Annotated in this window: 114 protein-coding genes, 1 tRNA gene and 1 pseudogene (1 of these 116 cut by a window edge); 72 read left to right on the plus strand and 44 right to left on the minus strand. The window is 55.9% G+C overall.

The annotated features are described in order from the left end of the window. Positions 1 to 49: 49 nt before the first annotated feature. Both HMPREF9720_RS15235 and HMPREF9720_RS12480 read right to left on the minus strand, forming a co-directional pair. Positions 50 to 1,816 (minus strand): zinc-ribbon domain-containing protein, encoded by a 1,767-nt coding sequence (locus HMPREF9720_RS15235; protein WP_009598869.1) that lies wholly within the window; start codon positions 1,814 to 1,816, stop codon positions 50 to 52. Positions 1,817 to 1,886: 70 nt separating this feature from the next. Further along, complete coding sequence (locus HMPREF9720_RS12480) at positions 1,887 to 2,072, minus strand: hypothetical protein (protein WP_009598884.1); 186 nt, start codon at positions 2,070 to 2,072, stop codon at positions 1,887 to 1,889. Positions 2,073 to 2,178: 106 nt separating this feature from the next. Here HMPREF9720_RS12480 and HMPREF9720_RS12485 point away from each other — a divergent pair, with 106 nt between their 5' ends. The 3 genes from HMPREF9720_RS12485 to HMPREF9720_RS12495 are packed head-to-tail and all read left to right on the plus strand — an operon-like array spanning position 2,179 to position 3,904. Next, positions 2,179 to 2,739, plus strand: a complete 561-nt coding sequence (locus HMPREF9720_RS12485) for a Crp/Fnr family transcriptional regulator (protein ID WP_039940680.1) — start codon at positions 2,179 to 2,181, stop codon at positions 2,737 to 2,739. Positions 2,740 to 2,792: 53 nt separating this feature from the next. Beyond that, on the plus strand, positions 2,793 to 3,509 hold the full coding sequence (locus tag HMPREF9720_RS12490) for an SDR family NAD(P)-dependent oxidoreductase (protein WP_009598843.1): 717 nt from the start codon (positions 2,793 to 2,795) through the stop codon (positions 3,507 to 3,509). 5 nt (positions 3,510 to 3,514) lie between these two features. Beyond that, on the plus strand, positions 3,515 to 3,904 hold the full coding sequence (locus tag HMPREF9720_RS12495) for a hypothetical protein (protein WP_009598881.1): 390 nt from the start codon (positions 3,515 to 3,517) through the stop codon (positions 3,902 to 3,904). 84 nt (positions 3,905 to 3,988) lie between these two features. On the opposite strand, the gene HMPREF9720_RS12500 is transcribed toward HMPREF9720_RS12495, so the two are convergent. Next, a complete protein-coding gene (locus HMPREF9720_RS12500) occupies positions 3,989 to 4,930 on the minus strand; it encodes an NAD(P)H-dependent flavin oxidoreductase (protein ID WP_009598781.1) in 942 nt (313 codons plus the stop codon). Positions 4,931 to 5,074: 144 nt separating this feature from the next. Between HMPREF9720_RS12500 and HMPREF9720_RS12505 the strand changes: the two genes are divergently transcribed. Then, positions 5,075 to 6,115, plus strand: a complete 1,041-nt coding sequence (locus HMPREF9720_RS12505) for a nucleoid-associated protein (RefSeq protein WP_009598812.1) — start codon at positions 5,075 to 5,077, stop codon at positions 6,113 to 6,115. 785 nt (positions 6,116 to 6,900) lie between these two features. Continuing rightward, on the plus strand, positions 6,901 to 7,068 hold the full coding sequence (locus HMPREF9720_RS12510; RefSeq protein ID WP_009598802.1) for a helix-turn-helix domain-containing protein: 168 nt from the start codon (positions 6,901 to 6,903) through the stop codon (positions 7,066 to 7,068). 41 nt (positions 7,069 to 7,109) lie between these two features. Here HMPREF9720_RS12510 and HMPREF9720_RS12515 read toward each other — a convergent pair whose 3' ends face one another. Beyond that, entirely contained in the window at positions 7,110 to 7,688 is a 579-nt protein-coding gene (locus tag HMPREF9720_RS12515; protein ID WP_009598830.1) for a GNAT family N-acetyltransferase, read from the minus strand. Between the two features lie 118 nt (positions 7,689 to 7,806). On the opposite strand from HMPREF9720_RS12515, the gene def (HMPREF9720_RS12520) reads away from it, so the two are divergent. Further along, positions 7,807 to 8,397, plus strand: a complete 591-nt coding sequence (def, locus tag HMPREF9720_RS12520; protein ID WP_039940684.1) for a peptide deformylase — start codon at positions 7,807 to 7,809, stop codon at positions 8,395 to 8,397. A gap of 54 nt (positions 8,398 to 8,451) precedes the next feature. Here the strand turns inward: def (HMPREF9720_RS12520) and HMPREF9720_RS12525 are convergent, their stop codons facing one another. Both HMPREF9720_RS12525 and HMPREF9720_RS12530 read right to left on the minus strand, forming a co-directional pair. Beyond that, on the minus strand, positions 8,452 to 9,804 hold the full coding sequence (locus HMPREF9720_RS12525; protein WP_009598835.1) for an MATE family efflux transporter: 1,353 nt from the start codon (positions 9,802 to 9,804) through the stop codon (positions 8,452 to 8,454). A gap of 74 nt (positions 9,805 to 9,878) precedes the next feature. Further along, on the minus strand, positions 9,879 to 10,442 hold the full coding sequence (locus HMPREF9720_RS12530; protein ID WP_009598920.1) for a Crp/Fnr family transcriptional regulator: 564 nt from the start codon (positions 10,440 to 10,442) through the stop codon (positions 9,879 to 9,881). Positions 10,443 to 10,663: 221 nt separating this feature from the next. Between HMPREF9720_RS12530 and HMPREF9720_RS12535 the strand changes: the two genes are divergently transcribed. From HMPREF9720_RS12535 to HMPREF9720_RS12545, 3 genes are all read left to right on the plus strand, one after another. After that, positions 10,664 to 11,101: an Hsp20/alpha crystallin family protein gene (locus tag HMPREF9720_RS12535; RefSeq protein WP_014774472.1), complete on the plus strand. Its 438-nt coding sequence runs from the start codon at positions 10,664 to 10,666 to the stop codon at positions 11,099 to 11,101. A 337-nt stretch (positions 11,102 to 11,438) separates the two neighbouring features. Next, positions 11,439 to 12,173 carry a copper homeostasis protein CutC gene (locus HMPREF9720_RS12540; protein WP_009598839.1) on the plus strand — a complete coding sequence of 245 codons (735 nt, stop codon included), beginning with the start codon at positions 11,439 to 11,441 and terminating at the stop codon, positions 12,171 to 12,173. Then, entirely contained in the window at positions 12,170 to 13,357 is a 1,188-nt protein-coding gene (locus HMPREF9720_RS12545) for a transglutaminase-like domain-containing protein (RefSeq protein ID WP_009598907.1), read from the plus strand. The genes HMPREF9720_RS12540 and HMPREF9720_RS12545 overlap by 4 nt, the downstream gene beginning before the upstream one ends. Positions 13,358 to 13,532: 175 nt before the next feature. Here HMPREF9720_RS12545 and HMPREF9720_RS12550 read toward each other — a convergent pair whose 3' ends face one another. After that, positions 13,533 to 14,186 carry a GNAT family N-acetyltransferase gene (locus HMPREF9720_RS12550; protein WP_009598784.1) on the minus strand — a complete coding sequence of 218 codons (654 nt, stop codon included), beginning with the start codon at positions 14,184 to 14,186 and terminating at the stop codon, positions 13,533 to 13,535. 1 nt (position 14,187) lies between these two features. Beyond that, positions 14,188 to 15,096, minus strand: a complete 909-nt coding sequence (locus HMPREF9720_RS12555; RefSeq protein ID WP_009598876.1) for a 4Fe-4S dicluster domain-containing protein — start codon at positions 15,094 to 15,096, stop codon at positions 14,188 to 14,190. Between the two features lie 131 nt (positions 15,097 to 15,227). On the opposite strand from HMPREF9720_RS12555, the gene HMPREF9720_RS12560 reads away from it, so the two are divergent. Together HMPREF9720_RS12560 and HMPREF9720_RS12565 are read left to right on the plus strand one after the other, a co-directional pair. Next, positions 15,228 to 15,914 (plus strand): nitroreductase family protein, encoded by a 687-nt coding sequence (locus tag HMPREF9720_RS12560; RefSeq protein ID WP_009598805.1) that lies wholly within the window; start codon positions 15,228 to 15,230, stop codon positions 15,912 to 15,914. 178 nt (positions 15,915 to 16,092) lie between these two features. After that, entirely contained in the window at positions 16,093 to 17,160 is a 1,068-nt protein-coding gene (locus tag HMPREF9720_RS12565) for an acyltransferase (protein ID WP_039940687.1), read from the plus strand. Here HMPREF9720_RS12565 and HMPREF9720_RS12570 read toward each other — a convergent pair whose 3' ends face one another. Next, positions 17,161 to 17,718, minus strand: a complete 558-nt coding sequence (locus HMPREF9720_RS12570) for an NUDIX hydrolase (protein WP_009598887.1) — start codon at positions 17,716 to 17,718, stop codon at positions 17,161 to 17,163. A 74-nt stretch (positions 17,719 to 17,792) separates the two neighbouring features. On the opposite strand from HMPREF9720_RS12570, the gene HMPREF9720_RS12575 reads away from it, so the two are divergent. Both HMPREF9720_RS12575 and HMPREF9720_RS12580 read left to right on the plus strand, forming a co-directional pair. Further along, positions 17,793 to 19,079 (plus strand): L-cysteine desulfidase family protein, encoded by a 1,287-nt coding sequence (locus HMPREF9720_RS12575; protein ID WP_009598814.1) that lies wholly within the window; start codon positions 17,793 to 17,795, stop codon positions 19,077 to 19,079. An 11-nt stretch (positions 19,080 to 19,090) separates the two neighbouring features. Beyond that, on the plus strand, positions 19,091 to 20,368 hold the full coding sequence (locus HMPREF9720_RS12580) for a histidine-type phosphatase (protein WP_009598815.1): 1,278 nt from the start codon (positions 19,091 to 19,093) through the stop codon (positions 20,366 to 20,368). Positions 20,369 to 20,727: 359 nt separating this feature from the next. Here HMPREF9720_RS12580 and HMPREF9720_RS12585 read toward each other — a convergent pair whose 3' ends face one another. The 4 genes from HMPREF9720_RS12585 to pepE all read right to left on the minus strand — a co-directional run bounded on the left by HMPREF9720_RS12585 (position 20,728) and on the right by pepE (position 24,060). Further along, positions 20,728 to 21,954, minus strand: coding sequence for a 3-deoxy-D-manno-octulosonic acid transferase (locus tag HMPREF9720_RS12585; protein ID WP_009598885.1), 1,227 nt, complete (start codon positions 21,952 to 21,954; stop codon positions 20,728 to 20,730). Positions 21,955 to 22,091: 137 nt separating this feature from the next. Beyond that, positions 22,092 to 22,457, minus strand: a complete 366-nt coding sequence (locus HMPREF9720_RS12590) for a YraN family protein (RefSeq protein ID WP_009598818.1) — start codon at positions 22,455 to 22,457, stop codon at positions 22,092 to 22,094. Positions 22,458 to 22,462: 5 nt separating this feature from the next. Further along, complete coding sequence (locus HMPREF9720_RS12595; RefSeq protein WP_039940690.1) at positions 22,463 to 23,305, minus strand: prephenate dehydrogenase; 843 nt, start codon at positions 23,303 to 23,305, stop codon at positions 22,463 to 22,465. 53 nt (positions 23,306 to 23,358) lie between these two features. Next, complete coding sequence (pepE, locus tag HMPREF9720_RS12600) at positions 23,359 to 24,060, minus strand: dipeptidase PepE (protein WP_009598895.1); 702 nt, start codon at positions 24,058 to 24,060, stop codon at positions 23,359 to 23,361. 178 nt (positions 24,061 to 24,238) lie between these two features. Here pepE and HMPREF9720_RS12605 point away from each other — a divergent pair, with 178 nt between their 5' ends. The 7 genes from HMPREF9720_RS12605 to def (HMPREF9720_RS12635) all read left to right on the plus strand — a co-directional run bounded on the left by HMPREF9720_RS12605 (position 24,239) and on the right by def (HMPREF9720_RS12635) (position 30,220). Continuing rightward, positions 24,239 to 24,475, plus strand: a complete 237-nt coding sequence (locus HMPREF9720_RS12605; RefSeq protein WP_009598823.1) for an acyl carrier protein — start codon at positions 24,239 to 24,241, stop codon at positions 24,473 to 24,475. Positions 24,476 to 24,516: 41 nt separating this feature from the next. Then, entirely contained in the window at positions 24,517 to 25,764 is a 1,248-nt protein-coding gene (gene fabF, locus HMPREF9720_RS12610) for a beta-ketoacyl-ACP synthase II (protein ID WP_009598902.1), read from the plus strand. Between the two features lie 95 nt (positions 25,765 to 25,859). Then, positions 25,860 to 26,558: a ribonuclease III gene (rnc, locus tag HMPREF9720_RS12615; protein ID WP_009598778.1), complete on the plus strand. Its 699-nt coding sequence runs from the start codon at positions 25,860 to 25,862 to the stop codon at positions 26,556 to 26,558. 93 nt (positions 26,559 to 26,651) lie between these two features. Next, complete coding sequence (locus HMPREF9720_RS12620; RefSeq protein ID WP_009598873.1) at positions 26,652 to 27,287, plus strand: JAB domain-containing protein; 636 nt, start codon at positions 26,652 to 26,654, stop codon at positions 27,285 to 27,287. A gap of 422 nt (positions 27,288 to 27,709) precedes the next feature. After that, a complete protein-coding gene (locus HMPREF9720_RS12625) occupies positions 27,710 to 29,254 on the plus strand; it encodes a glycine--tRNA ligase (protein WP_009598779.1) in 1,545 nt (514 codons plus the stop codon). Positions 29,255 to 29,264: 10 nt separating this feature from the next. Next, positions 29,265 to 29,678: a Holliday junction resolvase RuvX gene (gene ruvX / locus HMPREF9720_RS12630; RefSeq protein WP_009598783.1), complete on the plus strand. Its 414-nt coding sequence runs from the start codon at positions 29,265 to 29,267 to the stop codon at positions 29,676 to 29,678. Further along, the gene (def, locus tag HMPREF9720_RS12635; RefSeq protein WP_009598912.1) at positions 29,675 to 30,220 is read left to right on the plus strand and encodes a peptide deformylase; all 546 of its coding nucleotides are present in this window, start codon (positions 29,675 to 29,677) and stop codon (positions 30,218 to 30,220) included. Before ruvX ends, def (HMPREF9720_RS12635) begins: the two co-directional genes overlap by 4 nt. 83 nt (positions 30,221 to 30,303) lie before the next feature. Here def (HMPREF9720_RS12635) and HMPREF9720_RS12640 read toward each other — a convergent pair whose 3' ends face one another. From HMPREF9720_RS12640 to HMPREF9720_RS12720, 17 genes are all read right to left on the minus strand, one after another. Further along, positions 30,304 to 30,888, minus strand: coding sequence for an outer membrane beta-barrel protein (locus tag HMPREF9720_RS12640; RefSeq protein ID WP_009598916.1), 585 nt, complete (start codon positions 30,886 to 30,888; stop codon positions 30,304 to 30,306). Positions 30,889 to 31,502: 614 nt separating this feature from the next. After that, positions 31,503 to 31,970 carry an outer membrane beta-barrel protein gene (locus HMPREF9720_RS12645; protein WP_009598827.1) on the minus strand — a complete coding sequence of 156 codons (468 nt, stop codon included), beginning with the start codon at positions 31,968 to 31,970 and terminating at the stop codon, positions 31,503 to 31,505. Positions 31,971 to 32,159: 189 nt separating this feature from the next. Further along, the gene (ppdK, locus tag HMPREF9720_RS12650; protein ID WP_009598846.1) at positions 32,160 to 34,889 is read right to left on the minus strand and encodes a pyruvate, phosphate dikinase; all 2,730 of its coding nucleotides are present in this window, start codon (positions 34,887 to 34,889) and stop codon (positions 32,160 to 32,162) included. Positions 34,890 to 35,061: 172 nt separating this feature from the next. After that, on the minus strand, positions 35,062 to 36,012 hold the full coding sequence (locus HMPREF9720_RS12655) for an endonuclease/exonuclease/phosphatase family protein (protein ID WP_009598892.1): 951 nt from the start codon (positions 36,010 to 36,012) through the stop codon (positions 35,062 to 35,064). 10 nt (positions 36,013 to 36,022) lie between these two features. After that, the gene (locus tag HMPREF9720_RS12660; RefSeq protein WP_014774453.1) at positions 36,023 to 36,250 is read right to left on the minus strand and encodes a helix-turn-helix domain-containing protein; all 228 of its coding nucleotides are present in this window, start codon (positions 36,248 to 36,250) and stop codon (positions 36,023 to 36,025) included. A gap of 367 nt (positions 36,251 to 36,617) precedes the next feature. Next, positions 36,618 to 37,934 (minus strand): tRNA 2-thiouridine(34) synthase MnmA, encoded by a 1,317-nt coding sequence (mnmA, locus tag HMPREF9720_RS12665; RefSeq protein WP_009598782.1) that lies wholly within the window; start codon positions 37,932 to 37,934, stop codon positions 36,618 to 36,620. Between the two features lie 15 nt (positions 37,935 to 37,949). Further along, positions 37,950 to 38,615: a ribosome maturation factor RimM gene (locus HMPREF9720_RS12670; protein WP_009598769.1), complete on the minus strand. Its 666-nt coding sequence runs from the start codon at positions 38,613 to 38,615 to the stop codon at positions 37,950 to 37,952. A gap of 211 nt (positions 38,616 to 38,826) precedes the next feature. After that, positions 38,827 to 39,381, minus strand: a complete 555-nt coding sequence (locus HMPREF9720_RS15240; protein ID WP_014774449.1) for a 30S ribosomal protein S16 — start codon at positions 39,379 to 39,381, stop codon at positions 38,827 to 38,829. A 188-nt stretch (positions 39,382 to 39,569) separates the two neighbouring features. Then, a tRNA-Arg gene (locus tag HMPREF9720_RS12680) sits at positions 39,570 to 39,643 on the minus strand. Between the two features lie 265 nt (positions 39,644 to 39,908). After that, a complete protein-coding gene (locus tag HMPREF9720_RS12685; RefSeq protein WP_009598829.1) occupies positions 39,909 to 40,292 on the minus strand; it encodes a response regulator in 384 nt (127 codons plus the stop codon). Positions 40,293 to 40,348: 56 nt separating this feature from the next. Continuing rightward, positions 40,349 to 42,076: a M23 family metallopeptidase gene (locus HMPREF9720_RS12690; RefSeq protein ID WP_009598910.1), complete on the minus strand. Its 1,728-nt coding sequence runs from the start codon at positions 42,074 to 42,076 to the stop codon at positions 40,349 to 40,351. After that, the gene (locus HMPREF9720_RS12695) at positions 42,061 to 42,579 is read right to left on the minus strand and encodes a regulatory protein RecX (protein WP_009598797.1); all 519 of its coding nucleotides are present in this window, start codon (positions 42,577 to 42,579) and stop codon (positions 42,061 to 42,063) included. The genes HMPREF9720_RS12690 and HMPREF9720_RS12695 overlap by 16 nt, the downstream gene beginning before the upstream one ends. Further along, entirely contained in the window at positions 42,561 to 43,403 is an 843-nt protein-coding gene (gene prmC / locus HMPREF9720_RS12700) for a peptide chain release factor N(5)-glutamine methyltransferase (protein WP_009598882.1), read from the minus strand. Before prmC ends, HMPREF9720_RS12695 begins: the two co-directional genes overlap by 19 nt. Further along, on the minus strand, positions 43,403 to 44,377 hold the full coding sequence (locus HMPREF9720_RS12705) for a chorismate synthase (RefSeq protein WP_009598790.1): 975 nt from the start codon (positions 44,375 to 44,377) through the stop codon (positions 43,403 to 43,405). Before HMPREF9720_RS12705 ends, prmC begins: the two co-directional genes overlap by 1 nt. Before the next feature lie 4 nt (positions 44,378 to 44,381). Continuing rightward, positions 44,382 to 45,626, minus strand: coding sequence for a 3-phosphoshikimate 1-carboxyvinyltransferase (aroA, locus tag HMPREF9720_RS12710; RefSeq protein ID WP_009598886.1), 1,245 nt, complete (start codon positions 45,624 to 45,626; stop codon positions 44,382 to 44,384). A 72-nt stretch (positions 45,627 to 45,698) separates the two neighbouring features. After that, positions 45,699 to 46,487, minus strand: a complete 789-nt coding sequence (gene lptB / locus HMPREF9720_RS12715; RefSeq protein WP_009598841.1) for an LPS export ABC transporter ATP-binding protein — start codon at positions 46,485 to 46,487, stop codon at positions 45,699 to 45,701. A 300-nt stretch (positions 46,488 to 46,787) separates the two neighbouring features. Then, on the minus strand, positions 46,788 to 48,011 hold the full coding sequence (locus HMPREF9720_RS12720; RefSeq protein WP_009598883.1) for a porin: 1,224 nt from the start codon (positions 48,009 to 48,011) through the stop codon (positions 46,788 to 46,790). A 269-nt stretch (positions 48,012 to 48,280) separates the two neighbouring features. On the opposite strand from HMPREF9720_RS12720, the gene recQ reads away from it, so the two are divergent. From recQ to rsmA, 5 genes are all read left to right on the plus strand, one after another. Further along, positions 48,281 to 50,473 carry a DNA helicase RecQ gene (gene recQ / locus HMPREF9720_RS12725; protein ID WP_009598867.1) on the plus strand — a complete coding sequence of 731 codons (2,193 nt, stop codon included), beginning with the start codon at positions 48,281 to 48,283 and terminating at the stop codon, positions 50,471 to 50,473. A 76-nt stretch (positions 50,474 to 50,549) separates the two neighbouring features. Next, a complete protein-coding gene (locus tag HMPREF9720_RS12730) occupies positions 50,550 to 50,768 on the plus strand; it encodes a hypothetical protein (RefSeq protein WP_009598909.1) in 219 nt (72 codons plus the stop codon). A gap of 237 nt (positions 50,769 to 51,005) precedes the next feature. Further along, a complete protein-coding gene (locus HMPREF9720_RS12735; protein ID WP_139022501.1) occupies positions 51,006 to 51,230 on the plus strand; it encodes a hypothetical protein in 225 nt (74 codons plus the stop codon). Positions 51,231 to 51,333: 103 nt separating this feature from the next. After that, on the plus strand, positions 51,334 to 51,876 hold the full coding sequence (locus tag HMPREF9720_RS15245; protein ID WP_175282416.1) for a GNAT family N-acetyltransferase: 543 nt from the start codon (positions 51,334 to 51,336) through the stop codon (positions 51,874 to 51,876). Between the two features lie 418 nt (positions 51,877 to 52,294). Beyond that, entirely contained in the window at positions 52,295 to 53,029 is a 735-nt protein-coding gene (gene rsmA, locus HMPREF9720_RS15950) for a 16S rRNA (adenine(1518)-N(6)/adenine(1519)-N(6))-dimethyltransferase RsmA (RefSeq protein ID WP_240049048.1), read from the plus strand. Between the two features lie 222 nt (positions 53,030 to 53,251). Here the strand turns inward: rsmA and HMPREF9720_RS12750 are convergent, their stop codons facing one another. Continuing rightward, entirely contained in the window at positions 53,252 to 54,556 is a 1,305-nt protein-coding gene (locus HMPREF9720_RS12750; protein WP_009598901.1) for a M16 family metallopeptidase, read from the minus strand. Further along, entirely contained in the window at positions 54,553 to 55,791 is a 1,239-nt protein-coding gene (locus tag HMPREF9720_RS12755) for a M16 family metallopeptidase (protein WP_009598824.1), read from the minus strand. Before HMPREF9720_RS12755 ends, HMPREF9720_RS12750 begins: the two co-directional genes overlap by 4 nt. 736 nt (positions 55,792 to 56,527) lie before the next feature. On the opposite strand from HMPREF9720_RS12755, the gene nifJ reads away from it, so the two are divergent. The 28 genes from nifJ (at position 56,528) to HMPREF9720_RS12895 (ending at position 86,413) form a co-directional block, all read left to right on the plus strand. After that, positions 56,528 to 60,061, plus strand: coding sequence for a pyruvate:ferredoxin (flavodoxin) oxidoreductase (nifJ, locus tag HMPREF9720_RS12760; protein ID WP_009598917.1), 3,534 nt, complete (start codon positions 56,528 to 56,530; stop codon positions 60,059 to 60,061). A gap of 198 nt (positions 60,062 to 60,259) precedes the next feature. Then, the gene (locus HMPREF9720_RS12765; protein WP_009598836.1) at positions 60,260 to 61,036 is read left to right on the plus strand and encodes a S1/P1 nuclease; all 777 of its coding nucleotides are present in this window, start codon (positions 60,260 to 60,262) and stop codon (positions 61,034 to 61,036) included. Positions 61,037 to 61,613: 577 nt separating this feature from the next. Further along, complete coding sequence (locus HMPREF9720_RS12770) at positions 61,614 to 62,471, plus strand: hypothetical protein (protein WP_009598859.1); 858 nt, start codon at positions 61,614 to 61,616, stop codon at positions 62,469 to 62,471. A 242-nt stretch (positions 62,472 to 62,713) separates the two neighbouring features. Further along, positions 62,714 to 63,145, plus strand: coding sequence for an META domain-containing protein (locus HMPREF9720_RS12775; RefSeq protein ID WP_009598891.1), 432 nt, complete (start codon positions 62,714 to 62,716; stop codon positions 63,143 to 63,145). Between the two features lie 592 nt (positions 63,146 to 63,737). After that, positions 63,738 to 64,883 (plus strand): site-specific integrase, encoded by a 1,146-nt coding sequence (locus HMPREF9720_RS12780; RefSeq protein WP_004320429.1) that lies wholly within the window; start codon positions 63,738 to 63,740, stop codon positions 64,881 to 64,883. 199 nt (positions 64,884 to 65,082) lie between these two features. Continuing rightward, positions 65,083 to 65,787 carry a hypothetical protein gene (locus tag HMPREF9720_RS12785; RefSeq protein WP_005679961.1) on the plus strand — a complete coding sequence of 235 codons (705 nt, stop codon included), beginning with the start codon at positions 65,083 to 65,085 and terminating at the stop codon, positions 65,785 to 65,787. A gap of 200 nt (positions 65,788 to 65,987) precedes the next feature. Further along, a complete protein-coding gene (locus HMPREF9720_RS12790; protein ID WP_008645392.1) occupies positions 65,988 to 66,362 on the plus strand; it encodes a helix-turn-helix domain-containing protein in 375 nt (124 codons plus the stop codon). Beyond that, positions 66,340 to 67,440, plus strand: a complete 1,101-nt coding sequence (locus tag HMPREF9720_RS12795) for an AAA family ATPase (RefSeq protein WP_007487638.1) — start codon at positions 66,340 to 66,342, stop codon at positions 67,438 to 67,440. Before HMPREF9720_RS12790 ends, HMPREF9720_RS12795 begins: the two co-directional genes overlap by 23 nt. A 102-nt stretch (positions 67,441 to 67,542) precedes the next feature. Further along, positions 67,543 to 68,430: a toprim domain-containing protein gene (locus HMPREF9720_RS12800; RefSeq protein WP_004320436.1), complete on the plus strand. Its 888-nt coding sequence runs from the start codon at positions 67,543 to 67,545 to the stop codon at positions 68,428 to 68,430. Between the two features lie 243 nt (positions 68,431 to 68,673). Next, positions 68,674 to 69,117: a hypothetical protein gene (locus HMPREF9720_RS12805; protein ID WP_004320438.1), complete on the plus strand. Its 444-nt coding sequence runs from the start codon at positions 68,674 to 68,676 to the stop codon at positions 69,115 to 69,117. A 1-nt stretch (position 69,118) separates the two neighbouring features. Next, on the plus strand, positions 69,119 to 69,445 hold the full coding sequence (locus HMPREF9720_RS12810) for a DUF4134 domain-containing protein (RefSeq protein ID WP_005679963.1): 327 nt from the start codon (positions 69,119 to 69,121) through the stop codon (positions 69,443 to 69,445). Positions 69,446 to 69,499: 54 nt separating this feature from the next. Next, positions 69,500 to 69,877 (plus strand): DUF4134 domain-containing protein, encoded by a 378-nt coding sequence (locus HMPREF9720_RS12815; protein ID WP_004320444.1) that lies wholly within the window; start codon positions 69,500 to 69,502, stop codon positions 69,875 to 69,877. A gap of 15 nt (positions 69,878 to 69,892) precedes the next feature. Beyond that, the gene (locus HMPREF9720_RS12820; protein ID WP_004320446.1) at positions 69,893 to 70,189 is read left to right on the plus strand and encodes a DUF4133 domain-containing protein; all 297 of its coding nucleotides are present in this window, start codon (positions 69,893 to 69,895) and stop codon (positions 70,187 to 70,189) included. Between the two features lie 111 nt (positions 70,190 to 70,300). Further along, entirely contained in the window at positions 70,301 to 73,009 is a 2,709-nt protein-coding gene (locus HMPREF9720_RS12825; RefSeq protein ID WP_004320448.1) for a TraG/VirB4 family ATPase, read from the plus strand. An 11-nt stretch (positions 73,010 to 73,020) separates the two neighbouring features. After that, positions 73,021 to 75,567 (plus strand): hypothetical protein, encoded by a 2,547-nt coding sequence (locus HMPREF9720_RS12830; protein WP_004320450.1) that lies wholly within the window; start codon positions 73,021 to 73,023, stop codon positions 75,565 to 75,567. Beyond that, on the plus strand, positions 75,564 to 76,289 hold the full coding sequence (locus HMPREF9720_RS12835) for a hypothetical protein (RefSeq protein ID WP_004320452.1): 726 nt from the start codon (positions 75,564 to 75,566) through the stop codon (positions 76,287 to 76,289). The genes HMPREF9720_RS12830 and HMPREF9720_RS12835 overlap by 4 nt, the downstream gene beginning before the upstream one ends. Before the next feature lie 18 nt (positions 76,290 to 76,307). Next, positions 76,308 to 77,075: a DUF5045 domain-containing protein gene (locus HMPREF9720_RS12840; protein ID WP_004320453.1), complete on the plus strand. Its 768-nt coding sequence runs from the start codon at positions 76,308 to 76,310 to the stop codon at positions 77,073 to 77,075. A gap of 12 nt (positions 77,076 to 77,087) precedes the next feature. Continuing rightward, entirely contained in the window at positions 77,088 to 78,221 is a 1,134-nt protein-coding gene (locus tag HMPREF9720_RS12845; RefSeq protein WP_008645383.1) for a membrane protein, read from the plus strand. A 41-nt stretch (positions 78,222 to 78,262) separates the two neighbouring features. Beyond that, a complete protein-coding gene (locus tag HMPREF9720_RS12850) occupies positions 78,263 to 78,658 on the plus strand; it encodes a hypothetical protein (RefSeq protein ID WP_004320474.1) in 396 nt (131 codons plus the stop codon). Positions 78,659 to 78,661: 3 nt separating this feature from the next. Then, positions 78,662 to 79,276 (plus strand): conjugative transposon protein TraK, encoded by a 615-nt coding sequence (traK, locus tag HMPREF9720_RS12855; RefSeq protein ID WP_004320476.1) that lies wholly within the window; start codon positions 78,662 to 78,664, stop codon positions 79,274 to 79,276. A gap of 12 nt (positions 79,277 to 79,288) precedes the next feature. Continuing rightward, a complete protein-coding gene (locus HMPREF9720_RS12860) occupies positions 79,289 to 79,669 on the plus strand; it encodes a hypothetical protein (RefSeq protein ID WP_004301338.1) in 381 nt (126 codons plus the stop codon). A gap of 10 nt (positions 79,670 to 79,679) precedes the next feature. Continuing rightward, positions 79,680 to 80,162, plus strand: coding sequence for a DNA N-6-adenine-methyltransferase (locus HMPREF9720_RS12865; RefSeq protein ID WP_004320479.1), 483 nt, complete (start codon positions 79,680 to 79,682; stop codon positions 80,160 to 80,162). Positions 80,163 to 80,169: 7 nt separating this feature from the next. Beyond that, positions 80,170 to 81,321, plus strand: coding sequence for a conjugative transposon protein TraM (traM, locus tag HMPREF9720_RS12870; RefSeq protein WP_005680011.1), 1,152 nt, complete (start codon positions 80,170 to 80,172; stop codon positions 81,319 to 81,321). An 11-nt stretch (positions 81,322 to 81,332) separates the two neighbouring features. Continuing rightward, a complete protein-coding gene (locus tag HMPREF9720_RS12875) occupies positions 81,333 to 82,118 on the plus strand; it encodes a DNA-methyltransferase (protein WP_004320483.1) in 786 nt (261 codons plus the stop codon). A 37-nt stretch (positions 82,119 to 82,155) separates the two neighbouring features. Next, the gene (traN, locus tag HMPREF9720_RS12880; protein ID WP_004320485.1) at positions 82,156 to 83,007 is read left to right on the plus strand and encodes a conjugative transposon protein TraN; all 852 of its coding nucleotides are present in this window, start codon (positions 82,156 to 82,158) and stop codon (positions 83,005 to 83,007) included. Continuing rightward, positions 83,004 to 83,516 (plus strand): hypothetical protein, encoded by a 513-nt coding sequence (locus tag HMPREF9720_RS12885; protein ID WP_004320486.1) that lies wholly within the window; start codon positions 83,004 to 83,006, stop codon positions 83,514 to 83,516. The genes traN and HMPREF9720_RS12885 overlap by 4 nt, the downstream gene beginning before the upstream one ends. A gap of 25 nt (positions 83,517 to 83,541) precedes the next feature. Further along, positions 83,542 to 84,198 (plus strand): hypothetical protein, encoded by a 657-nt coding sequence (locus HMPREF9720_RS12890; RefSeq protein ID WP_004320488.1) that lies wholly within the window; start codon positions 83,542 to 83,544, stop codon positions 84,196 to 84,198. A gap of 28 nt (positions 84,199 to 84,226) precedes the next feature. Next, a complete protein-coding gene (locus tag HMPREF9720_RS12895; protein ID WP_004320491.1) occupies positions 84,227 to 86,413 on the plus strand; it encodes a type IV secretory system conjugative DNA transfer family protein in 2,187 nt (728 codons plus the stop codon). Positions 86,414 to 86,500: 87 nt separating this feature from the next. Here HMPREF9720_RS12895 and HMPREF9720_RS12900 read toward each other — a convergent pair whose 3' ends face one another. Then, positions 86,501 to 87,715, minus strand: a complete 1,215-nt coding sequence (locus tag HMPREF9720_RS12900) for a PDDEXK nuclease domain-containing protein (protein ID WP_039940755.1) — start codon at positions 87,713 to 87,715, stop codon at positions 86,501 to 86,503. Between the two features lie 327 nt (positions 87,716 to 88,042). On the opposite strand from HMPREF9720_RS12900, the gene HMPREF9720_RS15505 reads away from it, so the two are divergent. Continuing rightward, positions 88,043 to 88,258 (plus strand): Fic family protein, encoded by a 216-nt coding sequence (locus tag HMPREF9720_RS15505; RefSeq protein WP_008782489.1) that lies wholly within the window; start codon positions 88,043 to 88,045, stop codon positions 88,256 to 88,258. Between the two features lie 102 nt (positions 88,259 to 88,360). On the opposite strand, the gene HMPREF9720_RS12910 is transcribed toward HMPREF9720_RS15505, so the two are convergent. The 8 genes from HMPREF9720_RS12910 to HMPREF9720_RS12945 all read right to left on the minus strand — a co-directional run bounded on the left by HMPREF9720_RS12910 (position 88,361) and on the right by HMPREF9720_RS12945 (position 93,949). Continuing rightward, a complete protein-coding gene (locus HMPREF9720_RS12910; protein WP_004320499.1) occupies positions 88,361 to 88,741 on the minus strand; it encodes a hypothetical protein in 381 nt (126 codons plus the stop codon). Positions 88,742 to 88,774: 33 nt separating this feature from the next. Further along, entirely contained in the window at positions 88,775 to 89,047 is a 273-nt protein-coding gene (locus HMPREF9720_RS12915) for a hypothetical protein (protein ID WP_004320500.1), read from the minus strand. A gap of 7 nt (positions 89,048 to 89,054) precedes the next feature. After that, positions 89,055 to 89,330 (minus strand): hypothetical protein, encoded by a 276-nt coding sequence (locus HMPREF9720_RS12920; protein WP_004320502.1) that lies wholly within the window; start codon positions 89,328 to 89,330, stop codon positions 89,055 to 89,057. Between the two features lie 441 nt (positions 89,331 to 89,771). After that, the gene (locus HMPREF9720_RS12925; RefSeq protein ID WP_004320504.1) at positions 89,772 to 91,499 is read right to left on the minus strand and encodes a ParB/RepB/Spo0J family partition protein; all 1,728 of its coding nucleotides are present in this window, start codon (positions 91,497 to 91,499) and stop codon (positions 89,772 to 89,774) included. 437 nt (positions 91,500 to 91,936) lie between these two features. After that, complete coding sequence (locus HMPREF9720_RS12930; RefSeq protein WP_004320506.1) at positions 91,937 to 92,191, minus strand: hypothetical protein; 255 nt, start codon at positions 92,189 to 92,191, stop codon at positions 91,937 to 91,939. A 7-nt stretch (positions 92,192 to 92,198) separates the two neighbouring features. After that, complete coding sequence (locus tag HMPREF9720_RS12935; RefSeq protein WP_004320508.1) at positions 92,199 to 92,954, minus strand: ParA family protein; 756 nt, start codon at positions 92,952 to 92,954, stop codon at positions 92,199 to 92,201. A gap of 280 nt (positions 92,955 to 93,234) precedes the next feature. Continuing rightward, complete coding sequence (locus tag HMPREF9720_RS12940; RefSeq protein WP_004320510.1) at positions 93,235 to 93,597, minus strand: hypothetical protein; 363 nt, start codon at positions 93,595 to 93,597, stop codon at positions 93,235 to 93,237. 10 nt (positions 93,598 to 93,607) lie between these two features. Then, entirely contained in the window at positions 93,608 to 93,949 is a 342-nt protein-coding gene (locus HMPREF9720_RS12945) for a hypothetical protein (protein ID WP_004320512.1), read from the minus strand. 25 nt (positions 93,950 to 93,974) lie between these two features. Here HMPREF9720_RS12945 and HMPREF9720_RS12950 point away from each other — a divergent pair, with 25 nt between their 5' ends. Further along, on the plus strand, positions 93,975 to 94,193 hold the full coding sequence (locus HMPREF9720_RS12950; RefSeq protein ID WP_004320514.1) for a hypothetical protein: 219 nt from the start codon (positions 93,975 to 93,977) through the stop codon (positions 94,191 to 94,193). Between the two features lie 356 nt (positions 94,194 to 94,549). On the opposite strand, the gene HMPREF9720_RS12955 is transcribed toward HMPREF9720_RS12950, so the two are convergent. Together HMPREF9720_RS12955 and HMPREF9720_RS12960 are read right to left on the minus strand one after the other, a co-directional pair. Then, complete coding sequence (locus HMPREF9720_RS12955) at positions 94,550 to 95,182, minus strand: hypothetical protein (RefSeq protein ID WP_004320516.1); 633 nt, start codon at positions 95,180 to 95,182, stop codon at positions 94,550 to 94,552. A 47-nt stretch (positions 95,183 to 95,229) separates the two neighbouring features. After that, positions 95,230 to 95,454, minus strand: coding sequence for a DUF7688 family protein (locus HMPREF9720_RS12960; protein WP_004320520.1), 225 nt, complete (start codon positions 95,452 to 95,454; stop codon positions 95,230 to 95,232). 284 nt (positions 95,455 to 95,738) lie between these two features. Here HMPREF9720_RS12960 and HMPREF9720_RS12965 point away from each other — a divergent pair, with 284 nt between their 5' ends. Beyond that, the gene (locus HMPREF9720_RS12965; RefSeq protein WP_004320523.1) at positions 95,739 to 97,013 is read left to right on the plus strand and encodes an ATP-binding protein; all 1,275 of its coding nucleotides are present in this window, start codon (positions 95,739 to 95,741) and stop codon (positions 97,011 to 97,013) included. Positions 97,014 to 97,018: 5 nt separating this feature from the next. On the opposite strand, the gene HMPREF9720_RS12970 is transcribed toward HMPREF9720_RS12965, so the two are convergent. Next, a complete protein-coding gene (locus HMPREF9720_RS12970; protein WP_004320525.1) occupies positions 97,019 to 97,672 on the minus strand; it encodes a M23 family metallopeptidase in 654 nt (217 codons plus the stop codon). 219 nt (positions 97,673 to 97,891) lie between these two features. Here HMPREF9720_RS12970 and HMPREF9720_RS12975 point away from each other — a divergent pair, with 219 nt between their 5' ends. From HMPREF9720_RS12975 to HMPREF9720_RS13045, 16 genes and pseudogenes are all read left to right on the plus strand, one after another. Further along, complete coding sequence (locus HMPREF9720_RS12975; protein ID WP_004320528.1) at positions 97,892 to 98,650, plus strand: DUF4099 domain-containing protein; 759 nt, start codon at positions 97,892 to 97,894, stop codon at positions 98,648 to 98,650. 18 nt (positions 98,651 to 98,668) lie between these two features. Beyond that, on the plus strand, positions 98,669 to 98,893 hold the full coding sequence (locus HMPREF9720_RS12980; protein ID WP_004320530.1) for a hypothetical protein: 225 nt from the start codon (positions 98,669 to 98,671) through the stop codon (positions 98,891 to 98,893). A gap of 16 nt (positions 98,894 to 98,909) precedes the next feature. After that, entirely contained in the window at positions 98,910 to 100,487 is a 1,578-nt protein-coding gene (locus HMPREF9720_RS12985; RefSeq protein WP_004320531.1) for a hypothetical protein, read from the plus strand. Positions 100,488 to 100,490: 3 nt separating this feature from the next. Beyond that, positions 100,491 to 101,879 carry a toprim domain-containing protein gene (locus HMPREF9720_RS12990; RefSeq protein WP_004320533.1) on the plus strand — a complete coding sequence of 463 codons (1,389 nt, stop codon included), beginning with the start codon at positions 100,491 to 100,493 and terminating at the stop codon, positions 101,877 to 101,879. Beyond that, the gene (locus HMPREF9720_RS12995) at positions 101,876 to 102,373 is read left to right on the plus strand and encodes a PH domain-containing protein (protein WP_004320535.1); all 498 of its coding nucleotides are present in this window, start codon (positions 101,876 to 101,878) and stop codon (positions 102,371 to 102,373) included. Before HMPREF9720_RS12990 ends, HMPREF9720_RS12995 begins: the two co-directional genes overlap by 4 nt. Then, positions 102,354 to 103,043 (plus strand): hypothetical protein, encoded by a 690-nt coding sequence (locus HMPREF9720_RS13000; protein WP_004320537.1) that lies wholly within the window; start codon positions 102,354 to 102,356, stop codon positions 103,041 to 103,043. The genes HMPREF9720_RS12995 and HMPREF9720_RS13000 overlap by 20 nt, the downstream gene beginning before the upstream one ends. 13 nt (positions 103,044 to 103,056) lie before the next feature. Further along, positions 103,057 to 103,740, plus strand: a complete 684-nt coding sequence (locus HMPREF9720_RS13005; protein ID WP_004320540.1) for a hypothetical protein — start codon at positions 103,057 to 103,059, stop codon at positions 103,738 to 103,740. Between the two features lie 13 nt (positions 103,741 to 103,753). Next, complete coding sequence (locus HMPREF9720_RS13010; protein WP_004320541.1) at positions 103,754 to 104,419, plus strand: hypothetical protein; 666 nt, start codon at positions 103,754 to 103,756, stop codon at positions 104,417 to 104,419. 25 nt (positions 104,420 to 104,444) lie between these two features. Further along, positions 104,445 to 105,274 (plus strand): annotated as a pseudogene (locus HMPREF9720_RS13015) (M23 family metallopeptidase). A 23-nt stretch (positions 105,275 to 105,297) separates the two neighbouring features. After that, complete coding sequence (locus HMPREF9720_RS13020; protein WP_004301295.1) at positions 105,298 to 105,579, plus strand: hypothetical protein; 282 nt, start codon at positions 105,298 to 105,300, stop codon at positions 105,577 to 105,579. A gap of 8 nt (positions 105,580 to 105,587) precedes the next feature. Next, positions 105,588 to 107,387 carry a hypothetical protein gene (locus HMPREF9720_RS13025; protein ID WP_004320545.1) on the plus strand — a complete coding sequence of 600 codons (1,800 nt, stop codon included), beginning with the start codon at positions 105,588 to 105,590 and terminating at the stop codon, positions 107,385 to 107,387. A 27-nt stretch (positions 107,388 to 107,414) separates the two neighbouring features. Next, a complete protein-coding gene (locus HMPREF9720_RS13030; RefSeq protein WP_004320548.1) occupies positions 107,415 to 109,676 on the plus strand; it encodes a zincin-like metallopeptidase domain-containing protein in 2,262 nt (753 codons plus the stop codon). 12 nt (positions 109,677 to 109,688) lie between these two features. Then, positions 109,689 to 111,245 carry a glucosaminidase domain-containing protein gene (locus HMPREF9720_RS13035; protein ID WP_004320549.1) on the plus strand — a complete coding sequence of 519 codons (1,557 nt, stop codon included), beginning with the start codon at positions 109,689 to 109,691 and terminating at the stop codon, positions 111,243 to 111,245. Between the two features lie 12 nt (positions 111,246 to 111,257). Further along, complete coding sequence (locus HMPREF9720_RS15700) at positions 111,258 to 111,434, plus strand: hypothetical protein (RefSeq protein ID WP_004320552.1); 177 nt, start codon at positions 111,258 to 111,260, stop codon at positions 111,432 to 111,434. A gap of 83 nt (positions 111,435 to 111,517) precedes the next feature. Continuing rightward, positions 111,518 to 112,126 carry a hypothetical protein gene (locus tag HMPREF9720_RS13040; RefSeq protein ID WP_004320554.1) on the plus strand — a complete coding sequence of 203 codons (609 nt, stop codon included), beginning with the start codon at positions 111,518 to 111,520 and terminating at the stop codon, positions 112,124 to 112,126. Between the two features lie 5 nt (positions 112,127 to 112,131). Then, a protein-coding gene (locus tag HMPREF9720_RS13045) for a zincin-like metallopeptidase domain-containing protein (protein ID WP_005680013.1) crosses the window boundary here: on the plus strand, positions 112,132 to 113,773 show its 5' portion. 47 nt of this gene lie beyond the right edge of the window; the window shows 1,642 of its 1,689 coding nt (coding positions 1-1,642); it begins with the start codon at positions 112,132 to 112,134; its stop codon lies off the right edge, out of view.

Genomic DNA, 113,773 nt, shown 5'->3' on the forward strand with positions numbered 1-113,773 from the left:
CTATTTGCGCTTTTCAGTGTCTGATTTTGTCTGCAAATTGTTTGCATCTTCAAATTTTCCCACCTTTTTGTCTTGGCTGCTTGGTGGTCGAAGTAATAAACAAACTCTCGAAAGTGAACGATTTTTTTATTAAAATATATTCCCACTCCAGTCCCCCGGCATGCTTACGCTTTGGAAGATTGGTGCAACATATGCAAACAGACGATGGACTCACATTGTACTTTTCAGCGGCTTCTCTTAATGTATTGAATATCTCTCCGGTCGTAATGCACCTTATCTTCCGATTCCTTTGTCGTATTGCCTGCTTCGATTTGCAAACTTTACAACCGCCGCCCTTCAATAAACTCCCCGGCCATGCGTGCCAAATCCTATTACATTCGGCACATTGCACCAATATAGGTTTATTTCTACCAACAAACGTTCCAATGATTTTAATTGCAGGTGACAAATTTGCGATCTCCGCAACAAATTCATCCGGAGTTCTCCGGCCCCTGCCCGAACATTTCGGACATCCCGTTCTTTGTCTTGGAGATGTTGCAGTAAGATGATAAGGTTGAGTAGACCATACATATCCGCATACTTTACATTTTACAACAACCTTTTCCTTCGTGTTGATATATTCCGTCAGTGGAATCAGATCGGGCTGCAATACGCGTAATCTTGCCACAAACTGGTCATGTGTAAGTTGTAAAACGCCGGCACACTTAGGGCATCCGACACCCAAACGCAAAGAAGCCGGTATTGCGTTCCATGTATGGTTACAGGTTTTACATTGAACTTTAATCCTGTCATTAGCCTTCGTATATTCGCCGACGACCCTGATTTTATAATTGATTCCGAAGAGTTCTTCTTTGAATTCTTCCGTAGTCATTCGTCTTGAATCCATTTTGGCTCTCTTTCTAATTTTTACCCATTCATCTGTATCAAGAATTGAATCCAAGCCAAATTCCGAAAAGAGTCTTTTTGTCATATCGATCAGTTTATTTCTATTGCTGACATGAGCAAGGTCACAATCAGTCACAAAGCAATTATCAAAAGGAAGAGTCTCATTATCATAATGATCATATATGGTTACAAGCTTGATTCCTTTTTCATTACATATCCGATGTTTCTTCCTATCCCTTGCCACCAGATTTTTATGCCAATACCACGAACCGGGTTCTATAGCCGCTTTCAATTCAGGTATGTATATGTCTAACTCAGCCCCTATTGCGGTTTTATCTCTAGACAGGACCTTGGATTCCCCAAGAACACGAACAAAAGAATGATATATGAACTGCTCTAAAAAAGAGGTACATGCTCTGTGACAATTCGGACAGCCCCGGCTATGCAGAACATCATGAGGTGTTATTTCATATTCATATCCACAAGCCTTACAGCGTAGTGGCATACGTGTACGATTGTTACGATACTCCACGTCTTTCCTGACGACAAGATTCGGATCGATTTCATGAAGACGCTCTAAAAACAGTTCCATTGTCAGACGCTGGGATGCTCCTCGACGAGAGAGTGCACACGCTGGACATCCCCGGCCACTAAGGATATGCGCAGGAGTGACATTCCACTCATGTCCGCATTTCAAACATCTGAATTTGGCTTTTTCGAGCGCTTTTACATACCTACCGATCAGCACGACGTCGTCTCTTTGAGATTGCAATTCCTCAACAAACTCGGCATGGGTTTTCTGCTTGACTCTCGCACACTTGGGGCATCCATGCCCTTTTAACAGACTATATGGAATCGGAGTCCACTCCCAACCACAGATGTCACATTTTACAGCGATTTTAGATTTGTTTCTTTCATATGTTCCCAGCACAGTAATTTAGAATTTTGTGCGTTCAATTTGTCTATGAAATCTGTTGTTTTCATTTCTTGGCAAAACGAATTTAATAAAGAAATGAAAAAGGCAGGTTTCTCAGACCTGCCTTTTCGCGTTTGCGATCGTATGCTTTTTTCGACTTGTGCACGGCCCGGAACCTTGCCGGACGGCCGTGCCGTGCGATTTCCTCTTCGCGGCTCGCCTTGCGGTGGGCCTTGAGGTAATCCTGCTGGGTGATCTTTTGCTTTTTCATCTTGCGTTGCGTTTTGACGAGCCGGTGATTTCACCGTTCGCGGCGGCAAAGGTAGCGAATTCGTCCGGATCGGCAAAATCCGCAAAAAAACTTATCTTTGCCGACGATGGATTTCAACCGTTACATATCGGCCGCCGAATTCGCGCCGCTTGCCGAGCTGTTCCGCAGGGAGGGTGAAAGCCTCTTCGTCCCCAAGGACGGCTGTTTTTCGTTCCAGCAGGTCCGCAACCGCCGTAGCGGATTGGTCGAGGAGGGCGCTTTCCGCTATGTGCACGCCACGGAAGCGGGCGAGCGGCATGTCGTCGGGTACGCTTTCGCCGGGGAGTTCGTCGGCGACTATATCTCGATGCGCAACGACGCCCCCGCGTGGGTGAGTATCGAAGCGATGTGCGACAGCCGAGTGCTGACGCTGACGGGCGAACGGCTCGAAAAATTCTACCGGACCGACGCTGCACACGAGCGCTTGGGCCGCACCGTCGCCGAGCATATGCTGGCCGAGATTTACGAACGGCTGCTGCAATCGTACGTCTCGACTCCGCAGGAGCGTTACGAATCGCTGCTGGCGCGCTGTCCCGGCCTGCTCGAACTGGTCCCGCTCCGGGAGCTGGCCTCGTTTCTCGGCGTGCGTCCCGAAACGCTGAGCCGCATTCGCCGCCGGGTGCGGTGATTTCTTGATTCGGATCAAGTGTTTTCCGTTTTCCGCGTCCTATCTTTGCGCATATGAAACGAGCTATTGTCATCGGTGCCACTTCCGGCATCGGCCGCGGCCTTGCGGAGTGCTTTGCGGCGCAGGGATATGCCGTGGGGCTGGTCGGCCGCCGGGAAAATCTGTTGAAGGAGATCGCGCAGGCCGATCCTGCTGCATACCGCTTTGCCGTCGCCGACGTGACGCGTCCCGCCGAGACCGTTGCGGCGCTGGAGCATCTGGCCCAAGAACTGGGCGGCATGGATTTATGCGTGGTCTGCGCCGGAACGGGCGATCTGAATCCCTCGCTGGATTTCGCGCTGGAAGAGACGGCCATCCTTACCAATGTGCTGGGCTGGACGGCGGCCGCGGACTGGGCCTACAACCGTTTCGAGCGGCAGGGCGGCGGACATCTGGTCGTCGTCTCGTCGGTCGGCGGACTGCGCGGCGGGGGAGCGGCTCCGGCCTACAACGCCTCGAAAGCCTATCAGATCAACTACGCCGAGGGATTGCGGCAGCGCGCTGCGAAATCCAGACTCCCGCTTTACGTCACCGACGTCCGTCCGGGCTTCGTCGATACGGCGATGGCCAAGGGTGACGGTCTGTTCTGGGTGATGCCGGTCGAAAAAGCCGTCCGGCAGATCGTGCGGGCGGTCCGCCGCCGCAGACGGGTTGCGGTCGTCACCCGCCGCTGGCGCATTGCGGCGTGGCTGCTCCGGCATATGCCTGACGGAATTTACCTCAAGATGTAATGTGTATGAACGGATGGTTTATTGCGGCGGGGACGCTGCTTACCGCGGCGTTTTTCGTCCATGTCGTTTCGGGGAACCGCTTCTATACGGCAGCCTGTCCCGGCCGGAACGCCGCCGCGGACAAAGCCTACGAAGCGTGGCTGATGGGACGGTGCGGCGTCCAGATGATTACGGCGGATCTGGCCCTCGGAGCGGTATTCCTGCTGCTGCTCGGCTTCGGAGCCATTCCCCGCAATTTCCAGCTGGAACTCTTCCTGCTGCTGACTTACGGAGGCTGGTTCCTGCTTTGGCTGGTGTCGCTGGGTTATGAACGCGCGGCGAAGACCCGTTACCTGCGCCTCTGCCATTGGGCGCTGTTTCTGACGGTCGCCCTGCTGGTCCTGCTCGGCATGTAGCGGCGGTAGGCCCGGCGTCTCTTCGGCAGACTGTCCCGGTTGGGACGGCTGCTTTTCGCCGGCCCGTCTATCCCCGAAGGGCCGCTATAGCGTCGTGAGCGATTTCACGCCGGCGTTGTATTCGTCGATGATCTGCCGGACGATTTCGCCTGCCGGCGGCAGGTCGCGGATCAGCGACGCGATCTGTCCGATCTCCAGCTCCCCGTCTGCGAGATCGCCCTCGAAAATGCCCCGCTTCGAACGCCCGCGGCCCAGCAGCTCCTTCAGTTCTTCGGCCGAGGCGCCCCGGTTTTCGGCGGTTTCGACTGCCGTGTAGAAGTCGTTGCGGATCAGGCGCGTCGGCCCGATCTTCTTCAGCGCCAGCATCGTGCCGCCCTCTTCCAGCCCGATGCAGAGCCGTTTGAAGGCGTCGCTGGCCGAACTCTCTTCGGACAACGCGAAGCGGGTGCCCATCTGAATGCCCTCGGCTCCCAGCGCGAACGCCGCCAGCATGCCCCGGCCCGTGGCGATGCCGCCCGCCGCGATCAGCGGAATCGTAATCGCTGCTCGCACCTGCGGAACCAGCGCCATCGTCGCCGTCTCCTCGCGGCCGTTGTGCCCGCCCGCTTCGAATCCCTCGGCGACGACCGCATCGACACCCGCTTCCTGACATTTCAGGGCGAATTTCGTGCTCGACACCACGTGTGCGACCTTGCAGCCTGCGGCATGCAGTTGCCCGGTCCATGTCTTCGGGCTTCCCGCCGAGGTGAATACCGCCGGGACCCGCTCCTCCATGACGACCTGCATGATCTGCTCCGCGTAGCGGTACATCAGGGGGACGTTCACGCCGAACGGTTTGCCGGTCGCCGCGCGGCATTTGCGGATGTGTTCGCGCAGCAGGTCGGGCGTCATCGAGCCCGCGCCGATCAGGCCCAGTCCGCCCGCGTCGCTTACGGCCGCCGCGAGCCGCCAGCCGCTGCACCAGATCATGCCGCCCGCGATGATCGGGTAGCGAATGCCGAAGAGTGTGGTTATTCTGTTTTCCATGCTTACGGAAGTTTAGTCGTTGCAAAAGTAGCCAAATTATCGGGAGTCCGGCAGGGCGTTTCTGCTAAATACCCGGTTTTTTGCTTGCCCGGTCCCGGAAAAATCCCCATCTTTGCCTTCCGTTTTACGCAAACAATACCGAAAATGCTCTATACCGAAGAATCCCGGATCGGCGCGCTGGCCGTGCATATCGTGGGCAACAAAGCAAAAGACGAGCCGCTGATGGTCTCGCCGTCGCTCTCCGACCAGCTCTCCGACGCGGCCCTGATGCAGACGCTGCTGGCCTATTTCATGGGCGGTTTCAAATCCGAGGAGTATTTCAACCTCTACCACGACACCGACCTGACCTGCAACGAGGTCTGGAATTTCACCTGCAAGATCTTCGACGACCCCGAATCGTTTTACGACCACTCGGTCAGCCTTGCCAGACATCTCTACGAAACCGGCATGCACCCCCAGATCAAGAGCGGGGAGTTCTATGTCGTCTACTTCACCGACTGCCGCTTCGGGGGCGAGACGGTCGATGCCGTCGGGCTGTTCAAGTCTGAGACGCGCGACACGTTTCTCGACGTCGAGGAGCAGGCGTCGGGGCTGCATATCGCCGCGCATCAGGGGATCAACGTCAATAAGCTGGACAAGGGGTGCGTCGTTTTCAACACCGAGCGCGAAGCGGGTTTCGCGGTCTGCGTCGTGGACAACACCAACCGCGCCGAAGCCCGCTACTGGATCGACGATTTCCTGCACGTGCGCCAGCGTCAGGACAACTACCACAATACCCACAACGCGATGGCCATGTGCAAGAAGTACGTGACCAAGCATCTCCCGAACGAATTCGAGGTGTCGAAAGCCGATCAGGCCGAGATGCTCAACGAGACGATGAAATACTTCAAGGAGCAGGACAGCTTTTCGCTGGACGACTTTTCGGAGAAGGTGATCCGCCAGCCCGAAGTCATGGAGAGCTTCTCGCGCTACAAGCAGGAGTACGAGCAGGACCGCGACATCCGCATCGAGGACGAATTCGCCATCTCCGATTTGGCGGTCAAAAAACAGGCCCGTTCCTACAAGAGCGTCATCAAGCTCGACCGCAACTTCCACATCTACGTCCACGGCAACCGCAGTCTGCTCGAACAGGGCGAGGACGAGAAGGGCAAGTTCTACAAGGTCTATTACGAAGAGGAGGAGTAGCGGCGCCTTCGGTTCTCCTCGGTCGATCGGGGGCCCGCAGCGATGCGGGCCGCTTTTTTGTGTCAGGACCTTTTGCCGGCGTTTTTCGGTGTTGCGCGGGGCGGCTGTTCCCTGAGTGGCTGGTGTCTCTGGTGTCTCCGGTGTCTCCGGTGTCTCCCGGTGTTTCCGGCGAAATTCGCAGCGATTTCTCCCGTTTCCCGTATTATACTTTTTTCATCAGCCGTCTGCTACCCCCCCCCGTCCGCCGTTTTTCCGCTCGCCGATAGGCCGTCCCTCTCCGTATTGTCTCGGAAAAATTCTTTTTCCCGATCCGAAACCGCACCGGAAACCCGCCGCTGCGCTGATTTTGCCCCGTTTTACTTGTTTTATTCCATTATTTTTTGTAATATGGATTTATTATCCGCGCGTGTTGTGACTGCACGCACGGTACCGGCCATGCGGAACCGGATGTTTTCCGAAGAATCTGTATTATGGCCGCTGGGGGGGGGTAATTGTAGCTTGCGACGGGAATCTTTTTACCGTCACACCGATCGTTTTGGGATGTGACGCCGTCTTGGCGGGCGGATTCTTTTTATCCTGATATTCCGAAACGGCGCGATTGTGGTGCGAACGGGTGTGAGTTCCCGGCCTGCCCGCGATTGAGCTTCGAAACGGGGCACTTCTTTTGTAAGCTACAAGTGTGTAGTAAAAAATCAGGCTATTATTCCGGTAATTTGCGCTATGAAAAAGCAGCGGCGAAATGACTTTTTATTGGGCAGGTTGTTGCCGGGCTGAGAGCGGCCCGGTTGGAACGCAAGCTGACTCAGGAGAACGTACGCTTCGATACCGATCTGAATATCGCACGGATCGAAAGCTGGCGGCACAGTATTTCGCTGACTACGATCGCCGATTTATGTGACTATTATAAGATTTCTCCGGCGGATTTGTTCCGGAACATTGCGACGCATCCCTGACTTCACACAGAAAGAACCGGTCTTAAGGCCGGTTCTTTCGCTTATGCTTCGAAGGGTTTCTCGAAAGCCAGCCTTTCACCGCTTCCGTAGACGATTTTGCCGCAGTAGGCGAATCTCAGCCTTTCGAGCATCCGCAGCATGTAGCGGTTGTCGAAATTGGTGTCCACCCTGAAACTGCCGACGCCCCGTCCGCGGGCCAGCGCTTCGGTGCGGCGCATGAACTCCGCCGCCACGCCGCGGCCCTTCTCTCCGTCGGCCACCGCCAGCCGGTGCAGGACGACGTAGTCGCCCCCGGTCAGCCACGCCCCGTCTATCGCCCCGTAGGCCGGTTCGCCGTCGAAAACCGCCGCCCCGTATGCGATCACGCCGCCGGGTACCGTCCCTTTGTCGTACTTCTGCGGCGTTTCTGCAGCTGCGGGGTTCTCCGCCGCGTCCGACTTCTCGAACACATACCCGTACCCGCGCGCTATGTCGTTGTCGATGTCGGTCCGTGCGGGGTAGCCGTCCTGCCATTGCAGGCTCCCCAGCGCCCGCATCTGGGCCTGCGCCTGCCGGATGATCTCCATGATGCGCTCCGCATCGGCAGGCTCGGCCTTCCGGTATTTCAGATCTTCGTTCATGGCGGCAAATATAGGATAATTGCCGGAATTGGAAAAGACTTTTTTTCAGTCCGAAGGGGCGTGCCGCCGTACGGTGAATATATTTTCGTATTTTTGCCGGAAACGGAATCATGCCGATATGAAGAGATTCGTTATAACCGTCGCCTGCCTGCTCGCCGCCTGCGCGGTCCAAAAGGGATTCACCGATAGGGAATGTGAAGTCATTGCCTCGCAGAGCGGGGCGGTCATGCGCTTGTGCCGGATCGGCGACCGTGCCGATTCGCTGTTTTTGCGGCGGAAAGCCGCGCCGCTGGGTGCGGAGGAACTGAGGTCGGAGTATTTCCGCCTGCTGAAGCAGGGCATGCTGCTCACCGTGCGGGATCCGGCCGACGAAGGTGTCGGAATCGCTGCGCCGCAGGTCGGCGTTTCGCGCCGGCTGATCGCCGTGCAGCGTTTCGACAAGCCCGGCGAACCGTTCGAATGCTATGTCAATCCCGAAATCGTCGGTCGCTCGGCGGCCCGTACCGCCGGCAGGGAGGGGTGTCTCTCCGTTCCCGAAACGTCGGGGACGGTTCTGCGTGCTGACCGCATCGTGCTCCGCTATCTGGATGAAACGACCATGCGGCCGGTGACGGATACCGTCGAGGGATTTACCGCCGTGATTTTCCAGCACGAAATCGACCACCTCGACGGGGTGCTGTTCATCGACAGGATGCAGCGCGGGAATTAGTCCATTCCGACGCGGAAAGCGGGAAAACCCTACCGAAGGTTTTTCCGCTTTCCCTTATGCGAATGCGAAGCGTCTGCTGCGCAGCAGATAGACGAGCAGCAGTGTTTCGAGCGCCTCGGCCGCAGGCACCGCGAGCCAGATACCCGTCACGCCCGCCATGTGCGGCATGACCAGAAAGCAGAACGTCATCAGCACGATGCCGCGCAGAACGGTGAGTCCCGTTGCGAGCCGTCCCCGTTCGATGCTCTGGTAGTAGCCGATCGTCACGACGTTGATCCCGAAGAAGGGATAGCCCGCCGCGAACCACGGCAGTCCCTGCACGGCGATGGCGTACGCCGGGGCGTCGGGCGTCAGGAACAGCCCGATGATCCACGGACTGCATAACCACGTGAATCCGAATGCCGCCAGTCCGCACAGCGCCGCCGTGCCGAGCGCCATCCGGAACGCATCCCGGCCGCGCCGCATCAGCCCTGCGCCGTAGTTGTAGCTGATGATCGGCTGCGCCGACTGGATGATGCCGTTGTAGACCATGAAGATGATCGGAAAGATGTAACAGGCGATGCTGTACGCCGCCACGCCGTCCTTGCCGACGTAATGGATAAAGGTGTAGTTGCCGACGATCATCAGGCACGAAATGGCCAGCTCGCTCAGCAGCGCCGGGAAGCCGATATAGCTCATGTACCAGAGGTTGCGCACCGTGAGCCGCATGCTTTTGCCGCTCATCTTGAGCTTCACGAACCGGAGCGTCCGGCTGCGGCGGAACATGTACCAAAGCATCACGCCCGAACCGACGACGTAACCGATGCCCGTGGCGACGGCGGCGCCCGCCAGCCCCCATTCGAATACGAAGATGAAGAGGTAGTCGAGCGCGATGTTGATGCACGCCGCCATGATGTTGCAGGCCATGGCGAATCCCGGCGCCCCGTCGAGCCGCACGATGAACATCAGGATGTTGAAGACGGCCAGCGGCGCGAGGAACAGCGTGAACCACACGAGGTATTCGCGCGCCGGGACCATCAGCTCGCCGGGCGTGCCCAGCAGCATGAGCAGCGGTTCGTGGCAGTGGATCAGCAGGGCGCTGAGCAGGGCGATCAGCAATGCCGGAAGCGCCAGCGACTGCGTGATGTTGATCTCCGCCACGCGGCGTTTGTCCTGCGCGAGATTGATCGACGCCACGACCGAGCCGCCCATGCCGAACATCAGGCCCAGCCCCGTGCCGAGCGTGAAGAGCGGCGCGACGATATTGACCGAGGCGAGGGCGTCGCTGCCTATGCCCCGTCCCACGAAGATGCCGTCGGTGATGACGAACACGGCCGAAAAGACCATGCCCATGACCGTGGGAAAGAGAAAGCGCCGGAAAAGCTTCCCGACGTCCGAACTGCTGAAATCGATACTGTCTCGTTGCATACTCCTTACTTTTTTCGAAGTGGTGCAAAAGTAAGGCTTTCGGTGCGGGGAAAAGTTACCTTATGATAATTTCGTCATTTGATTTCGGCCCGGATGCGGCTCAGGCTTTGGGGCGTGACGAAGAGGTAGGCCGCGAGGTCTTTCAGTGCGATGCGCTGCAGTAATTGGGGGTATTCGCGCAGCATGCGCTTGTACTGCTCGCTCTTGTCGCGCCATGCGAAGTCGGCGAAATACTCCTCGTGCCGGCGCAGCTGCTCTTCGGCCATGCGGCGGCCCCAGTCGGCCAGTTCGGCGTCCGCCGCGAAGAGCCGGTCGATCTCCTCGCGCGGCAGGCGCACGAGCGTCGTCGGCTCCATGGTCTCGATCGTGTGGCCCGAAATGCCGCCGGGCCATGCTCCGAGCGTCGATGAGGTCGGATCGCCCTCGAACGCAAAGGAGAGGATCACGCACTTGTCCTCGCGCATGCCGTAGGAGCGCGCCGAACCCTCCGTCACGAAGCGGATCTCCTGATCGCGCTGTCCCTCCTCGACGATGATCTCCTTGCGGGCGTGGACGCTTTGCGATGCGTGCCGCATCAGCACTCCGGCGGCCCGCACCGAAAGCCCGTAACGGCCGCACAGTATTTCGGTGAATTCCATGCCGTGAAGTTACGTATTTTTCCCGTACTTATGAAATGCGCCGTCCGCTCCCGGCCTGCCGGTCTGTCATGTCGTATTTGCAGGTTTTGTGACAATTTGTGACATTTTTGCATTTATTCGGCACTGGCACAGGATTTGACCCTCTACGGATGAAACCGCTCCGAGAGGGGGCGATAAAAAGGAAAACAGTTAAACCGAATAAAACCAAGGAGGACAAAATTATGACACCTGCAAGAACGAATCAGAACTGGCTGCCGGGAATTTTCAACGAGATTCTGGGCGACAACTGGCTGGCCGAGCGCCGCAGCACCACGGCTCCCGCCGTCAACATCATCGACGGTGAAAACGAATACAAGGTCGAGGTCGCCGCTCCGGGCATGACCAAGGAGGACTTCAAGGTCCACATCAACGAAGACAACGAGCTGGTGATCTCGCTGGAGAAGAAGACCGAGAACAAGGAGGAGGACGCCAAGCGCAAAGGCACCTACCTGCGCCGCGAGTTCTCCTACACGCAGTTCCAGCAGAGCCTGCTGCTGCCCGACAATATCGAGCGCGAGAATATTTCGGCCAAGGTCGAAAACGGTGTGATGACCATCGACATTCCCAAGAAGAAGATCGAGGAGACCGCCGCCGCCACGCGCCAGATCGAGGTTAAATAGGGGCTTGCGCAGCCTGAAGATAAGCGGAGCGTCCGGTAACGGGCGCTCCGCTTTTGTTTTGCCGTCGGCGTTCGGCTTTGCGGTGTGCATCCGGCTTTGCGGTGTGCATCCGGCTTTGCGGTGTGCATCCGGCTTTGCGGTGTGCATCCGGCTTTGCGGTGTGCATCCGGCTTTGCGGCGTGCGTCCGGCTTTGCGGCGTGCGGCCGAACCGTCGGCTCTCCGGCTGGGGCGATGTTTTTTTGCCGGAACGTATGAACGGTCCCGTTCCGGTTTTTGCAACTGTTCTGCGGTGCTCCGGGACTTGCATTTCCGTCGCCGTTTTTTTATCTTTGCCGTATGACGACCGAACTTTGTGCCTATTCCATTGAAGCGTGCGAGACCGCCCGCCGTGCGGGTGTCGCGCGCGTCGAACTCTGCGCCTCGCCCTACGAGGGCGGCACGACCCCTTCGGCCGCGGCCATCCGTATGGCGCGCCGCATCGAAGGCTTGCAGCTCAGTGTGATGATCCGTCCCCGCGGCGGGGATTTCCTCTATGACGACGCCGAATTCCGGCAGATGCTCGAAGAGGTGCGCTTCGCCCGCGAATGCGGCGCCGACGGCGTGGTCTTCGGCTTGCTGACGCCCGACGGACGGGTCGATACGGCGCGTACGGCGGCCCTCGTGGCCGAAGCCGGGCCGATGCAGACCACCTTCCACCGGGCGTTCGACATGACGTGCGACCTTTCCGATGCGCTGGAGGAGATCGTCCGCGCCGGATGCACCCGCATCCTGACTTCCGGCGGCCGCAATACGGCGTCCGAAGGCATCGGCGACCTCCGCGCGCTCGTCGTGCGGGCTGCGGGCCGCATCGAGATCATGGCCGGCAGCGGCGTGAATCCGTCGAACGTGCGGCAACTGGCCGCGACGGGTGTCGATGCCCTCCATTTCAGCGCGCGCGGCATGCGGCCGAGCGGCATGGCATACCGCAATCCGCAGATTTCGATGGGCGGCTGTTCCGGCGTGCCGGAGTACGCTTCGCCCTGTGCCGACGAACGGACCATCCGACAAATCCTGAACGAATTAAACCGATGAAACGCATTTTCCTCCTGCTTCTGGGACTTTCCCTCTGCGCCTGCGGCCGTTACGGCTGCGGTGTTCCCGCCGAATACGAACCCCTGCTCGACGCTGCGCTGGCCGACTGTCCGCGCGCCGACAGCCTGCGGCAGCTGCTGCGCGAGACTCCGCGTGACCGGCGCGCGGGGATGGCTTTCCTTGTAGCCTATATGCCGCAGGGCGACCGCGATACGATGCGGCTCGACCTGCTGCGCGAGAATGTCGAGTATGCCTACCGCGCACGCGCCGAGTATCCGTGGACGCGCGCGCTGCCCGATTCGGTCTTCCTGAACGACGTGCTTCCCTATGCCGTCGTGGACGAGGTGCGCGACAGCTGGCGGCCCGACTTTTACGCCCGCTTCGCCCGCCGTGCGGCCGGAGCCGCGGACGTCCGCGCCGCCATCGACTCGATCAACCGGCATATTGCCGCCGATGTCGCCGTAGAATACAACACCGCCCGCGAAAAGACCAACCAGAGTCCCTCCGAGTCGATGCGTCAGCATATGGCCTCCTGCACGGGCCTTTCGGTCCTGCTGGTCGATGCCCTGCGCGCCGCGGGCATTCCCGCGCGCTTCGCCGGAACTCCCGCATGGCACGACGATCGGGGCAACCACAGCTGGGTCGAGGTGTGGATCGACGGCCGCTGGCATTTCACGGAGTATTATTTTCCGGGAAGACTCGATTACGCATGGTTTTTCGCCGATGCGGGACAGGCGTCGCCCGACGACCGGGCGCACGGCATTTTCGCCGTTTCGTTCCGGCCCGCGGGCGACTGGTTTCCGATGGTGTGGAGCGAGGATTCGCGCGAGGTCCACGGCGTGAACGTCACGCAGCGTTACCGCGACCTCTATGCCGCCTATGCCGATGATCTCGCCGAGCGGGGGCGGCATGCGACCGTGACCTTCATGATGTACGACAAGGCGGCGCATGCCGGGCGTTCCGATGCCCGCGTGGCGGCCAACGTCGATGTTTTCTGCGGTTCGGAGCAGATGGGCGGCGGCCGTACGGCGGGTCCCCGGCAGGACATGAACGACGCCCTGCGCTTCCTGCTTGAAAAGGGAAGAACCTATACCTTCCGCTATGAAAACTCCCGCGGCGAAGCGGCGCAGGTGACCGCCGAAGTGGGCGACGCTCCGCTGACCGTTACCGGCTATATGGAATAGCGGCCGGAAGCGGGGCGTGTGCCGGGGCCGGGCGCCAACCGATATGTTTCCAATACAACAAGACGGCAGAGCGAAAATCTCTGCCGTCTTGTTATTATATCCGGTGTTTCAGCGGAAGCGTTGCTCGGCGGCTCGTTTCGGCTCTCATCTGCTGGTCACTACCCGCCGGCTCCGGTTATTTTCCTTCGTCCCCGGTTGGCTCTGGTTCGAAATCGACATCGATCCGGTCGGTCTGCAGGTTCGGGATCGGCACGATCCGCTGCGGCGTTTCGCCCAGCGACAGATGGAGGATAGGGTAGGGCCTGCCCGACGGATCGGTCGCGTCGCGCCCCGTGACGCGGAATCCCAGCCGGGCGTAAAATCCCGCCGCCTGCGCGTTCTGCTCGTTGACATCGACCTGCCTTATGCCGCGTTCGCGGACGAGATATTCCACCAGCTGCCGGCCCACTCCTTTGCCGCGCGCTTTGGGCGCGACGAAGAGCATTTCGAGCATATCGCCGTCGATACCTGCGAACGCGGCGAATCCCCCGAACATCCCGTTCTCGTCCAAGCCCTCCGGTCGGCGGGATTCTCCTGTCTTGCCGGATGTCCGGGACTCGTGCCGGTTCTCCTGTCCTGCGGATGTTCCGGTTTCAGGCGCTTTGCTGTCCGGCTTCCGGATGACGTATAATTCTACACCCCGGAGCGCTTCCTGCCGGACCATTTGCCGGAAAAACGCAATATCCTCCGGCGCGAGAAAGTCGTGCGTCGCCCGCACCGAGGCTTCCCAGAGGTCGGTCAGGGCGTTCAGCTTGCCTGCCGACGGGGTTTTCAGTCGTTCGATTGTCATATTACATAAGCGTTACGGGCGGTTTCCGCCGGGCGAAGTTGCGCGACAGAACGGCAGCGAAAGGCGTTTCGAACGTGCGTGCGCCGAACGCGCAGCCTTTGACGCATGCACAGCAGCGGATGCAGCGCGCCGGGTCGGTGTGCAGTTCGTCGCCGCGCGCGATCGCCTGCGTGGGACAGAGTGCGACACAGCGGCCGCATTGGGTGCACCGTGCGGCGTCGCCCGCGGGGAGCAGTGCGACCGGATTGCGTTTCTGCCGCCTGCGGTACCCCAGCACGAAACGGATGAACCGCAGTTTTGACAACAGCGGCGTATGCGGCTCGCGGAGTTTTGCGGCGTCGATCGGGCCGGTCTCTCCGTGCGCAAGCTTTTGGCCGATGCGCGCTCCGAAAGCGGCCGCTTCGGCGAGGTCCTGCGTATCGGGACGTCCTTCGGCGATCGGCGTGCCGGGCGTGCTGTACGAGTGTTCGCCCACGAAAGCCCCGGCCGCCACGGGAACGAATCCCCGCTCGGCGACGAACGCCGCCAGCTGTGCGACCGCCGTCCCGAAAGCCCGGTTGCCGTAGACCGCCAGCACTACGGCCGGCGTTCCCTCGCCGCGAATCTCCTGCAGCCTTTCCAATGCCGCAGGCGCCACGCGTCCCCCGTATACCGGCACGGCGAATACCGCCGCGGCATCGGCCGGCAGCACGGGCGGTTTTCCCGCCGCATGCGTCAGGTCGATTGTCGTGAACGCCTTTGCCGCGCTGCCTGCGGCGGCATTTGTACCAGCGTCCGCTCCGGCCGCCGTATTTGCCGTTGCATTGCAGCTCCCGCCGTGCCGGGCCACTCCCTGCGCAACCGCCGCGGCGATTTTTCTCGAAGTTCCCGTCGGTGAAAAGACGACGGTGTAGACTGCTGTCGGATTCATAGGCTCCATGTTGTGTGTTGCACAAAGGTACGAAAAATCGCCAGCCCGCAGGTATCCGGCAGCGGAATTGCATTCCGTATTTTGGAAAATATTCTTTATATTTGCATGTAAACCTCTAAATTTCAGGAACGATGACTGTGAAGATCATTACCTGTGCGGCTTTGCTGCTCGCGGCATGCGGCGGCGCGCAGCCGCCTAAAGAGGAGGCCAAGGCCCCCGAAACCAGAACCGAAGTGAAGCACGGCGCGGAGATCGCCCTTCTCAAACCCGATTCCAAGGCGGGCATGACCGTAAACGAAGCATTAGAAAACCGCCGTTCATGGCGAGAATACGCTCCTGAGGCGCTTTCGCTCGAAGAGCTTTCGGGCGTCATGTGGGCCGCAGGGGGTGTCAACCGTCCCGCCGACGGCCGTCTGACGGCTCCTTCGGCGCTGGCGCTCTATCCGGTCCGCGTCTATGCCTTTTTCGCCGAAGGTGTCTACAGCTATGACGCCAAGGCGCGGAAACTCGTGCGCGTCGCCGAAGGCGACCTGCGCAGGTTGGCCGGCGCGCAGGATTTCGTCTATGCCGCACCGCTGAATCTGGTCTATATCGCCGATATGTCGGTCTACGAAGGAAAGAGTATTCCGGCTGAACATGTCCGCTACCTCTGCGGGCAGGATGCCGCCGGATATGCCGAGAATGTGAACCTCTATACGGCAGGTCACGGGCTGAAGTCGATCACGCGCGGCAGCGCCCCCGAAGCCGAACTGCTCAAGGCACTCGGTCTCGACCCTAAGCGCTATTTCATGGCGCTGGCGCAGACGGTCGGCAAATAGGCCAGGCGGCGAAACCCGAATCGGAGGAGCGGCTTTGAACCGCTCCTTTTTCATCTCCGTGGGACCGGGACAGTCGGTCTTTGCCGGAGAAGAGTTTTTTTACCGGATGGAGTGTCGGGCTGCGGATTTCCGGGTTTTTTGTTACCTTTGTTTTCGAAATCAAAACCGCCTGACTTTTATGACGAAACTTCAATCCCGAAACTACGGTCTCGACCTGTTGCGTGTGCTGGCCTGTTACATGGTGCTTCAGGTGCACGCCGGAGAATTCTACTATATTGCCGACGGCGGCTTGGTCGCCGCGGGCGGCGAACCTGTCTGGGCCTGCTGGCTCAACTCGTTGTGCCGCACCGCCGTGCCGCTGTTCGTCATGTTGTCGGGATTTTTCCTGCTTCCGGTGCGGGAGCGCACGCGCGACTTTTTCGCCCGGCGTTTCGTGCGCGTTGTGGTGCCGTTTCTGGTGTGGTGCGTGCTCTACGCAATCTACCAGTTCCTGACGGGACGGACCGATGCCGCCGGAGCCCTGCTCGGCGTCTGCCGCATCCCGGTCAATTTCGGCGTCGAGATCGGACACCTCTGGTTCGTCTACATGCTGCTGGGACTCTACCTGTTCGCCCCGGTTGTCTCGCCGTGGATCGAGACGGCTTCGCGCCGCGCTATGGAGGGTTATCTCGCGCTTTGGGCCTTCACTCTGTGCATCCCCTATGTGCACCTCGTTTTCCCGGAGCTGCTCGGCGAATGTTTCTGGAACGACACGCCGATGCTCTACTACTTTTCGGGATTCCTCGGCTACATGGTGCTGGCCGCCTACCTGCGCCGCTATCACGCCGCGCCGCGCGCATGGCATAAGTGGGGCGGTGCGCTGCTGGTCGTCGCGGGGTATTTCGCGACGGCATGGATTTTCGACGCACGGCTGGCGACGCAGCGGCTCGTCGCGGACCTCGAACTTTCGTGGGGCTTCGGGACGATCAACGTGGCCGTGATGTCGGTCGGGCTGTTCCTGCTGCTGAAAGACGTCAGGCCGGGGGCGGGCCGTTTTACGGGCGTCGTTACCGACATTTCGAGACTCAGCTACGGCATCTACCTGATACACATCATGCTGCTCAACTTCTTCCACGGCTGGCTCGATCCGCTGATCGTTTCGGCCGGGATCAAGATCCCCGTGCTGGCGCTCTGCACCTTCGTCTCGTCCTATGCGGTCGTAAAGCTGATTTCGCTGCTGCCCGGCAGCAAATACGTCGTAGGGTAGCTACAACCCGTACTCCGCGGCGTAACGCCATAGCGGCGCGGCCATCAGCGCCTGCCGGATGCCGCCGCCCGTGAGCAGTTCGCGCACCTCGGCGGCCGTGAACAGATGCACGCGGATATCCTCCGTGGCGTCGAGCCGCTGGGCGCCGAGCCGCTCCACGCCCGTCGCCAAGTAGCAGTACGTCAGGTTGCTCTGCGTGGCGGGATTCGGGGCCACGACCAGCAGTTCGCGCCATTCGCCGCCGCCGTAACCGGTCTCCTCGGCCAGTTCGCGCTGCGCCGCGGCCAGCATCGACGCATCGTCCGGCTCGGCCACGCCCGCCGGGATTTCGTAATTCGTTTCGCCCAGCCCGTGACGGTACTGGTCGATGAATACGAATTTACCCTCTTTGGTTATGGCGATCACGTTCACCCAGTCGGGGTACTCGAAGACGTAATAGTCGGGTATGCTGCGCCCGTCGGGCAGTTCGATGCGCTCGTGGCGTACGGTGAACCACGGTTTGCGGGCGAGGTACTCGCTCTTCACGACTTTCCATGCGCGGCTTTTCGGATTTTCCATATCGGCGTCTGTTTTGATGCCGCAAAAATAGCGAAAAATAGTTATCTTTGTATGATCTCTAAAAACGAGCCAATATGTTTTCCCCGAACGAACGAGCGAAAATCATCGCCCTTATCAACCGCGAAGTTGTGCCCGCCATCGGCTGTACCGAACCGATCGCCGTGGCTTTGTGTACGGCGCGCGCCGCCGAACTGCTCGACACGCAGCCCGAAAAGATCGAGGTGCGCCTGAGCGCCAATATCCTCAAGAATGCGATGGGCGTGGGCATTCCCGGCACGGGAATGATCGGCCTGCCGATCGCCGTGGCGCTGGGTGCGCTGGTCGGCCGTTCGGAATACCGATTGGAGGTCCTGCGCGACGTGACGCCCGAAGCCGTCGGGCGGGGCGCCCGTTATATCGACGAAAAGCGCGTCTGCATCTCGCTGAAGGAGGATATCGCCGAAAAACTCTATATCGAGGTCGAAGCCTCGGCCGGAGAACGCCGCGCCGTGGCGGTGATCGCGGGCGGACATACCGCCTTCGTCTATCTCGAACGCGACGGCGAGGTACTGCTCGACAAACGCACGGCATCCGTCGCCGAAGAGGAGGCGGGCGAGGTGCCCCTGACCCTGCGCCGCGTCTGGGATTTCGCCATGACGGCGCCGCTCGATGAACTGCGCTTCATCCTCGAAACCCGCCGCGTGAACAAAGCCGCCGCCGAGCGGGCCTTCGCCGGGGAGTTCGGGCACTGCGTCGGCCGCACGCTGCGCTGCGAGCGGGAGCGGCGGGTGATGGGCGACAGCATCTTCTCGCGCATCCTCTCCTACACCTCCGCGGCCTGCGACGCCCGCATGGCCGGGGCCATGATCCCCGTGATGAGCAATTCGGGCAGCGGCAATCAGGGCATCGCCGCGACGCTCCCCGTGGTGGTCTATGCCGACGAAACCGCGGCCGACGAGGAACATACGATCCGTGCGCTGGTGCTGAGCCACCTCACGGTGATCTATATCAAACAGAGTCTCGGCCGTCTGTCTGCCTTGTGCGGCTGCGTCGTGGCGGCGACGGGATCGAGCTGCGGCATCACCTACCTGATGGGCGGCGCCTACGAGCAGGTCGCCGCGGCGGTCAAGAACATGATCGCCAACCTCACCGGCATGATCTGCGACGGTGCCAAGCCCAGTTGTTCGATGAAACTCACGAGCGGCGTCTCGACTGCCGTGCTCTCGGCCATGATGGCGATGGACGGTCACTGCGTGACGCCCGTCGAGGGAATTATCGAGGAGGACGTCGACAAGTGCATCCGCAACCTGACGGCCATCGGCCGCGACGGCATGAACGAGACCGACCGGCTCGTGCTGGGAATTATGACACATAAATGTTAAAATACCGACCAATGAACAGACTTGCATTGAAACTGAGGTTCTGCGCGGCGTTCCTGCTGCTCGGCTTGTGGGGAGCGGACGCCCAGACAGCCCGCGAACAGATTGCGGCCGTTCCCGAACGCGCGGGCGGAATCTACCATTCATACGAATACCGGCCCGCTGCGGCGGCTCCGGTGCCCGACGGGTACACGCCGTTCTACATCAGCCATTACGGCCGTCACGGCAGCCGCTGGCATGCCTCCGAAAGTGTCTATGCCGGGCCACTGAAAATCCTGCGCAAAGCCGCCGAAGCCGGTGCGCTGACGCCGCTGGGTCGTGATGTGCTGGGCCGCGTCGAGATCATCGCGGCCGACGCCGACAAACGTTACGGCGACCTTTCGCCGCGCGGGGTCGCCGAACACCGGGGCATCGCCGAGCGCATGTACAAGGCTTATCCTGAAGTTTTCTCTACGGCCGACGGCCGCGAATGCCGTATCGAGAGCCGCTCGACCCTCGTGCCGCGCTGCATTCTGAGCATGGCGGCTTTCAACGAGCGGCTCAAGGAGCTGAATCCCGCGATCCGGACCACGCGTGAGTCGAGCGCGCGCTACATGCCCTATATGGGCAACAACAAGGGACTCGACGCCCAGCGCGACCGGACCCTGAAAACGGCCGACAGCGTGCGCGCCGCGCGCCTGATTCCCGACCGGCTGATGAAGTCGCTTTTCTCCGATCCCGAATTCGTCAAACGCGAGGTCAAAAAGCCCCGCAAACTGATGGAGCAGCTGCTTTTGCAGGCCGCGATCATGCAGGACGTCGATTATCTGGGCATTTCGCTGTACGACCTCTTCACCGGGGAGGAGATATATGCCGCATGGGAGGACGAGAACTTCCGCCGTTATGTGATGTTCGGTCCTTCGAAGCGTTTCGGCGATCCGATCATCGCCGACGCCAAACCCCTGCTGCGCAACATCGTCGAGACGGCCGAAGAGGTGATCGGCGGCGGAAAGGAGCTGGCCGCGTCGCTGCGCTTCGGCCACGACGTGAATGTCATCCCGCTGTTGGCGCTGCTGGGCGTCGAGGGCGCTTCGGCCCGCGTTTCGACGCCCGAAGAGGCTGCCGAAGTGTGGCAGGTCCACCGCGTTTCGCCCATGGCGGCCAACGTGCAGTTCATCTTCTTCCGCAACCCGGCGGGCGACGTTCTGGTGCGCATCCTGCACAACGAGCGCGATGCCGGACTGCCCCTTGGCGGCGGTCCCTATTACCGCTGGGAAACCTTCCGGGATTACTGCAAATCGCTGTACGAATAACGCCCGGCTTGCCGCCGGCCGGAGTGGCGTCAACGAAAATGCGCGGACTCTTCGATGTCCGCGCATTTTATTTTGTTGTTCACCTGCTGGGGGCTGACTTTTCACGGCCGCCGTCTTTCCTTGATCCCGTTCGCTGTTGTTTCGTTGTTGTTTCGTTGTTGTTTCGTTGTTGTTTCGTTGTCGTTCCCGGTCCGGCTTTCTTGTGTGGCCGGCCTTTGTCCTTGCTCCTGTCCTTGTCCTTCCGGCCTTTCCTGTTTTTAGGAGGAATTTATCCGGGTGGGGATTTTTTCCGGGAGACTTTCCGGAAGATTTTCCCCGGAGATTTTTTTTCGGACTTTTCCGGGGCGGGACCGCTCCGCTTAATTGAAAATCGTTCTGACGATGATGCCCGTCGCGCCCTGATGCCGTGTGGTGTAGTCTTTGGCGATGCGGCTGGTTTTCTGGAGGAACTCCTCGTTGTCGCGCAGCGGAACGAACCACGCCCGCAGTTCGTCGTAATCATTGATCGACCGGGCCGCGCCGAGCGTCACCAGATCGCGCGCCTCCTTGAATTTCTGGTAATTGGGACCGAACGCCACCGGAAGTCCGAACGTTGCGGCCTCCAGCGTGTTGTGGATGCCCACGCCGAATCCGCCGCCGATGTAGCTCCACGTCGCATAGCTGTATACCGACGACAGAATGCCTACCGTGTCGAGGATCAGCAGCTGTTTCGGACCGTAACTCGTGTGCGGGGTGCACTGGGTATAGCGCAGCGTGCCGCCTTTGATCTCGGCCGCAAGACGTGCCATGCGGCTTTCGTCCATTTCGTGCGGCGCGACGATGAATTTGATGTCGGGATTGTCGTTTATCAGGCGGATCAGCAGCTCCTCGTCGGGACCCCACGTCGAGCCGGCCACGAAGACCCGCTTGTCGCCCTTGAACCGCTCGATCACGTCGATGTGCTTGGCGGCCTTGGCGATCTCGGCGACACGGTCGAAGCGCGTGTCGCCCGCTACGATCACGTTGTCGAAGCCCAGCCCCGCCAGCAGTCTCTTCGACTCCTCGTTCTGTACGAACATTACGTCGAACGACTCCAGCGCCTGCCGCCACATGCCGCCGTAGGGGCGGAAGAAGATCGAGTTGCGGCGGAAGATGGCCGAGACGATATAGGTGCGCACCTTGCGGCGGCGCAGTTCGTAGAGCAGGTTGAGCCAGAATTCGTATTTCACGAAGACGGCGATTTCGGGATGCGCCGCGTCGAGGAACCGGCGCGCGTTGCGCGGCGTGTCGATCGGCAGGTAGAAGATGTAATCCACGCCCTGATAGTTCTTGCGGATCTCGTAACCCGAAGGCGAGAAGAACGTGAGCAGGATTTTGTATTCGGGATGCTCCTTGCGGATGCGTTCGATGATGGGCCGTCCCTGTTCGAATTCGCCGAGCGAAGCCACGTGTATCCAGACGATACGGGCCGCGGGGTCGATGGTTTCGGCCATCCGTTTATAGAGGTCCTTGCGGCCGTTGATCCATAGCCGGGCCTTCGGATGCCTTGGGGCGACTAACCGGATGATCCAGACGTAGCATGTCAGGCCGAAATTATATAACCACATCGGTATTTACGGTTTGCGGTGTTGAAGTATTTTACGGTTTATCTGTTGCCGGACAAACCGGCTTCGTTTCGGGCTTTGGTCCGGAACATTGGTTTTTCAGTCCGACAAAGGTAGTATAATTTGTCGGAAATGCAAAATTACCAATTGTATTCCATGGCCTGCGGAATCAGGCGCACCTCCGTCTCTCCGCCGGGCATTACCTCCACGGCGATCAGGTCGAACTGCGCTTCGCGCTCCTCGCCCGTGCAGGCCATGTAACGCAGTGCGGCCCGTGTCAGCGCCCGGAATTTCTGCGGCGTTATGGCCGCTTCGGGCGGCGTGAGTCCGTCCGCACATCGGGTCTTGACCTCCACGAAGTGCACGAAATCCCCTTTGCGGGCCACGATGTCCAGCTCGTAACGGCCGCTCCGCCAGTTGAGCGCGCAAATTTCGTACCCCGCGCGCCGGAGAAACTCCGCCGCCGCGCGTTCGCCCATGCGTCCCGTCTCGGCCGTCGTGCCCATTGCGGTCAGTGAATGATGCGCTGGATCGAATTGGCCTTCTCGAAAGCGCCGGTCAGCCCTTCGGCGTCGTCGCGTTCGATCATCCTGCGCATGATCTGCAACTGGTGGATATGCTCGCGCAGGACGTCCAGCACGTTGTATTTGTTGCGTAGCAGGATCGGCACCCATGTCGCGGCGGCGCTCTTGGCCAGCCGCACGGTGCTCTCGAAACCGCCTCCCGCAAGGTCGAAGATGTGCCGCTCCTCGCGCTCTTTTTCGAGCACCGTGAGCGCCAGCGCGAACGAGGTCACGTGGGAGATGTGCGACACGTAAGCCGCGTGCAGATCGTGTTCTTCGGCTCCCATGTAGACTACGGGGACGTCCAGCGTGCGGAAGATGCGCTCGACCGTCGCCAGTGCGTCGGCGTCGCTGCGCTCCGCTTCGCACAGTACGGCGTTGCGACCCGTGAAAGCTCCGTGCTGCGCGGCCCGCGGCCCGCTGTACTCGGTGCCCCACATCGGATGCGCCGCCACGAAACGGCCGCGCCGCGCGTGCATCGAGATGACCTCGCACAGCTCGGCCTTGATCGACCCCATGTCCATCACCACCTGCCTGTCAGTCACATGGTTGAGCGCTTTTATGGCCATCAGCGGAATCGTGTCGACGGGTGTCGCCAGCACCACGAGATCGGCCTGCGGAACGCCCTCTTCGAGCGTCACGATGCGGTCGGCCAATCCGAGCCGGAGGGCTTCGGCGGCGTTTTCGTCCGACTTCTCGACGCCTAATATTTCGTCCGCTATTCCGCGGTCGCGCAATGCGAGGGCAAAGGAGCCTCCGATGAGTCCCAGACCCGCGATCAGAATTTTCATACCTATATATAATATATTCATTTACCGCCCGCAGCGCACTCCGGGCGGGGAAATCAGAGCAGGAACGACAGGTCGCCGCCCGGTTCGATTTCGAAAGTTTCCGTGCCTTTGCGGAACATGCGCATCGGGCGTTTTCCGATCAGTTCCAGTTTGCCCTCCTCGTAGCGGAGCATGCAGCCTTCGCGCAGTCCGGCCACCCAGCGGCGCGGGTTGGCTTCGATGTATTCGAGTATGCGTTGTTCACGCGTCTCGCCTGCATGTCCTTCGGGATTGGCGTCGAGGTAGTGGGGGTTGATCTGGAATTTCACGGCACCGACGGCCTTGAACGATTCAGGCTCCACGATGGGCATGTCGTTTGTTGTGCAGATGGTCGGACAGGCGACGTTGCTGCCTGCGGACCATCCGACATAGGGCGTTCCGGCTTTGATTTTACGCAGAATGGCCCTCATAAGCCCCTGCTCCTGCATTTTTTTTGCCAGCGCGAAGGTGTTGCCGCCGCCCACACATATGGCTTCGGCCTCGCGGATCATGCGCGCCGGATCCTTGGCGCGGTGGACCGAACGCACGCGGATGCCCAGCTCCGAGAAGCGCGCCTGCACCTTCTTTTCGTACTCGGCGTACGAGAAAGTCACGGCGGCGTAGGGAACGAAGACTATTTCGCGCACGCCCTGAAGAAACCGGCCTATTTCCGGCAGCGGATAACGGAGATATTCCTCCCCGGCATTGGTCGAATTAGAGATCAGAAGCAGTTTCATAAGAATATGGTTTTGAATCGGTTAATTGTGAAAATGTGCTAAATGTCGAAAAAGTTGTGAATAAAAAAAAGGTTCGTTTTGTCAAAAGTAATAAAAAAAGTGTTACTTTTGCGCAAAATTACCTCGGAAATAAGAAAGAACTATTTCCAAATAATTGTTTAACTAAAAAATTAAAATTATGTCAGAAATTCAATCAAAAGTTGTCGAAATCATTGTCGACAAACTGGGTGTTAAGGAGTCGGAGGTAGTGCCCGAAGCAAGCTTTACCAACCACTTGGGCGCAGACTCGCTCGACACCGTGGAGCTGATCATGGAATTCGAGAAGGCTTTCGATATCCAGATTCCGGACGAGGACGCTGAGAAGATCGCTACCGTAGGTGACGCGATCAACTATATCGAGGAGCACAAGAAATAATTTTACCAAAGGTTTTCACAGCCTCTTATAGCCTTAAATTTATGACAGAAAGAAGAGTAGTTGTTACGGGCATCGGTACGATCAACCCGCTCGGTAATAATATTGAAGAGTATTTTTCGAATTTGGAGAAGGGAGTCAGCGGTGCCGCACCGATTACTCATTTCGATGCTGAAAAGTTTAAGACGAAGTTTGCTTGTGAAGTAAAGAATTACGATTCGAGCCTCTATTTCGACCGTAAGGAAGTACGCAAGTACGACCTTTTTACACAGTACGCTCTGATCGCGGCCACGCAGGCCGTCGAGGATTCGGGTCTCGATCTGGAGACCGTGGACAAGGAGCAGGTGGGTGTAATATGGAGTTCGGGCATCGGAGGAATCAAATCTTTCTTCGATGAGTGTCTGGGCTGGGCCGCAGGGGATGGAACCCCGCGGTTTAGCCCGTTCTTTATTCCTCGCATGATCTCCGACATCGCGGCCGGTTTCATCTCCATGAAGTACGGCTTCATGGGGCCGAACTACTGCACGGTGTCGGCCTGCGCATCTTCGAACCACGGCATGATGGACGCCATGAACGCCATCCGTTACGGCAAGGCCGACGTGATGGTGACGGGCGGTTCGGAAGCTGCGGTCAACGAGCCGAGTGTCGGCGGTTTCAACTCCATGCAGGCGCTTTCCACGCGCAACGACGATCCCACGCACGCTTCGCGTCCTTTCGACAAGGACCGCGACGGATTCGTGATCGGCGAAGGCGCCGGCGCCCTGATTTTCGAGGAGTACGAGCACGCCAAGGCGCGCGGTGCGAGGATTTACTGCGAAGTCGTCGGCAGCGGCTGTTCGGCCGACGCCTACCACTTCACGGCTCCCCATCCCGAAGGAAAGGGCGCCATGAAATCGATGCGCGACGCCATCAAGGACGCCGGCATCAAACCCGAAGATATTGACTACGTGAACGTTCACGGCACTTCGACTCCCGCGGGCGACATCCCCGAACTGAAGGCAGTCGCCGGCGTGCTGGGCGATCACGTCTACAACATCAATATCTCTTCCACCAAGTCGATGACGGGACACCTGCTGGGTGCCGCCGGAGCCGCCGAGGCGCTGGCCTGCATCTTCGCCATTACGCACGGCGTGGTTCCCCCGACCATCAACTGCGAGAATCTCGATCCGGAGATCGACCCGAACCTGAACCTGACGCTGAACAAGGCGCAGAAGCGCGACGTGAAATGCGCGCTGAGCAATACGTTCGGTTTCGGCGGTCACAACTCCTCGATCATTTTCCGTAAACTCTAACGTTCTAAACCGTCCGGGCCGTGTTTGATTTCATACTGCGCCCCCTTAGAAGGAACTTCGGGCGGGATAAGGCGTATTACAGAATTATCGATGACATGTTCGGGTTCATCCCGAACAACATCGAGCTTTACAAGCTGGCTTTGATTCACAAGTCAGCTTCTTTGGTTTTGGAGGACGGCCGCGCTATCAACAACGAGCGGCTCGAATTTCTGGGCGACGCCGTCATCGAGGCGGTCACCTCCGACTACCTTTTTATCGAGTATCCCGACCGGGACGAGGGTTTCCTTACGCAGCTGCGGTCGAAAATCGTCTCCCGCCAGTCGCTCAACGTGCTGGCCGTGAATATCGGGCTGGACCGTCACGTCATTTCGAACGGCAGCACCAGCGTCACGCAGAAACATATCTACGGCGACGCTTTCGAGGCCATGATCGGCGCGGTCTACCTCGATCAGGGCTATGAATTCGTGAACCGGCTGCTCATCAACCGGATTTATTTCAGACACCTGAGTCTCGACGAGCTGACCGAATCGGAGACCGACTTCAAGAGCCGGCTGATCGAGTGGTGTCAGAAAAACCGTCACAAGATCGCTTTCCGCACCGGTTACGACAAGGAGTATTCGGCGAACCATCCGGTTTTCTACTCCACGGTGCTGGTCGACGGCATGGAGGTCGGCCACGGGTCCGGCGATTCGAAGAAGGAGGCCGAGCAGCATGCGGCTTTTTCGGTGGCGCAGTACATGAGCGACGAGCAGTGCGCCACGCTGCTGGACCGGGTGGACAGGCTGACGCAATAACTTTTGGTTATTTCCCGTGCGACTGTATTGCGTGCGGTCTCTGCCGGAGGCCGCCGGACGCATGGCGGGATAGCTTCCCTATAACATTTCCGAATGAAGACGATAGCCGATAAGATGGCGGCGCGTGGCGTCGATGCGCTGACCGACCGGGAATTGCTCTCCCTGCTTACCGAGGATGAACAGAGCGCCGAAGCGCTGCTTGCCGCTTACGGCGGATCGCTTGCGCGTGTCGGCTCGGAGGAGGCCGCCCGTCTGAGGATGATCGGCGGTCTGGGACTCCGGCGCGCCCGCATGCTGCTCGCCGCGGCCGAACTCGGCCGTCGCATCACCGCTGCGCGCGCCGCCGAAACCGACGTCGTCTCGTCGAGCGACGACGTGGTGCGGCTCTTCCGCCCGCAGCTCGAAACGCTCTCGCATGAAGAGTGCTGGGCCGTTTACCTCACCTCTTCGAACCGGATCATCGAACGCCAGCGGGTAAGTCAGGGCGGCGTGCAGGGCACGGTCGTCGATCACCGGCTGATTATCAAACGGGCTTTGGAACTGCTTGCCACACAGCTTATCCTGATTCACAACCACCCCTCCGGCGCCGCCGAAGCCAGTCCGCAGGACAAGGTGCTGACCGAAAGGATCGCGCAGGCGGCCGCGCTGTTCGACATCCGGCTGCTGGATCATATCATCATCGCCCGTGAAGGAGATTTCTCGTTCCTGCGCGAGGGACTGATTTCGTGACGCATTATTTGTCTCTTCCGATACTGCCGCACAACGCTATTATGGCGACGGCAATGAGCGCAATCAGAAGTTTTACGATTCCCGTCATTGGTTGATTTGGGTCTTTTCACCTGTTGCCGGACACAAAAGCGCGGACCTGTTTCCACATCCGCAAGTGGGGTATTGGACGACCCGTAAGGTAGAATGATGGAATATGCCCGCGCTGAAAAACAGCGAGAGCATCAACCTTTGTTCCTTACCTTACGCGAAAGTGTCCAATTTTCACCTGCAAGAAAAAAGCCGATGCGCTTTTTATGTCTCGTATGTCGGCCGCCCTCGCAGGCCGCCGTGACAAATATAGAAATAAAATCGCAACAGAACGGCTTAATTTCCATTTATTTTGTACTTTTGTAATTCGGAAAATAATTTAAAAACCAAATACGATGACACAGGAAGAACTCTTCAAAAAGCTGATCGCCCACTGCAAGGAATACGGATTCGTATTCCCGTCGAGCGAAATCTACGACGGTCTGGCTGCGGTGTACGACTACGGACAGAACGGCGTGGAGTTGAAAAACAACATCAAGCGCTACTGGTGGGATTCGATGGTCAAGCTGCATGAGAATATCGTGGGCATCGACGCCGCGATCTTCATGCACCCCCGTACGTGGGAGGCTTCGGGACATGTCGGCGCGTTCAACGACCCGCTGATCGACAACAAGGACTCGAAGAAGCGTTACCGTGCCGACGTGCTGATCGAAGACTGGCTCGCCAAGCAGGACGAGAAGATCGAGAAGGAGGTGGAGAAAGCCCGCAAGCGTTTCGGAGAGACTTTCGACGAAGCCAAGTACCGCGAAACTTCGCCCCGTGTTGCCGAGACGGCCGCCCGGCGCGACGAGATGCACAAGCGTTTCGTCGAGGCGCAGAACAGCGGCGATCTGGGCGAGCTGCGCCAGATCATCGTGGACTGTGAAATCGTCTGCCCGATTTCAGGTACGCGCAACTGGACCGAGGTGCGTCAGTTCAACCTGATGTTCTCGACCCAGATGGGCTCCACGGCCGAGGGCGCCAATACGATCTACCTCCGTCCCGAAACGGCGCAGGGCATCTTCGTGAATTTCCTGAACGTGCAGAAAACCGGACGCATGAAACTGCCGTTCGGTATCGCGCAGATCGGCAAGGCGTTCCGCAACGAGATCGTCGCCCGTCAGTTCATCTTCCGCATGCGCGAGTTCGAGCAGATGGAGATGCAGTTCTTCGTGCGCCCCGGCGAGGAGATGAAGTGGTGGCAGGCATGGAAGGAGACCCGTATGGCATGGCACCGCGCGCTGGGCTTCGGCGACGACCGCTACCGTTTCCACGACCATGAGAAGCTGGCGCACTATGCCAATGCCGCGACCGATATCGAGTACAACTTCCCGTTCGGCTTCAAGGAGGTCGAAGGCATTCACTCCCGCACGGACTTCGACTTGGGCAACCACCAGAAGTTCTCAGGCCGCAAGATCCAGTACTTCGATCCCGAAACGGGCGAGAGCTATGTACCCTACGTGGTCGAGACGTCGATCGGCGTGGACCGCATGTTCCTGCAGGTAATGTCTGCAGCCTATACCGAGGAGCAGCTCGAAGGCGGCGACTCGCGCGTCGTGCTGCGTCTGCCTGCGGCGCTGGCCCCCGTGAAGGTCGCCGTTCTGCCGCTGGTGAAGAAGGACGGCATGCCCGAAGTGGCGCAGAAGATCGTGGACCTCTTGAAATACGATTACAACGTCGTTTACGACGAGAAGGATTCCGTCGGCAAGCGTTACCGCCGTCAGGACGCCGTCGGCACGCCGTTCTGCGTGACCGTGGACGGTCAGACGCTCGAAGACAACACCGTGACGGTGCGTCACCGCGACACCATGCAGCAGGAGCGTGTTGCGATCGACAAGCTGCCCGCGCTGGTCGAGGAGGAGTGCTCCTACCGCAAGCTTTTCCGGAAGCTGAATCTGTAATCGCTGATCCGTGGGCCGCATCCTCGCCATAGATTACGGGACGAAGCGTACGGGAATCGCCGTGAGCGATCCCCTGCGGCTGATCGCCGGGGGGCTAGAAACCGTCGAAACGAAGGGACTCGAAGCGTGGCTGGCAAAATATTTCGCCGCGGAAGACGTTACTACGATAGTAGTGGGCAAGCCGACGCAGATGGACGGCACGCCTTCCGAAACGTGGCGTTTCGTCGAGCCGCTGGCAGCCCGGCTGCGCAGGGCCTATCCCGATAAGGAGGTGGTCTTTTACGACGAGCGTTTTACCTCGGTGCTGGCGCACCGCACGATGCTCGAAAGCGGTATCGGCAGGATGGCCCGGCGCAACAAGGCGTTGGTGGACAAGATTTCCGCCACGATTATTTTACAAAGTTATATGGAGTTTAACAAATGATTTATCCGATTGTCATATACGGGAACGAGGTGCTTCGCAAACAGTGCGAGGAGATTGCGCCCGACTATCCCGAAGTGAAAAAACTTGTCGAGGACATGTTCCAGACGCTCGGCGAAGCCGAAGGCGTCGGACTGGCCGCGCCGCAGATCGGCAAGGCCATTCGTCTGTTCATCGTCGATTGCACGCCGTGGGGCGAGGACGATCCCGAATGCGCCGACTACAAGCGTGCCTTTATCAATCCCGAAATCTACGCTTTTTCGGAGGAGAAGAAGACCTATAACGAAGGGTGTCTTTCCTTTCCGGGCATCCATGCCGATGTGCCTCGTTCGCTGGCCATCAGGATGCGTTATCTCGACGAAAACTTCGTCGAGCACGACGAGGAGTTCCACGGACTGAAGGCGTGGGTCATTCAGCACGAATACGACCATATCGAAGGCGTGGTCTTCACGGACCGCATCTCGCCGCTGCGTCGCAATCTGCTGAAAGGCAAGTTGCTGAACCTTGCCAAGGGAAAGTACCGTGCGGCCTATAAGACCAGATGATTCCGGCATTGTGCCGTACCGCATGAAAAAGCGGATCCCGACATCGGGATCCGCTTTTTGCATGTGTTATGCAGGTGCGTTTGTCAGAATCTGTACGCGGCGCCGACGTATACCACCAACGGGTTCGAACGGTCGCTGTCAAACATAGGCTCGTACTTGAGACCTGCGGAGATGTTCCAGCGGTGGGCGACGTTGAAGTCGAAACCTGCGCCGACACTCATGCCGACCGCCCAGTCCTTGATGTCATTGGCCACGATACCTACCTGCGGGAATACGCCCCACCAGTCGGCGATCTGGAATACGTAGTGTGCGTCGAAGTTGATGTCTACGGAGCTGTCTTTTTCCGTCAGTACATAGATCGACGGCTCGATGCGCCAGTGCGAATTGAAGCTGTAGCGGTAGTAGGCGCCGATACCGACCGAGGCGTCGTCCGTGTTGGTGTAGAAATTGACACGCGGACCCACCGCACTGCGGTAATCGGAGGGCGTGCCGCGGTAATTGCCGGCCTGAGCCGCATTGTTGTTGTAGGTCTGAGCCGCGTTGCGGTAGTTGTTTGTCTGAGCCGCATTGCGGTAGTTGTTGGTCTGAGTGTTGCGGTAGGTGTTGTCCTGAGCGGACGCTGCCCAAGCAAACAATGCCGCAACCGAGATGAGAAGAATTTTTTTCATAATTTTCAGTTAAATTTTATGTATTAATAAGTGGTTGTCAGTCATTTAATTCATATCTCCGGATTCGGAAAGCTTCCCGAACCGCCTTTGTTCCATTGCCTTAACGGCGTGCAACACTCGTGCCGCGATCGGTTGCCGCCGGAATTTGTGCGCGACCGGAGGTGAAAAACCGTCCCGTGCCGGAGGGCTGCGAAGCTCTCCGGAAGGGTTTTCAGGTCGCGGAATCCGGCCGATTTGCTGTATTTTACGGCGGACGGGCCGTGCGTTCTGTTTTGCTTGCGGGGGCTTTTGGCCGGGTGTTGAAAAATGTACGGCTCTCCGCCGCTGTAGCTCGTCGTTTCCGCTGCCGTTTCCGCTGCCGTCTCCGTTGCCGTCTCCGTTGCTGTCTTCACCGTCTCCGTTGCTGTCTTCGCTGTCTCTGTTGCTGTCTTCGCCGTTGCTGTCTTCACCGCCGTCGCAGCAGTCACCGTCGCTCGTTGTTGCTCGCTGCACTTCGTTGCGCGTTGGCTTTCGTGGCGGGCGGCAGTGGGGTGCGGGGCGTTCGCGGCCGGACATGAAAAATCCCGGAGACCTCGTCGAGGTCTCCGGGATATCGTTTTCCGGGTTGCGCCGGATTAGAACTTGTAGGTTGCGCCGATATTGATGAGAATCGGATTCTTGTGGTACTCAGCGGTCTGGATCATCCACTTGAAGCCTGCCGAGAGGTCCCAGTTGCGGGCTACCGAGAAGTCGGCGCCGCCGCCCAGATTGATGCCGCACGACCATCCGCCGATATCGTTGGCGCTCAGACCCGCCTGCGGATAGATATGCCAGTCCGGGGCGATATTGAAGAGGTACTGCACGTCGGCACTGATGTCCACCGAGCAGAATTTCTTGCAGATGGCCATGATGCCCGACTCCATGCGCCAGTTGTCGGTGAAGCTGTAGCGTCCGCTGGCTCCGATGCCGAAGATGGCGCCGTCGGCGCCTGTATTGGTATATACGCCGATTTTGGGTCCTACGGCCCAATTGCCCGGAGTTTGTGCTGATACGGTGGTCACTGCGAATAATGCGACGATTGCCGCAAAAAACATCTTCTTCATGTTCTGTTATTTTAATTCAACAAAAAAGTTGCGTGTTATACTGTTTGCCGATAGCAAATATACAAAACTTATCCGCTTTCGCCAAACATATTCAACGAACCGGACTTTTTTTCCGCTGAAAACGAAAGCCTGCGGCTTTCATGCCGCAGGCTTTCGTTTTCGGATATTCCGGCCGTAACCGGAGGAACGCTATTTCTCGTTGAGCGCGGCGTGTGCGGCCGCCAGACGTGCGATGGGCACGCGGAACGGCGAGCAGCTCACGTAGTTCAGCCCTGCGTAGTGGCAGAACTCGACCGACGAAGGTTCGCCGCCGTGTTCGCCGCAGATGCCGCATTTGAGTTTTTCGCGGGTCGAACGGCCCTTGAAAACGGCTTCGCGGATCAGCTGGCCCACGCCGTTGCGGTCGAGGATCTGGAACGGGTCGTTCTTGAGGATGCCCTTTTCGAGGTAAACGGGCAGGAACTTGCCGATGTCGTCGCGCGAGAAGCCCAGCGTCATCTGCGTCAGGTCGTTGGTGCCGAACGAGAAGAACTCGGCAACCTCGGCGATCTGGTTGGCCGTCACGGCGGCGCGCGGAACCTCGATCATCGTGCCGACCATGTAGTCGATCTTGTCGTTACGCTCGGAGAACACCTGCTCGGCCGTCGCGTCGATGATGCCTTTCTGGTAGCGCAGCTCCTTGTGGTTGCCTACGAGCGGAACCATGATCTCGACGTGTACCGGAATGCCCTGCGCCTTGACGTTCATGGCGGCTTCGATGATGGCGCGCGCCTGCATCTCGGTGATTTCGGGGTAGGTGTTGCCCAGACGGCAGCCGCGGTGGCCCAGCATCGGGTTGAACTCGGCCAGCGACTCGACTTTGGCGACGATTTTCTGGAGGGGTACGTTCATCTCCTTGGCCATCTCCTGCTGTCCCTTCTCGTCGTGCGGCACGAACTCGTGCAGGGGCGGGTCGAGAAGACGTACGGTCACGGGGAATCCGTTCATGGCCTTGAACAGACCCTCGAAGTCGCCGCGCTGGATCGGCAGCAGCTTGGCCAGCGCCACGCGGCGTCCGGCTTCGTCGTCGGCCAGAATCATCTCGCGGATGGCCTTGATGCGGTCGCCTTCGAAGAACATGTGCTCCGTGCGGCAGAGACCGATACCCTCGGCGCCGAATGCGAATGCCTGCAGGGCGTCCTTGGGGGTGTCGGCGTTGGCGCGCACCTTCAGCACGGCGTATTTGCCCGCAAGCTCCATCAGCTGGCCGAAATCGCCGCTCAGGTCGGCGGCCATCGTGGCTACCTGACCCAGATAAACCTCTCCCGTCGAGCCGTTGAGCGAAATCCAGTCGCCCTCCTTCACGGTGAAGCCGTTCACGCGGATCGTGCGGGTTTTATAGTCGATCTCCAGCTCGCCGGCGCCCGATACGCAGCATTTGCCCATGCCGCGTGCGACGACGGCCGCGTGCGACGTCATGCCGCCGCGTGCGGTCAGGATACCTGCCGCGTCAAGCATGCCCTTGAGGTCCTCAGGCGAAGTCTCGATGCGGACGAGGATCGCTTTCTGGCCCGACTCTGCGAGGATCTTCTCGGCGTCCTCGGCGAAGAACACCACCGGACCCGTAGCGGCTCCCGGCGATGCGGGCAGACCCTTGGTGATGACCTGCGCATTGGCGATGGCCTTCTTGTCGAATACGGGGTGCAGCAGCTCGTCGAGTTTGGCCGGCTCGCAGCGCAGCACGGCGGTGCGTTCGTCGATCAGACCTTCGCGGAGCATGTCCATCGCGATCTTGACCATGGCGGCGCCGGTGCGCTTGCCGTTGCGGCACTGGAGCATCCACAACTTGCCGTCCTGAATCGTGAACTCGATGTCCTGCATGTCCTTGAAGTACTGCTCCAAGTGGCGCTGAATCTCGTCCAGCTCCTTGTAAACCGTCGGCATGACCTCTTCGAGCGAAGGGTATTTCGTGCGGCGCTCCTCCTCGGAGACGTTCTGGGCCACGGCCCAGCGCTTCGAGCCTTCGATGGTGATTTGCTGCGGGGTGCGGATGCCGGCCACGACGTCCTCGCCCTGCGCGTTGATCAGGTACTCGCCGTTGAAGAGGTTTTCACCCGTCGCGGCGTCGCGCGAGAAGGCTACGCCCGTCGCCGAGTTGGCGCCCATGTTGCCGAATACCATGGCCTGCACGGTAACGGCCGTTCCCCACTCTGCGGGGATGTTGTTGAGCTTGCGGTAGAGGATGGCGCGCTCGTTCATCCACGAGCCGAACACGGCGCATACGGCTCCCCAGAGCTGATCCCAAGGGCATGCCGGGAAATCCTCGCCGGTCTGCTTCTTGACGGCGGCCTTGAAGTTCTGCACCAGCTCCTTCAGGTCGTCGGTCGTCAGGTCGGTGTCGTTCTTGACGCCGCGCTTCTCCTTCTGCTCCTCGATGATGACCTCGAACGGGTCGTGGTCCTCTTTCGATTCGGGCTTCATGCCCAGCACCACGTCGCCGTACATCTGTACGAAACGGCGGTACGAGTCCCATGCGAAGCGGGGGTTGCCCGTGCGCTTGGCGACAGCCTCCACGGCCTGATCGTTCATACCCAGATTGAGGATCGTGTCCATCATGCCGGGCATCGAGGCGCGTGCGCCCGAACGGACCGAAACCAGCAGCGGCATCTCCTTGTCGCCGAACTTCATGCCGGTCAGTTTCTCGATATTCTGCATCGCCCGCTCGACTTCGGGACGGAGCATCTTGATGACCGCCTCCTTGCCGTGGGCATAATATTCCGCACATACTTCGGTGGTGATGGTGAATCCCGGAGGAACGGGAATGCCGATGAGGTTCATCTCCGCAAGGTTGGCACCTTTGCCGCCGAGCAGTTCACGCATTTTGCCGTTGCCTTCGGCTTCCTTGTTGCCGAAGGTATAGACTCGTTTTACGTCTGCCATAATTTTTTTTCTTGGTTAATTTAATGATATGTAAATTTATAAAAATTTTTAGCTAATCTCTTCCCCTACAGACGAAAATTGCGGTGACATCGCTGTTACCGCCTCGTCGAAGAATCCTATTTGCCGTTGGGAATGCGAATATAGGAAAACTTTTCTGAAATTCCAAAAAATTCTACTCCAAGTAAACGAATACCGGCAGGGCGTAGCCGAAGCCGCCCCGGTAACGCCGTCTCTCGTAGGTCGGCAGCGGGTTACCCGTCTTGGGATCAAGCAGATAGCGGCGGGCGAAAACGTCGCCGCCCGAACATATCAGCGCGGTGTCGGCCAGAATGCGGTCGCGCATGAGCCAGCCTCCGCGGCGGCGGACGTTGCCCCGGCCCAGCCGGGCCGGACGTTCGAGGGCGTCGCGCAGTCCGTATGCCGCCGCGTCGAGCGAGGCGGTGCGCCCCAGAACGATCAGCTTCACGCCGGGGCGTTCTTCGCGCAGGTCGCGGACGACCCATTCGGCCATGCGCGTGTCGCTGCACAACACCAGTCCCACGGTGTCGGTGCGCGACGGGCGGACCGGGCGGCCGGTTGTGCGGCGGGTGCGCGGGGCGGGGAAGCGCAGGGTGCCTTCGATGTAGAGATAGCGGCGTCCCGGCTCCTCGTAGTGGGGATCGAAGAGGTCGCCGTAGTAGAGCAGTGCGAAATCCATGCCGTCGAGCGAGTTAAGCGTGCAGTGCAGGTAGCTGTAGTCGCCCCGGCAGGCCGCCGCGATGTCGCGCACGACCGCTTCGTTTTCGACGCTCCACAGCGCGACGAGCGGCATGCGCATCGAGTCGATGACGGCGGCCGTGCGGGCTATCTTGCGGCGGTAGCGTTCCGTGTCCCACGCGAGACGGCCGCCGGGCGTGTAGTCGCTGTCGTCGTAAAAGAGCGCCGGTATGGTGTCGTAGAGGTGGTCGAGGTCGCAGTAGGCGATGCCGATGCGGGGCTGGGCGAGGGCGCAGCGGATGCCGGAGAGGAGGAGCGCTGCGAGAAGAAGCGTGCGGAACGGCAGGAGCGGACGTTTCCCGGATCGGTATTTCGGTCCGGTCCGGGGACGGTGCTTGGTGGCTGATGCCGTGCGGTGCGGGAACATGGGCCGAAGGTCAGATCGGTTCTTCGGGCAGAAACTTGCGCGGCGAACAACCCAGAAATTTGGCGATCTCGTTGATGTGGATTATGTTGTATTTTGTGTTATACTTCGGACTTTCGACCTGACCGACAAAACCGCGCGAAACGCCGATCCCAAAGGACAACATGGCCTGAGATACTTTCTGAGCCCTTCGTTCGCGTCGAATGGCGTCGATTACGTATAGGTCGATCGCTGTTTTCACAATGTACGTTTTTCGGATGTAAAACTAAAAAACGTGCCATTATGAATGACCGCTTATACCTAAGCAATACTTATCTATGTCTAAGTGACCTTCCGGCTCTCGCCGGGGCATAAAAAAGACGGAGGAAAAAACCTCCGTTGCCGTATATCTCCCTGATGCCGTTCCCCGATGCCGATTACGGGGTCTGCAAAGCCGCTTTTTCGAACTTCGTCTTTGCGTATGCCCCCTTGAACGAAAGGTAGTAGGTCCTGAAATCTTCGATATTCATAGGCTGAACGTTTGATTGGAGTCGGAATTATCCCGATGTTTTTCCGGTGTTTTTCCGGTGTGCGGCAAGCAGCGGCGTTTGGCGGCTGCGGGAACGCGGTCATTCGGAGATTACGCCCGAACCGACCAGTTCGTCGCCGTCGTACCATGCGGCGAACTGTCCGGGCGTGATGCCCCGCTGGGGTTGGTCGAAGAGGATGTAGGCGCCTCGGTCGCGCATGAAGAGCGTCGCGTCCTGAAGCGGCTGGCGGTAGCGGATGCGGACGCTGAAGCGGGCGCTCTGTCCGGGCGAGAGGGCGCGTGCGGGATTGACCCAGTGGATTTCGCCGGGAGCGATGTGCAGCGCCGGACGCCACAAACCGGGATGGGCGTCGCCCTCGCCGACGTAGATGACGTTCTGCGCGGTGTCGGTCGCAAGGATGAAGAGCGACTCCCGGCGGCCGCCGATGCCCAGCCCCTTGCGCTGGCCGATGGTGTAGAAATGCGCACCGTTGTGCTCGCCGATCTTCTTGCCGTCGCGTACGGTGTAGCGCCACGGGGCGGCGAGGACGGTAAGGCGTTCGGTCGAAGGTTCGCCGTCGGTTCGGGCGACTTCGGCATCCGCTGCAGCAGGTATAGCGCGGTTTTCGGTCGAAAGCGTGCTGTTCGTCCGGGCGTCTGACGTACCGGGGCCAGCGGCGTTTTCGGCTTTGGCCGGGGCTGCGGCCAAAGCCCGGTCGTATTTCGGCCACGAAGGGAGGATCTCGTGGACGTTGCCCTTTTTCGAAGCCAGTTTCTGCTGGAGGAAAGCAGGCAGGTCCACCTTGCCCACGAAGCAGATGCCCTGCGAATCTTTGCGCTTGGCGGTGGCGAGTCCCTGCTTAGCGGCGATGCGCCGTACTTCGGGTTTCAGCAGATCGCCGATCGGGAACAGGGCGTAGCGCAGCTGCTCCTGCGAAAGCTGGCAGAGAAAATAGCTCTGATCCTTGTTGGGGTCGGCGCCAGCGAGCAGCTTGAAGACCGTCCGTCCGTCGGGAAGAACCTCTTCGGCCTTGCGGCAGTAGTGGCCCGTGGCGACGAAGTCCGCGCCCAGCTTGAGGGCTTCGCGCAGAAAGACGTCGAACTTGATTTCGCGGTTGCACAGCACGTCGGGGTTGGGCGTGCGGCCCTTTTCGTACTCGGCGAACATGTAATCGACCACGCGCGTACGGTAGTCGGCCGAGAGGTCCACGACGCGCAGCGGAATGTCGAGCCGTTTGGCGACCAGCTCGGCGAAAACCCGGTCGTCGTGCCACGGGCAGTCGCCTTCGAGCGTGCCCGTGGTGTCGTGCCAGTTGATCATGAAAAGCCCCGTGACGTCGTGCCCCTGCCGTTTGAGGAGATACGCCGCGACGGACGAATCCACGCCGCCCGATAATCCGATTACTACATGTGCCATATTATCTTGAAAACCTTATAAGTCGATCAGCCCTTCGGGCAGTACCATCTTCATCGTGCGTCCCTCGAAGTCGATATGGGCGATGAACTCCTCGGCGGCGGGGACCAACACCCGGCGGCCGCCGATTTCCAGCTCGAAGAGCGGGTTGGCTTCGCTGTCATAATAGTCCGCGACCCTGCCTGCGAATTGTCCGGCAGGGGGCATGCTGTCGCCGGCGTCGCTGCCGGCGCTGTTGGCGTTGGCATTATCGTTGCTGCCGCCTCTGCTGCCGTCGTCGTTGCAGGTGTCGTTGTTTGCGTTGTTGCCATCGTCATTTCCGCCGTTTCCGCCGTTTTCCGTGCCGCCGTGCCGCATCTCGAAGCCCGTAACGGCGAATCCGATCAGGTCCTCCATGTAGAATTCGTCGTCATTCTCCTCGTCGAATCGGATGCGGAATTCGAGGCCGAGCAGCTCCTGCGCCCGGCGTTCGGTGTCGAAGTCGGCGAATGCGGCGACGGCGCCTGAGGCTCCGCGGCGTTCGAAACGTTCGCACCAGAGCGGCACTTCGAGGGCGTCGATGGTGACCAGCAGCGGGGTGTCGGTGTCGAAATCCGCGGGGAAATCGGCGTAAAGCGACAGCATCACTCCACCGTCTGTGCCGAAAAGCTTGTTGATTCTGCCTGCGGGTATGGAAACGCTCATGTCGGTTCGGTTTACGGTGTTTTATCCTCCGTATCGCGTGGAGCGTGCGATTCTCGCTCGTCCGGCGGTGCGGCAGGGGGACTTTCCATGCGTGGCGTGGCACTGCGGGGCGTACCGCCCGGCCGGAAAGAGTTTACAAAAGTAATGAAAAAAACCGGTAAATTCCCGCGTTGGGAAATTTACCGGGATTCCGGAAAGAAGCGTTCTGCGCTTATTCTGCGGCGGGAGCTTCGGCTTCGCCTTCAGCGGGTGCTTCTGCGCCCTCTGCGGCAGCGGCCTGCTCGGCCTCCTTGGCGGCAGCTTCGGCTGCGGCCTTCTTCTCGGCGATGGCCTTTGCGCGCTCCTCCTTGACTTTGGCTTCGGCGGCCAGACGGGCCTTTTCGGCCGACTTGGCATCCGCTTCGAGCTTGTTGCCCTTAGCCTCGATCTTACCGGCCTTCTCGGTCATCCATTTGTTGAAACGAGCTTCGGCTTCGGTCTCCGAGAATGCGCCCTTGGCGATACCGCCCAGCAGGTGCTTCTTGTATAATACGCCCTTGTACGAGAGAATTGCCCGACAGGTATCCGTAGGTTGTGCGCCTTTCTGCAACCAGCCCAGTGCTTTCTCGAAGTCCAGGTCGATCGTAGCAGGATTCGTGTTGGGGTTGTAGGTACCCAGCTTCTCGATAAATCTACCATCACGTGGCGCCCTGCTATCTGCGGCAACGATGTGATAGAAGGCGTAACCCTTCTTACCATGACGTGCCAGACGAATTTTAACAGCCATTTTGCTATAAAATTTTGTTGTAATTAATAAAAAACGCTCACCCACTTTGGGCTTTTAAGCCTGCAAATGTAGGCAAAATATTCCGCCCGGCAAAATAAATTGCGGAAAAATGCGCGCGGAAGGCTGTTTTATGGCGTTTTCGATACGGATGAAAAAATGCCGGGCCGCATTTGCGGCCCGGCGTCGAGTGATCCCGGCGGGATTCGAACCCACGACCGACAGCTTAGAAGGCTGTTGCTCTATCCAACTGAGCTACGAGACCATGTCGATTTTCGGGTGCAAAAGTACGAAATTCCGAAGTATCTACAAATTTATTTCGTGTTTTCTTGTTTTATCTGCATCGGACGGCCGGCGTTTTATTCCGGACCGGGCGTCTGCGGAAGCGCCGCTGAGCCTTGTAAAAACAAGCCGGACGGTCTGTCCGGCTTGTTTTGAGTCTAGTGCGGGGCGCCTGTTTTCGGGGCCGGCCGCTGGAGACGGTGTGGGTGTGAGGCGGATTTGCGACGGCTGTTCCCGGACTTTCTCTGTTATTTGTTCAGGTATTTGTCCAGATACATTTTCAGTTCGCGCGGCATGACGGGTTTGGTGATGAATCCGTTGCAGCCGGCTTCCTCGGCAGTGCGGCGGTCGGTGTCGAAGGCATAGGCCGTTTGCATGATCACGGGCAGTTCGGCCGTATGGCGGCGAATCTCCTTCAGCGCCTCGATGCCGTCCATGACGGGCATTTTGATGTCCATCAGTATTGCGTCGGGCTTGTGCTCCATGGCAAAATCGACAGCCTCCCTGCCATTCTTGGCCCATAGCAGATCGTACTCTTTTTTGAGTATTATTTCCAGAAGCTTGTAGTTGCTCTCGACATCTTCCGCTATCAGAATCAAGGGTTTCCGTACGTCGGGATTGTTGTCTGTCATTGTGTTTGTTGTTGGGATGTGTGCAAATATAGAAAATAATTCCTGAATTTAAGAGTTTACCGCCAAAATGTTCCCTCCCAGCGGGCTGTATTGCCGCATCTGTCCGTCACCGTGAGCTGCACGCTGCGGCGTTTTTTTGCGGCGGGTAGGTCGAACGCATGTACGAGCGTACCCTGCATCGGGAAACGGTCGCAGGGCACCCAGCGGCCGTCGATGAGCAGCGTGCAGGAGGCGATGCCTGAGAAATTGTCGCTCACGCGGAAGCGGATGCTGCGGGCGCCGCCGAGGTCGGCCCCTTCGCTGAAGAGCGGCCGGATGCGCGGCGGTATGATGTCGGCGGCGACGAAGATGTCGCCCGTGGTGCGGGTCGTCGCCGTCACGGCGCCGTCGGCGTATCTGCCTCCGATGCAGGCGATGCGTCCTTTGGCCGTACGGGTCGCGAGAACCGTACGGGACTGCATGTCGTCGGGCACGAAGGCGTGTACGGAGACCGTCATCGGGTGGCGCAGGGGCGTCTCTGCGTCGAGGATGCGGTAGGCGGGCGAGAGGACCGCCGCCGTGGAGTCGGATGCGGGGGCTTGACGCTGTTCCGGGCGGCAGAAAATGGGTTCGTAGACCGCTCCTGCGGGGATGCGGGCCGTCAGATCGCGGCCCGCACGGACTAAAGCCACCTTTTCGGGCCGCAGGACGACGGCCGTGCTGTCAGCTTCGGCGCGGAGCGTTTCCGTGCGGCCGAGAATGTCGAATTCGAGCTGCGAGCGGTTGCCGCAGTCGTCTTCGGCTTCGATGCGGATGCGCCGTTTCTCGCCCTCGGCGGTGCGGACGAGGCCGCGCTCCCGCATGACGGGATAGAAGCAGTCGGGCGATTCGGCCAGCTGCGCCAGCCGGATCACCTCGTTGCGCGAGGTGAGCTGCATGGGGTAGTGGCTCACGGCGTCGCAGCAGCGCGAAAGGTCGTGCGTGAAGCCGTCCATGCGGTATTCGAACCGGGGATCGCCGTCCACGGACATGCTCGCCCTCCATAGTCCGAAGGTGTTGTGCACCCCGTTGCGGCGGTCGCTGGCTTCGAGGACGAAATAGCCTTTGCGTCCCGTGCCGACAGGCTCTTCGCGCGTCAGCCGGTAGCGGCCTTCCGCTTCGCGGACGACGGCATAGCTCTCCGGACTGCCGTGGACGGGAACGCCCTGCACGCTGTCCACCTCGATGTAGTGGATGCGCATGATGCGGGGCGGCAGGTCGTCGTCGGGGCGGACGACGCCTTCGCGCACGACGTTGTAGAGCCGCTGGGTCGGGGTGTCGCGCAGTTCGAAATGCAGATGGGGCCCCATCGACGAACCGCTGTTGCCCGAAAATCCGATCGTGTCGCCCTGTGCGACGGGCCATGCGCCGGGGCCGAACCAGAGATCGACGCTGTTCGCGCGGCGGCGGCAGCGTTCTTCGCGGACCTGTTTTTCGATGTCGCCGCGGAACCGTTGCAGGTGGCCGTATACGGCCGTCGTGCCGTTGCCGAGCGTGAGGTATATCGCCCGTCCGTAGCCCGACGGGCTGACGCTCACGCGCGAGACGTAACCGTCGGCCACGGCCACGAGGGGTTTGCCCTCGCCGCCCTCGGTCTTGATGTCTATGCCGCCGTGGAAGTGTCCGGGACGCATTTCGCCGAAGTTGGCCGAGTAAAGCCCCGCGACGCCGCGGATCGGATATATGTAATCTCCGGGGTTGAGCCGCTGGCCCTGCGCCCCGGAGCAGATCGTCGTGAAAAGCAGTAATGTCAGAATTCGTCGCATGTCTCCGTGTCCGTCACGAGCGCGGCGGCGCTGTCGAGCACCGTTTCGTAGTCGTATCCCAGCGAAAGCCCGTAACGTATCAGTTTGGTTTTGAGTTCGTATTGTGTCGTATGTCTGGTCGTCCGCATCTTGCGTTCCAGCTGCTGCCGCAGCCGGCCGGCCATATCCTGACGGTCGGCCTGCGCCAGCGCCGCGTCGATCAACTCCCGGTCGATACGCTTGCGCTGCAGGGCCGTGCGGATCTTGTATTCGCCCCAGCCGCTCAGCCGCAGTTTGTCGCGCACGAAAGCTTCGGCGTAACGGCCGTCGTCGATGAAGCGGTCGCGGACGAGCCGCGCCAGCACCTGCTCGCCCTCGCGCTCCGCAAGCCCCCAGCCGCGCATCAGCCGCCGGGCGTCGTCCTGCGACTTCTCGGCGCGTGCGCAGAGCCGCATGAGTGCGGCGAGGGCCTGTTCGGGCGTTTTGGCGCGTTTCCCGGTCTTTTTTACTTCAGGCGGCTGCATGTCATGCGGGGTTTGCCGTTGAGGTCTTCGCGGACCTCGGTGTCCGTATATCCCTCTTCGCCGAGCATGCGGCGCATGGCCTCGGCGAAGCGTTCGTAAATTTCGAAGTAGAGCCTGCCGCCGGGGCGGAGCGTCCGCCGTCCGGCGCGGGCGATGGCGCGGTAGAAGCGCAGCGGGTCGTCGTCGGGGACCAGCAGCGCTTCGTGAGGCTCGTATTCCCGCACATTGACGTGCATCGCGGGCAGGTCGCTCTGCGGCACGTAGGGCGGGTTGGAGACGATGACGTCGAACGGTCCCGGAAAGACTTCGGCCAGATCGCTCAGGGCGTCGGCCTTGCGCAGGATGACCCCGGCGCCGAGCGCCCGGCAGTTGCGGGCGGCGGTTTCCAGCGCCGTGTCGGAGATGTCCGCCGCATATACCTGCGCGCCGGGCAGCGCCAGCGCGAGGGTGGCCGCGATGCAGCCGCTTCCGGTGCCCACGTCGAGCAGAGTGGCGGCTTCGGTTTTGGCCTGCGCGATCCATGCCGCCAGCTCTTCGGTTTCGGGCCGGGGAATCAGCACCCCTTCGTGCACGGCGAACGTGCGGCCGCAGAACTCCGTGCGCCCCACGACATACTGCACCGGACGGCCTGCGGCCAGCTGGCCGAGGATGTCGTCCAGCTCCGCGATTTCGAGCGGCGCGCCGGGATCGGTCAGCAGGGCCGACGCGCTCAGCCCCGACAGCTCCGAGACGGCGACGAGGGCGATGCTCCGTGCTTCACGCGCCCCGTAGAGGGGCGCGAGGCGTGCCGAAATACGGCCGAGTATGTCGCGGCGCGTGGTCATTAGCGGATGAAGTTGGCCAGCGCGATGGCTACGGCGGCTTCGACGACCACCGCGCCCCGCAGGGCGACGCAGACGTCGTGGCGGCCGCGGATCATCAGCGGCTCGACCTTGTTCGTGGCCAGATTGTAGGTCATCTGTTCGCGGCCGATGCTCGGCGTGGGCTTGACGGCGGCGCGGACGACGAGTTCGTTGCCGTTGGTCAGTCCGCCGTTGATGCCGCCCGCGTTGTTGGTCGCTGTCGTGCCTTCGACGTCGAGGAACGGGTCGTTGTTCTCGGAGCCGCGCATGCGCGCCCCGGCGAAGCCGCTGCCGAATTCCACGCCCTTGACGGCGGGAACCGAGAAGAGCAGGTGGGCGATCATGCTTTCGGCCGAGTCGAAGAAGGGCTGTCCCAGCCCCAGCGGAACGCCCTGTACGCGGCATTCGATGATGCCGCCTACGGAGTCCTGCTCGGCGGCCGCGGCGCGCAGCACCTCGTCGAAGCCCTCCGGGTCGGTGCAGCCTCCGATCTCCGCGATGCGGGTGTCGAAGGTCACGCCCGGCGGCAGTATCTTCTTGGCGACCACGCCTGCGGCCGTGAGTGCCACGGTCAGGCGGGCCGAGAAGTGGCCGCCGCCGCGCGGGTCGTTGAAGCCGTTGAATTTGTGATAGGCCACCATGTCGGCGTGCGAGGGCCGGTAGTGGCGCATCACGTTGGCGTAGTCCTGCGAATGGGTGTCGCGGTTGGCGAACTCGATGGTCAGCGGGGCGCCCGTGGTCATGCCGTTGTAGAGTCCCGACACGATCTGCGGGATGTCGGGTTCGCGGCGCGGCGTGGTGCCGCGCGCGCCGCTGCGCCGCCGTGCGAGGTCGGTTTCGAAATCCTCCGCCGAAAGCGGGACGCCTGCCGGAATGCCGTCGATCGAGATGCCGATCTGCTGGCCGTGCGACTCGCCCCAGATGGCGAGCCTGAAGTTATGACCGAAAATGTTCATGGCTTTAAACTCTGATTTTTTCAAGGTCTTCGAAGAAGCCGGGGTAGCTCTTGGCTACGCACTCGGCGTTTTCGATCGTTATCTGCCCGTCGCAGCGCAGCGCCGAGACCGCCATCGACATGGCCATGCGGTGGTCGTCGTGGCTCGAAACGCGCGCCGGGCGGATTTTGCCGCCGCGGATGCGCATGACGTCCTCTTCCGAGATGTCCACTTCGATACCTACTTTGGCGTATTCTTCGCGGATCGCCTCGGCGCGGTTGCTCTCCTTGTGCAGCAGCCGCGAAGTGCCGCGGATCGTGCTGACGCCGTCGGCCGCCGCGGCGAGGGCCGCAAGGGCGGGGAAGAGGTCGGGGCAGTTGGTGGCGTCGAATTCGAAGCCGTGTAGCGGGCGGCTGATCGTCGTCACCGAATCGGCTTCGTTGATGACGGCGGCGCCGGCCCGGACCAGCGCCGTGCAGACGGCCGTGTCGGCCTGCTTCGAGAGCATCGAGATATTCCGTACCGTAACCTCTCCGGCGACGGCGCCGGCCACCAGCAGCATGGCCGCCGCGCTCCAGTCGCCCTCGATGCTCAGGCAGGCCGGGCTGTAACGCTGGCCGCCTTCGATGTAGAACTCTTCGTAATCGTTATGGCAGATTTCCACGCCGAAACGGGCCGCGGTGTCTATGGTCATGTCCAGATAAGGGGTCGAAACCGCGCTCCGCACATGGATCGTGGTGTCGTGTCGGGCCAGCGGCAGCGCCAGCATGAGTCCCGTGATGAACTGCGACGAAACCGAGCCGTCCACGTCGACCTCGCCGCCGCGGATCGGTCCGCGGACTTCGAAGGGCAGGAATCCGCCGTTGTCGCGCACCCGGACGCCCAGCGTGCGCAGCGGTCCTATCATCATCTCCATCGGGCGGCGGAGCAGCGTGCCCTCGCCTTCGATGGTGATCGGCGTGCCGCAGAGCGAAGCGATGGGGGTGAAAAGGCGTGTCGAAAGACCCGACTCGCCGACGCGGAGCGTGTGCCCCTGCGGGCGCAGCCCGCCTTCGATCGAAAGCGTCTCTTCGCCGATCCGGGTCACGCGGGCGCCGAGCGTCTCGATGCACTGCAACGCCGAGCGCGTGTCGCTGCAGAACTCGATGTTGCGCAGCACGGAGGTCTCTTCGCAGAGAAGCGATGCCGCCAAGGCGCGCTGTGCGTAGCTTTTCGAGCAGGGCGGCGTCAGCGTGCCTTTGACGCGGCCCGATGGAACCGTCTTATCCATTATGGGGTGATATATGGTTATGCGGGGATGCCGGCGCAAGAGCGCCGCATCCCTGATTTCGTGTTTCGGCCGTTATTCCTGCGGAGTTTTGCGGTTTTTCATCTCCTGCGTCAGCTGGTGGCTCTTTTTCAGCTCGAAGTGCTGGCCCAGATAGACCTTGCGGACCATCGGGTCGGCGGCCAGCTCCTCGGCGGTGCCGGTTTTGAGGATCTTGCCTTCGTAGAGCAGGTAGGTGCGGTCGGTGATGGCCAGCGTCTCGTCGACGTTGTGGTCGGTGATGATCACGCCGATGTTCTTGTGCTTGAGCGTCGCCACGATCGACTGGATGTCCTCGACGGCGATCGGGTCCACGCCCGCGAAGGGTTCGTCGAGCAGGATGAACGCCGGGTTGATGGCCACGGCGCGCGCGATCTCCGTGCGGCGGCGTTCACCGCCCGAAAGCTGGATGCCGAGGCTCTTGCGGACCTTCTGCAGGCGGAACTCCTCGATCAGCGATTCGACGCGCTCGGCCTGATACTCCTTCGAATATTCGGTCATTTCGAGCACGGCGCGAAGGTTGTCCTCGACCGACAGGCGGCGGAAAACCGACGCTTCCTGCGCCAGATAGCCCACGCCCATCTGCGCGCGCTTGTAGACCGGTTCGTTGGTCAGCTCGGCGACCTGTCCCTCGTCGTTTTCCAGAAAAATGCGTCCTTCGTTGGGCTTGATGAGTCCCACGATCATATAGAAGGTCGTGGTCTTGCCCGCTCCGTTGGGGCCGAGCAGTCCGACGATCTCGCCCTGATTGACGTCGATCGAGACATGATCGACGACCGTGCGGGCTTTATATTTCTTGACAAGTTCGCTTGTGTATAGGCGCATGTTGCTGCATGGTTAAGTTTGCAGCCCCTTCATCCCGAAGCGGTTCCGTATTCGGGCCGATGAGCCGGAACGGGAAGGCTGCGGGCCGGGGCCGTCGCAACAAAGGTATATAAAGTAGGTAAAAACTCCAAACCGCGGGGCCATAATTCTCTCCGGAAAGGGGACGAAGTCCGGAAATTGTCCGCAGCGGCGGCAAAAAGGTTCCGAACGGCCGCGGAAATGTTCCCCGGCGGCCGGGCGTGCGGGCCGGAGCGTGCGGCGATGTTGTCCCGGCAACTGCGGGGACAATCGGGCCGGGCGTCAGAAGAATCCGATCAGCGCCACTTCGAAGCCGTTGCCGTTCTTGGCTCCCGCCGCCGAGTATTTCGAAAGCGTCCATGCGGCCTGCGCCTTCAGCCGCGGAATGGGCATGTAGAGGAAGCCCACCAGAAAGTCCTGCTGCTTGCCGACCGAGCCGGGCAGGTAGGTGTTGCGTTTGCCGTTGAAGACGTCGTAGCGGATTACGGGCATGTATTTGCCCTTGAATTTGTAGCCTGCGATGAGGTAGTACATCTGTTCGTCGACCTTGCCGCGTGTCTTTTCCCCCGTCGTCTTGTCTGTGTAGGCCGCGGAGGAGCCGGTGTGCGCGTATTCGGCCCGGACGAGGATGTGTTCGCTGTCGTACCAGAAGCCGGCGGCGTAGCGCGTCATGGGGATATAGTCCTTCGAAACCGTGTTGTTGGTGTATTCGCCCCAGTTCACCGAGCCTGAAATGCGCAGCTCCCTGAGAGGGAAGAACGTGAGGCGCGCCACGATGTCTTTCGACTTGTTGTCGTCCGAACGGTTCATCTGCGAGCCGTTGAAGAGGGCGAGGTTGTAGGTGAGCATGTCCCAGCCGTCGCGGTGCAGGAACGCGCCCGTGGCTTGCAGGCCGCAGTCGCGTCCGTAGGTGTTGTAGCCCGACACGGCGTTGCGGCAGACCATTTTGAGAATGGCGTGCGAGAAGTTGGGGACTTCGAGCGTGCCGGGCGAGATGTCGTAATTCTCGATGGTCAGCGGAACGGGGAACTGACCGGCCCAGATGTGTATCTGGGGGCGGATTTTGGCCCGCAGGTACATGTCCTGCACGGTGATGAGCGCCTTGCCCTGCTGGTCGGCCGAGCTGGAGAAGCCCTCGAACTGCATCTTGTAGTCGAACGTGCGGGAGATGTCGCCCGTGAGGATCAGACGCATGCGCTTGACGTTGAACGACGACGAATTTTTGCCGTCCGTTCCCCCGACGTTGGTCTGGTAGGTGTAGCCGATCTGTGCATAGCCCGAAAATTTGGGCAGCGCGGCGAGAATCTTCTCGAACCGGGTGATCTTCTTCGAGACCTCTTCCGGCGAAGCGGCGTCGTTGGCGTCGTCGATCTCGGCGGCGCTTGTTCGGGGTGCCGGTCGTGTGCCGGAGCCTTCCGGGGCGGGTTGTGCGGGGAGCGTCTGCGCGGCCGCCGGGAGACTCAGTGCGGCGGTGAACAGCAGTGCGGATAGTAAGCGTTTTTTCATGGCTGACTGGTTATGTCGGTTAATAAGCGTCGGACAGCAAACTGTTTGCAGGGGATCGGGGAACTCTTTTGCATAGAATATGCCATTTTTCCGGGGCGCACGTTCTTGTGTCCGTACCGGAAAGAAACGAAACCATTTCGTTGAGCCGGGCGCGGCCGGGCTTGCTCCAATCGCCGGGACGCTGAATTTTTATCGGTAGATGGTGCGGAATTCCGAATTTTTTGCTAACTTTACCTAAGAATTTGTGAATAAAGAGTAGAATCGGCGAAATGAAACAAAATGAATCGTCCCTGCTGCACGACAAGCTGAAGGAATACTTCGGCTTTTCGTCGTTCAAAGGGAATCAGGAGGCTGTGATCCGCAATGTGCTGGAGGGAAACGATACGTTCGTGCTTATGCCGACGGGCGGCGGAAAGTCCCTGTGCTACCAACTGCCCGCCCTGATCATGGACGGCGTGGCGATCGTCATTTCACCGCTTATCGCGCTGATGAAGAATCAGGTGGACGCCATGCGCACCTTCTCGGCCGATTCGGGGATCGCCCATTTCCTCAACTCGTCGCTCAACAAGACCGCCGTGGCGCAGGTGCGCGCCGACGTGCTGTCGGGAAAGACCAAGCTGCTCTATTTCGCCCCTGAGTCGCTGACCAAGGAGGACAACGTGGCTTTCCTGCATAAGATAAAGGTGTCGTTCTACGCCATCGACGAGGCGCACTGCATCTCGGAGTGGGGGCACGACTTCCGGCCGGAGTACCGCCGCATCCGTCCGATCATCAACGAAATCGGTCCTGCGCCGCTGATCGCCCTGACGGCGACCGCCACGCCCAAGGTGCAGCTGGACATTCAGAAGAATCTGGGCATGTCCGACGCGTCGGTCTTCAAGTCGTCGTTCAATCGCCCGAACCTCTATTACGAAATCCGGCCCAAGCACAACGTGGACCGCGACATCATCCGCTTCATCAAGCAGAACGAGGGCAAGAGCGGCATCATCTACTGCCTGAGCCGCAAGAAGGTCGAGGAGCTGACCGAACTGCTCGTGGCCAACGGCATCAAGGCGCTGGCCTACCACGCCGGCATGGACGCCGCGACGCGCGCCGCCAATCAGGACCATTTCCTGATGGAGCGCGCCGACGTGATCGTCGCCACGATCGCATTCGGCATGGGCATCGACAAGCCCGACGTGCGTTATGTGATCCATTACGACATACCCAAGTCGCTCGAAGGCTATTATCAGGAGACGGGCCGCGCCGGCCGTGACGGCGGCGAAGGCTACTGCCTGACTTTCTACAGTTACAAGGACATTCAGAAACTCGAAAAGTTCATGCAGGGCAAGCCCATCGCCGAACAGGAGATCGGCAAACTGCTGCTGCAGGAGACGGTGTCCTACGCCGAGAGTTCGATGTGCCGCCGCAAGACGCTGCTGCACTACTTCGGCGAGGAGTATACGGAGGAAAACTGCGGCAACTGCGACAACTGCCGCAATCCGCGTCCAAAGATCGACGCCAAGGCCGCGCTGAAGATGCTGCTGGAGGCTCTGCGCGACATCGGCGACAAGTTCAAGGGCGACTATCTGGTGAATGTGCTGACGGGCAAGACCACGGCGCTGATAAAGAGCTACGGACACAACAAGAGCAAGTGGTTCGGCGCAGGCGCCGAGCACGACGCCAGCTTCTGGGGCGCCGTCCTGCGTCAGGCGCTCATCCTCGGACTGGTGGACAAGAATATCGAGAATTACGGACTGATCTCGGTGAACCGCAAGGGCGAGAATTTCATCGCCATGCCGTTCCCCGTGACGGTGACGCTCGACCACAATTACGACGAGGAGGAGCGGGAGGCCGAGGCCGTGGCTCCGATGGGCAAGGGCGGCGCTGCGGACGAGGAGCTGTTCTCGATGCTCAAGGACCTGCGCAAGAAGGTCGCCAAGCAGCACGGACTGCCGCCGTTCGTCATCTTTCAGGACCCGTCGCTCGAAGATATGGCTGTGCAGTACCCGATCACCCTCGAAGAGATGCAGAACATTACCGGCGTCGGCGTGGGCAAGGCCCGCAAGTTCGGCGAGGAGTTCATCAAGCTGATCAAGGCCTATGTCGAGGAGAAGGAGATCATCCGCCCGCAGGACATGATCGTCAAGTCGGTCGGCAACAAGTCGGGCAACAAGATCTTCATCATCCAGTCGATCGACCGGAAGATGGATTTCGAGGACATCGCCCGTGCCAAGGATCTCGACTTCGACGAACTGCTGACCGAGATCGAGGGAATCGTCAATTCGGGCACGAAGCTCGACATCTCCTATTACCTCCGGGAGTTTATGGACGAGGACAAGATCGAGGACATATACCTCTATTTCAAGGAGGACGCCGAGAGCGACTCGCTCGATGCGGCCATCGACGAACTGGGGGCCGACTATACCGAGGAGGAGATACGTCTGGTGCGTATCAAATTCATGTGCGAGCAGGGTAACTGACGCCCTGTACCGACCTGCTGTCCCGCGGCTGTTGCGTCACTGTTCCGAGGAATGGACTAACTTAACAAATACGCCTATGAACAAAAAGACTTTTACTGTTGCCGTGATTTTCCTGATTGTGACGCTCGTGTGGCTCGGTGTCAATATATTCTGGGCTTTGTCGAACAAAAACTGTATTTTCGACCTGATCGTGGCGGTGCTGTTCGCACTGGCCGGCGCGGGTATGGTGTACAACGAATGCCATAAGCGCAAGTGCAGGCACCTCGACGAGGTGAACCGGCACCAGATTCCCTGACGGAAGGGGGCTTTGCAGCGGTTGCGGAGTGTCGATGCCGTGTTTCTTCCGGCAGGGCGACGCAGTTGTTTTGTGGCGTATGGCGCGCGGGGAAGAGGACGATCGGTGCGCGCGGGTCCGTGCAGCGGTTTTGCGTGCGGTTTTGTGTGCCGGTCCGTGCGGCGCGGCGGTTGCGGCGGCCGGCGCCCGGAGTCGGAAACGTGTAAAATAAGGAGTGATATGAGGAAAACGAATGTTATGCAGATCCTCCGCCTCGTGATGATGATCGCGGCGGTCGCGGGCGTGATTTACGCGCTGGAGTATATGGAACGGGGCATTGCCGTCTGGTTCTGGATTACGCTGCTGGGCGTGGGTTTCGTGGGCCTGCTCTACACGTTCCGCCTGACGCAGCGTCGCCTGCGGCTCGAACGCCGGGCCAAAGAGCGGCAGGAAAAGAAGAAATCGCGTAAACAAAAACGCTGAGAGTTATCCGCCGGACATTGCGCCCGGCGGATTTTTTTTGGAGAGGGCTGAGGCGGAGGGCCGGGAACTTCGGAAAATTTTCCGGAAGATCGAGGCGGTTGTCTTGGCCGGGAATTTTCGGAAGCTGCAGGGTCCCTATTCGCCGGGCGATGCGCACGCCTTCATTACGCCCCCCCCCGCCGGAGGATTTCGCCGTAGTGATCGGCGGCAAAGCCGTGGGCGGCATCGGGTTGGCGCCGTGGGCGGCATCGGGTTGGCGCCGTGGGCGGCATCGGGTTGGCGCCGTGGGCGGCATCGGGTTGGCGCCGTGGGCGGCATCGGGTTGGCGCCGGGGACGGATGTCGGATCGGGGCTGTCGGATCGGGGCTGTCGGATCGGGGCTTCGTACCGGGGCTTCGTACCGGGGCTTCGTACCGGGGTCTCGTACCGGGGACGGGGCGTTATGACCGCCGCCGTGGCGCGGGCCGCGGAGTGGGTTTTCGCAAATACCCCGATAATTCGTATCTTTGCCGCCGCATACGTCTCGAATCCCGCTTCGCAGCGGGTGCTGGACAAAGCCGGATTCCGTTTCGTGGGGACGATGCACCGCGCTTTTGTCGGGAACGGAGCGTTCGTGGACGGCTGTTATTATGAATTGCTGAAATAGAATGAGTGAAGTAAGGGCTAAAAAGGCGCTGGGCCAGCATTTTCTGGTCGATCTGAATATTGCGCGCAAAATCTGCGACTCACTTTCGGGCGGAGAGATCCGGCTGCGGACAGCTCCTGCTGTTGCCGCTCTTCCCGGAGCGGACGGGCAGGCTGCGGCTGGGAGAGGACCGGAGGAGCCGGCGACGGCCGTAATCATTGCAGCGAAAAGAGGGACCGGAAACGCTGCCGAGATGGGTGCAGCGGCCGCAACCGGGGATGCCGCAGTCGCAGTCGATGGCCGGACGGCGGAAATTGCTGCCGGGCCGGATGTCGCTGCGGGTGCCGGACCAGATGTCGTGCAGAGTACGGAACCGGGTGTCGCGGCGGGTGCCGGGCGGGATGTTGCGCAGGAGACAGGGCCGGAGGGTGTGTCGGGTATAGAGCCGGATGTTACGCCGGATGCCGGGCAGGGGGCGAAAGCTGCCGGGCGCTGCGACGTGCTGGAGGTCGGGTGCGGCATGGGCGTGCTGACGCAGTTTCTGCTCAGGCGCGACGACATCGTCACCTACGGGGCCGAGATCGACCCGGAAAGCGTCGAATACCTGCATGCGCATTACCCCGAATTCACGCCGCGTCTGATGGAAGGCGACTTCCTGAAGATGAACCTGCGCGAACTGTTTCCCGGAGGGCTGAAAATCATCGGCAATTTTCCCTACAATATCTCTTCGCAGATATTCTTCAAGGTGCTGGAGAACCGCGATCTGGTGCCTGAATGCGTCGGCATGATCCAGAAGGAGGTCGCCGTGCGGCTGGCCGAACCTCCCGGCTCGAAGGAGTACGGCATTCTTTCGGTGCTTTTGCAGGCGTGGTACGACATCGAATATCTTTTTACGGTCAACGAGACGGTTTTCAATCCGCCGCCCAAGGTCAAGAGCGCGGTGATCCGCCTGCGCCGCAACGGCGTCGAGCGGCTCGCCTGCGACGAAACGCTGTTCGTGAAGGTCGTGAAAGCCTCCTTCGGACAGCGGCGCAAGATGATCCGCAACTCGCTGCGGTCGGTATTCGGCAATTTCGGCGGCGCGGAGCATCCTTTCTTCACGCAGCGCGCCGAACAGCTTTCGGTCGCCGACTTCGTGGAGCTGACCGACTGGGTTGCGGCGAACAGAACGTAGCCGTTCGGAGTCCGTGCGCCGTGCACCGCGCATGATGCGTCTGCGGTCATACGTTGTGCGGTCGTACGCCTGCGACCATGTGTCATGTGTCTGCATTGAAACCAAAAGCATCCCGTTGAGGGATGCTTTTGGTCTATATGCGGATTTCGTATCGGCGGGGTCTTCCGCTTACTGTTCTGTCTGTGCGCTGCTGCGGCCGCCGGGGTGAAATTCGGCTGTGCGTCACTGGCGATCCGCCTTTTCTTCCGGGGCCTGCCGCTCCTCCGGGATGGGGTCGCCTGCGATGACGGTCACCAGATCCTCGCGCGCGAGGTATTTCTGCGCCAGACGCTGTACGTCGGCGGGCGTCATGGCCTGTATGCGGCGGATGTTTTCGCCGATGACGGTGTGGTCCCGGCCGCAGAGGATGTTTTCGATCGTGACGTCGGCGATGCCGAACGGACCGTCGAGAATGCGCATCATTTCGCCGATCATGATGTTCTTGACCAGCGAAAGTTCCTCGTCGGGCATCGGCTCCGTGCGCAGCCGTTCGATTTCGGCGTAGATCTCCCGCAGGGCGTCGCGCGTGACGTCGGTGCCGACCTGCGTTGCGACGGCGAAGTAGCCCGCCTGTTCGAAATTGACCATGGCGGCCACCACGCCGTAGGTGTAGCCGCGCTCTTCGCGCAGGTTCTGCATCAGGCGCGATCCGAAGTAGCCGCCCAGCACCGACGCCACGACCTGCATGCCCAAGAAGTCGGGATGCTGGCGCGGGAAGAGCATGCGTCCGATGCGGATCGAAGACTGCACGGCGCCGGGGTGTTCGACGAAGGCTTCGTGCCGGGTTACGGGCGCCGGAAACGGCGTCCCGGTTTCGGACTCCGACCGCGGCAGCCGCTCCGCGAGGGCGGCCACGGCTTCCCGTTCCTGCTCGCCGATGCGTCCGCTGCACACCACGAAGCCGTTGGCGGCCGTGTAATGGCGGGCGTAGAATTCCGCGACGTCGGCCCGCGTCAGGCGGTCGTAATCGTTTTCGTCGGCCGAAATGCCGTAGGGGTGTTCGGGACCGAACATCGTCCGGGCGAACGCTTCGCGGGCTTCGACGTCCACTTTCGTACGCTCGATGGCCAGCCGCTGTTTGCGCTTGGCGCAGTAGGTGCGCAGCTCCTCCTCCGGAAATGTCGGATGCAGGAGCACCTGCTCGGCCACGGCCAGCGTCTGTCCGAAGAATTTGGAGAGCGTGCAGAAGCTGATATAGGCGTAGTCCCGGTCGATGTTGACGTCGAAATAGGAGCCGTAATAGTCGAGCTGTTCGGCGATCTGCTGCGCCGTCATGTCGCGCGTGCCTTCTGCGAGCATGTTCGCCGCGGCCGATGCCGAGAAGGGAACCCGCTGCACGGCCGATCCGGCGCGGAACACGAAGGTGATGCGCAGCACTTCGAAGTCGTCCGAGGCGAGCGTGTAGAGCGTGGCGCCGTTGGCGAGCGTCGTCTTTTCGGCCTGCGGGACCTCGACGGTCGCGGGTATTACGAGAGGCGGTTGTGTCATTTGCTTGCTTTGTAAATGAGGGTGGAACAGTTTTCGGGCCGGAACGTGCGGCGGCTGAAGTCGATGATGTCGTCGGTAGTGACGGCCCGGTAGGCCGCAACCTCGCGGTTGACGAGCGGCAGGTCGCCCAGCATCTCGTAGAAGCCGAGGTTCATCGCCTTGTTCATTACGTTCAGTTCGCCGAAGAGCGTGTTGGCTTCGAACTTGTTTTTGACCTTCTCGACCTCGTAATCCGTCGCAGGCCGGGTCCGGAGCGCTTCGATTTCGGCGCGGAAGGCCGCTTCGGCCTGTTCGGGTGTCGTCTCCGGCAGGAGCTGGCCCGTGAAGACGAAGAGTCCGGGATCGACGTCGCCCGAAATGTAGGCGTTCACCGACGAGAGCAGCCGCTGCTCCTTGACCAGATGGGTGTAGAGCCGCGCCGAGTCGCCGCCGGCCAGCAGGTCCGACACGAGGTCGGCGATGTAGAAGTCGGGCGAGGTGCGTCCGCCCATGTGGAAGGCCAGCGAAACCGTCGTGGCGGGGACGTCGCGCTCGGCGACCTCGCGGCGTGGTGCGGTCTGGACCGGTTCCTGACGGATGTGGTCCGGGGCCGCAGGCCGGTTGGCGAGCGGCTCGAACCACTTTTCGGCCAGATCGAGCATCTTCTCTTCGTCAATGTCGGCCGAGATCGAAAGAATGGCGTTCGAAGGGCGGTAGTGGGCGCGGTAGAAGGCCTGCACCTCGTCGGGCGTCGCTTGGGCGATATGTTCGGGCGTCAGCCCGATGGTGGCCCAGCGGTAGGGGTGGACCTTGTAGGCCAGCGCCCGCAGCAGCATCGGCTGGTCGCCGTAGGGCTGGTTGAGGTAGCGCTGGCGGAACTCCTCGATCACCACGCGCTTCTCGGTTTCGAGTTTTTCGGGCGTGATGTCGAGCCCCTCCATGCGGTCGCTTTCGAGCCACAGGGCCGTCTCGACGTTGTCTTTCGGCAGGGTGATGTAGAAATCGGTATAGTCGTTGTTGGTGAAGGCGTTGTTGTCGCCGCAGGCCATCTGCACCGGCAGGTCGAAGTTGGGTATGCGGCGCGTACCGCGGAACATGAGGTGTTCGAACAGATGCGCGAACCCCGTGCGTTCGGGATTTTCGTTGCGTGCGCCTGCTTTATAGAGGATGTTTACCGCGGCGAGCTTCGAGACCGGGTCGCGGTTGACGACGACCGTGAGTCCGTTCGCCAGTATTTTCTTTTTGTATTCGATCATATGGCTGCAAAGATAGTAAAAAAGCGGCGGCAGGAATAGTAGTGACGCCTCATTTGTTTGATGGATTCTGTGACTATGAAGTTTGGGGATTGTGAATCCATAAATCCTGCCGCCGCATATGGCCCGGTGTGCTGCGGCAGGAAAACGGGAAGAGTGCTGCCGAATCTGCGGACCCTACGGCTCTGGTAAGCCTTCAATCCCACAAATTACAGCACGCACCCTTCGGGGTACGACGGATATTGCGGGATTGCAAAAAATTTACCAGATTTTAGGGTCCCAATACATCGTTGACATATGACGATATGTAAAGAACGAATTCGGGGAACAAAAGTAGAAAAATTTTCCCGATCTGCAATTGCACTGCCCGAACAACCCATCCGTTAAACCCGAATTTGCTCAATGCAAGCTGTTTTGCGTTATTTTGGCACGGAATGGAATGTGCGTCTGTTCTGGAGCCGGGAGACGCTCCCCGGAGGAGGCGCGGCGGAGCGCCGGAAAGTGTGCCGCCGTGGTAACGCGCTATGGGTAAACCGGTTTTGCAACTCCGTGATTTACGCAGGTTTGTGTTAAAAAATTAACAACCTTGAGTGTTATTCCGCTAACACCCCGAATGGTAAAAATTCCTGATTTTTTGTTCTGAAATCGGACTGTTATTTCCGCCGGATTTGCTATCTTTGCAACGCATTCTGTCCTGAATTCAGAAAACACACACAATATCATCTAAAATTTTAACAAAATGGCAGAAAAGAAATTTATCACGTGTGACGGTAATTACGCTGCGGCGCATGTTGCATACATGTTCTCGGAAGTTGCGGCGATTTACCCCATCACGCCCTCCTCGACCATGGCCGAGCTCGTGGACGAGTGGGCCGCACAAGGTCGTAAAAATATTTTCGGCGAAACGGTGAAAGTCGTGGAGATGCAGTCCGAGGCGGGCGCCGCAGGCGCTGTGCACGGTTCGCTCCAGAGCGGCGCCCTCACTTCGACGTTTACCGCGTCGCAGGGCCTGCTGCTGATGATTCCGAATATGTACAAGATCTCCGGCGAGCTGCTTCCCGGCGTGTTCCACGTGTCGGCCCGCGCGCTGGCCGCGCAGTCGCTGTCTATTTTCGGCGACCATCAGGACGTCATGGCGACCCGCCAGACCGGATTCGCGATGATCGCCACCTCGTCCGTACAGGAGGTGATGGACCTCGCGGGCGTGGCGCACATCGTGGCGCTCAAGTCGCGCGTGCCGTTCCTGCACTTCTTCGACGGTTTCCGTACCTCGCATGAGATCCAGAAGATCGAGCTGATCGACGAAGCCGCCCTGACGGCGATGCTCGACCGCGACGCGCTGAAGGCCTTCCGCCAGCGTGCGCTCAACCCCGAACACCCCGTGACGCGCGGTACGGCCCAGAACCCCGACATCTATTTCCAGACCCGCGAAGCCGCCAACACCTTCTACGACGCCGTGCCCGACATGGTCGCAGACGCGATGCGCGAGATTTCGAAGATCACCGGCCGCGAGTACAAGCCCTTCGTATACTACGGAGCCGCAGACGCCGAGAACATCGTGATCGCGATGGGTTCGGTGACCGAGACCCTCAAGGAGACGGTCGATTACCTGAACGCCAAAGGCGGGAAGGTGGGTGTCGTGACCGTTCACCTCTACCGTCCCTTCTCGGTGAAATACATGATGGAGGTGCTGCCCGAAAGCGTGAAGCGCATCTGCGTGCTGGACCGCACCAAGGAGCCGGGAGCCAACGGCGATCCGCTCTACCTCGACGTGGTGGAGGCTTTCGCCACCTGCCCGTGCAAGAACAAGCCGCTCATCATCGGCGGCCGTTACGGTCTTTCGTCGAAGGACACCACGCCGGCGCAGATGCTGGCCGTGTTCACGAACCTCGCGGCCAACGAACCCAAGAACCAGTTCACGGTGGGTATCGTGGACGACGTGACGTTCCGTTCGCTGCCCGTGGGCGAGGAGATCTCGCTGGCCAAGCCCGGCACGTTCGAAGCGCTCTTCTTCGGTCTGGGCGCCGACGGTACGGTGGGCGCCAACAAGAACTCGATCAAGATCATCGGCGGCACGACGAACAAATACTGTCAGGCATACTTCTCCTACGACTCGAAGAAATCGGGCGGCTACACCTCGTCGCACCTGCGTTTCGGCGACCTGCCCATCACTTCGCCCTATCTGGTCACCACGCCCGACTTCGTGGCCTGCCACGTGCCTTCGTATGTGGACAAGTACGACGTGCTCAAGGGCCTGAAGGCCGGCGGCTCGTTCCTGCTCAACTCGGTGCACGACGCCGCTACGACCTGCGAGACGCTGCCCGCGCACATGAAGGCTTACCTCGCCAAGAACAAGATCAACTTCTATATCATCAACGCCACGAAGATCGCCGCCGAGCTGGGACTGGGTTCGCGCACCAACACGATCATGCAGTCGGCGTTCTTCAAGATCGCCAACGTCATTCCGTTCGACAAGGCCGTCGAGCAGATGAAGAAGGCGATCCAGAAGTCCTACGGCAAGAAGGGCGAGGATATCGTCAACATGAACTATGCGGCCGTGGACGCCGGCGGCGATGCCGTCGTTAAGGTCGAGATTCCTGCCGAGTGGGCTTCGATCGAGGACAAGGGCTTCGTGCATGTTTCGGACGCTTCGTGTCCCGAATTCGTGCGCAAGATCGTCGAGCCGATCAACGGCCTGAAGGGCGACGACCTGCCCGTATCGGCCTTTACGGGCCGTGAGGACGGTACGTGGGAGAACGGTACGGCCGCCTACGAGAAGCGCGGCATCGCCGTGAACGTGCCCGAATGGAAGATCGAGAACTGTATCCAGTGCAACCAGTGCGCCTATGTCTGCCCGCACGCCGTGATCCGTCCGTTCCTCGCAACGGAGGCCGAAGCTGCCGCTTCGGGCGTAGAGTGGAAGCAGGGTCTGGGCGAGACGAAGGACTACAAGTTCCGCATCCAGATTTCGCCGCTCGACTGTACGGGCTGCAGCAACTGCGTGGACGTTTGCCCCGCCAAGGAGAAGGCGCTGGTGATGAAACCGCTCGAATCGCAGCTGCCCCAGCAGAGGAATTGGGATTATATCGTAAAGAACATCGGCTACAAGCAGGTCGTGGACAAGACCAAGAGCGTCAAGAACCTGCAGTTCGCGCAACCGCTCTTCGAGTTCTCAGGCGCCTGCGCAGGCTGCGGCGAGACTCCCTATATCAAGGCTATTTCGCAGCTGTTCGGCGAGAAGATGATGGTGGCCAACGCCACGGGCTGTACCTCGATTTATTCGGGTTCGGCTCCTTCGACGCCGTACTGCACCAATGACAAGGGACAGGGTCCCGCATGGGCCAACTCCCTCTTCGAGGACAACGCCGAGTTCGGTCTGGGTATGCACGTGGGCGTCGAGAAACTCCGCGACCGTATTCAGGAGTCGATGGAGCAGGCGATCGCAGGCTGCACGAAGTGCTCGGACGAGCTGAAGGGCGTCATGCAGGAGTGGATCGCCGCGCGCGGTTCGTCGGCCAAGTCGGCCGAGGTTTCGGCCCGCCTGATCCCGATGATGGAGGCCTGCGGCTGCGACTACTGCAAGGACATTCTCGAAATGAAGGACTGGCTGGTGAAGAAGTCGCAGTGGATCATCGGCGGCGACGGCTGGGGTTACGACATCGGCTTCGGCGGCGTGGACCACGTGCTGGCTTCGGGTCTGGATGTGAATATTCTGGTCGTGGATACCGAGGTTTACTCGAATACCGGCGGTCAGTCGTCGAAATCGACGCCCGTGGGCGCCGTCGCCAAGTTCGCGTCGGCCGGTAAGCGTATCCGCAAGAAGGATCTCGGCGCTATTGCCATGACCTACGGTTACGTATACGTGGCGCAGGTTTCGATCGGCGCGTCGCAGATGCAGCTCTTCAACGTGCTGAAGGAGGCCGAGGCTTATCCCGGACCGTCGCTCGTGATCGCTTACGCGCCGTGTATCAACCACGGCATCAAGGGCGGCATGACGCGCACGCAGACCGTGGGCAAGGAGGCCGTATCCTGCGGCTACTGGCACCTGTGGCACTATAATCCGCAGCTCGAAGAGCAGGGCAAGAATCCGTTCGTGATGGACTCGAAGGAACCCGACTGGTCGAAGTTCCGCGACTTCCTGATGAAGGAGGTGCGTTACACTTCGCTCAAGAAGTCGTTCCCGGCCGAGGCCGAGGAGCTGTTCGCTGCCGCTGAGGAGAACGCCAAGTGGCGTTACAACAGCTACCAGCGTCTTGCCAAGATGGAGTACTGATCTGTATGACAGCTATGTGAAAGGCCGCGGCATTGTGCCGCGGCTTTTTTTTTGTTGGCGGGCCGTATCGCGTCCGGCGTCGTATCGCTTGCATGGATAGGATAAAGCATAAAAAGAAATGATTGTAATTGCTTTTTATTGCTTATTTAATATCTATTCTTTATATTCGTTTCGAAATCACCTTAAAACTAATTCGAAATGAAAAAACTATCCGTATGTCTGCTGACGGCCGTGCTCTGCTGTTGGTGCGCGACGGCGTTCGGCTGGGGGAAAATCGGCCACGATGCGATCGCCGACATCGCCGAATGCAACCTGACGCCCAAAGCCAAGAAAAACATCGAAAAGTATCTCGGCGGCCGTTCGATCGTCTATTATGCCTCGTGGATGGATCAGGTCCGCCACACGCCGGCCTACAGGCACACCAACACGTGGCACACCAACAAGGTCGATGCCGGGGGAATCTACGTGCCCGATCCCGAAGGCGACGCGATGACTTTTCTGGACGACTGCATTGCGAAAGTGGAAGATTACCGCAATCAAAACGATTCGACGGTGACGGTCTCGATCCGCTTTATCGTACATCTCGTCGGCGACATGCACTGTCCGGGGCACGTGAAATATCCGTGGTACAAGAGTTTCAAATTCACGCTCAGCGGCAAGGAGTACGGCCTGCATAATTATTGGGACGAGTGGGCGCTTACGCTGAGCAACAAGTGGCATTATCTGGAATACGGGCACCAGCTCGACCGCTGTTCGAAGCGGGAAAAACGCGATATCGCCGAAGGCACGCCCCGCGACTGGCTGGCCGACAGCGCCCGCGAGTGCCGCGTGATCTACGACTGGACCAAGGCCGGTCAGACGCTTTCGTACGAGGAGGCGCGCGACTTCATCATTTTCTCGTACGAGTTCGCCGAGGCGCAGGTGCTGAAAGCCGGATACAGGTTGGCGGCGCTGCTGAACCGCTTGTTCGGATAAGGCGGTTGCGGCCGCACGTTGCGCCGCCGGGAATGCCGCCCGCTTTTCGGTGCGATTTCCGGGGCGGCGGTGCGTCCGAGTTGTGGTTCGTACGGATGGCGGTTCGGAATCCGTCCGGCGACCTGAAATCTGTCCGGGATGACGGCCTGAAATTCCTCCGGGAAGCGGTCCGGGATTTGTCCGGACGGTGGGGCGGAATCCCTCCGAATGGCAGTCTGAAACTCCTTCGGGAAGGCGCCCGAAATAGGTTCGGACGACAGTCCGGAATCTGTCCGAGCGGATGGTTCGAAAACCGTTCGGTCGGCGGGCTGTCAGGAGATTCGTTCGAAAACCGTTCGGGGATTCGTTCGAAATCCGTCCGGGCGGCGAAACGGCTTCGGCCGCGGCATCAGTGCCGCGGCCTTTTTTGTGTTCCGGCGATTCGGTTCGTGATGAAAAATTTGCTGCCCGTTTGAAAAATCCCCCCCCCGAATGAATTTATTTGTTCATAATCGGCCCCGGAGATAACTTTGCCGCACATTTGAATTAACACTATCTAATCTCGCTTATGAAAAATCTCTTGCACAAAATTGCGTCCGTGTTTGTCGTGTGCGCTGCTTTGGCCGCCTTTACGGCTTGTAACGATGACGACGGAAAGGTGAAGAAACCGCAGGTATCGTCCGAATTGGTGGGCAGCTATATGCCGCACTATTTTAAAGAAGTGCCCGACGAGGGGGGCGGTGAGCCTTCGAGGTTTTATCTGGAAGTAGCCGCTGCATGGACGGATCCGGATAATATTCCCGGTATCGATCTCTCTGCGAGCATGGATATGCCTGCCGGTTCGTTCATAATGCCGTTCAATACCATCTTGGATTTGGTGTCGGCCATCGGTTCGCAATTCGTGTCGAGCGGTCTGGTTCAGCTCGATCTGCATAGCGACGGCTTGTTTGCAGCCAAGTACCATGAAGTGGTGGTCGAGGAGGGGGCCGACATCATGACGACGATCTTCTCGCCGACGTTCGCCGAGGCCGTATCGGTATTTCCGAGTGCCGAGACCGCCGCTGTCCTGCCCGAAGGCGCGCTGAGTTTCTATACGGAGTCGAACCTGTTCTTCGCTGCCGTCAGCAAGGATTTCATCCGGGCGATCGAGAAGCAGGAGGGGATGGAGATTCTTTCCGAGATCGACAAGATGCTCGGCGCTTATAAGGGGTTGAGTGTCGTTTCGACCGACAGCCATTACGCCATTCCGTTCAAGTATACCTTCGAGGGCGGCGTGCTTCGCCTTTATGTGGACCGCGCCATGATGCTGCCCTATGTCAAGCTGTTCAAGGACGTGCTCGGCGGGCTGGGACTCGATCCGTCGCAGATGATGGGACTCGATCCCGCCGTCATTCTCGACGATCTGTTCAACGCAACGACGGAACTGCAGATCGCGGTTTATCTGAAAAAAATGTAATTCCTGAAAAATGTAATTCGGGGCTTTGCCCGATTTGCGGCCATCCGGAGCGATTTGTTCCGGATGGCTTTTTTTGCGGGGGCCGCCTAAGACCTGCCTGTGTGAAGACCTGCCTGTGTTTTTTGTCGCCGGGTTTGCTTATCCGGCCGGGAATTGCTAACTTTGGGGCGCATAAGAGTCGACGCCGTCAGGTTTTGTGCGGTTTTTGCACGCGGCGTTCTGTTATTAACTTATATGTATTTATGATGAAAAAGTATTTTGCAGCCGCAGCGCTGCTCGTTACGATGGCCGCGTGCGGAAGCGCCGCGCAGGACAAGACGCTCGAAGGTACGACTTGGAAACTCGCCAAAATGGAGTCGATTCCGGCGACGGCGATCAATCAGGAGACGGATTTCTTCACGCTGGAGTTCAATGCCGCCGACACGATGGTCGCCGGACGCACCAACTGCAACCGTTTCTTCGGCCGCTATGAGCTGAAGGGCAAGAAACTCGAATTCGAGAATATGGGCATGACCCGGATGGCCTGCCCCGACATGCAGTACGAAGATGCGTTCGTCAAGATGCTCGACGACGTGGACCGTTTCGAAATCAAGGGTTCGGAGCTGACCTTCTTCGACGACGACAAGTCGCTGGCCGTATTCAAGGCCGTCGAAAAAGAGCCTGCGAAGAAGTAGTTTCGCCGGCGCGGATAATTTGCGGCACTCCTTCTCTGAGGGGCTGCCGTTTTTTTTGTGTTATGCGGCGGAACTGCTCGGTCGGCCGGATGTGCGGAATATGTTGCGGACGGAGAAAGTAAAAAAGAACGGCGGCAGGAAAAAAGTGACGCAACTCTCTTTTGTATGAAGAATCCGATTATCGGAAAGCATCCTGCCGCCGCATATGATTCGATTGCATCGGCAGGAGTGCGGACAAATGGACTCATTTGTGCCAAAGAAGAAAGGGCTGCGCCGAATCCCGACTGCTCTGGGTTCTGGTAAACCTGCGACACCGAAAAACAACGCACACCCTTCCGGGGGCGGTTGTATAGGGTGTCTTCAAAAAATTTACCAGATTTACGCATTATATGTATAGAATGAAAACAACATCCAATAAATTGATAACAAATATCCTGTAAATCAAAGTTTTATAATCTTATTTTTATTTTCGGTTGTTTTCAGTACTTTCAGTAGATTGGCTCTTGTTTGGTGCAATTTTGTTTCTCATTTGTTTCTCAAATTCGATACTTATTCGTATATTTGCAGTAGAAAAAATGAGAAAGGAATCCCTATGGCACGAGTTAAGAATCATACAAAAGTCAAAGAGCCAATTCGTCTTCGGATGAAGTCGCTGAGCAATGGCAGCAAGAGCCTGTATCTGGATATATACCGCGACGGAAAGCGGACATATGAATACCTCAAGATGTATATTATCCCGGAAACGGATAGCAACTCCCGCAGGCAGAATCAGACGACAATGGACGCCGCCAATGCCATCAAGTCGAAGCGTATTATCGAACTGACCAGTAATGAGGCCGGGATTGTATTCCGTAAGGACAAGACTTTCCTGCTGGATTGGATGCAGGTTTATATGGAGGCTCAAGAGAGTGCCGGTAAGAAAGATGGCAGTCAAATCAAGATTGCCATGCGCATACTGAAAGACTATGCCGGAGAAATGGTCACACTGGATCAGATTGACGGGGACTTTTGTCGTGGCTACATCACTTATCTGCTGACGGAATATCATCCGAAAGGCAAGGACATATCGAACTACACGCTTCACAATTATTACCGTGCGTTGAACGGTGCGTTGAACTCTGCCGTCAGGAAGAAAAAGATGAAGGCCAACCCTTTCAACGAACTTGAGAAGTCGGAGAAAATCCGCAAGCCGGAGAGTATGCGGTCGTACATGACCATCGAAGAGGTACAGGCGTTGATTGACACTCCTATGCCCCACGAGGAATACGAGATTGTAAAATGCGCATATCTGTTCTCCTGCTTTTGCGGATTACGCATCAGCGATATAATCAAGCTGAAATGGAATGACGTGTTCGTTGACAGGGGACAGTACCGTTTGGCCGTGTCCATGAAAAAGACCAAAGAGCCTATTTACCTGCCCCTCTCTCCTGAAGCGTTGAAGTGGATGCCGGAACGTGGGGGCAAATCATCAGAAGATAATGTGTTCGACCTGCCGTCCGCCAATACAATCAGAATGCAGCTCAAACCTTGGGCGAAAGCAGCCGGAATCTCCAAGCGGTTCTCCTACCACACCAGTCGCCATACGTTTGCCACCATGATGCTGACGCTCGGAGCGGACTTATATACTGTCTCGAAGCTGCTCGGCCATGCCGATGTGAAAATGACACAGGTGTATGCCAAGATTATCAATAAGAAAAAGGACGAGGCTGTGAATCTTGTAAACGGTTTGTTTCACTAATTGAAGGCATTCTGTGGTCCATGTCTAATTTACAAACATATATTTACGGCATTTCTCCGGTTGTAAATGCAACCGAAGTTAATGCTTCCATCACATATTATAAACTCAAAAAGGTAAATCGACATGAAAAGACCTGAAGACGGCCTTCTCTCTTTTTGGAGGGAGCCAACACCTGCAGCACTTCGCTGCGGACAAGGATGTGGCGAATGAACTTTTCGCCCTGCTTACCGAAGCAAAAACAGTTTATCTCCACGATGTTGTGTTGGGTGGTAAACAGTACCACCGCTATGTGGACGATTTCGTAAACGGACACCGGTACATAGACTGTGACCATGCGGCCTGCCGGAACTGCCACGAAATGAACATCCACATTGTCAAGGGGCTGCTGACCGAGTGCGCCAGTTCCGTCCAGCCCTGCTTTGCCGCACCGGATTTCACGTTTAATGAGTGCATGAAGTTGAAACGGATGTATGACACCTCGGAATCGTTGTCTCCGCTTGGTCCGCCCCGTATCAACCGACCTGCGGCTCTCTCTCTTTCTTTTGGTTGTAATTTTACCCCGGAACAGATGAAAAGTATAGTGGCTTGCGCCAATACTTATCATCTGTTCTGTGTTTCTGTACGCATTGAAGACATGGAGGCTCTCTTCGCCTGCAAGAAGGGCTTTTCCATCCGCGTGAACAATATCCGCCGTGTGGTAATCCTGTTCGATGCGCTTCTTGAAAACTCGTTCATCCAATCTCGGTGGCAGAATGTTCTCGGCAAGGGCGCATTCCTGCAGTCCAAGGACGGGACACGCTCCGTTTCGGTGTCAACCCTGTCTTCCGCGCTGTCATCCATCAAGAACAACATGACATCGGTCGCATACAGCATCCGAAAGGTCATTGATCGGCTGAAAGAATGACAGAAAGTGACAAGAAGCGAAGTATGTGAAAGGTAAAAGCATGAGAGTTACAATGACACGTGCATAGTATCATTCCCCAAATCACGGCATCTTCGTTTACAGGACATACCTTTGACCTCCGTTAGCGCGCTGCATAACGGAGGTTTCATCTCCATTGTCAAAAATCAAACTGTGTTATTATGCCGAATAGAATGACATTCATGGAGCGGATGAGCGGACGGCTCGCCGCCATCGAATCGGTACTGAAGAAATTGGAACCGGTCGAAAGTCTCTTGGAGCGTATTACGCTGCTGGAAAATACCATCTTCACGACCAAGAGAGTTTTCACATTTCAGGAAGCCTGCATGTATATCGGGGTTTCTGAAAGTATGCTGTACAAGCTCACATCGAGCAAGGAGATACCGCACTACAAACCGCGCGGTAAAATGGTTTATTTCGCCAAGGAGGAATTGGACGAATGGCTGTTGCAGAATTATGAACCTACCATGAACGAGGCAGTGCGCAGGGTGACGGAAGCCGCCGCCACAGAACCGTTCCTTAACAAGAGACGCTATGGAAAACGAAAGAAGGATTGACCGCACAACCAGCATGGGGATGGATGAACACCGCCTGTCGGACATCCTCCATGCCTCGCAAATCAAGGCGACGGACATTTATGAGACCCCTCCGCAAATCATCTGGATAGATAACTCAACGATTGCCACGCTCGGCAATTTCAGTGCATCGACTGGCAAGGCGAAATCGAAAAAGACGTTCAACGTCTCTGCGCTTGTCGCCGCATCATTGGCGGGGAAACAAGTATTGAACTACCGTGCACATCTGCCCGAAGGCAAACAGCGTATTCTGTACGTCGATACGGAACAGAGCCGTTTCCATTGCCGCTCGGTATTGGAGCGTATATTGCGGCTGGCCGGGTTGCCCACGACGACCGATCCGGAGAATCTCGATTTTTTCTGCCTGCGTGAATATTCGCCGTCGGTGCGTATCGAGGTCATCGACTATGCGCTGCGCCAACAGAAAGGCTACGGACTGGTCATCATCGACGGCATTCGCGACCTGATGCTCGACATCAATAATGCCGGTGAATCGGTGGAAGTCATCAACCGGATGATGGAATGGTCTTCGAGATACGACCTGCACATCCACTGTGTGCTTCATTTGAACAAAGGGGACAACAACGTGCGCGGACATATCGGAACGGAGATGAGCAACAAGGCGGAGACCGTGCTGGTCATCAGCAAGAGTAACGAGAATCCCGGCATCAGCGAAGTCCATGCGCTCCATATCCGGGAAAAAGAGTTCAAGCCGTTTGCATTTACCATCAATGAAACAGGACTGCCCGTCATTGCGGAAGTACACTCGTTTGGCGAGCCCCCGAAGCCCAAGGCAAGAACGGGGTTTACGGAACTGAGCATCGAACAGCACCGCGAAGCTCTCTCTGCCGCATTCGGGGAAAAGCCCATCCGGGGATTCGACAACCTGCTGCAGAGCCTGATGGTCTCCTACGAGGCAATCGGGTTCAAACGCGGCCGGAGTGTCATGATAAAACTGATGCAATACCTGATAGACAACCTCAAGCTCATCATCAAACGGGACAAGTTGTTCTATTACGACATGACGCCTACCGAGGCCATGCTTTTTGATGAAGAATGAAGTCGTGCGCGGGCTTATATCATTTAGTTTACTTTAGTATTTATATATATAGGGGAAAAACTAAACTAAACCTTTTTTTGAAATCAAGTGAAAGAAAAATAGATGACCATAGCAGAAGCAAAACAAGTACGCATCGTGGATTTTCTGGCACAGCTCGGCCACCATGCACAGCATATAAAATCGGAACAATACTGGTACTTCTCACCGTTACGGAACGAGCGTACCCCGTCGTTCAAGGTGAATGACCGAATCAATGAATGGTACGATTTCGGCGAGGCGACCGGCGGCGACCTGGTGGAACTGGCAAAATACATTTGCCGGACGGACTGCGTGAGCGAGGCACTGGCGTATATCGAGAGGCTTGTGAATGGCGCATCACTACCGAGAACCCGTATGCCGACCGCTCCACCCCGACCGGTGGAGGCTGAAATGAAAGACGTGATCGTGATTCCACTCCGCCATCACGCCCTGTTCTCTTACCTCCAATCCCGGCTTATCGACGCGGACATCGGCCGTATGTATTGCAAGGAGGTGCATTATGAACTGCGAGGCCGTCATTATTTCGCTCTCGCATTCGGCAATACCTCCGGTGGTTACGAGGTGCGCAACGCCTATTACAAGGGATGCCTGAACAACAAGGACATCTCATTGATAAGACATCTGACAGAAGAGACACAGGAAAATGTCTGTGTTTTCGAGGGCTTCATGGATTTCCTTTCCTATATGACACTGAAACTGGCAGGCGACCGAACGGTCTGTCTTGCCATGCCATGCGACTACCTCGTGATGAACTCGGTAAACAACTTGAAAAAGACGCTGGCACGTTTACAGGAATATTCGGTCATCCACTGTTATCTCGACAATGACCTTGCCGGGCAGAGAACCACAGAGACCATTGCCGGGATGTATGATGGACGTGTCAGCGATGAATCCTGCCACTATGCGGAATACAAAGACCTGAACGATTACCTGCGCGGAAAGAAACGCTGATATTCAGTGTTCTCCTTTGCCACCTAAAGCTCTCCACCACGAGAGCTTTTTTTATGCCCCGATTTCTCCATTTCCCTCCATAGAGACTGCAATATAGTACGATTTAATAGTTCGATTTTTGGAAATTACATAAATCTCATTAACGAAATAGATGTTTAATGCTCAATTATTTTATGGTTTTATATTTCGTGCGTTTCTTTGCAAAATCATACTAATACAAATTTTAATATTCATACTAAATACATGAACTCATATTTCATTTTTGCCATCGTCCTGACGGTTGCCTACATCATTTACTACGCCGTCATCATAGCGCATGACATCTACGGGAAAAAGGGGACGGACAAACCGAACGAGGAAGTTTTCGACCTCGGCGCACCGGAAGAGGAAGAGAGTGTGGCTGTCACGGAAAGCGAGACCGGCTTCAGTATCGGTAGCGAGAACTACGAGACGGAAAGTACGGCTACCTCTTCCGAAACATCCCTTGAGGATGTCAAGGACAAACCGGGAACGGCGCAGGAGAAACTGGAACGGCTGAAGGCCGAGGCGGAGGAACAGATGGAAGAGACCACGCCTTACCTGTCGGACGCACGCACGTCGGAGGAGATGTACAAGGCTATGATTTCCAAGGGACGGTTAGACAACCGACCGGAAATAAAGTGGAACCCAATTCAAGACCGGTTGTGAGATGTCGAAAGCTAAAAAGATTCTATGTGCGCTGTGCCTCCCGTTCCCCTACACGACTTTTGCCAAAAGCGGCAGCGTGAACTATAGCTGGGGAGCGGATGCGTTGGCCACGATGCACGACTTCGTGGTGACGATGATGCTCTATGTCCAGTATATCTGTTGCGCTATCGCCGGAGTTTACGTCATCGTGTCCGTCTGTCAGATATACATCAAGATGAACACGGGCGAGGACGGCATCACCAAGTCGATAATGACGCTTGTAGGTGCGTGCCTGTTCCTGATCGGGGCATTCTATGTTTTCCCGGTTTTCTTCGGCTACCGCATATAACCTTACTTGTATCAGGTCGCAGACAAATAAAGTATTCACTAAAAAAGTAAACGTATGTTTCAGAAAACCAAACAACTGTGCCGCAAGGCATTCGGATTCGTCAACGGAATCCCTACCAAAGTAATGATGTTCTCCTTCATGCTGCTGTCCGGCATGGTGGCGAAAGCGCAGAACTCCGCAGGCGACTATTCCGCCGGTACGAGCGCATTATCCACTGTCGCGGAGGAGATTGCCAAGTATGTGCCTATTATGGTGAAATTGTGCTACGCCATTGCCGGCGTTGTGGCCATCGTGGGTGCAATCTCGGTATATATCGCCATGAACAACGAGGAGCAGGACGTCAAGAAGAAGATCATGATGGTCGTGGGAGCCTGTATCTTCCTCATTGCGGCGGCCAAGGCGTTGCCTCTGTTCTTCGGTATTGCCGCTTAAACATCAAGGATAAGTATGAAAGGCAAGGACGAACGCTATCCGGACTACCCGCTGTTCAAGGGACTGCAACGGCCTCTTGAGTTTTTGGGCATCCAAGGCCGGTATATATATTGGGCGGCGGTGACGACGTGCGGAGCCATTGTCGGCTTTGTCGCCGCCTACTGCCTGCTCGGTTTCATTGCCGGGCTTGTCGTGCTGGCAGCCGTCGTATCGGCCGGTATCGTGCTCATCCTCCTCAAACAGCGGAAAGGACTGCATAGCAAGAAGGTCGTTCCGGGTGTGTATGTGTATGCCCACTCGCGCAAGATCTGACGAAAGAAAAACCATCACGGCAATGTGCATGGCTTTATTGATTGTTGAACGCGGGCGGGTTTGTCTTGAAGCAAGGCGAACCTGCCCCTATTTAATTACACGTATATCGAAATGACCCTATACATCATTTTATGTTTTGTCGCTTTGTGCGCGGGTATGGCCTTGTCGGTCTATGCGTTCGGTACGGGCGGCAAGCGCAAGCGAATCTTTCAGGACATCTATTTCTCGGCGGAGGAAACGGACGGTGTGGGTGTGCTGTACACCAAGACCGGCGAATATTCCGCCGTACTTAAGATAGAGAATCCGGTACAGAAATATTCGGCGGACATTGACAGTTACTACGACTTCACACACTTGTTCACCGCCCTTGCGCAGACGTTGGGCGAAGGGTACGCCATCCACAAGCAGGACATCTTCGTCAGGAAACAGTTTGCGAGCGAACCGACTGACGGTCAGGAGTTCCTGTCTTCATCCTATTTTCGTTATTTCAAGGGACGTCCTTACACGGACAGCCTTTGCTACCTGACCATCACGCAAGAGGCGAAGAAAAGCCGTCTGTTCTCGTTCGATAGCAAAAAGTGGCGCGACTTCCTTGTGAAAATCCGTAAAGTACACGACCAGTTACGTGACGGCGGCGTACAGGCCAGATTCCTGAACAAAGCCGAAGCGAGCGAGTACGTCGATCGTTACTTCGCCATGAACTTCAAAGACCGCACCGTGTCGATGACGAACTTCAAGGCGGACGATGAAACCGTGTCGATGGGCGACAAACGCTGCAAGGTGTACAGCCTTGTGGACGTGGACTGTGCCGCACTGCCCTCACAGATACGTCCGTACACGAATATCGAGGTCAACAACACGGAAATGCCCGTCGATTTGGTGTCGGTGGTGGACAGCATCCCGAACGCCGAGACGGTGGTCTATAACCAAATCATCTTCCTGCCCAACCAGAAGCGTGAGCTGTCGCTGCTCGACAAAAAGAAGAACCGCCACGCGAGCATTCCCAATCCGAACAACCAGATGGCGGTCGAGGACATCAAGCGTGTGCAGGAAGTCATCGCCCGTGAGAGCAAGCAACTGGTATATACACACTTCAACATGGTGGTGGCCGTGTCTGCCGGTGCAGACCTGCAAAAGTGTACGAACCACTTGGAAAACGCTTTCGGGCGTATGGGTATCCATATCAGCAAGCGGGCATACAACCAACTGGAACTGTTCGTCGGTTCGTTTCCGGGCAACTGCTACACGCTCAATGAGGAATACGACCGTTTCCTGACCCTTTCCGATGCGGCGATGTGCCTGATGTACAAGGAGCGTGTGCTGCACAGCGAGGAAACGCCGCTGAAGATTTACTACACCGACCGTCAGGGCGTGCCGGTGGCTATCGACATCACGGGAAAAGAGGGAAAGAATAAACTGACTGATAATTCCAATTTTTTCTGTTTGGGGCCTTCGGGCAGCGGCAAGAGTTTTCATATGAACTCGGTCGTGCGCCAGCTCCATGAGCAGGGAACGGATGTGGTGATGGTCGATACGGGGAACTCATACGAGGGACTGTGCGAGTATCTGGGCGGCAAGTATATCTCCTATACCGAGGAACGGCCTATTACGATGAATCCGTTTCGCATCAACCGGGAGGAATACAATATCGAGAAGATAGACTTCCTCAAGAACCTTATCCTGATGATTTGGAAAGGGTCGGACAGCCAGATTCCCGAAATCGAGTTCCGCATTGTCGAGCAGATAATCATAGACTACTATGATGCCTATTTCAACGGATTTACAAGATACACCGACGAGCAACGGGAGGTACTGCTGAAAAACCTGTTTGCGGCGGCCAGCCGAAAGAACCCAAACAAACCACCCAGAGAGGTGGATGAGATGGTGCGCAAACAGATAGAGGTGCTTGAGGCACGGCGGGCGGCTCTCAAAGTGTCGGAACTGAACTTCAACTCATTCTTTGACTACTCATTCGACCGTCTGGAGCAGATCTGCACCGAAAATGACATCACGACAATCAGCTACTCGACCTATTCGACCATGCTGCAGCCGTTCTACAAGGGAGGCGCATATGAGAAGATTCTCAATGAGAATGTGGATTCGGCACTGTTTGACGAGACATTCATCGTCTTTGAAGTGGATGCAATCAAGGAAAACAAGAAACTGTTTCCCATTGTCACACTGATTATCATGGACGTGTTCCTGCAGAAAATGCGCATCAAGAAGACCCGTAAAGTCCTTGTCATCGAAGAGGCGTGGAAGGCCATTGCCAGCCCGCTCATGGCGGAATACATCAAGTTCATGTACAAGACCGCCCGTAAGTTTTGGGCTTCTGTCGGCGTGGTGACGCAGGAGATACAGGACATCATCGGCAGCGAAATCGTGAAGGAGGCCATCATCAACAACTCGGACGTGGTGATGCTGCTTGACCAGAGCAAGTTCAAGGAACGCTTTGACGAAATCCGAAAGATTCTTGGTCTGACCGAGGTGGATTGCAAGAAGATATTTACCATCAACCGCTTGGAGAACAAGGATGGGCGCAGCTTCTTCCGCGAAGTGTTTATCCGTCGGGGGACGACCAGCGGCGTGTACGGCGTGGAAGAGCCGCACGAGTGCTACATGACCTACACGACCGAACGGGCGGAAAAGGAGGCACTGAAGCTTTACAAGAAGGAACTTCGGTGCAGCCATCAGGAAGCTATCGAGGCATATTGCCGGGACTGGGATGCCAGCGGTATCGGGAAGGCCCTGCCTTTTGCACAAAAAGTAAACGAGACGGGGCGTGTGCTCAACCTCCGTCCCGTGCATGAATCCAAATAAACATTGCAGCCATGAAACGACTACTCCTTATCCTGACCATCGCCTCGGTCACACTCTGCCAGACGGTTCACGCCCAGTATTACAGCGTGAACTACGACACCCGTACCGTTGCGGCGATGGTGGCTGCCTTCGGTACGGAAGCGGTCGCCGAAGGGTACTACCGGGAGCAGGTCGATGACGTCCTCAAGCACTACACGGCAGCGGAGGTCGCTACCGCCGGGATATTCGCGGCCAAGTTCTTGGAGCATAAAGCCCTGAGCGACCTCGGCATCTGGAACAGCCGTACGGAAAACTACTACTACCGGCGCATCTACCGGATGGTGGCGGAGAAAATCATGCCCAAGATATGGGTGGTGGCGAAGCAGATGCTCCATTCGCCGCAAACGGCTATCTATTGGGGCAGTTACCTGATGAAAGTCTGCGATGATACCAAAAGTCTGTGTATGCAGTTCGAGAGCGTGGTGACCAACAGCACGCTGACCTTTTCGGACATCGCCTTTCTCGAAATCAATCCGGAAATTGCCCCCTTGCTGAAACTCTCCGAAACGGGAAACATCGACTGGCAGCGGATGATGGACAACTTCGCCCGCATACCGGGCAACTTCACCCACGAGAACCTGAAAAGCGACCTCGACAACCTTTATAACACGGGGGTCGGCCTTGCAACGGCAGGCATTGCCAATCTTGGTGACGCCCTGTTGCAAAGCAGCTCGTTCCATGACCTGCTGGGTGGAAAGGTTGAAGAAATCGGCAACCTGTATGAACACTACGGGAGTCTATTCGAGCAGGCGGAACATGACATCAGCGGCTTGCTGATTGACATGGTGGGTGGTCCGGACAACGTGGCCGGTCTGTTCAACTTCAGCAACTACAACCTCACGGCATGGATGACCGACTACCTGGACGAAGCGATGGGGAACTATTACACGCAGCGGTGGTACATTGCCCGGCGTGACCAAGGGAGCGTATCGCTGTGCGACTACTATCCTCCGACGGACGACAACAGCATCCTGAACGGGGGCGCATGGGTGCGGTTCAACACGAGCGACCCGAATTTCTATCCTGATGCCTCGCAACGGGAACAGGTACTTGCCAACTCGGAAGGATATGCCGGTTGGTCAAGAAACCGCGTGCAGCAGTTGAACAACCAGAACGACGGGTTCAGCTACAGCATCAACTATTGGATGAGTGCCTATATCATCAGCAAGAAAAACAAGCAGACCAAAAAGGCATACGCATACGAAATCCATGTGAGCAAAAACTGGAACAAAGAAGAGGTCGTCTATGAGGAAGTCTTCGATTCCTACTCGATGGACTTGAACACGTTTCGGGCGCAACTGAATGTCCGGCTTGCGGAGTTCAACGAGAACGAGGACGGCTACACCTATTATATATCTTCCGGTGCGCGGAACTATTACCAAGCAACGGACGCAGCCAAATTGAAGGGATGCGAGAGCGTGACCATCAGCGTGACCTGTTCCGACGGGGTTACGCTCGGACAAGGCTCGACACAGTACAAGTGCCGCAAGTGCGGCAGCTCGTTGAATGCCCACACCAAGGAGTGCGCCATGCAGACCTCGGTGACGGAAAACGACCTCGACCTTTCGGAACTGGACGCGCTATTGAACGAGGCGAACAGCCAAGCGGCCAATATTGAAGCGCAAATCGGGGCATTGGAAAACGAGAACGCTGTCCTGCTGAAGAAAATCAGTACGGCGAGCATTGAGGATGCGGCGAATTACCGGCAGCAGTACAACGCGAACAAGACACGGATAGACCGTCTGAAAGGAGAACTCGCGGAATGGAAGAAGAAACAGTCCGACTATGCCCAAGCAAAGTCGGATGCCGCAGACGACAACAGCGTGGCGACGGATGACTATTACCGCATCCCTGCCATCATGCAGGACTGCAAGGCGGCATACGGTCTTACTTGGCAGGACGGCGGAGCATGGAACGGCTACTCGTATGTACGCAAGGCGACCATGCCGAATATCAACGGTATCATCACATTCAGGGCTACGGTCTCCATTGCCCGCAAGCCGAAATATTTTCTCGGCATAAAAATACACCGTACCATTATCCAAATCAAGTGGGAACTCACTTCGGAATATACGGACACACACGTCGCTGACGTGCTGACCCTTGATCCGGGACTTTCGGATGCGGAAAAGGCTAAACTGGTAAACGACCGGATAGCCGAAATCGCCCGTGAACATCCGTCCTGTAAAATCACGACGGAATACGCCCGCAGCGCACCGACGGAAGAAACGCCATCAGGCGACGTGTACCATCTGCTGTGGTCAAGCGACCGCCTTGAGATAGCGCGAGAGGTGGACAGCAGAATCACCAAGATATATGCCGACTTGGTATCGCTGGAAAAGATGATGCACTACAAGCGGAGCATCCTTGACGTGATGAAGGATGTGCAGCCCGGACTGGACACGGACGAAGGCCGTAGGCTGACACTCGTGGAGGAATGCCATGACCGCTGGGTGGAGAATGCACGGACGCTTCGGAGCGGCAACAGCAGGAATAGCAGAAAGGAGGTACGGCCATGAAACGTACCATACAGATTGCCGTCGTGCTGTTCGCCCTGCTGCCCGGTATCGCCAAGGCGCAGTGGACTTTCGATATAGTCTCCGTCGAAGCCTACATCAACGACCACAAGAAGCAGCGCAGCCTGCTGTTGGCTCGTAGCACCTTGGAGTACAGCAACAAGCTGTTGCACGAGTACAGCTGTAAAGAAATTGGGGACTATAAAGAGTTGAATATTGACCTTGACAAATACACCCGTGCGTTCGATGCCATCGACGTCATGTACCAGTCGTTGCGCACGGTGTTGAACGTCAAGAATACCTATACATCGGTCAGCGACCGTATCGGCGACTATAAATCGTTGTTGGAGGATTTCAATGCGAAGATCTTGAAACGTGGACGCATCGAATCCGCAGATACCCTGATTATCTCCATCAATGCGAGGGGGCTGAGGGCGATTGCCCGTGAGGGGGAACAGCTCTACAAGTCCGTGAGCGACCTCGTGCTGTATGCCACCGGAGCGGCAGCCTGCTCGACCTCCGACCTGCTGATGGTGTTGGAGGCCATCAACCGCTCATTGGACAACATCGAGCGGCATCTGAACCGGGCCTATTTCGAGACATGGCGGTACATTCAAGTGCGCATCGGCTATTGGAAAGCAAAGGTATATCGCTCCCGCACCATGCGGGAGATTCTCGATGACGCCTTCGGGCGTTGGCGCGGAGCCGGAAGACTGGATTATTAACGACAAAAAGAGAAGAATATGAACAGAAAACTATTACTCATGGCAGTGGCGGTCACCGTAACGACAGCCGTACACGCACAGTATGTAACGTACAACCATGATTCGCCGAAGCAGAATCAGGTAACGGTCATGGAAACCGGTACGGGCGCACTCTCGCCCGACCTCTATTATTCCGTGCTGCACAACAAATACAAGAAGTCGGCGGCGGCCAAAAACAAGCTCTCGTTCCGCACACTTGCCGGTATCAATCTCTACAACCAGGTGGACGAAGCGGAAGCCATTGATTCGGCTTTGGTCAAGCGGGCGAAGGTCGAGGCGTTGAACGTTGCCGACCGGCAGGCGGACATCGCGTGGCTTGCCGAGGGCGATAAGGTCAGCAGACAGATGGACCGGTTCCGGCGCAACATCGACCGTATTCTCCTGTCCGGCGGTACTCCGGCCGACAAGGAACGGTGGACGGAATACTACCACGTCTATCAGTGCGCCATCAACGCCACGAAAGACGCCTATATGCCAAACGCCCAGCGAAAGAAGGAGTATCTGCGCATCTACGAGGATGTGGCACGGCAGAACGAGATTTTAGTGAGCTACCTCGCCAAGCGTCAGAACGCAACGGCAACAAGCACACTGCTGAACGCAACGGACAACCGTACCCTGCATAAGGGCGGCATTGTCCGCAATGCCATGAGCCGGTGGCAGGAATCACGCCTTGCGGTGCGTGGCTCGCAATCGGGCGGCAACGGAAACGGCGAAGATGACAACGAGAGTGTAAACAGAGGGAAATAAAAAGACAGGGCTATGGCAAACGGAGATATACTTTCGGATTTCGGCATCAACCTGTTGGAGGAGGAAATAGATGATGTCATCTTTCAGACCAACGAGTTTCTGACGGACGCGACTTTTACCGGTGCGCAGGGTCCTTTTTGGTGGATATTGCAGATGTGCATGGCACTCGCGGCACTGTTCTCCATCGTCATGGCGGCAGGTATCGCCTACAAGATGATGGTAAAGCACGAGCCGTTGGACGTTATGAAGCTGTTTAGGCCGCTTGCCGTGTCGATTATCATCTGCTGGTGGTATCCGCCTGCGGACACGGGTATGGCGGGGAGCCGGAACAACTGGTGTTTTCTGGACTTTCTGTCCTACATCCCGAATTGCATCGGGTCGTACACCCATGACCTGTACGAAGCTGAAGCTTCACAGATATCGGACAGGTTCGAGGAAGTTCAACAGCTCATCCATGTGCGTGACACGATGTACACGAACCTGCAGGCGCAGGCGGATGTCGCCCACACGGGCACATCCGATCCCAACCTGATAGAGGCGACAATGGAGCAGACCGGCGTGGACGAAGTGACGAGCATGGAAAAGGATGCGGCGAAGTTGTGGTTCACGTCTTTGACGGCAGGAGTCATCGTGGGGATAGACAAAATCATCATGTTGATTGCTCTCGTGGTGTTCCGAATCGGTTGGTGGGCAACGATTTACTGCCAACAAATCCTGTTGGGAATGCTGACGATTTTCGGACCGATACAGTGGGCGTTCAGCATCCTGCCGAAATGGGAAGGTGCTTGGGCGAAGTGGCTGACACGCTATCTGACGGTGCATTTCTACGGGGCGATGCTCTATTTCGTGGGCTTCTATGTGCTGCTGCTCTTTGACATTGTATTGTGCATCCAAATCGAGAACCTGACGGCGATAACCGCCAGCGAGCAGACGATGGCTGCCTACCTGCAAAACTCGTTCTTCTCGGCAGGCTACCTGATGGCGGCTTCGATTGTAGCCCTCAAGTGCCTGAACCTTGTTCCGGACTTGGCGGCATGGATGATACCGGAGGGCGACACGGCATTCTCTACCCGAAACTTCGGCGAGGGCGTGGCACAGCAGGCGAAGATGACGGCAACCGGAGGGTTGGGCGGCATCATGAGATAATCCGCAAAAGATAATATAAACCCAATAAAAATCATAACAACATGAAATTGCAAGAGAAAATCAAAAGTTGGTGCAAGGATGAGAAATTCATGTCCTTTGCACAGGAACGAGCGAGAAAAGAGGTTTGCGAGGTGACGGAAAACCACCGCATCGACCCGCAGTATGAAGAACTGGACGAAGCCTTCGAGTACGACGACCGGTACATCGCCCCCTTGGTGACGTACCTGACGTACAAGCTGCGTCTTGCCCTGCTGCAGCGGAACGCAGGTAAGCGCAAAAGAGGAATCTGGTGGGTGCTTGTCCACGTGGAGATGCAGGGCTATTACGTGGAGATATTCTCGGCGGAGTTCGAGAATCTTTTGACGGAACTTCGGGATGCGGTCATACCCATGCTGCACACGGAATATGTACAGATGTTGAACGGTAAAAGGGAATAACCGATGGTCATCAAGAATTTGGAAAACAAAATAAGACTGGTGGGCATCATCTGTACCGCTTTTCTCGTGGGATGTGTCATCATCAGCTTGTCAAGTATCTGGACAGCCCGGACGATGGTCTCGGATGCGCAGAAGAAGGTGTATGTGCTGGACGGCAACGTGCCTATCCTCGTGAACCGCACGACAATGGACGAAACGCTTGACATGGAAGCTAAAAGCCATGTGGAAATGTTCCACCATTATTTTTTCACGTTACCGCCAGATGACAAATACATCCGCTATACGATGGAAAAAGCGATGTATCTGGTGGATGAGACGGGGTTGGCACAATACAACACGCTCAAGGAAAAGGGTTTCTACTCCAACATTTTGGGTACGAGTTCGGTGTTCTCCATCTATTGTGACAGCGTGGCTTTCAACAAGGAGAAGATGGAGTTCACTTACTACGGACGGCAACGCATTGAGCGGCGGAGCAACATCCTCATGCGGGAACTGGTCACGGCGGGGCAACTTAAGCGTGTGCCCCGAACAGAAAACAACCCGCACGGATTGCTTATCGTGAACTGGCGAACCCTGCTGAACAAGGACATCGAACAGAAAACGAAGATCAACTACTAAACAACGGAGTTTATGAATATCAAGGGATTCAGGCGGATGCTCTTCGGTGAAAAGATGCCGGACAAGAACGATCCGAAATACAAAGACCGTTACGAGCGGGAGGTGTCCGCCGGACGAAAGTTCGCCCAAGCGACACGCATTGACAAGGCTGCCGCCAAGGTGCAGGGATTCGCCAACGCGCACCGGATACTTTTTCTGGTCATCGTCTTTGGTTTCGCTATCGGAGGGTTCACTTGGAACATCTATCGCATTACAATGGCATACCGCAACAGCCGGCCGACACGCACGGCGACGGAAATGCAGGATTCGGTGCTACGGGAAAGACACAAGAGGCTGCAAGGGGGTGAAATAAGGGAAAATCGGAACGAGAACAAGAAATATGAACCGCAATAAAGGAGTGCTTATGAATACACGATTTGAAAAATCAGTCCGCTCGTCGGACGAATGGTACACCCCGAAGGAGGTGTTGAAAGCGTTAGGCAGGTTCGACCTTGACCCTTGCGCCCCTATCCGTCCGTTGTGGCCGACCGCCGAAGTCATGTATGACCGGAACATGGACGGATTGTCCCTGAAATGGGAAGGGCGTGTATGGCTCAATCCTCCGTACTCGCGTCCCCTTATCGAACAGTTTGTCCGAAAGCTGGCGGAACACGGCAACGGCATCGCGCTGTTGTTCAACCGTTGCGATTCCAAAATGTTTCAGGACGTCATTTTCGAGAAAGCGACGGGCATGAAATTCCTGCGCCACCGCATCCGGTTTTACCGCCCGGACGGAACACGCGGCGATTCTCCCGGTTGCGGCAGCATCCTGATCGCATTCGGAGTGGAAAACGCAGAAGTGCTGAAAAACTGCAGCATTGAAGGCAAGTATGTACAACTCAATTAAAAGATGTATGATGAAGATATTTGATAAAATCAATTTCAGGGAGCCGAAGTATATGCTTCCGGCTGTCCTGTATATCCCGCTTCTGGTTGCATCGTACTTCATCTTCGACCTGTTTCATACCGAAACGGCGGAGATTCCGGACAAGACGCTGCAGACAACGGAGTTTTTGAACCCCGATTTGCCGGATGCCCGGCTTAAAGGCGGTGACGGCATAGGCAGCAAGTACGAGAACATGGCCAAATCATGGGGTAAGATACAGGATTACTCCGCAGTGGATAACATAGAACGAGATGAACCCGATGACAACAAGGAAGAATATGAATCGCAATACACGGTGGACGACATCGCCTTGCTCGATGAGCAACAGCAGGAAAAGGCTGCGGCAGCGCAAATTGCCGATGCCAAGACACGCGAGCAAGAAGCTCTCGCGGAACTGGAGAAAGCCCTTGCCGAAGCAAGGTTGAGAGGACGCAATGAGGTATTACCGGCGACCGATACGGACAGTACCGCATCGGCGCAACCCCCGACGGCAACCATAGAGGTCAAGGGAAAAATAGAGGAAGAGAGCCGTTCGGTAAAAGCCCCGTCAGAGAACGAACCGCCCAGCGAAGTGGTACGCAAGGTAAAGACGGCTTCGGATTACTTCAATACGCTTGCGGTCAATGCCCGTGAACCGAAACTGATAAAGGCCATTATCGACGAGGACATCAAGGCGGTGGACGGCTCGCGTGTGCGGTTGCGTCTGCTCGACGACGTGGAGATCAACGAGTGCGTGGTCAAACGAGGGTCGTATCTGTATGCCACCATGAGCGGCTTCTCGTCGGGGCGTGTGAAGGGGAACATCACCAGCATTCTCATCGAGGACGAACTGGTGAAGGTCAGCCTGTCCCTTTACGACACGGACGGCATGGAAGGGCTTTATGTACCGAACAGCCAGTTCCGGGAAACGAGCAAGGATGTGGCAAGCGGTGCGGTGTCGGGGAATCTGAACATGAATACCGGCAGTTACGGCAACAGTCTCTCGCAATGGGGAATGCAAGCCGCTACGAATGCCTACCAGAAAACGAGCAATGCCATCGGCAAAGCTATCAAAAAAAATAAGGTAAAGCTGAAATACGGCACTTTCGTCTATCTGGTGAACGGACGTGAGAAACAGTAAAAACGGAAGCCATGATAGAGATTGACAACATATATAATATGGACTGTATCGAGGGTATGAAGCTCATGGCGAACGGCAGTGTCGATGCCGTGATAGCGGATTTGCCTTACGGCGTGTTGAACCGTAGCAACAAGGCGGCACACTGGGACAGGCAGATACCGCTCGAAGCGTTGTGGAAACAGTACCGCAGGATCACCAAGCCGGGAAGCCCCGTTATCCTCTTTGCGCAGGGCATTTTCTCGGCGCAACTCATGCTCTCGCAACCCCGGATGTGGCGGTATAACCTCGTGTGGCGGAAAGACCGGGTAACGGGTCACCTGAATGCCAACCGGATGCCGCTACGCCAGCATGAGGACATCATCGTGTTCTACGACCGTCAGCCGGTATATCATCCTCAAATGACGCCGTGTCCACCGGAACGGAGGAATCATGGACGCCGCAAGACGGACGGTTTCACGAACCGCTGTTACGGTGAAATGAAACTGGCTCCGGTGCGTGTTGCCGAAGACAAGTACCCGACCTCTGTCATTTCCATACCCAAGGAACACAAGACAGGAGCATTCTATCATCCGACACAGAAGCCGGTAGCCTTGATAGAGTACCTGATACGTACCTATACCAACGAGGGCGATGTGGTGCTGGACAACTGCATCGGTTCGGGTACGACCGCCATTGCCGCCATCCGCACGGGGCGGCATTACATCGGATTCGAGATTGAACCGACGTATTGCGAAATTGTCGGACGACGGATTCGGGAGGAACTGGAACGTGGTCATGGATTAAAGAAAGCGAAATAAGGGAAATAAAGAAATAAACAATATCAACAGAAACGATATGAACAAGAAAATAATTGTAACTGCATTTCTTCTGGCGGCAGGACTTTTTGCCACACGGAACGCACAGGCTCAGCGTACATACGAAGAGATGGAACGGCTGACTGTCAATGAACAGGTAACGACCGTCATCACAGCCACGGAACCGGTCCGCTTCGTGGATATTTCCACAGACAAGGTGGCGGGCGACCAACCCATTGAGAACATCATCCGGTTGAAGCCCAAAGAGACGGGACACGAGGACGGTGAAGTGCTGGCCATCGTCACCATCGTAACGGAACGCTATCGCACGCAGTATGCACTCATCTACACCACGCGGATAAGCGAGGCGGTGGCAGACAAGGAAATTCAGCTACAGGAACGGGATGCCTACAACAATCCTACGGTCTCGATGTCCACAGCCGACATGGTGCGTTTTGCAAGACGGGTGTGGAACTCGCCCGCGAAAATCCGCAACGTGGCGACCAAGGCGCACCGAATGGTAATGCGCCTGAACAATATTTACTCGGTGGGCGACTATTTCTTCATCGACTTTTCCATCGAGAACAAAACGAACATCCGTTTCGACATCGACGAGATACGGGTGAAACTGTCGGACAAGAAACTTTCGAAGGCAACCAACGCGCAGACCATCGAGCTGACGCCTGCCCTGGTATTGGAACACGGCAAGACGTTCAAGCACGGCTACCGGAACGTGATTGTCGTGAAAAAGATGACCTTTCCGAACGACAAGCTGCTGACCATCGAAATGACGGAACAACAAATCAGCGGGCGCAATATCAGCCTGAACATTGACTACGAGGATGTGCTGTCGGCCGATTCATTTAACACCGCTTTATTGGAGGAGGAATGACGATGAAAAAGACGATAATACTGATGCTTGCCTGCATGTGCGTCTTCATGAATGCAAGTGCGCAGCGTAACAGCGGCCGCCTCTCGCTTGGAGTGGGATTGCTGTATGAGAACGGCATGGACGTAACGCTTGCTTACGAACATGAAATGAACTACCGCCATGCGTGGGAGTTTTTCGCCAACGGCTATCTGAAATGGACGGAATGTAAATCTTGCGGTCATATTTGTCCGGAATCCTTCTGGCGCAACTATCGCACTTACGGTTTCGGTGTGGCGTACAAACCTTGTGTGGTGCGTGGACGCAACCATTACGGCAACTTGCGTATCGGAGCTTCGGCAGGGAGCGACACGAACAAGTTTCTTGCCGGAATCCATGTGGGTTACGAGCACAATTATGTGCTGCGGTCGGGATGCACACTGTTCTGGCAGGTAAAGAGTGACATGATGATAAAAGGGGCGGATTTGCTGCGGACAGGTATCGTGCTGGGGGTGAAACTGCCGATAAAATAAAGGAAAAACAAAAAACGAAAATAACATGATACGAAAGATTCAATGGTTTGCAATGGCAGTGACGGCGGTATTGTGCGCTGCCTGTGACGCCCATATCGACGTACCTGATACGGCGGTACGTCCGGGACATATTCTCTGCGAGGACGGTACGGCTTTATCCTACGTACAGTATGAACAGTCGGGAAAACGGGCAATAGCGGTTGTCTTCGATACCGAACACCGTGAAGGTACGGAAGGGAACGGCTATGCGGTTTACCTGTGGGACATTGCTCCGGCAGCTTTTGCCGACAGCCTCGGTGTCGCACAAGGGACGTCGGCCGACATCGAGGCTTTGGACGGGAACATGAACACCTTTGCGCTGTACGACACACGGGAGACGGCTTCGCCTATGGCGGAAGCGGTCTTTGACCTGTGGCGGTACGGACAGAGTGCCTATATCCCGTCGGTGGCACAGATGCGGCTGCTGTATGCCGTCCGGGAAACCGTCAATCCTGTCATCGAACGGTGTGGCGGCCATCCGCTGCCGTTGGATGAAAACGACTGCTGGTACTGGACATCGACGGAGGTAACCGGACAGGAAACGGCGAAAGCGTGGCTTTACTCGACAGGAAGCGGTGCGATGCAGGAGACCCCGAAGACACAGGCGCACAAGGTGCGGCCGATTATCACACTGAACAGGTAGGAACGAAAAGAGGGAAAGGACAAAGACAATGGAAGAAAGCAAGGAACTACAAGGATTTTACAAAATATTCCGTGCGGTCATCTATATCTCCGTGCTGATGGAGTTCTTCGAGTATGCCATAGACCTTGCCATGCTCGACCACTGGGGCGGCATATTGATTGATATACACGGGCGCATCAAGCGATGGATGATCTATAACGACGGCAACCTCGTGTATAGTAAGATAGCGACCTTCCTACTCATCTGCATCACTTGTATCGGCACACGCAACAAAAAACACTTGGAGTTTGACGCACGCAGGCAAGTGTTATATCCACTTATCTGCGGATTGTTCTTGATTGTGTTCTCCGTGTGGCTGTACCATCATACGATGGAAACGAGGCTCTACACCCTGCCGCTGAACATCATCTTCTATATGGCGGCTACGCTGGTCGGTGTGATATTGGTGCATATCGCATTGGATAACATCTCGAAGTTCATCAAGGAGGGACTGGGTAAAGACCGGTTTAACTTCGAGAATGAAAGTTTCGAGCAGAGCGAAGAGAAGGATGAGAACCAGTATAGCGTGAATATACCGATGCGGTACTATTACAAAGGTAAATTTCGCAAGGGATGGGTGTCGATAAGCAACTGTTTCAGAGGAACATGGGTGGTTGGAACTCCAGGTAGCGGTAAGACGTTCAGTATCATAGAACCGTTCATCCGCCAACATAGTGCCAAGGGCTTCGCGATGGTGGTCTATGACTACAAATTTCCGACACTTGCCACTAAACTTTACTATCATTACAAGAAAAACCAGAAGCTCGGCAAAGTGCCAAAAGGATGCAAGTTCAACATCATCAACTTCGTGGATGTGGAGTACAGCAAACGGGTGAACCCCATTCAGGCAAAGTACATCAATAATCTTGCGGCGGCGAGCGAAACGGCGGAAACCCTGTTGGAATCCCTGCAGAAAGGCAAGAAAGAGGGAGGCGGAGGCAGTGACCAGTTCTTTCAGACTTCTGCCGTGAACTTTCTTGCCGCCTGTATCTACTTTTTCGTGAACTACGAGCGGGAACCCTACGATGCAAACGGAAAGAAACTGTATGCGGAGAAACGGCAAGATCCGCAGACGAAGTTCTGGAAGCCGACGGGTGTCGTTCGTGACCGTGAGGGTGGCAGCATCGTGGAACCTGCCTATTGGCTTGGAAAATACTCGGATATGCCGCATATCCTTTCATTTCTCAATGAGAGCTACCAGACTATTTTTGAGGTACTTGAGACGGACAACGAGGTCGCGCCGTTGCTCGGCCCGTTCCAAACGGCCTTCAAAAACAAGGCGATGGAACAGTTGGAAGGTATGATAGGTACGCTGCGTGTCTATACCAGCCGTTTGGCTACAAAGGAATCTTACTGGATATTCCACAAGGATGGGGACGATTTCGACCTGAAAGTTAGTGACCCCAAGTCACCCAGTTATCTGCTGATAGCCAACGATCCGGAAATGGAAAGTATCATCGGAGCGTTGAACGCTCTGATATTGAACCGTCTCGTTACCCGTGTGAACACCGGGCAGGGGAAAAATATTCCGGTCAGCATCATCGTGGATGAGCTACCGACACTGTATTTCCACAAGATAGACCGACTGATAGGTACGGCGAGAAGCAACAAGGTAAGCGTAACGCTGGGTTTTCAGGAGTTGCCGCAGTTGGAGGCTGACTACGGAAAAGTGGGAATGCAAAAAATCATCACGACAGTGGGCAACGTGGTAAGCGGTTCAGCTCGCGCAAAAGAGACACTGGAATGGTTGTCGAATGACATTTTCGGCAAGGTGGTACAGGTCAAAAAGGGCGTGACGATCGACCGGGACAAAACGAGTATCAATCTCAATGAGAACATGGACAGTCTTGTACCCGCCTCGAAAATTTCGGATATGGCGACGGGATGGATTTGCGGACAGACGGCACGTGATTTCGTGAAGACGAAAACCGGTACGGGAGGCTCGATGAACATTCAGGAGTCGGAAGAGTTCAAGACTACAAAGTTCTTCTGCAAGACGGATTTCGATATGAGGGAGATAAAAGCGGAGGAAGCGGCCTATGTACCGCTACCGAAGTTCTACACTTTCAAGTCGAGGGAGGAACGGGAACGCATCTTGTATAAAAATTTCATACAAGTCGGACAGGATGTAAAAGACATGATAGCGGATGTACTGAACAAGCGTGGGGCGAAATAAATCAAAATCCCTGCAATAATTTACGTGGTTATTGCAGGGATTTTTGTATTCCATTCAGCTACCCGAAATCTTGCGGACATAAATGAATCATCTGACAGTTTCCGATTTGGAATCGTTTTCCGACAGCAGATTTTGTAATTTGTCGATGTCCGGTAGAGTCTTGCGCAAATTTTCCGGCATTTCTTGGGCTGTGCGGTATGTCGCCACGCCCATAGGCTTATCATAGTCGCGCACCATGATTTCGACAAATTGGCGGTTGGCATCCTGACATAGGACAATACCGATTGAAGGGTTCTCGTGCGGTTTCTTGTCGGTCATATCATATACAGTCAGATAACCGCTAAGCTGTCCGAGATAATTCGGGCGGAACTTGCCCCGTTTCAATTCCACGATTACGCTGGCATTCAGTTCTCTGTTGAAGAATACAAGGTCAGCAAACATTTCCTCTCCGGCAACTATCAGGCGATGCTGACTGTCGATAAAAGTGAAGTCGTTTCCAAAACGGAGAATGAACTGCTTGATATTGGTTACGATTTGGTTTTCGATGACCTTTTCGTTCCAGTCCTGTTCGCGTTCTCCCACATTCTCCAGATTAACCATTTCGAGCATATACTCATCCTTGAACGCCAATGTCGCTTTTACGGCATAAATGGCTTCGGGCAGCACTTGAAGGAAGTTGCTCGGCAAAGATCCGCGATTTGAATAGATGTCTTCTTTCAAGTAATTTTTGAGAGAGGATAGCGACCACGCATTTTGAGCGGCACAATGGATATAGAACAATCGTTCTGCGATGTCTTTTGAACGAGTCAGGATTTCAATATGATGTGAAAAGCTAATCTTGACAAAATCGTCCCAGGTAAATTCGGTATTGACCGGTTGCCCGATAAGTTGCAGCAGTAGATGCTCGTCAATATCCAATTCGCCCAACGCTGTTGGATGAATTAAAGCCGTACCCTTTTCCGACGAATGGTTTTCCAATTCGCCCAACACTGTTGGACGAATTAAAAACGTCCTCCATTCCTCATAGAATGAGCGCATCCGTTTCAACCCCGATTCAGAAAAGCCGTGCAGACCGGGCAACTCCCGTTGAAGGAGCTTTGATATGGTAGGCAATGCTTTAGTACCCCAACAGCCGATGCGGGAATTTTCAGACACGAATTTCCCCATTCCAAAATACAACGAGAGAGTTTCTTTGTTGACCGCAGCCGCACTTCTATACCGGCAGCGTTCGATGGCATGTTTGATTATCTCTACTGCCTCTGCATATTGTGTATAATCCGATGGGATAACTTGTTGTTCCATATACATACGTTTTTGTGCCGCAAAGGTACGAAAAATACGGGATATACAGGGCAGAATGCCAACATATTATAGTGCCGTGTGGGTCTTATTCGGTATTTTTAGCGTTCCGGTTTCCTGCACTCGCTTTGCTGCCAATCTACTCACTTAGATGTTCATGTGTCTGGGGCGTGCCGAGAAAGCCGGTAGCGGTGTGGATAAGATTGTGAGCGGTTGGCAGTCTTTGGGTTGGCCGCTTCCTACTGTAGCCGAGGAAACACGTCCGGACTATGTTGTGCTGACCTTGCAGTTAGGGATGAAAACCCGACAAGAAAACCTCGCAAGCAGGATTTGAGAAAAGAGCAAATCTTGGAGTTCTGTGTTGAGCCGCAATCCCTATCTGATATTTTGCAACATTTAGGATTGAAAGATAGGGAAAATCTTATGGAGGTCTATATCAATCCGATGATTGGTGCAGGGGTATTGGAAATGACGGAGCCGGACAATCCCACAAGCCGTAACCAGATGTATGTAACGGTAAAAGTGGAACAAGAATTTCAAAAGTAAGTTTATAATAGGATATTGCGGCTTGGACGCATCCAACCTCATACAAATAACACTGCCCGCGTGAAAATGGGGGCAGTGTTATTTATATGGTAGTTCGCTTATTTAAGCTCGTGTACCGCTTAAAAGTTCGGCAAGTTGCCGGTCGCAGAATTTATCGTATTCCTCCTTGTCTGTACCGCTTTCGATAGCCCGGTCGATAACATCGCCCAGTTCGTCGAAGCAGACTTCTTCATTGACACACTTTGCATTGCTATCATCTTCTTTCAGTAGATAGACCTCGTAGTAATCAGAGCCGTTGAGAGCGATAACGACATATCCGGCGTGTAACCGTCCGTTTACTTTCAGCCGCAGTGCCGGTAATTCTTGGAATACCGTAGCGACAAATTCGCTGACTCCCCACGACATAAAGACGGGTATGGGGGTAAATGACAGTAATTGTTCTTTGATGGTCTGTGCGATGTGCATTACATACTCTTTATCCATAACTTTGATTTTTAATATGATTATTGATTTATGTTAGTTGAACCATTCGGGGTTATCCTCTTTTAATTCCGTGATGAGTTCATCGTCCGGTAATTTGAGGGTCTTCGCATCGGCGAAAAAGAAAACCTCGTCATATATTTGTTCGGCTTCCTTACTTGCAAAACCTTCGCTCTCGTCCTCGAAACTGCCCGGATGAAGTGCATCGAGCAGAGCGGTAGAGCCGATAAGTAGTTCTTCACCTTCGTTGGATTTCACGATACGGCAGATGTAGATATTGCCGTCAAATTGTAGTTCTTTCGTTTTCATACGCCTGTTATCTTAATGGGATATGTCTCCCGTTTGCCTTGAGGTATTCCATGATACACTTCGCTTCTTCGTGCGATGCACGGTTGCGGTCATCGTAATTGCGTGTCTCGTCTGCCATGACCACGATACACTCCTTTACCAACCTGTAAAGGCTTTGCTGCAGCGTGGGGTGCATTTCGGGGATAGCGGCTGCAAACCGTTTGGGATTGAAGCCGTAATCGTTCACTGCTCTTTCCCAGTCTTTGGCGAGCTGGTACTCCTTGCTTTCCTTGATGTTGTCCATAATCTTGAATTTTAATGATTTGTTTTTTATTCCCTCCGTTCGATTCCTTTCTGTCGGAACCGCTTTGGGATTTTATAGATGCGGTAAACGGTTGTCGGTACAGCTTCATACGGGAGGCTTTTCCTGCCAATTACTCTTTCTGAGGGAAGGAAGAATTTGCAGGAAATACATTTCAAGCCGCCGGATCAAGCGCGACGGCCGACCTTTGCATCTGATAAAACCAAACCGGGGCTGACAGGGAATGAAGCTGGGGAAACGCTATAAAAGGGAAGTTGAAAATGGTAAAAAAGAGAGGAAACGAAAGCTATGAATGGAGGAAGGGTGGGTGGTGACGGGTTCGTCAGAAAGTTAAAAGAGGTACTTGGGTCCTTTGTCCGGAGCATACAAAAATGAATAGAGGGCGGATTTCCCCCCCCCTATTCGTTATGACAACAACATTTGTCAGGCAGCTATTTCTTCCGTTTGCGGTTCGGTCTGTGCTTCCGCTTCGGGTTGCGGTTCATCGGGTTGTTCCGCTTCCTGCGTGGCTTGTTCCTGCAAAGCGGCTTTTTTTTCCTTAATGCGTTGGTGCCGCTTTTCGTACACTTCATTATATCCGTCTTGGATATTGGCAAGTTCTTCGGGCATATGCTTTTGGGCGAAGCCAAGCAACAGGGAGGCTGTGGCGTTGTTACCGAATGCGTCCTTGAAATTGGCAATCAGATAATCCCTGCGGATAACGGCTTTCTGCTTGGCGGTAAGGTTCTCGATGATGCGCATTTTGTCCTCGCTCGTAAGGTAGTAATAAGAACCTTTATCTTCAATTCCCACCTCATTGAAATGCTCTTTGCGGAGTGAGGAGAGCAGGAAGAAATACACCATTTTCTCCTCGTCCTGTCCAAATTTGCGCTCTGACATATCGACCTCTAAAATCCGCTTTTTGGTGTCTTCAACGGTCTTTTCGAGGGCAATCTCCTTGTTGCGTTTGTCCTGCTTTTCCAACTTCTCGATAGGTGAAAGCGGCATTTCGGTTGCTGTACCGTTTACGGTGGTAGCGGTATTTGCAACATAGCACAGTGTAATGTCGTTGCTCTCAATACGGAGATAGAGGGAGATTTCTCCTGCTTCGCTTCGGGTGCGGATTGCTTCGCATTTTTCGGTGTAACCGTTCAATTCCTGCCCGTAATCCTTTTCTGCATCCTCGTATTCCTCGGTGGTATCATAATCCTCTTTTTGAGGTGCTTGGGGGCTTTCGGGGTATTTCGTTGCATAGGTTTTAAGGCTTTCCACTTCGTAGCCCATAGCGGTAAGTCGGTCGATGACAGCTTCATTGTAATTGTAGCTTTCGTGGCAGAGGGGAACGGCAGGGTGCTGTTCCATGAGCCGCATAGCCTTTTCGGTAAGGTGCGATGTGTTCATTTCCACCAAGCAAGCGCGGTTGGCGCAATTTCCGCAACCACCCTCACAGAACAACATCATATTATTGGTATTGTGAGGGCATGAAAGACAAAGGGTTTTGTCGAATGAATAGCGATTGAGGTCTGCGGTGTATTGCCGTTCGATGCTTTGTGCCACCTCGGAAGCTTTCATGCCTCGCCAACTATTGTACTGCACCCCCTCTTTCAGATGTTGGTCGTACACCTCACGCTGTATCTCTTCCCCATAACGGCAGATTTCACTTGCCACGCTGATTGTGATTTCGTCCTGCTCCAACAGCAAAGCGATTTCGGGTATCAAGGAAACGAATTTAAGTCGTGTACGGATATATGCCTCCGTCTTGCCGAACTGCACGGTCAAGGACTGTACATCGTGGCGACCGCTGTCTATGAGCTTTTGGTAGGCGTTGGCTTCCTCAATCGGGGTCACATCCTTACGCTGCAGGTTCTCGGTAATCGCCATTTCCTCGGCTGTCTCGTCTGAAATTTCCATGACGATAGCCGGAATTTCCGCCAATTCAGCCATGAGGGAAGCACGGTATCTGCGTTCTCCGAATACAATCTCGAAACGGTTGTCCGCAATAGGGCGCACACCGATAGGCTGAAGCACTCCCTGCTGACGGATGCTCTCGGCAAGTTCCGCAAGGCTTGTCTCGTCAAAGTTCTTACGTGGGTTGTAGTTACTCGGCTGAATGTCTGCCAATGCTACCGATGTGATGTTCTTCTCTACTGCTTGAACTGCTGTTGTTGCCATAATCATAAAATTTAATTGGTTGATATTTGATTTTTTTATTTTCCCTTTTTTCGGTTCTTTTCTCTGCCTGAACCGCTTGGGATTTACAGATGCTTCAAGGGACTGACGAACAAGCTATTTTCAACGCTTTTTCCGGAAAATTACTCTTTCGCAGGAAGGAAGAATTTTACGAGAAATGCACTTCAAAGCGGTGAAATCAAGCGCGGCAGTCCAAATTTGCGTCTGGAAAACCAACCGGCGATGGCAGGAACGAGGCCGGACAAGCGGCAAGTGGAATAAATAAAAAAGTAATACAACCATGCGGTTATAAGAGGTAATAGAACAGGAGAACACCCAGGAGGGTATAAACAGGAAAAACGCTACCTTGTGGACGTGCCCATAAGATAGCGGTATGCTATAAAAGGTATATCGGATGGGGACTACAACCGCCGTACCGGTTATTTCTCGTGCTTTTCCAAATACTCTTTCATCGCCTCGTTCACGATGTCCCGTAGAGACATATTCTTTTCGATGGCGAGGTACTTCATCCGGGTATGAATACTTTTGTTTATGACAAAGTTGCAATGTACAGCAGGCTCTTTTTCCGTTTTGACCGGTGCAGGTTCTTTCTTTTGCGTGGACTTCCCGGTGGATGACAGCAAGCCGTCCAGTCCGCTTCTCATGCCGTTTTTCAATGAATCACTTTTGCCCATATCGTTTTTATTTTAATTTCAACACTTCTTTTGCTAACTCCATGTAGTCCTTTGCCCCGTTGCTGTTCTTGTTATACTCAAAGATATTCATGCCTTTTATCGGAGCTTCGGCCAATGATACATTGTCCCGGATGACGGTCTTGAATACCTTGTCGCAGAACGATTCGCTGATTAGTTCCGCCACACTTTTGTTGAGCGTCTTGCGCTTGTCAAACTGGGTGATGACAATGCCGCCGATATTTAGGTTTGGGTTCAAACGTTCCTTGACAATCCCGACCACATTTGTAATCTTTGCCATTCCGCGCATGGCGAGGAACTGCGCCTGTACCGGGATAATCAGGAAATCCGCCGATGTGAGGGCGTTCAGTGTCAGCAAACCCAGCGAGGGCGGACAGTCAATCAGGATATAGTCGAATTTACGGGTTTCAAGCAATTTTGCAATCAGCCCTTTTAGTATTAATTCCCGCCCCGGCTCGTTGATAAGCTCGGATTCTGTCGCCGACAAATCGAGGCAGGACGGTACAACGGAAAGACCGTTTTCCAACTCGAATACCGGTAAGGTATATTCGCCTTTCATCGCTCCGTACACCGTCCGTTCCTCTTCGATGGAGAGACCGCAGGATTCCGTGAGGTTTGCCTGACCGTCCATGTCGATGAGCAGTACACGCTTTTTCTTCTGCTGCAATGCGGCAGCAAGATTGATGGTGGTAGTTGTCTTTCCGACACCGCCCTTGTGGTTCAAAACTGCGATTATTTTTGTCATAATTTCGTGTCTTTATATCTGATACAAAGATAATACTATTTTTAGTATTTACTATTATTAGTGTATACTATTTTACTACTTTTGTATATTTTAGTATTATAGCATCTACTACTATACTAAAATACTGATTGACTAAATGTAGTGCATTCTATCATTTCTGATGGGATATTTCCTAATATCCTACTTTACTAACCTTAGTATATACTACATTTAGTATTTGTTGTATAACAGCAAAATAAGCTCATTTTGGAATTAGTCTTATAAATCATCATCATGCGCATTAGATAAATTCTGTCTCAAGTGCTTCCAACAAGTCGTGTATTTGTTTTTCCGCTTCCTCCATATCCGATACAATGTCCTTGATGTGGTAAGGTGCGCCATTTTTACCGTGCCCATCATTTCCAATCCATAGATAGGCTTCGTAATCCGGGTCAAAACCCTCGAAATATTGTTCCATGTCAGCAATGAGGGTATCAATGTCCTCACATTTCATTTCGGCACTGAAATTAAAATCCTGCCCATAGTTGGTATAGCGTTGGAAGTCGAACTGAATATTTGATTTATTTTTGTCATCCACACTTATACTCCAGCCTTTGCTTTGGGATATTTCCGTTACTTTTTGTATCTTTTCTTGAGCGGTCATAGTTTTGAGTTTATAGTGGGGAGACTTCACACCGTCCTACCGATTGCTTTAATCCGTTATTTGAAAGTAATACTCCTGCAGCTCGTCTGGCCATTCGGCGGTCATAGAGCGTGGCTTTCTGGTTGTCCCGCTCGTGCCATTGCCAAATTTTGTGATTAAGTACAAGGCACAGCTCTGTCCAATGCTTGTAGTTATCTTTCCATTCTGCCTTAACCTTTCTGTATGTGTCAGCTATGGCTTCATTCCCGAACTTGTCTGCCATAGAGAAGTCCTGCCAAAAGGTTGTCATCGGGTCATAGCCAGTAATTTCCGCTATATTCCACTTGGGAATTACTATTTTTAATATTTCCATACTTATTATTGTTTTTGTAATACTCATGAATCAAGATTACTATTTCCCTTTGTTCGGTCTGTTTGCGACCGCCGGGAAGATTTTTCTGCTTTCAGAAGGTGGCGGGGAACAATCGGACAAGGCTGATCCGGAAAAATACGCTCGACAGCGGAGAGGAAGATTTTTACGTGTCATTTGCGGCAGTATGCCGGCATTGGCAGGATTGGAGCCGCCGGTTACCTTTGCGGAAAATTCTGTTCCGTAGGTCGCACGGCAGCGGACTTGGGTTTAATGGGAATCCGTTAGAAAAGGAAAGATTTATGAATAAAAGAGTGAGGCGGCCAGCCGGGACGGACTTTCCGATGGACTGTCTTGGGACTACAGAGGGCAGGATTTATCCCGCCCCCTGTAATGCCAAGTCTGTCCGTGTCCGTCCTTTTGCAAAAAGGGGCTTCACGCACTTTATGTAACGTGTTACACAAAATGCGTGAGGCTGCTTGAAGCAAACTGGCCGCAGGATGTAAGGCTATATGAGGGAGAAAGGAATTTTATAAAAGGCCGTTGGTCGATCGGAACAACAAACCGTACCGAGACTTTGCCCGATACGGTCTTGCATATAACTCAGTCTATGTCATAGCCTATCATGTATTCATCGTTGATAAGCAGATAATAGTAGCCGTTGCCACAATTCCTGTATTCTTTGCTGAATCCAGCCGCCATATCTCCATTTTCGCGTGGCTCACACCATAACGTACCGTCATAGCCACAAAAGTCGAAGCGTCCGGTGGAAAACTTTTCGCCTTGCTTCAGTGCCGTTCTGAAACGAGCCATATCCCAACTGCTGCAATACTTCTCGATGGTGGCAAGTCCGATACACTTGCCGTCGATGCGTGTGCCGGTCGTGATGCGGTTCTCGTAGAGGGATTTATCCAAATCGGCATTAGCGATTTTGCGAAGCCAATCATTCGTATGCGTGGCAAGTCGGGCAAGTTTCTGGTATTTCAAGACCTGTTTCTTTCCTATGTCCGCTGCATCTTCGGGAGAGGATGACGGATAGTATATCTTCTCAATGCTTGCCCAATCCGTGAAGATGTACCCGCTTTTTCGTTTTCTTGGCGCAATAATGCCGATGACGTTTTCATTGCGGTTGATGAATAATCGCCTACGTTGTCCTGCAATCCTTACATATAAAGAGGTGGAATTCTGCTCGTTTCGGAGATAGGCTTCTGCCGGATGAATAGTTGTTGTTTCCATATTTGTATAAATTTTGATTTTTGCTGTTCCTATTTTGGTTTACCTGTTCAAAGTTCCGGGATTGTGCCGTTCTTATATAGAACACCGTCCCGATAATGGGACACGATGCCCGGCTTAAGTCCCATTTCCTCAAAGGCTATATGCCTGATATAGTCCTTGTATTCTTTGCCAATGAAATTCTTTCCACAAAGGTTGTTGAAAATCATAGGGACGGAAAAACCGTCTTCGCTCGATAATATCACTTTGTCGTCTTGTCTAATTTCTTCTACCATACTTGTTTACTTTTAATTGGTTGAACTATCATGCTGATTTTTCTTTTTCCCTGCTTTCGTTTGCCGTGCAGGTTTGTTTTCAGCTTTTTGAGGCAGCCAGAGGATGAAGCTGTGGCATCATAAGCCAAACCCGGATAGAAAACCGACCGTGTAACAGTCTGTTTTCGTCATCCGAATGCAATGCGGCTTGGCGATTATGCGCTTCGTCCTACATTCGCCGACGAAAAGAGTAAAGAATGACCTGCCGGTAAAAGCAAGGATTTTGTAAAAAAGAAGAGTCGTATATGATAGAAAAAACGGCTTGGGATGTGAGAAAATACCCTGAAAAATTTGCGGTGTATCGTATTTTATGTAATTTTGCAGTTGTATTTCAAAATTGCATAAACAGTATGGAGGCAAAATATATCCACAGGGAGCTATCCGCCGTGATAGAAGAGGCTTACCGCTATTTTTCAGTCATTACGGTAACAGGACCGCGCCAGTCCGGAAAGACGACGCTGCTCCGCAACTTGTTCTCATACCTACCGTATTACTCGTTGGAAAATCTTGATGTCCGGAGTTTCGCCGAAAACGACCCGGTCGCTTTTCTGAACCAGCACACGGAGGGCATGATTCTTGACGAGGTACACAACGCTCCGAACCTGCTGTCGTATATTCAGGGTATGGTGGACAATGATGCCGACCGGCGGTTTATCCTTTCGGGCAGTTCGCAGTTTGCCATGCTGAAAAAGGTTACACAGTCTTTGGCAGGACGTACCGCCGTTTTCGAGTTGCTCCCCCTGTCATACTCCGAAATACGGGAGCAGATCACCGATACGCCTCTTGACAACCTGCTGTTTAACGGGTTTTACCCTGCCATTTATTCGGGCCGTAACATACCCAAATTTCTTTATCCGGCGTACATGAAAACCTATCTGGACAAGGACGTGCGCGACCTGCTACAAATCAAGGACATGATGCAGTTCCACACATTCATCAGGCTTTGCGCCGGACGTATCGGATCGCTGTTCAAAGCCTCTGAACTGGCCAACGAAATCGGTGTCAGTTCACATACCGTTACGGCATGGCTGTCCGTCTTACAGGCATCTTATATTGTTTTCCTGCTACCTCCCTATTTCGAGAACACACGCAAACGGCTGACTAAAACTCCCAAGCTCTATTTTACGGATACAGGGCTTGCCTGTCACCTGCTCGGCATCGAATCGCCGGAACAGCTTGCACGGGACAAGATGCGTGGGGCGTTGTTCGAGAACTTCATCGTAACGGAAGCCTTGAAGCGGCGGTATAACCAAGGCAAGGAAAGCAACCTCTATTTTTACAGGGATTCGAACCAGAACGAGGTCGATTTGCTGTTGAAAAAACATTCGGGGCTATACGGTATTGAAATCAAGTCGGCGATGACCTACCATGCGGACTTCGAGAAGGCGTTGAAACAAATGGACGGCTGGGTCAAAGAAACCATACTGGGTAAGGCGGTGGCCTATGCGGGTACACTCGAAAATACTGCTGGAGAAATCAAACTTCTGAATTACAGTCACCTGGATGAGGTGTTGGCTTAACAGCCCTATAACAGTCCAGCTAATGCCGACACACACTCCTGCTGCATGGATTTGATGTAATCGAAGAGAACCGAGGGATTGATATTCTTGCCATTTAGCTTGCAGGTGACGTGCAAGTGCTCGCCTGTACTTCGTCCGGTCGAGCCGGTAATACCGACGGCATCGCGGGGACGGACTACCGTACCCTTGGCGGCCAGCACCCGTGAAAGGTGGCAATAGCTGACGGTGTAATTTCCGTGCCGCAGTGTCACATACTTGCCGGACGTCTTGTCTTGTCCCACTTTGACGACCACCCCCTCCATCATGGCCAATACCTGCTCGCCCCGTGCGTGCAGGTCGATACCCCCGTGAAACTTCCTCTTCCCGGTAAACGGGTCTTTCCGGTAGCCGTATGGCGATGTAATTCTGATGCGCTGCAATGGATAAGACACACTGAGATAACGGTCAATCCACAACTTCTTACTTTCATCGGCAGGTTTTGTCGAAGTCTCCTGTGCAGGAGCCATGCTTTCGGGTGTCGGCTCCGGCTTTTTCATACCCTCCTGCAAGGCTTCTACCTTGTATCTTTCTGGTGTCTTGGCAATCGTGTTGAACTGCGCCTGAACGGGCATCGTGCAGAATGAAATACCCGATATTGCTATCAGTAGAATTTTTCTCATTCGGCAAAGTTATAACGGGAATTTTCATGTCGGAAACAAACTACCGTCATTTCTTGTATTGGTTTGATATTTTGCGTCTATTAGTACGATTTTGATTAGATAATTGTACTAATGAAGATAAAAACAGCATATTACAACCATTTATATAGCTGTATTTTTGTCCGTCATAATAAGATGTCTCTATCTTTGTATAGTACAATTTTATAATATGAATATAGTATGAAAAAAGTTCAGATTGAATTTGATGAATTACCCTTTTCGACACTGGAACGATTCGGTCTTACAAGGGAAATGATCGAGGACTTGCCGATGCGTGTGTTGGAAGACATCTGCAACGGCCGGCATTCTCCCGTGCTTCCCGTGCGTGTCACTGACGAGCATGGCGGGCAAATCGAGAGCCGCAGCCGCTTTGCCTTTATCCGCATGGACGACGGTCAGGTGGATGTGGTGTTCTATCCGGCACTGAAATCCTCTCCACTGGAGCGGTATGACGAAGCACAGCAGAAACAGTTGCTCGACGGCAAGGCGATTGTCGCCGATGTGGAAATGTCGGACGGACGGAGCAGCAAGGCTTTCGTACAGATTGACGCCGAGACGAAACAGGTGATGTATGTCCCCACGCCCATCATCGCACGCAACCTGAAAGTGCTGGCCGAGGTCATGCGCCTCGGTACGGTGGAGGTAAACGGGATGCAGCACGGCGAGCCGCTGACGGTAGTCGTGGGCGGCGAGCCTGCCACAGTGGGCATCGACCTTCATGCCAAGACCGGCATCCGCATCTGTTCGGGCGACGCGCAGCAATGGCGCAACCAACCCAAGCGAGAGTGGGACAAATACACCTTCGGGTGCTACGGCTGCTGGGTCATGGACGATGACGGTAACCTTGACTACGTTTCGGAGGAAGACTACACCGAAGAGCTGTGGAACGAACAGAAGAAGAGCGGCGAGCGCAATCGTGCGACAGCTCTCCATAAGTAAAACATCAATCCGTACATTATGGCACAGAACGAATATTATCCCGAAGACGTACTTGTCGGGAAGATGCAGAGCGGCGAATACGGCTGGCTCGATTACGTCAATCATTTCTCCGCCGACTGGCAGGAGGAATACGCCCGTTACTGCGAGGAAAAAGGGCTTGCAGTCGGCAACGAATCCGCCGCCGAGTTCGTCCGCTTCAAGGACGAACAGTTGGAGGCAGCAATGGAAAGCGGAGACGCATAACGAAAACAATCAGACTATGGCGATACGAACGAATACCAATCCCCGGCAGATGGACTTGCAGCCCGAAATGCGCGATATGCTGATGCGCAACGGGCTTCAAGCCCATGTTGCACTTGACGATGCAGGGTATCGGCTGATCGTGCAGGGACATGACTCGCCCCTGCTGGTCTATCCGATCACCGAACGTCAGATGTTGGCACTCACGGACTGGGGAACGAACACTGCCAACAAGAAGGCCTACAACGTGCTGACGAGCATCGTGGGCAAGGACTTCTATATGCCCAAGAACTTCGTCCATGCCCGCAATGCCAACGGTCGTGTGGCTATGGGGCTGCACGGCTACCGCATCGTCATCGGCGAGTACGGGCGCATGGGGCGTATGGGAATGCCCCCGCCGTTCCTTGGCTGGACACCTCGCAACCAGTTGGGCTTCCACCTTCGCAGGGTCGGCGGCCAACTGTTCTTTCCGGGGCCGTCCATCGTACCCGAACGCCCCGACGGGCGCATGAAGCCCGGCGAACTGCAATCAGGCGGTTACGGCTTCTATTACAAGGGGCATCAACAGGAGCAGCCCGTACAGCAACGGGATGTGCTGCAGGACTTGCAGGCGGCTATCACGCCGATGGTCAGCCGTCCACGCAGCAAGGAACCGGCACGGCCGTACAAGGAGCTTATAGCCTCTCCGGTCTATTTCTCCAACGAGAAATGGGCGGAGTGCCTTGCCTCGCACGGTCTTGTCGTGGATGCGGAAAAGCAGACGCTGACCGTGCAGTCGGAAAGCGTCCAAGCCGATATGGTCTATGACCTGACGGAAGAGGAAGTGAGGACACTGGTTGCCGCACCCATCGAGGAGCAGCCCGTAGAGAAACGTCTGGAACTGCTGAACGGCATTATCGGGGCTGACTTTTCCGACAAAGTGACGATGGAGGCTCTCAACAGCGATCAACGCATCGCTATCGGTCTGCATCCCGAAGTACAGCAGGATTTGAAACAACGCCAACGGCAGGAGCAAGAGGCTTTTATGCCAGTGAAAACCTCGCTGCAACAGCAAGAGGAATCCGTACAGGGAAATATCGGTGCGGTAGTGGACGGGCGTGACCTCCAGTTTTTGAATGAAAACAAGGGATGGTATCGGGAAGAGAAACACGGGCGGGAAGTCGAAGTGAGCCAGATAGCCGTTCAACCGGCACAGACCGAGGGGAAATACAGGATGACCGCCGTTATCGACGGTCAGGCTATCAGCCATGAGATAACCCAACGGGACTACGACAAGTTCCTTGCTGTGGATGACTATCACCGGATGAAGCTCTTTTCCAAGATTTTCAGCGAAGTGGACATGAAAACACGCCCGGAAGCACAGCGGGGTCTCGGCACGAAAATCTTTGCCGCCCTCACCGCAGGTACGGTAGTCGCGGCGGGTGTCGCACACGGCATCCACCATCACTGCCATGCCCCGGAGTTCTACGGCGAGTGTTTCGGCGGTCCGCCACGCCCGTACTTCAAGCCGGGTGTCGATACGCCGAGGGATGTGGCCATCCGTTGTTTCGAGGCAGAGATGAACCGTGAAATCAATGATATGAGAATGGGGAGGTAAACCATGAGAGAGGGCGAACTGACTTATGACGATTTTCTGCGCAGGCTGAACATTCAGGACGTGCTTATCGACGCGGGCTATCACCTGAACCGGCGTGACGGCCTGCGCTATCCCTCGTATGTCCGGTTGGACAGCGAGGGGCGGCGCATCCGCAACGACAAATTCATTGTCACGCAGCAAGGGAAATGTTGTTTCAAACCGCAACAGCAGAAGTCGTATAACATCATTTCCTTTATCAAGGAGCATCCGCATTTTTTCGCGGAATACCATGCCGGTGTGTCTCCCGACCGACTGGTAAACCTTGTCTGCAACCGGTTGCTGAACCATCCCGTCGCTGACCGGGATACCCGGATTATCCAGCCTAAACGGGATGTGAAGCCGTTTGACATGGCGGATTACGACATTCACCAGTTCAATCCGCAGGATCGGGCGACACAAAAGAAGTTCTATCCGTTCTTCAAGCATCGGGGCATCGACCTTTACACGCAATACGCCTTCCACCGGAACTTTTGTCTGGCGACGAAACACCGTGAGGACGGCATGAAATACACCAACCTCGCCTTTCCGCTGACCGTTCCGAAAGATACGGGACAGGTTGTCGGTCTGGAAGAGCGAGGGCGCCCTCGCATGGATGGCAGCGGCAGTTATAAAGGGAAGGCGGAAGGGAGCAATTCGAGCCAAGGGCTATGGATTGCCAGCCCAGCCAAAACTACGCTTACCGAAGCCAAGCATATCTACTGGTTCGAGAGTGCATACGACGCGATGGCCTATTACCAGCTTCATCAGGCCAACGACAAGGATTTGCGGAAAGCGGTCTTCATATCTACCGGCGGTAACCCGACGGTGGAACAGATGCGGGGTGTCCTCACGCTCTCGCTTCCTGCCAAGCAACACATCTGTTTCGATACCGACCTTGCGGGAATCGAGTTTGCCAAGAACCTGCAACAGGAGATGTACCGGGCTGTCCGTTCCACCATCGAGGAGACACCGGAGCGGAAGCCTTATCTGGATTCCGTCGCTGACGGCAAGAACCTCGATGAAGGAGACATAGACCTGCTGCCCGACGCTTTGCGGTCGAGCTACGGGAAATATGAATCCGCATGGGAAGAAGCCATGTCGATGCGTTCGAGCGGCCTGTGCCATCCGGACGACATACGGGAACAGACGGATATCATGAACGGAAATTACAAGGAGTTCCGTGAAGGATTGCGGGAGTTCCTCGGTCTGGACAAGGCGAATGACGCCTCTTTTGTCCGTGAACAGCCTACCTATCCCAACAAGGACTGGAACGAACAGCTTTTGGCCGGGCAGAAACAGGAAGAGACGGTCGATGAGACACAGGCGAGAGAACAGTCACCGGAAGAGGAACAACAAACACACTTTCGCCGATGATGACCGATGCACCCACAGGACATTTCCAAAGCATCGTGCTGCAACCGCACGCCGGACAGTTCGTCATCGACGAGCTGCCCGCAATCGTATTGTGCTGTGCAGCATGGGTGTACGGTGGCATGGAGGGACTGCCTCTGACAGCTCTTGCCGTATCGGTTGCCGCATTGCTTTCTTTGGCATTGCTGTACCGTTTCATCTATCTGCGCCGGACACGCTACCACATCGGTAGCGAGCAGCTTATCAGCAGGCATGGGGTGCTGTCCCGGAAGACGGACTACATGGAACAATATCGTATCGTGGACTTTGTGGAACACCAAAGCCTCATGCAGCAGCTTTGCGGCCTAAAGACGGTACGCATCTTCTCGATGGACAGGAATACACCCCGGCTTGATTTGGTAGGCATCAGACACAACTTCGATGTGGTAACGCTTATCCGGGAACGGGTCGAGTATAACAAACGAAAAAAGGGAATATATGAAATCACGAATCATTAGTCTGGTCATTTTTGCCCTCTGCCTGATGCCACACTGGGCAAAAGCCCAAATCACGGCGTCCAATCCGTTGGAATGGATGGCGTTGGCCGAGGGCAACGAGGTTATCAATGACCAAATAGAGAAACAGATAAATGGTCAGACGAAGACAGCTATGCTGCAGAACAGCATCGCCGCCGAGTTTAACCGCATCCACAAATGGGAGAAGCAGTACAACAGTTATCTCAAGACGGTAAGCGGCTACGCTTCATCGCTGAAAGCCTGCACCCATCTCTACAACGACGGCGTGAGAATCTTTCTCACGTTAGGGAAATTGGGCAACGCCATCCGAAACAACCCGCAGGGCATCATCGCCTCCATGAGCATGAACAATCTGTATATCGAGACGGCAACGGAACTGGTATCGGTCTTCACGCTCCTGAATGACGCAGTGGCCAAGGGCGGCAAAGAGAATATGCTCACGGGTGCGGAACGCAGCAAGACCTTGTGGGCGTTGAACGACAAACTTTCGGTTTTCAGCCGGAAGCTGCACCTGCTCTACCTGAGCATACGGTACTATACCCTCAATGACGTGTGGAACAACGTGACGGCCGGGATGCTCGACCGCAACAACGGAGAGGCGGCACGGATGGCCATGTCCCGTTGGCGCAGGGCTGCCGTCCTTGCACGATAAAATCAGGTGAATGATGAAACGGACGATTTGGATAGGCATCTTATTGCTGTGCATCGGTATCGGCAAGGTTCGGGCACAGAACGACCCCGTGCTTGCCGGGATGATCCTGCTCTATACCGACAAGGCGGAAAAGGAGCTGAAGAACCAGGAGAAGGTCATGCTGATACAGACCACCGGACACCTGTGGACGAAAGAGGAAGTGAAAGCCACGACCGACCTGCAACGGGAGTTCAACAACTATTTGGACTCTTTCCGGTCGATAATCTGCTACGCAGCGCAGATATACGGTTTTTACCACGAAATATCAAGGCTGACGGACAATATGGGAGACTTTACCAGACAGGTAAGCCGCAATAGTCCCAACGCGCTGGCCGTTGCTCTCTCCACGCAACGGAACCGCATTTACCGGGAACTGATTATGAACAGCGTGGAGATTGTGAATGACATCCGCATGGCGTGCCTGTCAGACAACAAAATGACGGAGAAGGAGCGCATGGAAATCGTATTTGGCATCCGTCCGAAGCTCAAGATGATGAACAAGAAACTGCAACGGCTGACCAAGGCGGTGAAATACACGACGATGGGCGACATCTGGCGTGAAATCGACGAGGGGGCACGCCCGGCAGCCGACAAACGGGATATCGTGGAAGCCGCCAAAAGACGCTGGCGGCAGATAGGAAGAAATGTAAGACCTTAAAAACAGACAACGTATGGGCGTTTGGAGTACACTATTGAAATATGGCGGCAAGGCCATGAAAGGTGTCGGTACGGCTACAGCGACTACCGGCAAAAGTATGGGTAAGGCAGTGCTGCACCCTTCGCAGACCTTGCGTGGCGCGGGTCAGGCCGTCAAGACGGCGACCATCGGCGGTGCGGTCGGTTATGTGGGCTGGGAGAAGCTGACCACCGACAAAAGCGTGGTGCGTATCGTGAGCGATGCGGTCATCGGCGAACCGGCAACGAATACCCTCGCGGAGACGGCGGACGGAGTGCGTGAACTGACGGGCAAGGCCGGGGAAGCCGTCAGTTCGGTCAGCGGTGCGGTAACCGGCATCGACAACAAGCTGAACGGTGTGTCGAACTTTTTGCGCCAAGCCTCCGGTGGCGGAGGCCTTGATATGTTCGGCAACTTTTTCCGTAACCTCGGCAGCGGCAACGTGTCGGGGCTGAGTATTGCCGGGCTGGTTGCGGCGGCGTTCCTCATATTCGGACGCTTCGGCTGGCTGGGCAAGATTGCCGGCGCATTCCTCGGCATGATGCTCATCGGCAACAATGCGGGTGTCTTCCGAACGCCGGAGACAGAAAACGTGCAGCGCACCCGGACGCCCGAACTTCCGGCAGAGGAACAGACGCATGGCGGAGGGATGAGAAGATAGGGATATGAATCAATAGGTAAACAGCATGAAATATACAGAAGAAATGATCCTGCAATCCGATAGCGGTTATTGTATGCCTTTCGAGGAACAGCAGGGCAAAGACGTGGAGCTGTCGCTCGGCTACGGCGAACAGACCGACCCGGCGACGGGCGAGAAATTCTTTCATCACGGCATTGACTTCAACGTGCGGTGCTATATGCTTTCTGCCCTCGCCAGCGGCATTGTGTCGGGCGTGGGCAACGATTCCGGACACGGCATCTGCCAGACCATCCGCTACGGGGAGTATGAGGTGACATACGGAAATCTGTCCAATGTCTTCGCTCAATTCGGACAGCGTGTAAAGGCCGGACAGACGGTAGCTTTGAGCGGTGACAAACTGCACATGACCGTCCGCTTCAAGGGCGAGGAACTGAACCCGCTGGAGTTCCTGACGATGCTGTACGGGAACATACAGGCAATGCGTCAGGCCGGCGGACACGAGACAGACTATTTATCCGGCTTGGAGATGGAACTGAAAACCGATTATGAACGGGACAAAAGGGAGATAGAGGAACTGATGCTGCACTTCCTGCCGCACTATATGGAGGATTTGCGGCATGGAGCATACACCTTGCCCCGGAATACGGAGCAGTCGCTACGCCACATCTTCACGGTGGGCGCGATGAAGGAGTATTTCTACGAGAATATGCCGAGCATGGCCAATCCGCTCGGACTGGGACACAAGGCCATGCCGCTGGCCTGCAAGGTGCAGAACCTCCTTATTGCGGATTTCCTGCATTACCTCGCCCTGCGGCATGATGTGTACCTCTCCACTGCGAGCAGCGACATAAAAAAAACTCCATGACGAAGCCCTGACCTATGGCGGCATCATAGACCCGTTGGCGGAACTGGACATCGACATACAGAGCTTCGACATACCGAGGCTTGTCACGGTCTATCCCGACCGGGCGGGTGTGCGCTGGTGGACCAAGGCATGGTTCAACAATCGGGAAGAGGGCGAGACATCCGTCGAAATCGAACGGGAGCAGGCGATACGGTTCATGCAGGACAACATCGAAAAGGACGCATGGCTGGAAGAGTTCTTTCCCCGGCAGATGGAGGTTTACCACAACGCCATCGAGCAGACGAAAGAACAGCTATTGAAACAGATAAATATATAATACACAACATGGATGGAATCAGACATAGCCGGCAATTCGCGGAAATAGAACGTCTTGTGAGCGATTATTTCCATTGCCATCTCGCTCCCGTCATGTCGAAAACGCAGGCTTTCCTCACGAAGAAGCAGGGCGAGGAAATGAGGGAGTATTCCACCTCATTGGGCGGCATACTCAGCGCAATGGCGTCTGCGGCACAGCCGATGGGCGACCCGTACCAGGTACTCAAGGTTACGGGCGAATGGAACTCGAAGACGACGGAGGACTACATCGGAATGTGCAAGGCGGAGATTACCGGCTCCAAGGAGATACAGCAAGACCTCGCATACATGGCCGGGCAATGGCGCGATACCGTCGTGCGGGAAATCGGGCGTGAACGGTACAACGAACTGTCGGAACAATTGGGCGGTGACCTTGCCTACGCCTATATGGACTACCGGGTAGAGGAACTGATGATCGACCGGCTGGTCAAGGAGCGAATGCCGAAATCGTCAGCCGACTACATCATCCGCAAAGCCGCAGAATCAAGCTTGCTCGGACTTTCGCAGACCTTGAACCGCTCGCCGCTTGCTGAGGAAATCGAGGCACGGGGCGAAGCGGCCTACCGTCCGAAAGGATGGGAAAAAGGTGCGGGTCGGGTATTGGGCGCAACGGCGGATGCCGTCATGATGGGTGGCGCAGGTTCGTGGGCGACATTGGCAAAGTTTGTCGGGGCGGACGTGGCTATCTCGGCAGTCGCCTCACGCTTCGAGCCTGAAAAGTCGCCCAAGCTCTCTGTGGAGCAATGTATCAGCAAAGGTGTGTTCGGTAGCGAACGGAACGTGTTTACGGACTTCCGTAAGGAGGCTGCAACAGTACAGACGGGTGATAGTGCGCTTATTGTGGCGGCCAACGAGCAGTTGAAGAAAAAAATACCTGTGATGAACTTTAATTTTTTGGAGTGGATGCAGACACCAAAGTTTACCCCTTTCCAAATGTCCGAAAAGCCCGGACACCCTGAAAAGAAAAATGAACGTGCCGAACGGTACAAGGATGTGCCGCTCATCGTCGCTCCCGGACAGGAAGAAGCCTATTTGAAGCATTTGGAGAAATATAAGAATGCAACGGCTGTAAAATCCACAAAGGAATCAACACAGCCGGAAATGGAACAGAGGGAAAAAGTGGAGAAAGAGGAACGGCAGGTGGTTATTCCACATGAGGAAGAAAAGCAAGAGAGAGAGGCTGTGCAGACCAACACGAACGGATGGAGCGGATTGCTCGGTACATTGGGATTAGAGGGATTGGGCGATATCACGGGCAACCTCGGATATGTCATGGCCATGCTGCCCGACATCCTGCTGGGAGCTTTTACCGGCAAGACGCAATCGTTGCGCTTTGGGGACAACCTGTTGCCGATAGCGAGTATTGTGGCCGGTCTGTTCGTGCGTAACCCGCTGCTGAAGATGCTCCTTGTCGGTCTGGGCGGCGCGAACTTGCTGAACAAGGCTGGACACGAGGCGTTGGGGCGTCCCATGCCGTCCGCCGACGTGCATACGGAAAACCAGTACCGCCGTTATCCCGACGAACCGCTCAATTCCCGTATCGTAAACCCTGTACTGCAAGGCAGCACGCTCATCGCCACGATAGACCGTGTGCCTTGTACCATCCAGCTCACGCCGACCGTCGCGGAGGCTTACCGTGCAGGGGCATTGCCGCTGAACACGCTGGCGAACGCCGTGCTTGCCAAGAGCGACCAGTTGCGCCATATTGCCTCGCAGAATTACGACGACGGACAGCGGGAGACGATTGTGCGCACACGGGGCATCCAATAAATCCATGAACAATAAAAGCATGATGATATGAAAGAAAAGTCGCAAATCGAAAAAAAAGCCGAAGAAAAGCAGACGGAACTGCTGTCTGCCGCACTGGGCGGGGCATCGAACGCCGGCGGCCATTGGCTCAACGTATCGGGCAAGGGATTTCCCCGGCTCTATCCGCAAGGGGTCTCGGCCAGCCCGTTCAATGCCCTCTTTATGGCCTTGCATTCGGACAATAACGGATGCAAGACCAACCTGTTCACGCTTTACAGTGAAACCAAGGCACGGGGGGCTGCGGTACGGGAGCATGAGCAGGGCGTACCGTTCCTGTTCTATAACTGGAACAAGTATGTCAACCGGAACAATCCGAATGAAACCATCGACCGTACCGCCTATCTCCAATTGGACGAAGAGCAGAAGGCACAGTTCAAGGGTGTCCACAACCGAGAAATCCGCACGCTTTTCAATATCGACCAGACGACGTTGCCCTACGTGGACAAGCCGGCTTACGAGGATGCGGTAAAGCAGGACGGCAGTGTTCAGGAAAGAGGATATGCCGAGGCGGACAACCGCAGGTTGCGCACTCGGTTCAACGACTTTCTATTGAAGATGCGGGACAACCTCGTTCCCGTGCGCTCGGACGGTAGCGGAGTTCCTCATTACGAGACGGACAAAGATGCGGTCTATATGCCGCGCCAAAAGGATTTTGAGCATTACCACGATTATGTGCAGGAAGCCTTGCGGCAGATCGTGAGTGCCACAGGACATCAACAACGACTTGCCCGTGAAGGCATGGTCATGAAGAATGGTGTGGCTCCGTCAGAGGATGCGGTAAAATATGAAAGGTTGGTTGTGGAACTGGCTTCGGGTATCAAGATGTTGGAACTGGGACTGCCCGCGCGTTTGTCCGATGCAAGCCTGAAGACGGTGGATTACTGGTGTCGGGAGTTCAAGGAAAACCCGTGTATAATGGACGCTCTCGAAAGCGACGTGAACAATGCGCTTGATGTTATCCGAAAAGCGGAACGGGGCGAGAAAATTGAGTACGCCACCCTGCGAAACAGACGGCAGACCACGACCATGCAGGAACAGATGCCCAAGCATTACTTTGTGGCGAATGAAATCCGCCAGCACCCGGACAAGGCGGCGAAAAGCATCGTCCTCGTCATCGACCGGGAGGCGAAATCGGCGGATGTCATTTTGCCGGCAGGAGCTTCGACCGAGGCGAACAACGAGATTCCCGGCATGAACAAGGGGCGTATCGAACGGGCATTGCAGAAAGAGGGTATCGAGCAGGTGCGTTTCTATAATACTGACGGTGCATTGGGTTACAGACCCGATGACAGCTATTTCAATGAAAAAATGGTGACACTGGCCCGGTTAAGGAACTACACGTTGGAAAAGCTCTCCACGCTGGACGTGTCGGAAGCTGTCAGACGGGCGAATGAGGTCGGGTTCGATGCCGTGCAGATGATTCAGGATGACAAGAACCGTTGGGCACTCTATATCAAGCCGGAAAACAAGGAGGGGTACAGCGTCTATCCCGACAAGGAGGATGTGAACCGTTTTTTCTCCACGCTCAAGCAGGCGATGGACAACATCGACAAGGTACGGATGGAGCTGGCGCACAAGTATTATGCACTGGCGGAGGTCAAACCCGACCTGAAAGTGGATTTGTTCGGCAGCGATACGCCGGAGATTGACCTGAACCGTATTCAGCGTGTTGCCATCTTCAAGACCAGGCAGGATGGAATCCAGTGTGTGGCAACCATCGACGGACAAAAGCTGCAGCCCCGCAGCGTCACTCCACAGCAGTGGCAACGGATGTGGGTGGCGGAAGACCGTGACGGCTACAAGCGGCATTTGGCGGCTACGCTGTTTGCCGATGTGCTGCAAAAGGGACAATCCGTCGGGGAACAGAAAGCGGAAGAGCAGGTACGGCAACAGAATGAGGTGGTGGCGGAAAATCGGTCGGAAGAGACGAATGATGAAAATATGTCTCCGAAACGGCAGTTTTGGGACAACCTCAAGGAAAAGCATCCCGACGCCCTGTATCTGATTCGTGCAGGAGAAGTCTATCGGCTTTATAATGAGGATGCGGCAAAGGGAGCTGATATATTGGGGATTACGATGAAGAAATATCCGGAACGTGGATTTTCGGCTTTCGCAGAGTTCCCAAGGACGCAACTGGACAGCTATCTGCCCAAACTTGTCCGTGCTGGTGAGCGTGTCGCCATCAGTGAGATAGAGCTACAGGATAAACGGCAGGACGAGCAGGAAACACATAGGGGTATTCATAGATAAGGAGTGACGATTATGACCAAGAATCAGGAATATGCACTGCAATACGCAGATTATGCGATGGCACAGATGCGAAGGTATGGCATCCCGGCTTCCGTCACATTGGCGCAAGGCATACTGGAAAGCAGCAACGGACAGAGCCGTCTGGCAAGGAACGAGAACAACCATTTCGGCATCAAGGCAACTTCCTCGTGGATTGCCGAAGGCGGCAAATACGGAATCTACACCGATGATAAGCCGAATGAAAAGTTCTGCAGCTATGACAGCGTGGGTGATTCATACGAGCATCATTCCCGCTTTTTGAAGGAGAACAGCCGCTATGCCGGTTGCTTCAAACTCTCCCCGGACGATTACAAGGGCTGGGCACAAAGCATTGAGAAAGCCGGTTACGCCACAGGCGGCAAGTATGCCGAGAACCTGCAGAAAATCATTGAGCAGAACGGCTTGCAGAAGTATGACAGACAGGTGATGCAGGAGATGACGGCACAAGGCCGGCAGTTCGGGGTGGAACACAATCCGCTCCAGACTTCCGAGAGTGCGGAACATGGAACGGGGTATTCGTTCCCGGTGGAACGGGAGGAATTTCTGTTCATTACCTCTCCGTTCGGAACACGGCAAGACCCGTTGGACAGCACAAAGCAACAGATGCACAAGGGCGTGGATATCCGTTGCAAAGCCGACGCGGTACTGGCTACGGAGAGCGGCGGCAAGGTCGTGGCGGTAAACCAGAACAAGAATACACCCGGCGGCAAGTCGCTGACGGTGGAATATGCTCGGACGGACGGCAGCAAGGTACAATGTACCTATATGCACCTCAAGGAGATTTCCGTCAAGGTCGGCGATACGGTACAGGCAGGCGGACGGCTTGGCACATCGGGCAATACGGGGACACGGACGACCGGGGAACATCTGCATTTCGGTGTGAAGAATATCTATGCCGACGGGACGAAACGGGATATAGACCCTGCGGCGTATCTGGCTGAAATCGCACAGAAAGGACATATCAAATTGCAAATGCTGCACAACGGAAATGACCTGCTCGTCAAATACAAGGCGGCGGAAGATACCGTGCCTGAAAAGAACCTTTCGCCAGACGGATGGATGAAAAAACTCCTTTCGTCGGAGGATAGCGGTGTGGGAATATCGGGATGCAACGACCCGATTGTGGAGATGGCGATGACCGCTTTCGCCTCCCTGATGCTTTTAGCCACACAGATTGATAACCGGGAGGAAGAGGAACAGAAGACGGCGATATCCGCCGCGATGGATCTTCGTACCATCGACCTGAAGCCGTTGTTGCCGAATATGAAGAACTGCGACCTGACTATCGGCGAGAACGGCAAGGCCATTCTGAAAGCGGACAACGGGGAACTGCATGTCTCGCGGGAGCTGACCGCTTCCGAGCTGAACCGGTTGTCTGCCACGTTGAACAACGGTACACTCACGGAAGAGGCCAAACAGATGCGTGTAACCGGTATGCTGAATACGGTTATCCTGTCGGAAGCGGCCTCACAGAATTTTGAGCAGGGGATGACCCGGCAACAGGGACAAACGGAAAACCTGCGAAGATAAAGGCATGGCGATATGATAAAATGCGTGATGATACAGCTATGCAAGTGTCTGGCGGGAGTTTCCCTCCTTGCGTTGCACCTCCGGTTCTGCTACCTGCTGTTGGGATGGATCGGGACGCTCGTTGTCGTGGGCGTGCAATTAGCCATCGCCGGATGGATGGTCTGGGCGATGATACGCGCACCCGACTGACCGCACTCTACAACAGTTCAACATCAATCAACCCATGTATCACTTGTCCGGATGATCCATGTATCATTAAAGACAAAAAACAGATGATTAAATGTAATGTTACGGTATGCGGCGTTATCGGCCGCGATGCGTCGGTTCGCAAGAATAAAGAAGAGAAAGAATTTCTGGTGTTTCCGCTCCGGGTACAGATTCCGGCGACGGGTGGCGGGCACACTATCGAGGTGGATGTCCGCAAGGAGGGCTGTCAGGAGGAAGCCGCCGGTTATCGGAACGGCTCCCGTGTAGAAGTGAGGGGTACGATGTATCTCAAACGCCGGGGCGACAAGCTATATTTCAACCTGTTCGCCGATGAAATCTGCAATGCCGCTACGGATGATGCGGATTGCGTCAAGGGCGAGCTGGTGTTTCGTGGTAAGGTCGGCCAGAACATCGAGGAAAAAAGGGATAAGAAAGACCAGCCTTATACGGTGTTCTCGGCGTTTAGCGCAGAGAAGGTCGATGACGGCTTCGAGTACCAGTGGGTGCGCTTCTTCTGTTTCGGTAAGGAGCGCGAAGCGTGGTTGCAGCCGGGTGTAAAGGTGGATGCCAAAGGTGAAATGAACCTGTCGGCACACAACGGGAAAATCAACCTTTCCTGCAAGATGGAGGAACTGACGCAATATGTGGCGGATTCGTCTAACTATAATCAATAAGGGTTATGGCCGGTTACAGAAAGAAGAATGCCGACGGACCGAACAGCGAGGACAAGGCTCTTGACCTGTTCGCCGAAATGATGATCGAGAAAATCGAGGGCATTCAAAAGGACTGGAAAAAGCCTTGGTTTACGGAGGGTACGCTACAGTGGCCCCGCAACCTTCACGGGCGCGAGTACAACGGGATGAATGCTTTTATGCTGCTTTTGCACTGCGAGAAAGAAGGGTACAAGATTCCCCGTTTCTGCACGTTCGATTGTGTTCAGAAGCTCAATAAGCCCGGAAAGGATGGAGAGGAACTGCCGCGTGTCTCCGTGCTTCGTGGTGAAAAATCCTTTCCGGTCATGCTCACCACGTTCACTTGTATCCATAAGGAGACTAAGGAGAAAATCAAGTATGACGATTACAAGAAACTCTCCGATGACGAAAAGGAACAATACAATGTCTATCCGAAGATGCAGGTGTTCCGGGTCTTCAATGTCGCGCAAACTAACTTGCAGGAAGCGAGACCGGAGCTGTGGCAAAAACTGGAGCGAGAAAATTCGCGTCCGGCAATCGAGGAGGGCGAGCATTTCAGTTTTGCCCCAGTCGATACGATGATAAGGGATAACCTGTGGATTTGTCCGATTACGCCGAAATATCAGAATGACGCCTACTATTCCATCACGAAGAACGAAATCATCGTACCCGAAAAGGAGCAGTTCAAATCGGGAGAATCGTTCTACGGGACACTGTTCCACGAGATGACGCACTCCACCGGAGCGGAAAACGTACTTGACAGGTTCAAGCCGACTACTTTCGGTTCTCCTGAATATGCCCGTGAGGAACTGGTGGCAGAGTTAGGCAGCGCACTGGTCGCACAGCGTTACGGCATGACCAAGCATATCAAGGAGGACAGTTGCGCGTATCTTAAAGGTTGGCTTGATGAGCTGAAGGAATCGCCACAGTTCATCAAGACAACGCTTCTGGACGTGAAAAGGGCAACCTCGATGATTACCCAGAAGGTGGATAAGATAGCGCAAGAACTGGAACAAAATGTCGGCGAGAAGCAGGAAAACGGAGCGGCAGCAAAGGAGAATACATTTTATTCTTCTGTTGCGTATCTCCAATTTTCGGATGACACGAGGCAGCTTGACGAACTTCGGGAGAAAGGCGATTACGAGGGATTGCTGACGCTTGCCAAGGAGTATTACGACGGCAATGGCATCAACGAACAGCATACTTATTTATCGGCCACGAACAACAAGGGTGACAGCCTTATTGCCGAGGATGAGAATTTCGCTGTCGTGTACAACGGGAGTGTCGGGGGAACCTACGAGGTGATGTTGAAATTCACGGAGCAGGAAATCCGAGACCATATCCGGCGTTACGGTGTCGATATCGCCGGAGATACAATAAAAGGGGTTGCCAGGGAGATGGCGGCGGAACAGTTCTCCGCTTTGGCGTATCAAAAGATTCCGGCCTTCGAGATGCCGAACGGTGAAGTGCTATATGTCGAATATAACAAGGAATCCGATACGCTTGATGTCGGGCAACCCACCAATGCCGGGCTGGTCGCGCAGCATCGTTTCCCTTACGACCACAATGTCGGGCTGGATGCCAATCTGCAAGCCGTGAACGAGAAGCTGAACGAGCTGGAAGAGTATC

Origin of the sequence: Alistipes sp. HGB5, from assembly GCF_000183485.2 — a bacterium.
GTDB lineage: Bacteria > Bacteroidota > Bacteroidia > Bacteroidales > Rikenellaceae > Alistipes > Alistipes finegoldii.

Coding starts and splice junctions, on each gene's coding strand:
- HMPREF9720_RS12480 (WP_009598884.1), bottom strand. CDS start 2,072: ATGAAAAAGCAAAAGATCACCCAGCAGGATTACCTCAAGGCCCACCGC.
- HMPREF9720_RS12485 (WP_039940680.1), top strand. CDS start 2,179: ATGGATTTCAACCGTTACATATCGGCCGCCGAATTCGCGCCGCTTGCC.
- HMPREF9720_RS12490 (WP_009598843.1), top strand. CDS start 2,793: ATGAAACGAGCTATTGTCATCGGTGCCACTTCCGGCATCGGCCGCGGC.
- HMPREF9720_RS12495 (WP_009598881.1), top strand. CDS start 3,515: ATGAACGGATGGTTTATTGCGGCGGGGACGCTGCTTACCGCGGCGTTT.
- HMPREF9720_RS12500 (WP_009598781.1), bottom strand. CDS start 4,930: ATGGAAAACAGAATAACCACACTCTTCGGCATTCGCTACCCGATCATC.
- HMPREF9720_RS12505 (WP_009598812.1), top strand. CDS start 5,075: ATGCTCTATACCGAAGAATCCCGGATCGGCGCGCTGGCCGTGCATATC.
- HMPREF9720_RS12515 (WP_009598830.1), bottom strand. CDS start 7,688: ATGAACGAAGATCTGAAATACCGGAAGGCCGAGCCTGCCGATGCGGAG.
- def (WP_039940684.1), top strand. CDS start 7,807: ATGAAGAGATTCGTTATAACCGTCGCCTGCCTGCTCGCCGCCTGCGCG.
- HMPREF9720_RS12525 (WP_009598835.1), bottom strand. CDS start 9,804: ATGCAACGAGACAGTATCGATTTCAGCAGTTCGGACGTCGGGAAGCTT.
- HMPREF9720_RS12530 (WP_009598920.1), bottom strand. CDS start 10,442: ATGGAATTCACCGAAATACTGTGCGGCCGTTACGGGCTTTCGGTGCGG.
- HMPREF9720_RS12535 (WP_014774472.1), top strand. CDS start 10,664: ATGACACCTGCAAGAACGAATCAGAACTGGCTGCCGGGAATTTTCAAC.
- HMPREF9720_RS12540 (WP_009598839.1), top strand. CDS start 11,439: ATGACGACCGAACTTTGTGCCTATTCCATTGAAGCGTGCGAGACCGCC.
- HMPREF9720_RS12545 (WP_009598907.1), top strand. CDS start 12,170: ATGAAACGCATTTTCCTCCTGCTTCTGGGACTTTCCCTCTGCGCCTGC.
- HMPREF9720_RS12550 (WP_009598784.1), bottom strand. CDS start 14,186: ATGACAATCGAACGACTGAAAACCCCGTCGGCAGGCAAGCTGAACGCC.
- HMPREF9720_RS12555 (WP_009598876.1), bottom strand. CDS start 15,096: ATGAATCCGACAGCAGTCTACACCGTCGTCTTTTCACCGACGGGAACT.
- HMPREF9720_RS12560 (WP_009598805.1), top strand. CDS start 15,228: ATGACTGTGAAGATCATTACCTGTGCGGCTTTGCTGCTCGCGGCATGC.
- HMPREF9720_RS12565 (WP_039940687.1), top strand. CDS start 16,093: ATGACGAAACTTCAATCCCGAAACTACGGTCTCGACCTGTTGCGTGTG.
- HMPREF9720_RS12570 (WP_009598887.1), bottom strand. CDS start 17,718: ATGGAAAATCCGAAAAGCCGCGCATGGAAAGTCGTGAAGAGCGAGTAC.
- HMPREF9720_RS12575 (WP_009598814.1), top strand. CDS start 17,793: ATGTTTTCCCCGAACGAACGAGCGAAAATCATCGCCCTTATCAACCGC.
- HMPREF9720_RS12580 (WP_009598815.1), top strand. CDS start 19,091: ATGAACAGACTTGCATTGAAACTGAGGTTCTGCGCGGCGTTCCTGCTG.
- HMPREF9720_RS12585 (WP_009598885.1), bottom strand. CDS start 21,954: ATGTGGTTATATAATTTCGGCCTGACATGCTACGTCTGGATCATCCGG.
- HMPREF9720_RS12590 (WP_009598818.1), bottom strand. CDS start 22,457: ATGGGCACGACGGCCGAGACGGGACGCATGGGCGAACGCGCGGCGGCG.
- HMPREF9720_RS12595 (WP_039940690.1), bottom strand. CDS start 23,305: ATGAAAATTCTGATCGCGGGTCTGGGACTCATCGGAGGCTCCTTTGCC.
- pepE (WP_009598895.1), bottom strand. CDS start 24,060: ATGAAACTGCTTCTGATCTCTAATTCGACCAATGCCGGGGAGGAATAT.
- HMPREF9720_RS12605 (WP_009598823.1), top strand. CDS start 24,239: ATGTCAGAAATTCAATCAAAAGTTGTCGAAATCATTGTCGACAAACTG.
- fabF (WP_009598902.1), top strand. CDS start 24,517: ATGACAGAAAGAAGAGTAGTTGTTACGGGCATCGGTACGATCAACCCG.
- rnc (WP_009598778.1), top strand. CDS start 25,860: ATGTTCGGGTTCATCCCGAACAACATCGAGCTTTACAAGCTGGCTTTG.
- HMPREF9720_RS12620 (WP_009598873.1), top strand. CDS start 26,652: ATGAAGACGATAGCCGATAAGATGGCGGCGCGTGGCGTCGATGCGCTG.
- HMPREF9720_RS12625 (WP_009598779.1), top strand. CDS start 27,710: ATGACACAGGAAGAACTCTTCAAAAAGCTGATCGCCCACTGCAAGGAA.
- def (WP_009598912.1), top strand. CDS start 29,675: ATGATTTATCCGATTGTCATATACGGGAACGAGGTGCTTCGCAAACAG.
- HMPREF9720_RS12640 (WP_009598916.1), bottom strand. CDS start 30,888: ATGAAAAAAATTCTTCTCATCTCGGTTGCGGCATTGTTTGCTTGGGCA.
- HMPREF9720_RS12645 (WP_009598827.1), bottom strand. CDS start 31,970: ATGAAGAAGATGTTTTTTGCGGCAATCGTCGCATTATTCGCAGTGACC.
- ppdK (WP_009598846.1), bottom strand. CDS start 34,889: ATGGCAGACGTAAAACGAGTCTATACCTTCGGCAACAAGGAAGCCGAA.
- HMPREF9720_RS12655 (WP_009598892.1), bottom strand. CDS start 36,012: ATGTTCCCGCACCGCACGGCATCAGCCACCAAGCACCGTCCCCGGACC.
- mnmA (WP_009598782.1), bottom strand. CDS start 37,934: ATGGCACATGTAGTAATCGGATTATCGGGCGGCGTGGATTCGTCCGTC.
- HMPREF9720_RS12670 (WP_009598769.1), bottom strand. CDS start 38,615: ATGAGCGTTTCCATACCCGCAGGCAGAATCAACAAGCTTTTCGGCACA.
- HMPREF9720_RS15240 (WP_014774449.1), bottom strand. CDS start 39,381: ATGGCTGTTAAAATTCGTCTGGCACGTCATGGTAAGAAGGGTTACGCC.
- HMPREF9720_RS12685 (WP_009598829.1), bottom strand. CDS start 40,292: ATGACAGACAACAATCCCGACGTACGGAAACCCTTGATTCTGATAGCG.
- HMPREF9720_RS12690 (WP_009598910.1), bottom strand. CDS start 42,076: ATGCGACGAATTCTGACATTACTGCTTTTCACGACGATCTGCTCCGGG.
- HMPREF9720_RS12695 (WP_009598797.1), bottom strand. CDS start 42,579: ATGCAGCCGCCTGAAGTAAAAAAGACCGGGAAACGCGCCAAAACGCCC.
- prmC (WP_009598882.1), bottom strand. CDS start 43,403: ATGACCACGCGCCGCGACATACTCGGCCGTATTTCGGCACGCCTCGCG.
- HMPREF9720_RS12705 (WP_009598790.1), bottom strand. CDS start 44,377: ATGAACATTTTCGGTCATAACTTCAGGCTCGCCATCTGGGGCGAGTCG.
- aroA (WP_009598886.1), bottom strand. CDS start 45,626: ATGGATAAGACGGTTCCATCGGGCCGCGTCAAAGGCACGCTGACGCCG.
- lptB (WP_009598841.1), bottom strand. CDS start 46,487: ATGCGCCTATACACAAGCGAACTTGTCAAGAAATATAAAGCCCGCACG.
- HMPREF9720_RS12720 (WP_009598883.1), bottom strand. CDS start 48,011: ATGAAAAAACGCTTACTATCCGCACTGCTGTTCACCGCCGCACTGAGT.
- recQ (WP_009598867.1), top strand. CDS start 48,281: ATGAAACAAAATGAATCGTCCCTGCTGCACGACAAGCTGAAGGAATAC.
- HMPREF9720_RS12730 (WP_009598909.1), top strand. CDS start 50,550: ATGAACAAAAAGACTTTTACTGTTGCCGTGATTTTCCTGATTGTGACG.
- HMPREF9720_RS12735 (WP_139022501.1), top strand. CDS start 51,006: ATGCAGATCCTCCGCCTCGTGATGATGATCGCGGCGGTCGCGGGCGTG.
- HMPREF9720_RS12750 (WP_009598901.1), bottom strand. CDS start 54,556: ATGACACAACCGCCTCTCGTAATACCCGCGACCGTCGAGGTCCCGCAG.
- HMPREF9720_RS12755 (WP_009598824.1), bottom strand. CDS start 55,791: ATGATCGAATACAAAAAGAAAATACTGGCGAACGGACTCACGGTCGTC.
- nifJ (WP_009598917.1), top strand. CDS start 56,528: ATGGCAGAAAAGAAATTTATCACGTGTGACGGTAATTACGCTGCGGCG.
- HMPREF9720_RS12765 (WP_009598836.1), top strand. CDS start 60,260: ATGAAAAAACTATCCGTATGTCTGCTGACGGCCGTGCTCTGCTGTTGG.
- HMPREF9720_RS12775 (WP_009598891.1), top strand. CDS start 62,714: ATGATGAAAAAGTATTTTGCAGCCGCAGCGCTGCTCGTTACGATGGCC.
- HMPREF9720_RS12780 (WP_004320429.1), top strand. CDS start 63,738: ATGGCACGAGTTAAGAATCATACAAAAGTCAAAGAGCCAATTCGTCTT.
- HMPREF9720_RS12790 (WP_008645392.1), top strand. CDS start 65,988: ATGGAGCGGATGAGCGGACGGCTCGCCGCCATCGAATCGGTACTGAAG.
- HMPREF9720_RS12795 (WP_007487638.1), top strand. CDS start 66,340: ATGGAAAACGAAAGAAGGATTGACCGCACAACCAGCATGGGGATGGAT.
- HMPREF9720_RS12800 (WP_004320436.1), top strand. CDS start 67,543: ATGACCATAGCAGAAGCAAAACAAGTACGCATCGTGGATTTTCTGGCA.
- HMPREF9720_RS12805 (WP_004320438.1), top strand. CDS start 68,674: ATGAACTCATATTTCATTTTTGCCATCGTCCTGACGGTTGCCTACATC.
- HMPREF9720_RS12810 (WP_005679963.1), top strand. CDS start 69,119: ATGTCGAAAGCTAAAAAGATTCTATGTGCGCTGTGCCTCCCGTTCCCC.
- HMPREF9720_RS12815 (WP_004320444.1), top strand. CDS start 69,500: ATGTTTCAGAAAACCAAACAACTGTGCCGCAAGGCATTCGGATTCGTC.
- HMPREF9720_RS12820 (WP_004320446.1), top strand. CDS start 69,893: ATGAAAGGCAAGGACGAACGCTATCCGGACTACCCGCTGTTCAAGGGA.
- HMPREF9720_RS12825 (WP_004320448.1), top strand. CDS start 70,301: ATGACCCTATACATCATTTTATGTTTTGTCGCTTTGTGCGCGGGTATG.
- HMPREF9720_RS12830 (WP_004320450.1), top strand. CDS start 73,021: ATGAAACGACTACTCCTTATCCTGACCATCGCCTCGGTCACACTCTGC.
- HMPREF9720_RS12835 (WP_004320452.1), top strand. CDS start 75,564: ATGAAACGTACCATACAGATTGCCGTCGTGCTGTTCGCCCTGCTGCCC.
- HMPREF9720_RS12840 (WP_004320453.1), top strand. CDS start 76,308: ATGAACAGAAAACTATTACTCATGGCAGTGGCGGTCACCGTAACGACA.
- HMPREF9720_RS12845 (WP_008645383.1), top strand. CDS start 77,088: ATGGCAAACGGAGATATACTTTCGGATTTCGGCATCAACCTGTTGGAG.
- HMPREF9720_RS12850 (WP_004320474.1), top strand. CDS start 78,263: ATGAAATTGCAAGAGAAAATCAAAAGTTGGTGCAAGGATGAGAAATTC.
- traK (WP_004320476.1), top strand. CDS start 78,662: ATGGTCATCAAGAATTTGGAAAACAAAATAAGACTGGTGGGCATCATC.
- HMPREF9720_RS12860 (WP_004301338.1), top strand. CDS start 79,289: ATGAATATCAAGGGATTCAGGCGGATGCTCTTCGGTGAAAAGATGCCG.
- HMPREF9720_RS12865 (WP_004320479.1), top strand. CDS start 79,680: ATGAATACACGATTTGAAAAATCAGTCCGCTCGTCGGACGAATGGTAC.
- traM (WP_005680011.1), top strand. CDS start 80,170: ATGATGAAGATATTTGATAAAATCAATTTCAGGGAGCCGAAGTATATG.
- HMPREF9720_RS12875 (WP_004320483.1), top strand. CDS start 81,333: ATGATAGAGATTGACAACATATATAATATGGACTGTATCGAGGGTATG.
- traN (WP_004320485.1), top strand. CDS start 82,156: ATGAACAAGAAAATAATTGTAACTGCATTTCTTCTGGCGGCAGGACTT.
- HMPREF9720_RS12885 (WP_004320486.1), top strand. CDS start 83,004: ATGACGATGAAAAAGACGATAATACTGATGCTTGCCTGCATGTGCGTC.
- HMPREF9720_RS12890 (WP_004320488.1), top strand. CDS start 83,542: ATGATACGAAAGATTCAATGGTTTGCAATGGCAGTGACGGCGGTATTG.
- HMPREF9720_RS12895 (WP_004320491.1), top strand. CDS start 84,227: ATGGAAGAAAGCAAGGAACTACAAGGATTTTACAAAATATTCCGTGCG.
- HMPREF9720_RS12900 (WP_039940755.1), bottom strand. CDS start 87,715: ATGGAACAACAAGTTATCCCATCGGATTATACACAATATGCAGAGGCA.
- HMPREF9720_RS12910 (WP_004320499.1), bottom strand. CDS start 88,741: ATGGATAAAGAGTATGTAATGCACATCGCACAGACCATCAAAGAACAA.
- HMPREF9720_RS12915 (WP_004320500.1), bottom strand. CDS start 89,047: ATGAAAACGAAAGAACTACAATTTGACGGCAATATCTACATCTGCCGT.
- HMPREF9720_RS12920 (WP_004320502.1), bottom strand. CDS start 89,330: ATGGACAACATCAAGGAAAGCAAGGAGTACCAGCTCGCCAAAGACTGG.
- HMPREF9720_RS12925 (WP_004320504.1), bottom strand. CDS start 91,499: ATGGCAACAACAGCAGTTCAAGCAGTAGAGAAGAACATCACATCGGTA.
- HMPREF9720_RS12930 (WP_004320506.1), bottom strand. CDS start 92,191: ATGGGCAAAAGTGATTCATTGAAAAACGGCATGAGAAGCGGACTGGAC.
- HMPREF9720_RS12935 (WP_004320508.1), bottom strand. CDS start 92,954: ATGACAAAAATAATCGCAGTTTTGAACCACAAGGGCGGTGTCGGAAAG.
- HMPREF9720_RS12940 (WP_004320510.1), bottom strand. CDS start 93,597: ATGACCGCTCAAGAAAAGATACAAAAAGTAACGGAAATATCCCAAAGC.
- HMPREF9720_RS12945 (WP_004320512.1), bottom strand. CDS start 93,949: ATGGAAATATTAAAAATAGTAATTCCCAAGTGGAATATAGCGGAAATT.
- HMPREF9720_RS12950 (WP_004320514.1), top strand. CDS start 93,975: ATGAATCAAGATTACTATTTCCCTTTGTTCGGTCTGTTTGCGACCGCC.
- HMPREF9720_RS12955 (WP_004320516.1), bottom strand. CDS start 95,182: ATGGAAACAACAACTATTCATCCGGCAGAAGCCTATCTCCGAAACGAG.
- HMPREF9720_RS12960 (WP_004320520.1), bottom strand. CDS start 95,454: ATGGTAGAAGAAATTAGACAAGACGACAAAGTGATATTATCGAGCGAA.
- HMPREF9720_RS12965 (WP_004320523.1), top strand. CDS start 95,739: ATGATAGAAAAAACGGCTTGGGATGTGAGAAAATACCCTGAAAAATTT.
- HMPREF9720_RS12970 (WP_004320525.1), bottom strand. CDS start 97,672: ATGAGAAAAATTCTACTGATAGCAATATCGGGTATTTCATTCTGCACG.
- HMPREF9720_RS12975 (WP_004320528.1), top strand. CDS start 97,892: ATGAAAAAAGTTCAGATTGAATTTGATGAATTACCCTTTTCGACACTG.
- HMPREF9720_RS12980 (WP_004320530.1), top strand. CDS start 98,669: ATGGCACAGAACGAATATTATCCCGAAGACGTACTTGTCGGGAAGATG.
- HMPREF9720_RS12985 (WP_004320531.1), top strand. CDS start 98,910: ATGGCGATACGAACGAATACCAATCCCCGGCAGATGGACTTGCAGCCC.
- HMPREF9720_RS12990 (WP_004320533.1), top strand. CDS start 100,491: ATGAGAGAGGGCGAACTGACTTATGACGATTTTCTGCGCAGGCTGAAC.
- HMPREF9720_RS12995 (WP_004320535.1), top strand. CDS start 101,876: ATGATGACCGATGCACCCACAGGACATTTCCAAAGCATCGTGCTGCAA.
- HMPREF9720_RS13000 (WP_004320537.1), top strand. CDS start 102,354: ATGAAATCACGAATCATTAGTCTGGTCATTTTTGCCCTCTGCCTGATG.
- HMPREF9720_RS13005 (WP_004320540.1), top strand. CDS start 103,057: ATGAAACGGACGATTTGGATAGGCATCTTATTGCTGTGCATCGGTATC.
- HMPREF9720_RS13010 (WP_004320541.1), top strand. CDS start 103,754: ATGGGCGTTTGGAGTACACTATTGAAATATGGCGGCAAGGCCATGAAA.
- HMPREF9720_RS13025 (WP_004320545.1), top strand. CDS start 105,588: ATGGATGGAATCAGACATAGCCGGCAATTCGCGGAAATAGAACGTCTT.
- HMPREF9720_RS13030 (WP_004320548.1), top strand. CDS start 107,415: ATGAAAGAAAAGTCGCAAATCGAAAAAAAAGCCGAAGAAAAGCAGACG.
- HMPREF9720_RS13035 (WP_004320549.1), top strand. CDS start 109,689: ATGACCAAGAATCAGGAATATGCACTGCAATACGCAGATTATGCGATG.
- HMPREF9720_RS15700 (WP_004320552.1), top strand. CDS start 111,258: ATGATAAAATGCGTGATGATACAGCTATGCAAGTGTCTGGCGGGAGTT.
- HMPREF9720_RS13040 (WP_004320554.1), top strand. CDS start 111,518: ATGATTAAATGTAATGTTACGGTATGCGGCGTTATCGGCCGCGATGCG.